This window comes from Kosakonia sp. HypNH10 (assembly GCF_029850615.1).
In the GTDB taxonomy this organism is placed as follows: Bacteria; Pseudomonadota; Gammaproteobacteria; order Enterobacterales; family Enterobacteriaceae; genus Kosakonia; species Kosakonia cowanii.
Genome location: NZ_JAOTIU010000004.1, coordinates 285,793 through 399,809 on the forward strand (window position 1 = coordinate 285,793; position 114,017 = coordinate 399,809).

The 114,017-nt window shown below is 55.2% G+C and carries 108 protein-coding genes, 1 tRNA gene and 1 pseudogene (2 of these 110 only partly in view); 45 read left to right on the top strand and 65 right to left on the bottom strand.

The features are described 5' to 3' along the window. A protein-coding gene (locus N7V53_RS13690; protein ID WP_279793694.1) for an ABC transporter substrate-binding protein crosses the window boundary here: on the top strand, nt 1–469 show its end. It extends 842 nt beyond the left edge of the window; only the last 469 of its 1,311 coding nucleotides appear in the window; its start codon lies beyond the left edge, outside the window; its stop codon occupies nt 467–469. 51 nt (nt 470–520) lie between these two features. Here N7V53_RS13690 and N7V53_RS13695 read toward each other — a convergent pair whose 3' ends face one another. The 9 genes from N7V53_RS13695 to N7V53_RS13735 all read right to left on the bottom strand — a co-directional run bounded on the left by N7V53_RS13695 (nt 521) and on the right by N7V53_RS13735 (nt 7,935). Further along, nucleotides 521–985, bottom strand: coding sequence for a hypothetical protein (locus N7V53_RS13695; protein WP_279793695.1), 465 nt, complete (start codon nt 983–985; stop codon nt 521–523). Nucleotides 986–1,027: 42 nt separating this feature from the next. Continuing rightward, on the bottom strand, nt 1,028–2,065 hold the full coding sequence (locus N7V53_RS13700) for a hypothetical protein (RefSeq protein WP_279793696.1): 1,038 nt from the start codon (nt 2,063–2,065) through the stop codon (nt 1,028–1,030). Between the two features lie 91 nt (nt 2,066–2,156). After that, nucleotides 2,157–3,299 carry an MFS transporter gene (locus N7V53_RS13705; protein ID WP_279793697.1) on the bottom strand — a complete coding sequence of 381 codons (1,143 nt, stop codon included), beginning with the start codon at nt 3,297–3,299 and terminating at the stop codon, nt 2,157–2,159. Continuing rightward, nucleotides 3,296–3,817 carry a helix-turn-helix domain containing protein gene (locus N7V53_RS13710; protein WP_279793698.1) on the bottom strand — a complete coding sequence of 174 codons (522 nt, stop codon included), beginning with the start codon at nt 3,815–3,817 and terminating at the stop codon, nt 3,296–3,298. Before N7V53_RS13710 ends, N7V53_RS13705 begins: the two co-directional genes overlap by 4 nt. A gap of 494 nt (nt 3,818–4,311) precedes the next feature. Beyond that, nucleotides 4,312–4,662 (bottom strand): putative T6SS immunity periplasmic lipoprotein, encoded by a 351-nt coding sequence (locus N7V53_RS13715; protein WP_279793699.1) that lies wholly within the window; start codon nt 4,660–4,662, stop codon nt 4,312–4,314. Nucleotides 4,663–4,763: 101 nt separating this feature from the next. Then, a complete protein-coding gene (locus N7V53_RS13720; protein WP_279793700.1) occupies nt 4,764–5,162 on the bottom strand; it encodes a putative T6SS immunity periplasmic lipoprotein in 399 nt (132 codons plus the stop codon). A 5-nt stretch (nt 5,163–5,167) separates the two neighbouring features. Next, nucleotides 5,168–5,707, bottom strand: a complete 540-nt coding sequence (locus N7V53_RS13725) for a type IV secretion protein Rhs (RefSeq protein ID WP_279793866.1) — start codon at nt 5,705–5,707, stop codon at nt 5,168–5,170. A gap of 153 nt (nt 5,708–5,860) precedes the next feature. Further along, complete coding sequence (locus tag N7V53_RS13730; RefSeq protein ID WP_279793701.1) at nt 5,861–6,289, bottom strand: T6SS amidase immunity protein Tai4 family protein; 429 nt, start codon at nt 6,287–6,289, stop codon at nt 5,861–5,863. A gap of 107 nt (nt 6,290–6,396) precedes the next feature. Then, nucleotides 6,397–7,935 (bottom strand): methyl-accepting chemotaxis protein, encoded by a 1,539-nt coding sequence (locus N7V53_RS13735; protein ID WP_023480373.1) that lies wholly within the window; start codon nt 7,933–7,935, stop codon nt 6,397–6,399. A gap of 270 nt (nt 7,936–8,205) precedes the next feature. Between N7V53_RS13735 and N7V53_RS13740 the strand changes: the two genes are divergently transcribed. From N7V53_RS13740 to N7V53_RS13755, 4 genes are read left to right on the top strand one after another with little or no spacing between them, the layout of a single operon-like run. Next, the gene (locus N7V53_RS13740) at nt 8,206–9,204 is read left to right on the top strand and encodes an ABC transporter substrate-binding protein (protein ID WP_124970144.1); all 999 of its coding nucleotides are present in this window, start codon (nt 8,206–8,208) and stop codon (nt 9,202–9,204) included. Further along, a complete protein-coding gene (locus N7V53_RS13745) occupies nt 9,204–10,238 on the top strand; it encodes an iron ABC transporter permease (protein ID WP_042713937.1) in 1,035 nt (344 codons plus the stop codon). The genes N7V53_RS13740 and N7V53_RS13745 overlap by 1 nt, the downstream gene beginning before the upstream one ends. Beyond that, nucleotides 10,238–10,999, top strand: a complete 762-nt coding sequence (locus N7V53_RS13750; protein WP_042713938.1) for an ABC transporter ATP-binding protein — start codon at nt 10,238–10,240, stop codon at nt 10,997–10,999. The genes N7V53_RS13745 and N7V53_RS13750 overlap by 1 nt, the downstream gene beginning before the upstream one ends. A gap of 15 nt (nt 11,000–11,014) precedes the next feature. Further along, nucleotides 11,015–12,247 carry an MFS transporter gene (locus tag N7V53_RS13755; protein ID WP_279793702.1) on the top strand — a complete coding sequence of 411 codons (1,233 nt, stop codon included), beginning with the start codon at nt 11,015–11,017 and terminating at the stop codon, nt 12,245–12,247. Here N7V53_RS13755 and N7V53_RS13760 read toward each other — a convergent pair. The 4 genes from N7V53_RS13760 to N7V53_RS13775 form a co-directional block, all read right to left on the bottom strand. Then, a complete protein-coding gene (locus tag N7V53_RS13760) occupies nt 12,212–15,286 on the bottom strand; it encodes an efflux RND transporter permease subunit (RefSeq protein ID WP_279793703.1) in 3,075 nt (1,024 codons plus the stop codon). The two genes, N7V53_RS13755 and N7V53_RS13760, sit on opposite strands and share 36 nt — an antisense overlap. Next, a complete protein-coding gene (locus tag N7V53_RS13765) occupies nt 15,283–16,401 on the bottom strand; it encodes an efflux RND transporter periplasmic adaptor subunit (RefSeq protein WP_279793704.1) in 1,119 nt (372 codons plus the stop codon). Before N7V53_RS13765 ends, N7V53_RS13760 begins: the two co-directional genes overlap by 4 nt. 78 nt (nt 16,402–16,479) lie before the next feature. Continuing rightward, nucleotides 16,480–17,676 carry an ATP-binding protein gene (locus N7V53_RS13770; RefSeq protein WP_279793705.1) on the bottom strand — a complete coding sequence of 399 codons (1,197 nt, stop codon included), beginning with the start codon at nt 17,674–17,676 and terminating at the stop codon, nt 16,480–16,482. Then, nucleotides 17,673–18,368, bottom strand: coding sequence for a response regulator (locus N7V53_RS13775; protein WP_279793706.1), 696 nt, complete (start codon nt 18,366–18,368; stop codon nt 17,673–17,675). Before N7V53_RS13775 ends, N7V53_RS13770 begins: the two co-directional genes overlap by 4 nt. Nucleotides 18,369–18,478: 110 nt before the next feature. Between N7V53_RS13775 and N7V53_RS13780 the strand changes: the two genes are divergently transcribed. The 3 genes from N7V53_RS13780 (at nt 18,479) to N7V53_RS13790 (ending at nt 20,413) form a co-directional block, all read left to right on the top strand. After that, nucleotides 18,479–19,267, top strand: coding sequence for a MipA/OmpV family protein (locus tag N7V53_RS13780; protein ID WP_279793707.1), 789 nt, complete (start codon nt 18,479–18,481; stop codon nt 19,265–19,267). Nucleotides 19,268–19,398: 131 nt separating this feature from the next. Then, nucleotides 19,399–19,956, top strand: coding sequence for a GNAT family protein (locus tag N7V53_RS13785; RefSeq protein ID WP_279793708.1), 558 nt, complete (start codon nt 19,399–19,401; stop codon nt 19,954–19,956). 10 nt (nt 19,957–19,966) lie between these two features. After that, nucleotides 19,967–20,413, top strand: a complete 447-nt coding sequence (locus N7V53_RS13790) for a GNAT family N-acetyltransferase (RefSeq protein ID WP_279793709.1) — start codon at nt 19,967–19,969, stop codon at nt 20,411–20,413. Between the two features lie 30 nt (nt 20,414–20,443). On the opposite strand, the gene betA is transcribed toward N7V53_RS13790, so the two are convergent. Genes betA through betI form a run of 3 tightly spaced genes read right to left on the bottom strand, consistent with a single transcriptional unit; the run spans nt 20,444 to nt 24,232 of the window. After that, entirely contained in the window at nt 20,444–22,123 is a 1,680-nt protein-coding gene (betA, locus tag N7V53_RS13795; RefSeq protein ID WP_023480328.1) for a choline dehydrogenase, read from the bottom strand. A 26-nt stretch (nt 22,124–22,149) separates the two neighbouring features. After that, nucleotides 22,150–23,622: a betaine-aldehyde dehydrogenase gene (betB, locus tag N7V53_RS13800; protein WP_279793710.1), complete on the bottom strand. Its 1,473-nt coding sequence runs from the start codon at nt 23,620–23,622 to the stop codon at nt 22,150–22,152. A 13-nt stretch (nt 23,623–23,635) separates the two neighbouring features. Continuing rightward, the gene (gene betI, locus N7V53_RS13805; protein WP_023480351.1) at nt 23,636–24,232 is read right to left on the bottom strand and encodes a transcriptional regulator BetI; all 597 of its coding nucleotides are present in this window, start codon (nt 24,230–24,232) and stop codon (nt 23,636–23,638) included. 239 nt (nt 24,233–24,471) lie between these two features. Between betI and N7V53_RS13810 the strand changes: the two genes are divergently transcribed. The 11 genes from N7V53_RS13810 to N7V53_RS13860 all read left to right on the top strand — a co-directional run bounded on the left by N7V53_RS13810 (nt 24,472) and on the right by N7V53_RS13860 (nt 33,631). After that, nucleotides 24,472–26,502 carry a choline transporter gene (locus N7V53_RS13810; protein WP_023480491.1) on the top strand — a complete coding sequence of 677 codons (2,031 nt, stop codon included), beginning with the start codon at nt 24,472–24,474 and terminating at the stop codon, nt 26,500–26,502. A gap of 283 nt (nt 26,503–26,785) precedes the next feature. Then, complete coding sequence (gene tssI, locus N7V53_RS13815; RefSeq protein ID WP_279793711.1) at nt 26,786–29,194, top strand: type VI secretion system tip protein TssI/VgrG; 2,409 nt, start codon at nt 26,786–26,788, stop codon at nt 29,192–29,194. A gap of 8 nt (nt 29,195–29,202) precedes the next feature. Continuing rightward, nucleotides 29,203–29,574: a hypothetical protein gene (locus N7V53_RS13820; RefSeq protein WP_279793712.1), complete on the top strand. Its 372-nt coding sequence runs from the start codon at nt 29,203–29,205 to the stop codon at nt 29,572–29,574. Between the two features lie 180 nt (nt 29,575–29,754). Further along, nucleotides 29,755–30,123: a hypothetical protein gene (locus N7V53_RS13825; RefSeq protein WP_279793713.1), complete on the top strand. Its 369-nt coding sequence runs from the start codon at nt 29,755–29,757 to the stop codon at nt 30,121–30,123. Nucleotides 30,124–30,205: 82 nt separating this feature from the next. Further along, nucleotides 30,206–30,583 carry a hypothetical protein gene (locus tag N7V53_RS13830; RefSeq protein ID WP_279793714.1) on the top strand — a complete coding sequence of 126 codons (378 nt, stop codon included), beginning with the start codon at nt 30,206–30,208 and terminating at the stop codon, nt 30,581–30,583. A gap of 99 nt (nt 30,584–30,682) precedes the next feature. Beyond that, the gene (locus N7V53_RS13835; RefSeq protein ID WP_279793715.1) at nt 30,683–31,087 is read left to right on the top strand and encodes a hypothetical protein; all 405 of its coding nucleotides are present in this window, start codon (nt 30,683–30,685) and stop codon (nt 31,085–31,087) included. Between the two features lie 51 nt (nt 31,088–31,138). Then, nucleotides 31,139–31,519 (top strand): hypothetical protein, encoded by a 381-nt coding sequence (locus N7V53_RS13840; protein ID WP_279793716.1) that lies wholly within the window; start codon nt 31,139–31,141, stop codon nt 31,517–31,519. Between the two features lie 99 nt (nt 31,520–31,618). Then, nucleotides 31,619–31,990 carry a hypothetical protein gene (locus tag N7V53_RS13845; RefSeq protein WP_279793717.1) on the top strand — a complete coding sequence of 124 codons (372 nt, stop codon included), beginning with the start codon at nt 31,619–31,621 and terminating at the stop codon, nt 31,988–31,990. Between the two features lie 272 nt (nt 31,991–32,262). Next, nucleotides 32,263–32,646, top strand: coding sequence for a DUF3592 domain-containing protein (locus N7V53_RS13850; protein WP_279793718.1), 384 nt, complete (start codon nt 32,263–32,265; stop codon nt 32,644–32,646). Nucleotides 32,647–32,669: 23 nt separating this feature from the next. Beyond that, nucleotides 32,670–33,041 carry a hypothetical protein gene (locus N7V53_RS13855; protein WP_279793719.1) on the top strand — a complete coding sequence of 124 codons (372 nt, stop codon included), beginning with the start codon at nt 32,670–32,672 and terminating at the stop codon, nt 33,039–33,041. Between the two features lie 275 nt (nt 33,042–33,316). Further along, on the top strand, nt 33,317–33,631 hold the full coding sequence (locus tag N7V53_RS13860; protein ID WP_279793720.1) for a hypothetical protein: 315 nt from the start codon (nt 33,317–33,319) through the stop codon (nt 33,629–33,631). Here N7V53_RS13860 and N7V53_RS13865 read toward each other — a convergent pair. Both N7V53_RS13865 and N7V53_RS13870 read right to left on the bottom strand, forming a co-directional pair. Further along, nucleotides 33,628–34,017 (bottom strand): hypothetical protein, encoded by a 390-nt coding sequence (locus tag N7V53_RS13865; RefSeq protein ID WP_279793721.1) that lies wholly within the window; start codon nt 34,015–34,017, stop codon nt 33,628–33,630. The genes N7V53_RS13860 and N7V53_RS13865 overlap by 4 nt on opposite strands. 44 nt (nt 34,018–34,061) lie before the next feature. Beyond that, a complete protein-coding gene (locus N7V53_RS13870) occupies nt 34,062–35,771 on the bottom strand; it encodes a DUF4153 domain-containing protein (RefSeq protein ID WP_279793722.1) in 1,710 nt (569 codons plus the stop codon). Nucleotides 35,772–36,108: 337 nt separating this feature from the next. Between N7V53_RS13870 and N7V53_RS13875 the strand changes: the two genes are divergently transcribed. Continuing rightward, the gene (locus N7V53_RS13875) at nt 36,109–36,525 is read left to right on the top strand and encodes a hypothetical protein (protein ID WP_279793723.1); all 417 of its coding nucleotides are present in this window, start codon (nt 36,109–36,111) and stop codon (nt 36,523–36,525) included. Nucleotides 36,526–36,562: 37 nt separating this feature from the next. Here N7V53_RS13875 and N7V53_RS13880 read toward each other — a convergent pair whose 3' ends face one another. The 8 genes from N7V53_RS13880 to N7V53_RS13915 all read right to left on the bottom strand — a co-directional run bounded on the left by N7V53_RS13880 (nt 36,563) and on the right by N7V53_RS13915 (nt 44,197). Further along, nucleotides 36,563–37,516 carry a fimbrial protein gene (locus N7V53_RS13880; protein ID WP_279793724.1) on the bottom strand — a complete coding sequence of 318 codons (954 nt, stop codon included), beginning with the start codon at nt 37,514–37,516 and terminating at the stop codon, nt 36,563–36,565. After that, nucleotides 37,513–39,999: a fimbrial biogenesis outer membrane usher protein gene (locus tag N7V53_RS13885; protein ID WP_279793725.1), complete on the bottom strand. Its 2,487-nt coding sequence runs from the start codon at nt 39,997–39,999 to the stop codon at nt 37,513–37,515. Before N7V53_RS13885 ends, N7V53_RS13880 begins: the two co-directional genes overlap by 4 nt. A 10-nt stretch (nt 40,000–40,009) precedes the next feature. After that, the gene (locus tag N7V53_RS13890; protein WP_279793726.1) at nt 40,010–40,690 is read right to left on the bottom strand and encodes a molecular chaperone; all 681 of its coding nucleotides are present in this window, start codon (nt 40,688–40,690) and stop codon (nt 40,010–40,012) included. A gap of 75 nt (nt 40,691–40,765) precedes the next feature. Continuing rightward, nucleotides 40,766–41,287: a fimbrial protein gene (locus tag N7V53_RS13895; protein WP_279793727.1), complete on the bottom strand. Its 522-nt coding sequence runs from the start codon at nt 41,285–41,287 to the stop codon at nt 40,766–40,768. Nucleotides 41,288–41,631: 344 nt separating this feature from the next. Then, a complete protein-coding gene (locus tag N7V53_RS13900; RefSeq protein WP_042713977.1) occupies nt 41,632–42,243 on the bottom strand; it encodes a tyrosine-type DNA invertase in 612 nt (203 codons plus the stop codon). Between the two features lie 218 nt (nt 42,244–42,461). After that, the gene (locus N7V53_RS13905) at nt 42,462–42,884 is read right to left on the bottom strand and encodes a hypothetical protein (RefSeq protein ID WP_279793728.1); all 423 of its coding nucleotides are present in this window, start codon (nt 42,882–42,884) and stop codon (nt 42,462–42,464) included. 238 nt (nt 42,885–43,122) lie between these two features. Further along, nucleotides 43,123–43,464 (bottom strand): endoribonuclease SymE, encoded by a 342-nt coding sequence (symE, locus tag N7V53_RS13910; protein ID WP_279793729.1) that lies wholly within the window; start codon nt 43,462–43,464, stop codon nt 43,123–43,125. 322 nt (nt 43,465–43,786) lie between these two features. Next, nucleotides 43,787–44,197 (bottom strand): putative T6SS immunity periplasmic lipoprotein, encoded by a 411-nt coding sequence (locus N7V53_RS13915; RefSeq protein ID WP_279793730.1) that lies wholly within the window; start codon nt 44,195–44,197, stop codon nt 43,787–43,789. Nucleotides 44,198–44,556: 359 nt separating this feature from the next. Here N7V53_RS13915 and N7V53_RS13920 point away from each other — a divergent pair, with 359 nt between their 5' ends. Beyond that, nucleotides 44,557–44,823, top strand: a complete 267-nt coding sequence (locus tag N7V53_RS13920; protein WP_279793731.1) for a MarR family transcriptional regulator — start codon at nt 44,557–44,559, stop codon at nt 44,821–44,823. Nucleotides 44,824–45,062: 239 nt separating this feature from the next. Here N7V53_RS13920 and N7V53_RS13925 read toward each other — a convergent pair whose 3' ends face one another. After that, nucleotides 45,063–45,236, bottom strand: coding sequence for a hypothetical protein (locus N7V53_RS13925; RefSeq protein WP_279793732.1), 174 nt, complete (start codon nt 45,234–45,236; stop codon nt 45,063–45,065). A gap of 1,064 nt (nt 45,237–46,300) precedes the next feature. Here N7V53_RS13925 and N7V53_RS13930 point away from each other — a divergent pair. Continuing rightward, nucleotides 46,301–47,392 (top strand): Shedu anti-phage system protein SduA domain-containing protein, encoded by a 1,092-nt coding sequence (locus tag N7V53_RS13930; RefSeq protein WP_279793733.1) that lies wholly within the window; start codon nt 46,301–46,303, stop codon nt 47,390–47,392. 144 nt (nt 47,393–47,536) lie between these two features. After that, nucleotides 47,537–48,052 (top strand): annotated as a pseudogene (locus N7V53_RS13935) (transposase); the annotation flags it as partial. On the opposite strand, the gene N7V53_RS13940 reads toward N7V53_RS13935, so the two are convergent. Then, nucleotides 48,002–48,337, bottom strand: coding sequence for a helix-turn-helix transcriptional regulator (locus tag N7V53_RS13940; RefSeq protein ID WP_279793734.1), 336 nt, complete (start codon nt 48,335–48,337; stop codon nt 48,002–48,004). The pseudogene N7V53_RS13935 and the gene N7V53_RS13940 sit on opposite strands and share 51 nt — an antisense overlap. Before the next feature lie 203 nt (nt 48,338–48,540). Between N7V53_RS13940 and N7V53_RS13945 the strand changes: the two genes are divergently transcribed. The 5 genes from N7V53_RS13945 to dndE all read left to right on the top strand — a co-directional run bounded on the left by N7V53_RS13945 (nt 48,541) and on the right by dndE (nt 54,014). Beyond that, on the top strand, nt 48,541–48,810 hold the full coding sequence (locus N7V53_RS13945) for a helix-turn-helix transcriptional regulator (RefSeq protein ID WP_076768976.1): 270 nt from the start codon (nt 48,541–48,543) through the stop codon (nt 48,808–48,810). Between the two features lie 132 nt (nt 48,811–48,942). Continuing rightward, nucleotides 48,943–50,028 (top strand): DNA sulfur modification protein DndB, encoded by a 1,086-nt coding sequence (dndB, locus tag N7V53_RS13950; RefSeq protein WP_076768977.1) that lies wholly within the window; start codon nt 48,943–48,945, stop codon nt 50,026–50,028. Next, on the top strand, nt 50,025–51,659 hold the full coding sequence (gene dndC / locus N7V53_RS13955) for a DNA phosphorothioation system sulfurtransferase DndC (protein ID WP_054804004.1): 1,635 nt from the start codon (nt 50,025–50,027) through the stop codon (nt 51,657–51,659). The genes dndB and dndC overlap by 4 nt, the downstream gene beginning before the upstream one ends. Beyond that, complete coding sequence (gene dndD / locus N7V53_RS13960) at nt 51,649–53,658, top strand: DNA sulfur modification protein DndD (RefSeq protein ID WP_139568479.1); 2,010 nt, start codon at nt 51,649–51,651, stop codon at nt 53,656–53,658. The genes dndC and dndD overlap by 11 nt, the downstream gene beginning before the upstream one ends. Next, nucleotides 53,658–54,014 (top strand): DNA sulfur modification protein DndE, encoded by a 357-nt coding sequence (dndE, locus tag N7V53_RS13965; protein ID WP_279793735.1) that lies wholly within the window; start codon nt 53,658–53,660, stop codon nt 54,012–54,014. Before dndD ends, dndE begins: the two co-directional genes overlap by 1 nt. 75 nt (nt 54,015–54,089) lie before the next feature. On the opposite strand, the gene N7V53_RS13970 is transcribed toward dndE, so the two are convergent. From N7V53_RS13970 to N7V53_RS13980, 3 genes are all read right to left on the bottom strand, one after another. Beyond that, nucleotides 54,090–56,006: a DUF262 domain-containing protein gene (locus tag N7V53_RS13970; RefSeq protein WP_279793736.1), complete on the bottom strand. Its 1,917-nt coding sequence runs from the start codon at nt 56,004–56,006 to the stop codon at nt 54,090–54,092. A 123-nt stretch (nt 56,007–56,129) separates the two neighbouring features. Next, nucleotides 56,130–56,214 (bottom strand) — tRNA-Leu (locus tag N7V53_RS13975). A 183-nt stretch (nt 56,215–56,397) separates the two neighbouring features. Then, entirely contained in the window at nt 56,398–56,850 is a 453-nt protein-coding gene (locus N7V53_RS13980) for a lysozyme (protein ID WP_279793867.1), read from the bottom strand. 248 nt (nt 56,851–57,098) lie between these two features. Here N7V53_RS13980 and N7V53_RS13985 point away from each other — a divergent pair, with 248 nt between their 5' ends. After that, the gene (locus tag N7V53_RS13985; RefSeq protein WP_023480305.1) at nt 57,099–58,118 is read left to right on the top strand and encodes an NAD(P)-dependent alcohol dehydrogenase; all 1,020 of its coding nucleotides are present in this window, start codon (nt 57,099–57,101) and stop codon (nt 58,116–58,118) included. 172 nt (nt 58,119–58,290) lie between these two features. On the opposite strand, the gene N7V53_RS13990 is transcribed toward N7V53_RS13985, so the two are convergent. The 5 genes from N7V53_RS13990 to N7V53_RS14010 form a co-directional block, all read right to left on the bottom strand. After that, nucleotides 58,291–59,928 carry a dihydroxyacetone kinase subunit DhaK gene (locus N7V53_RS13990; protein WP_279793737.1) on the bottom strand — a complete coding sequence of 546 codons (1,638 nt, stop codon included), beginning with the start codon at nt 59,926–59,928 and terminating at the stop codon, nt 58,291–58,293. An 86-nt stretch (nt 59,929–60,014) separates the two neighbouring features. Then, the gene (locus N7V53_RS13995; RefSeq protein WP_279793738.1) at nt 60,015–60,506 is read right to left on the bottom strand and encodes a hypothetical protein; all 492 of its coding nucleotides are present in this window, start codon (nt 60,504–60,506) and stop codon (nt 60,015–60,017) included. 49 nt (nt 60,507–60,555) lie between these two features. Beyond that, nucleotides 60,556–61,641, bottom strand: a complete 1,086-nt coding sequence (gene lptG, locus N7V53_RS14000; protein WP_023480195.1) for an LPS export ABC transporter permease LptG — start codon at nt 61,639–61,641, stop codon at nt 60,556–60,558. After that, nucleotides 61,641–62,741 (bottom strand): LPS export ABC transporter permease LptF, encoded by a 1,101-nt coding sequence (gene lptF, locus N7V53_RS14005; RefSeq protein WP_034813424.1) that lies wholly within the window; start codon nt 62,739–62,741, stop codon nt 61,641–61,643. Before lptF ends, lptG begins: the two co-directional genes overlap by 1 nt. A gap of 63 nt (nt 62,742–62,804) precedes the next feature. Further along, a complete protein-coding gene (locus tag N7V53_RS14010; protein ID WP_216848985.1) occupies nt 62,805–62,855 on the bottom strand; it encodes a hypothetical protein in 51 nt (16 codons plus the stop codon). A gap of 153 nt (nt 62,856–63,008) precedes the next feature. On the opposite strand from N7V53_RS14010, the gene pepA reads away from it, so the two are divergent. From pepA to N7V53_RS14025, 3 genes are all read left to right on the top strand, one after another. After that, nucleotides 63,009–64,520 (top strand): leucyl aminopeptidase, encoded by a 1,512-nt coding sequence (gene pepA, locus N7V53_RS14015; protein ID WP_023480432.1) that lies wholly within the window; start codon nt 63,009–63,011, stop codon nt 64,518–64,520. A gap of 119 nt (nt 64,521–64,639) precedes the next feature. Then, entirely contained in the window at nt 64,640–65,083 is a 444-nt protein-coding gene (holC, locus tag N7V53_RS14020) for a DNA polymerase III subunit chi (protein WP_023480242.1), read from the top strand. Beyond that, a complete protein-coding gene (locus N7V53_RS14025; RefSeq protein ID WP_279793739.1) occupies nt 65,083–67,938 on the top strand; it encodes a valine--tRNA ligase in 2,856 nt (951 codons plus the stop codon). Before holC ends, N7V53_RS14025 begins: the two co-directional genes overlap by 1 nt. A 231-nt stretch (nt 67,939–68,169) precedes the next feature. Here the strand turns inward: N7V53_RS14025 and N7V53_RS14030 are convergent, their stop codons facing one another. After that, nucleotides 68,170–69,372, bottom strand: coding sequence for a DUF898 family protein (locus N7V53_RS14030; RefSeq protein ID WP_076768981.1), 1,203 nt, complete (start codon nt 69,370–69,372; stop codon nt 68,170–68,172). Nucleotides 69,373–69,563: 191 nt separating this feature from the next. Here N7V53_RS14030 and N7V53_RS14035 point away from each other — a divergent pair, with 191 nt between their 5' ends. Then, entirely contained in the window at nt 69,564–70,067 is a 504-nt protein-coding gene (locus N7V53_RS14035) for a GNAT family N-acetyltransferase (RefSeq protein WP_023480203.1), read from the top strand. A gap of 28 nt (nt 70,068–70,095) precedes the next feature. Here N7V53_RS14035 and N7V53_RS14040 read toward each other — a convergent pair whose 3' ends face one another. The 3 genes from N7V53_RS14040 to rraB are packed head-to-tail and all read right to left on the bottom strand — an operon-like array spanning nt 70,096 to nt 72,168. Next, nucleotides 70,096–70,917: a topoisomerase II gene (locus N7V53_RS14040; protein WP_279793740.1), complete on the bottom strand. Its 822-nt coding sequence runs from the start codon at nt 70,915–70,917 to the stop codon at nt 70,096–70,098. Nucleotides 70,918–70,937: 20 nt separating this feature from the next. Beyond that, complete coding sequence (miaE, locus tag N7V53_RS14045; RefSeq protein ID WP_023480189.1) at nt 70,938–71,696, bottom strand: tRNA isopentenyl-2-thiomethyl-A-37 hydroxylase MiaE; 759 nt, start codon at nt 71,694–71,696, stop codon at nt 70,938–70,940. Nucleotides 71,697–71,742: 46 nt separating this feature from the next. Then, on the bottom strand, nt 71,743–72,168 hold the full coding sequence (rraB, locus tag N7V53_RS14050) for a ribonuclease E inhibitor RraB (RefSeq protein ID WP_023480438.1): 426 nt from the start codon (nt 72,166–72,168) through the stop codon (nt 71,743–71,745). Nucleotides 72,169–72,331: 163 nt separating this feature from the next. Between rraB and argF the strand changes: the two genes are divergently transcribed. Next, on the top strand, nt 72,332–73,336 hold the full coding sequence (gene argF, locus N7V53_RS14055; protein WP_042714033.1) for an ornithine carbamoyltransferase: 1,005 nt from the start codon (nt 72,332–72,334) through the stop codon (nt 73,334–73,336). Between the two features lie 35 nt (nt 73,337–73,371). On the opposite strand, the gene N7V53_RS14060 is transcribed toward argF, so the two are convergent. After that, complete coding sequence (locus N7V53_RS14060) at nt 73,372–73,824, bottom strand: YhcH/YjgK/YiaL family protein (protein WP_128483763.1); 453 nt, start codon at nt 73,822–73,824, stop codon at nt 73,372–73,374. A gap of 240 nt (nt 73,825–74,064) precedes the next feature. Between N7V53_RS14060 and N7V53_RS14065 the strand changes: the two genes are divergently transcribed. From N7V53_RS14065 to ridA, 4 genes are all read left to right on the top strand, one after another. Next, the gene (locus tag N7V53_RS14065) at nt 74,065–74,211 is read left to right on the top strand and encodes a pyrBI operon leader peptide (RefSeq protein ID WP_223284269.1); all 147 of its coding nucleotides are present in this window, start codon (nt 74,065–74,067) and stop codon (nt 74,209–74,211) included. Next, nucleotides 74,204–75,139 carry an aspartate carbamoyltransferase gene (pyrB, locus tag N7V53_RS14070; protein ID WP_023480227.1) on the top strand — a complete coding sequence of 312 codons (936 nt, stop codon included), beginning with the start codon at nt 74,204–74,206 and terminating at the stop codon, nt 75,137–75,139. Before N7V53_RS14065 ends, pyrB begins: the two co-directional genes overlap by 8 nt. A 13-nt stretch (nt 75,140–75,152) precedes the next feature. After that, nucleotides 75,153–75,614 carry an aspartate carbamoyltransferase regulatory subunit gene (pyrI, locus tag N7V53_RS14075; RefSeq protein ID WP_023480436.1) on the top strand — a complete coding sequence of 154 codons (462 nt, stop codon included), beginning with the start codon at nt 75,153–75,155 and terminating at the stop codon, nt 75,612–75,614. A 75-nt stretch (nt 75,615–75,689) separates the two neighbouring features. Beyond that, nucleotides 75,690–76,076 (top strand): 2-iminobutanoate/2-iminopropanoate deaminase, encoded by a 387-nt coding sequence (ridA, locus tag N7V53_RS14080; RefSeq protein WP_023480382.1) that lies wholly within the window; start codon nt 75,690–75,692, stop codon nt 76,074–76,076. Nucleotides 76,077–76,366: 290 nt separating this feature from the next. Here the strand turns inward: ridA and N7V53_RS14085 are convergent, their stop codons facing one another. Together N7V53_RS14085 and mgtA are read right to left on the bottom strand one after the other, a co-directional pair. Continuing rightward, the gene (locus tag N7V53_RS14085; protein ID WP_279793741.1) at nt 76,367–78,751 is read right to left on the bottom strand and encodes a family 20 glycosylhydrolase; all 2,385 of its coding nucleotides are present in this window, start codon (nt 78,749–78,751) and stop codon (nt 76,367–76,369) included. A gap of 569 nt (nt 78,752–79,320) precedes the next feature. Continuing rightward, nucleotides 79,321–82,029 (bottom strand): magnesium-translocating P-type ATPase, encoded by a 2,709-nt coding sequence (gene mgtA, locus N7V53_RS14090; protein ID WP_279793742.1) that lies wholly within the window; start codon nt 82,027–82,029, stop codon nt 79,321–79,323. 382 nt (nt 82,030–82,411) lie between these two features. Here mgtA and treR point away from each other — a divergent pair, with 382 nt between their 5' ends. The 3 genes from treR to nrdG all read left to right on the top strand — a co-directional run bounded on the left by treR (nt 82,412) and on the right by nrdG (nt 86,623). Further along, on the top strand, nt 82,412–83,356 hold the full coding sequence (treR, locus tag N7V53_RS14095; RefSeq protein WP_279793743.1) for a trehalose operon repressor TreR: 945 nt from the start codon (nt 82,412–82,414) through the stop codon (nt 83,354–83,356). 347 nt (nt 83,357–83,703) lie between these two features. Next, on the top strand, nt 83,704–85,839 hold the full coding sequence (nrdD, locus tag N7V53_RS14100) for an anaerobic ribonucleoside-triphosphate reductase (protein WP_076768984.1): 2,136 nt from the start codon (nt 83,704–83,706) through the stop codon (nt 85,837–85,839). Nucleotides 85,840–86,158: 319 nt separating this feature from the next. Beyond that, on the top strand, nt 86,159–86,623 hold the full coding sequence (gene nrdG / locus N7V53_RS14105; protein WP_279793744.1) for an anaerobic ribonucleoside-triphosphate reductase-activating protein: 465 nt from the start codon (nt 86,159–86,161) through the stop codon (nt 86,621–86,623). Nucleotides 86,624–86,628: 5 nt separating this feature from the next. Here the strand turns inward: nrdG and N7V53_RS14110 are convergent, their stop codons facing one another. The 13 genes from N7V53_RS14110 to pmbA form a co-directional block, all read right to left on the bottom strand. Continuing rightward, nucleotides 86,629–86,913, bottom strand: a complete 285-nt coding sequence (locus N7V53_RS14110) for a type II toxin-antitoxin system RelE/ParE family toxin (RefSeq protein WP_279793745.1) — start codon at nt 86,911–86,913, stop codon at nt 86,629–86,631. Next, nucleotides 86,903–87,145, bottom strand: a complete 243-nt coding sequence (locus tag N7V53_RS14115) for a type II toxin-antitoxin system RelB/DinJ family antitoxin (protein WP_042714051.1) — start codon at nt 87,143–87,145, stop codon at nt 86,903–86,905. The genes N7V53_RS14110 and N7V53_RS14115 overlap by 11 nt, the downstream gene beginning before the upstream one ends. Before the next feature lie 78 nt (nt 87,146–87,223). Further along, nucleotides 87,224–89,134 (bottom strand): PRD domain-containing protein, encoded by a 1,911-nt coding sequence (locus N7V53_RS14120; protein WP_279793746.1) that lies wholly within the window; start codon nt 89,132–89,134, stop codon nt 87,224–87,226. 80 nt (nt 89,135–89,214) lie between these two features. Beyond that, on the bottom strand, nt 89,215–89,952 hold the full coding sequence (locus N7V53_RS14125; protein ID WP_279793747.1) for a KDGP aldolase family protein: 738 nt from the start codon (nt 89,950–89,952) through the stop codon (nt 89,215–89,217). Continuing rightward, nucleotides 89,949–91,067, bottom strand: coding sequence for a DgaE family pyridoxal phosphate-dependent ammonia lyase (locus tag N7V53_RS14130; protein ID WP_279793748.1), 1,119 nt, complete (start codon nt 91,065–91,067; stop codon nt 89,949–89,951). Before N7V53_RS14130 ends, N7V53_RS14125 begins: the two co-directional genes overlap by 4 nt. Then, nucleotides 91,051–92,184, bottom strand: coding sequence for an amidohydrolase/deacetylase family metallohydrolase (locus N7V53_RS14135; protein ID WP_124970323.1), 1,134 nt, complete (start codon nt 92,182–92,184; stop codon nt 91,051–91,053). Before N7V53_RS14135 ends, N7V53_RS14130 begins: the two co-directional genes overlap by 17 nt. Nucleotides 92,185–92,226: 42 nt before the next feature. Continuing rightward, nucleotides 92,227–92,868 (bottom strand): DUF4310 family protein, encoded by a 642-nt coding sequence (locus N7V53_RS14140; RefSeq protein ID WP_023480214.1) that lies wholly within the window; start codon nt 92,866–92,868, stop codon nt 92,227–92,229. A gap of 9 nt (nt 92,869–92,877) precedes the next feature. Then, entirely contained in the window at nt 92,878–93,654 is a 777-nt protein-coding gene (locus N7V53_RS14145) for a DUF4311 domain-containing protein (protein ID WP_124970326.1), read from the bottom strand. 51 nt (nt 93,655–93,705) lie between these two features. Then, nucleotides 93,706–94,002, bottom strand: a complete 297-nt coding sequence (locus N7V53_RS14150; RefSeq protein WP_023480238.1) for a DUF4312 family protein — start codon at nt 94,000–94,002, stop codon at nt 93,706–93,708. 2 nt (nt 94,003–94,004) lie between these two features. Continuing rightward, entirely contained in the window at nt 94,005–94,367 is a 363-nt protein-coding gene (locus N7V53_RS14155; protein WP_023480243.1) for an SFCGS family glycine-rich protein, read from the bottom strand. A gap of 10 nt (nt 94,368–94,377) precedes the next feature. Beyond that, entirely contained in the window at nt 94,378–94,716 is a 339-nt protein-coding gene (locus N7V53_RS14160; RefSeq protein WP_071789532.1) for a glycine dehydrogenase, read from the bottom strand. An 850-nt stretch (nt 94,717–95,566) separates the two neighbouring features. Further along, complete coding sequence (gene cybC / locus N7V53_RS14165; protein WP_279793749.1) at nt 95,567–95,953, bottom strand: cytochrome b562; 387 nt, start codon at nt 95,951–95,953, stop codon at nt 95,567–95,569. A 55-nt stretch (nt 95,954–96,008) separates the two neighbouring features. Beyond that, on the bottom strand, nt 96,009–97,361 hold the full coding sequence (gene pmbA / locus N7V53_RS14170; RefSeq protein ID WP_042714065.1) for a metalloprotease PmbA: 1,353 nt from the start codon (nt 97,359–97,361) through the stop codon (nt 96,009–96,011). Nucleotides 97,362–97,455: 94 nt separating this feature from the next. On the opposite strand from pmbA, the gene yjgA reads away from it, so the two are divergent. After that, nucleotides 97,456–98,013, top strand: coding sequence for a ribosome biogenesis factor YjgA (yjgA, locus tag N7V53_RS14175; protein ID WP_023478484.1), 558 nt, complete (start codon nt 97,456–97,458; stop codon nt 98,011–98,013). 259 nt (nt 98,014–98,272) lie between these two features. Next, nucleotides 98,273–99,481 carry an aldose 1-epimerase family protein gene (locus N7V53_RS14180; protein WP_279793750.1) on the top strand — a complete coding sequence of 403 codons (1,209 nt, stop codon included), beginning with the start codon at nt 98,273–98,275 and terminating at the stop codon, nt 99,479–99,481. A gap of 60 nt (nt 99,482–99,541) precedes the next feature. Here the strand turns inward: N7V53_RS14180 and mpl are convergent, their stop codons facing one another. Continuing rightward, nucleotides 99,542–100,924: a UDP-N-acetylmuramate:L-alanyl-gamma-D-glutamyl-meso-diaminopimelate ligase gene (gene mpl / locus N7V53_RS14185; protein WP_023478520.1), complete on the bottom strand. Its 1,383-nt coding sequence runs from the start codon at nt 100,922–100,924 to the stop codon at nt 99,542–99,544. A 279-nt stretch (nt 100,925–101,203) separates the two neighbouring features. On the opposite strand from mpl, the gene fbp reads away from it, so the two are divergent. After that, entirely contained in the window at nt 101,204–102,202 is a 999-nt protein-coding gene (gene fbp, locus N7V53_RS14190; protein ID WP_023478503.1) for a class 1 fructose-bisphosphatase, read from the top strand. A gap of 44 nt (nt 102,203–102,246) precedes the next feature. Here the strand turns inward: fbp and N7V53_RS14195 are convergent, their stop codons facing one another. The 6 genes from N7V53_RS14195 to ytfQ all read right to left on the bottom strand — a co-directional run bounded on the left by N7V53_RS14195 (nt 102,247) and on the right by ytfQ (nt 108,971). Next, nucleotides 102,247–102,744: a DUF2569 domain-containing protein gene (locus tag N7V53_RS14195; RefSeq protein ID WP_279793751.1), complete on the bottom strand. Its 498-nt coding sequence runs from the start codon at nt 102,742–102,744 to the stop codon at nt 102,247–102,249. A 16-nt stretch (nt 102,745–102,760) separates the two neighbouring features. Beyond that, nucleotides 102,761–104,326 (bottom strand): methyl-accepting chemotaxis protein, encoded by a 1,566-nt coding sequence (locus N7V53_RS14200; protein WP_279793752.1) that lies wholly within the window; start codon nt 104,324–104,326, stop codon nt 102,761–102,763. Nucleotides 104,327–104,436: 110 nt separating this feature from the next. Further along, the gene (gene yjfF, locus N7V53_RS14205) at nt 104,437–105,435 is read right to left on the bottom strand and encodes a galactofuranose ABC transporter, permease protein YjfF (RefSeq protein ID WP_279793753.1); all 999 of its coding nucleotides are present in this window, start codon (nt 105,433–105,435) and stop codon (nt 104,437–104,439) included. Further along, complete coding sequence (ytfT, locus tag N7V53_RS14210) at nt 105,422–106,447, bottom strand: galactofuranose ABC transporter, ATP-binding protein YtfT (RefSeq protein WP_279793754.1); 1,026 nt, start codon at nt 106,445–106,447, stop codon at nt 105,422–105,424. Before ytfT ends, yjfF begins: the two co-directional genes overlap by 14 nt. A gap of 10 nt (nt 106,448–106,457) precedes the next feature. Beyond that, complete coding sequence (gene ytfR, locus N7V53_RS14215) at nt 106,458–107,960, bottom strand: galactofuranose ABC transporter, ATP-binding protein YtfR (RefSeq protein WP_200580977.1); 1,503 nt, start codon at nt 107,958–107,960, stop codon at nt 106,458–106,460. A 54-nt stretch (nt 107,961–108,014) separates the two neighbouring features. Beyond that, entirely contained in the window at nt 108,015–108,971 is a 957-nt protein-coding gene (ytfQ, locus tag N7V53_RS14220; protein ID WP_023478471.1) for a galactofuranose ABC transporter, galactofuranose-binding protein YtfQ, read from the bottom strand. Nucleotides 108,972–109,371: 400 nt separating this feature from the next. Between ytfQ and ppa the strand changes: the two genes are divergently transcribed. Continuing rightward, on the top strand, nt 109,372–109,902 hold the full coding sequence (ppa, locus tag N7V53_RS14225; RefSeq protein WP_023478348.1) for an inorganic diphosphatase: 531 nt from the start codon (nt 109,372–109,374) through the stop codon (nt 109,900–109,902). A gap of 384 nt (nt 109,903–110,286) precedes the next feature. Here the strand turns inward: ppa and N7V53_RS14230 are convergent, their stop codons facing one another. Beyond that, nucleotides 110,287–110,637: a gamma-glutamylcyclotransferase gene (locus tag N7V53_RS14230; RefSeq protein WP_023478402.1), complete on the bottom strand. Its 351-nt coding sequence runs from the start codon at nt 110,635–110,637 to the stop codon at nt 110,287–110,289. A 2-nt stretch (nt 110,638–110,639) separates the two neighbouring features. Continuing rightward, nucleotides 110,640–114,017 carry the 3' portion of an autotransporter assembly complex protein TamB gene (gene tamB, locus N7V53_RS14235; RefSeq protein ID WP_279793755.1) on the bottom strand. The gene runs 399 nt beyond the window's last position, so 3,378 of the gene's 3,777 nt are visible here — the last part of the coding sequence; its start codon lies off the right edge, out of view; it ends in the stop codon at nt 110,640–110,642.

Genomic DNA, 114,017 nt, shown 5'->3' on the forward strand with positions numbered 1-114,017 from the left:
AAACAGCAAAGGGTTTGAGCTGGGCGTAGCGATGATGCCTGCCCAGCTGCAGCGCGCGGTGCCGATTGGCGGCGCCAGCCTGGTGAGCTTTAAAGGCATCTCAGACGCGCAGAAAAAAGCGGCTTATACGTTTATGACCTACCTCATTAGCCCCGAGGTGAACGGTGCATGGAGCCGCTTTACCGGCTACTTCTCGCCGCTGAAAGCGACCTACGACACGCCGGAGATGAAGGCTTACCTCAAGCAGGATCCGCGCGCGGCGATTGCGCTGGAGCAGTTGCAGTATGCGCAACCGTGGTATTCCACTTATGAAACCGTCGCCGTGCGCAAAGCGATGGAGAACCAGCTCGCCGCGGTGGTGAACGATGACAAAGTGACGCCGGAAGCGGCGGCCGCCGCCGCACAAAAAGAGGCGGATACGCTGATGAAGCCCTACGTCGATAAAACGGCGCTACAGCCGGTGAAATAGGGAATGTGCGCCCCGCAGGGAGGCGGGGCAGATTTATCCAGTAAGCACTCACTAACGCAGCAGTATCATACTTAGCGTCGCCTGGCGGGTTTGCGCCTCGTAATAGAGTGAAAAGGTATCTGCTGCGGGGTTGCCGGGTTTTCGCCACTCTTCTGCACTGGTTAGCGGGTGCGGATCGCGCTTATAGCCGAGGCGTTGAACGTACTGCCGCAGCGCCTCGATACTCTCTTTACTGGCATTCTCGAAAATAATGCTGTTGATGGAGGGATAACCGTCACCATTATGAAATTCCAAATGATAAGTCGTGGTGATACGCGGAGCCTGCGCAATCGCTTTTTCAGTCAACGTGTTGTAATCCCAAAGATTACGCTCGGTGTAGACCGTGGTTTCCCCCAGCCCGGAGAGCATCAGCCAGAGCAGAAAGAAGAGCACCAGCGCGAGTGAAACCACAAATAGGCTGCCCCACTTAACTATGCGGAAGATTAACGCGGTGGCTGCGTGGGGCTTGTGCATCATTATTTTTTATCCTGCACCGTAGTTTGACGCGTCGCTCTTTGCCTACTCTTCGCGCGCCATAATCTTTTCGATAAACGCATCAAGCTGATGGCGTTGCAGATAGGTTTTCACCTGTCGCTCCCAGCCGGAGCCATCGCCGAGCACCGCGCGGCTGTGCGTCGGAGCGTAGAGATAACGCGTGTCGTAAAGGTTCATCAGCGACTGGTTCATCGCATCGATATTGGCCGGGGTTTTCTTGCTTCTCTCTTGCTGAATAGCCAGCGAACGCAGCACTTTTTCACGCGACGCTTCATTGGGCGTCCACGACTGCTCGCTCAGTTCGCTTAGCACCAGGAACTGCGGCTGGTACTCCTCCGCCAGCGCGGCCTGCAACCGGTCGTGGCCGTCAAGGATCACAAACGACGCCAGCCCGGCGATATACCACACCAGAATCGGAGGCAGCGCGTTTTCGCGGCACTTCTTGCGCCACCACTTCACGCGGCCGGACTCGGCATCCACCGGATAGCGGCTGAGCAGCAGATGACCGCCCCACCACCAGTCGACCCACTTCACCTTTTCCGGGTTTTGCAGATCGGGAAAATCTTCACTGTAGAGCGACCAGTTCACGCCGATATAGGTGCTGTGGTCGGGCGTCTCAAAACGCCACTCCTCGCGCGGCACTTTGCGATTGCAAACATAGGGTGCCTTCGGCTTTGCCGCCAGCATCGGGCGCAGCAGCCAGCGGCGCGGCGGCAACAGCGGAACGGGCGCTTCCATTAATTCACGGGCAAAGTAGCGGCACCAGTGGCTGATCCAGTTCTCTTCGCCCGCCCGTTTAGCGCTTTCTACGTCCGCCGAGCTGATGGCAGGCAGCAGCAGATCCTGGCCGGGGTGCTCGGTGTTAAACACCAGCCAGACGCCGGAGTGGTCGTTTAGCATCGTCGCCCAGAAGAGGGGTTCACCATTGACCTGCAACGCCATGCGGCCGTTGTTGCCGCTCTGCATCTCCATCGCCTGACCGTTGCCTTCGCGCACCACCAGCTCAAGCCCCTGCCAGCGATCCTGACGATCGTGCAGATCTTTCCACCAGTACTCACTCATCCTCTTCTCCTTACGACGTAACCCGCAGAGTGTAAGGCAAAGTTGCCGAATCGATAACTACCGGAATGGCACTGTTAAAGAGTGCAGAACCTCAGCCTGGCGTGCGGTGCCCATCTTTTGATACTGCGGGCGGATAAAACAGCATAATGCCCGCCAGCAGTGTAAAGGCGATCAGCGCTGGTGCCGCGCCGATCTGTGCGTAAAGCGCGCCGAAAAGCATCGATCCGGCAACCTGTCCAGCGGCGAGCATAAAAAAGACCACGCCGACGCCGGATGCCGGTCTCTCTGGCGTGGCCTGCGCGCCGCCAACCAGCAGCACGCCGGAGAGCGTAATGTAACCCGCCCCACAGAGTGCGACTGCCGGAAACAGCCAGCCGCTGAAGGCATGGCTGAAGGCAATCAGCACCAGCGGCGCAGCCATAAACAGCAGCGACAGACAGTAAACCTGCCGCATGCCGATGAGGCGCGCAAGCGGCCCGGTCAGCACCCCGAGCACTCCCGCCGCGCCGCACACCAGCCATAGCAGGCTTATCAGCGTATCCGCGACTTTCGCATGCTGGCGCAGCACCTCTGGGCCAAAGCTCCACCACGCCGCGCTCGCCATACCGCTGATAAAGGCGACGATCGCAAGCCGCACCAGTTGACGAGTAAACAGCCTCGCCTGAGCAGATGGTTCAACCTGCGTCACGGCACCCGACGGCAGATAACGCCATACCGGCAGCAACGTCAGCAGCGCAATTGCGGCAAACAGCACGCAGGCGTAGCGCCAGGGCAAAATAAGCAGCAGCGGCACAGAGAGGATAATCCCTGCGCCGGTGCCAGCGTTGATAATGGTGTTGACCTGCGTCTGGCGCTGCGCGGTGATGGCCTGGCTGACGGCCGCCGCCAGCGAGGGTGAAGAGAGCCCAGCGCTGAAACCGGCAATCAGCAGCCCTGACGCCAGCAATACGGGCGAGGAAGCCGCGGCAAGCAGCAGCAGACCCGCTGCGGCACAGAGCGCGGAGATCACGCCCACAAGCCTTGCGCCATAGCGCATGCAGAGCCGGGACGCCACTGAGACCGACAGGCAGTAGGCGGCGAAACTGCACGCGGAGAGGACGCCCGCCAGACGCGGGCTGAATGATACCTCCTGCGAGACCGCGGGCAGCATCAACCCCCAGGAGAAACGCGCCAGCCCGTAAGAGACGGCAATCAACAGGAAACCGGTAACGGCGAGCGAGAGGGCGTTTTTCACGACGTCTCCTGGCGTGCCATAAGCAGTGCCGCCGCATCACCGGCGCGCTGTGCGGCCTGCGCGCCGACGATCAGTGCCGAGGTGATAGCGCCTTCAAACAGCATCCATATCGCATCTGCCAGCGCGACGTCGTGCACGCAGGCGGTGATGTAAGCGCGCAGCTGATAGCGAAAATCGAGCGCCAGTGCCGACAGGCGAACACTCTCCTGCGCATACTCGCCCCAGGCTTTCAGAAAGAAGCAGCCGCCGGTGCCGTAAGCTTCCATCCAGTCGCCAAGCACGGTGAAAAGAGTGTGAATGGCGAGCGGATCTTCTGCTGGTCGCAGGTCGGCAAAAAACCGTTGCTGACGCGCCTGCATCACCGCCTCGGTAAGCTGCTCGCGCGACGGAAAATGGCGATAAAGCGTGCGCGTGGAGACACCCGCTTCGCGGCAGATGCGGTCGGTGCTGGTGGCGTGAAAGCCGTTGTCATAGAAGAGCCGCTCGGCGGCCTGGATGATATCGTTTCTTTTTTGCATAGTTAAAAAGTAAACCGATCGTTTTACTTATGCAAAAAAATGGGAGGATTTTTTATACGATGCTCAGCGAGTGGAATCATCTGTGAGTGAGAGATGCCCTGTGCTGTCAGTTGAAAGAGTGAAATTTGCGCTGATGAGATAGGCATCCCCCTTGAGCGGCACTACGTTCCAGTACAAAGCATATTTTTACCCTGCCCTGAATGCCGTGCTAAACATGGGCAGGCAATCACCCGCAGCAATATAACGCGGCTTATCCGGGAAGAGTTCAAAACGCTTTCCTTCATCAGTACTGAAAATCTCAGCCGAGACCATCTTTTCGCCGGGTTTCATGATCGAGACTGCGCAAACTTCATGATTCATCAAAAATAGATTTGTCGGCAATTCTCGTGTCATTTTGTCAAGAAAACCGATGCAGCCAGATAGGGTACATACTGCTACTATTAGCAAACTTTTCCTCATACTCCTTCTCTCTAATAAAAAATGCGGTATTAGTTTCAGTCGTTCGATAGCATGAATTCTGCAATGATCATATACATCCCATCTGCGGTATGAATATCCCAGGCCACACTATATTCGTTGCCATATTCAAAGGTGGCACCAAATAGCGGTAAACAGTGACCGTGGGGAACAGAGAGGGGTTTATCGTTAAACTGAATAAAAACAGGTTCAACTTTACTGCTGTAGATCTCTACTGCTGTCAACTTTTCACCCGGTTTCATTATGGATAATGCGCAAACGTTATTATCTTTTAAAACGACCGTTGTAGCGGTGCGTGGTGTAAATCTGTCGCCAGACCCAGGACAACCGGTAAGCAAAAAAGGCATTAATAAGATTACTTTTTTCATAAATTTTCTTCACCGCAGGAATAGCATCCTATAAAGAGAGGAAATGTAATACATGCTTCACTGCTCCGTTACTTCCCGTTACAGGAGAAATATTACTGGCTCTAATCAGGCGCACCGCTATTGAGCGATAAAAGCCGCCCATCAGGATCAATTGTCAGTGTAAATTTAGCGGAAATGAGTTGAAGATAGCCTTTAACGGGAAGGATGTGCCAATAAAAATAATAGGCATCCCCCGTTTTAAAGGTTGTGCCGAATAACGGTAAACACTCCCCGAGAGGGACATACAGCGGTTTTTCCGGAAACGTCTCAATTTTCTTTTCGCCGTCACGGCTATAAATTTCCACCGCGATCATTTTCTCACCGGGTTTCATAAGAGATACGGCACAAACTTTGTTGTTTTTGATATTAACTGCAGTTTCAGTGCTTCCTACCGCCTTATCGTAGAAACCAATACAACCAGTTAACAAAAAAAGCATTACCACACATGAAAGCTTTGACATAGGGATTATCTTCTTCCTGTCACAATTCGACGATAAAGGGATGGTATATCGCATAATGCATCTTTACCTCGATATTTCCCGGGTTTATTTTCGCCCTGTAATGTAAGCCACGTATTTATACCATAAATAAGTAACACCCAGTAGTCCGCCAGGATAGAGGCTTGCTGCTCAAGGGAGTAATCCATAATTTTCTCTTTATCAAGCTGATAAAAGTAATCTGCAGCCCAGCTGAATAGTCCTCGCGTTCGAACCCATTGACCATGCTGATGCTGCCAGACATGACCCATTTCATGCATGAAGGTGTGCTTGCTCGTCATATTCACAGTTGAATGAGAAAAGTCATCATGATATAGCTCTTTTCTGTACCAAATCTCTCCATTCGGCGCCATAACATAATCTGGATGCTGCAGCCCAAATGGAAAGTAGCTGTCACAGTGGATCCAGACGCGGCTATACACAATCGCATCGCCGTAAAATTGACGTGCCATGGCAATTTCACCGAGCGTCATCAGACGCAATGTTCCCTCTCTACGTCCTGTAGTCATCATTTATTCCCTCTCACAATAACAGCGCAGGATTATCAATAAATCTCTTCACTGCTGCGCAGAGGGAATAAGCAGAAAACAAAAATTCAGATTATTTTTTATAAAGACGCGTTAGAGGGGTAATTAAATTACCCCTCGTTAATTGCCGGAATCTTATTTACCGCGTTTTGCTGAAGCATGATCCTGCGCCCAACTGCGCTCGGGATGCGGCACAAAATCTTTGACCTGTTTTGCAAGCTCTGCGCTGTGATACATGTCGATGCATTTCATTAGATTGAGTTTTACATCGCTGCCCTGATGTGAGTGATACTCTCCTGCAAGATAGCGGTCGGCCAGTTCGCCCATCTTCCCGGCGCCCTTTTCGGCATCATACTCGCTCCAGTTATCAAAACCGCCAGCGCTGGCTGATGCGTCTTTACTGGCAGCGGGTTCACTGGCGTACGCTTTCGCTACACAGAGTGCCAGTGCGGCATCTTTGTAATTCTGCCCATAGGTTCGGCTTGCAGCTTCAGGTTGAGGCGCAGCGCTTACCCCGGCGCTCAATAGTAAAATGGTGATTAACGCGCGAGAAAACCCTCTCATCCATGGCTCCCTTTAAAACAGAGGTTGAGCAGCAGAGCGTAAAGCAAAGCACATAAAAAAGGCCAGCCACATAACATGGCCGGCCTCAGGTTAACGACTGCGCCCGATTAGCTGAGCTTAAACACCGCTACCGCCTCTTCCAGCAACTGAGACTGCTCTTTCAGCGAGTAGGCTGCCGCAGAGGCTTCTTCAACCAGCGCGGCGTTCTGCTGGGTCACGGTATCCATCTGCGCCACCGCGAGGTTGATCTGATCGATTCCGCGGCTCTGCTCACCGGTAGAGAGCGCAATTTCCGACATCAGTTCGGAAACCTGCTTCACCGAGTTGATAATACGCTGCATGCTCTCACCCGCGCTGGTGACGCGATCGCTGCCCACCAGCACCTGACGACCAGAGAGCTCAATAAGCTCTTTGATCTCTTTCGCCGCCACGGAGGAGCGCTGCGCGAGGTTGCGCACTTCGGTTGCTACCACGGCAAAACCACGGCCCTGCTCGCCTGCGCGTGCCGCTTCGACGGCGGCGTTGAGCGCCAGGATGTTGGTCTGGAAAGCAATGTCTTCGATGATGCCGATAATGGTACCAATCTTGCCGGAGCTGGTTTCAATCTCCTTCATCGACACTACGGCTTCTTCAACAATCGCATTCCCCTCTTGCGCCGCGCTGCGCATATTCCCCGCCAGGCTGTTGGCCTGCTGGGTGTTTTCAGAGGTGTGCTTCACGGTAGAGGTGAGCTCTTCCATGCTGGCAGCGGTCTGCCCCAGCGAAGCGGCCTGCTCTTCGGTACGCGCCGACAGATCGGTGTTACCCGCAGCGATCTCTTCTGCGGCGTAAGCCACGCTCTGGCTGGAGTTACGCACCTGAGAGATGATCTGCACCAGCGAGAGACGCATCTGCTCCAGCGCGCTCATCATGCCGCCAATCTCATCTTTCGAGTTGGAAACCACCGGCAGATTTAGCTCGCCCGCCGCCATTTTCTGGCAGTGCAGACGCGCGGCATCCAGCGGCGACAGCACACGGCGACGCAGCAGGATAAAGATCCCCACGATGATCAGCGTAAACAGCAGCGCAAAGACGCCGAGGGTCACCATGCTGTTCACGAAGCGGTTCTGCGCCTCCGTGTTCAACTGCTGGGCATACTTTTCACGGAACGCCAGCAGGTTATCAAGGGTGATCTCGAACTGGCGATCCAGCTGAGGAATGGTAGTGCTGACCAGTTGGTTGAAGCGCGCGGTGTCGTTGTTTTTCGCCGCATCCATCAGCGGACGCAAACCGTTATCAACATAGTTCTGCCAGGCCTGGCGATAGGGCGTGGCAAGCGCATCTTCACCGGCAACGCGCGGCGCAGCAAGATAGTTGTTAAACGCCGCCGAGGCTTTTTGCATCACCTCGTTGGCACTCTCAAGGGAGGCCTGCGTTTTCTGGCTATCGCCCAGCGAGGCGTTAATCATCGCCTCCATCAGGCGTACGCGCAGGGTACGGCTATGGTTAATCGGATCGATGACCGACAGCACCACGCGGATCTCTTTGTTTACGTTATCCAGCGAGTCGTTACTGCGGGTAAGCGACCAGAGGTTAGATGCGGAGCTGATAAGGAAGATAGAGAGTAACAGACCAAAAACGAGCAATGAAAAACGCCTGACTGACATAGTGATCCCTTGAGTGATAGAGCGACAAAACGATGTGGCACCGCATAAAATGCGAATTGCCTTAACAGTGTTATCGACCAAAAGGGAGCGAAATTTAAATTAAATAAACACATTTACACTTTTAATGAATCATCAAAATTCATTCATCAAACAAATTTTACTCCCCTTCACGCAAAGAAGATCTCGCATTCGTAATAGGATTCATTATCATTGCGAAACTATTTCGATGATTCCATAAATCACCATAATGTTAATGAAGGATAGTGTTGAATGAAGAAGGTTCTCTGCGCGCTGGGGCTGGCGCTTGCCTCATTAAGTTCTGCTTATGCCACCACATATCCCCTCACCCTTGAAAACTGCGGCTACAAAGAGACCTTCACCAAAGCCCCTGAGCATGTGGTCGCGCTGGGGCAAAACACCGCCGAGATCCTGCTGCTGCTTGGCTTAGAGGATAAAATCGCCGCCACCGCCTTCTGGCCGACCAAAGTCCTGCCACAGCTGGCTGCGCAAAATGCGAAGATTAAAACCCTGACGGTGGAGATCCCGACGCTGGAGTCTGTGCTGGCGCAAACCCCGGATTTCGTCGCTGCGCAATCGCCGCTGCTGCTGGGGCCGGAGAGCAAAGTGGCGAAGCGCGAAGATCTCGCCACCGTCGGCGTTAACAGCTATATGTCGCCAGGTATGTGCGCCACCAAAAAGGGCACCGGCGATATGTACGGCAGCCGCCAGAAGCTGTGGGACATGACCTACCTCTACCAGGAGATCGAAGATTTCGCGAAGATCTTTAACGTTGAAGATCGCGGCCAGGCGCTGGTTGCCGACTTCAAAAAACGCGAAGCCGATCTGCGTAAAGAGTTCGGTAAAAACAAAAAAGATCTCTCTTTCGTCTTCTGGTTCTCCAGCTCATCACCTTCCGCTGATGCCTACGTCGGCGGCAAAAACAGCGCCTCCGGCTTTATCGCCAATGTGCTCGGCGGCCATAACGCCATCACTACCGAAACCGAGTGGCCGACCGTTGGCTGGGAGAGCATCATTGCCGCCAACCCGGATGTGATCGTCGTTTCCAGCCTCGACCGCAACCGCTGGGCGCTGGATAACGCGCAGGAGAAGATTAAGTTCCTGAAGAGCGATCCCGCCGTCAGCCAGCTTGAGGCGGTGAAAAAAGGCCATATCGTGGTGATGGATGGCCAGGCGATGAACCCCACCATTCGCACCATTTATGGCGCAGAGCAGGTTGCTGAACAGCTGAGAAAGATGGGGCTTAATTGATGGCAGCGTTGCACCCAACGCGACAAACGTTGTGGTTAAGTAGTGCCGCGCTGCTTGCCGTTGTGCTGCTGGTGGTGGTGATTGCGGTAGGAGCCAGCGTCGGCGAACTGGCGATCCCGTTACCCAGCGTTTTCTATGCGATTGGCAATAAGCTTGGGCTCACCGCCGAGCCGCTCAACCGCATCTATGAAAGCGTGATCTGGGATTTCCGCCTCAGCCGCTCGCTGGTCGCCGCCTGCTGTGGCGCGGGGCTGGCGATTTGCGGCGCGGTGCTGCAAAGCCTGCTGAAAAACGCCCTGGCCGAGCCGTATGTGCTCGGCGTCTCGGCGGGCGCATCGACTGGTGCGGTCTCGGTAGTGGTGCTGGGTCTTGGCGCGGGCGCGGTATCGCTCTCGGCGGGCGCCTTTGCCGGAGCCTTTGCCGCCTTCGCGTTCGTGGCATTTCTCACCAACGGCGCGCGCGGCGGCAACGAGCGCACCATCTTAGCCGGGGTTGCCGCTTCGCAGCTCTTTAACGCCGTCACGGCGTATACCATCAGCACCTCCGCCAGCGCCCAGCAGGCGCGCGACGTGATGTTCTGGCTGCTGGGCAGCTTTAGCGGCGTGCGCTGGCCGGAGTTCCAGCTGGTGCTGATCGTGGTGCTGATTGGTCTGGCGGTCTGCCTCTACTATTCGCGGGCGCTGGATGCTTTCACCTTCGGCGATGATGCGGCGGCCTCGTTAGGCATCGCCGTGCCGTGGGTGCGCCTCGCGCTGTTTACTACCACGGCGCTGATCACCGCAACCATTGTCAGCATGGCTGGCTCCATCGGATTTGTCGGGCTGGTGGTGCCGCATATGATGCGCTTCTTCTTTGGGCCGCTGCACCGCAGGCTGCTGGTTGCCTGTGCGCTGGCGGGCGCGATTTTGATGGTGCTGGCGGATATCGCCTCACGCATGCTGATTGCTCCGCAGAGCCTGCCGGTGGGCGTCGTCACCGCGCTGGTTGGCGTGCCGTTCTTCGCGTTTATTATTTACCGTTCAAGGAATCGCTAATGAGCATCGCCGCTGAAAACATCACCTGGAAGGTGGGTAAGAAAGTGATCGTCAACGATGTCTCACTGACGGTTGCGCGTGGCGAAACGGTAGGTCTGCTGGGGCCGAACGGCTCGGGGAAATCCTCTCTGCTGCGCGTGCTGGCGGGGCTGCGCCGTCCGCATAAAGGACGCGTATTGCTCGACGGGCAGAACCTTCACCGGCTGCCCAAAAAGCAGCTCGCCCGCCGGGTGGCGTTTGTTGAGCAGCACGGTATGACCGATGCCAATATGCGCGTGCGCGACGTGGTGAAACTGGGGCGTATTCCGCATCACTCCCCTTTCTCCAGCTGGAGCACGGAGGATGATGAGACCATCTCCGCCGCGCTGGCACGTGTCGACATGCTGGAGAAAAGCCAGCAGGGCTGGCTGACACTCTCGGGCGGCGAGCGGCAGCGCGTCCACATTGCCCGCGCGCTGGCGCAGATGCCGTCAGAGATCCTGCTCGACGAGCCGACCAACCATCTCGACATTCACCACCAGCTCCAGCTGATGAAGCTTATCAGCGAGCTACCGGTGACCAGCATCGTCGCCATTCACGATCTCAACCATGCGCTGATGTTTTGCGACAGCCTGATTGTGATGCAGCACGGTACTGTGGTGGCGAGCGGTACGCCGCAGGCGATCCTCACCGAAGATCTGCTGTGGGAGGTGTTTCGCGTGAAGGCGAAAATCACGCCATCGCCCTGCCATGATAAAAACCATATCCACTTCATCGCCTGACGTCAGGATTTCCGCATGTCTTTTCCCCACCTGCGGCCAGCGAAACAGCTCTGGCCGCCTGTTTTACTCGGTAGCCAGTTTGTTTTTAATATCGGCTTCTACGCCGTGGTGCCCTTCCTGGCGATCTTCCTGCGCGATGACTTACTGCTCTCCGGCGGGCTGATTGGCCTGGTGCTTGGGCTGCGCACCTTCTCCCAGCAGGGGATGTTCTTTATTGGCGGCGCGTTATCGGACCGCTTTGGCGCGCGCGTCATCATCCTCTGCGGCTGCATTATTCGCGTCGCGGGCTACCTGATGCTGGCGTTCGGCCACTCGCTGGGGCCAATTATTATCGGTGCCTGCCTGACCGGGATCGGCGGCGCACTCTTCTCCCCCTCGATTGAAGCGTTACTGGCGCGCGCCGGTGCCCACAGCGAGAGCCAGGGCAAGCGCAGCCGCGCCGAGTGGTTTGCGCTTTTTGCCGTCTGCGGCGAGCTCGGCGCGGTGCTTGGCCCGGTAGCGGGCGCGCTGATGACCGGCCTCGGCTTTCGCCAGGTGGCGTTAGCAGGTGCTGGCGTGTTTGTTGTGGCGCTGATTGTGCTCTTCTTCTGCCTGCCGCCCGCGCCGCCAAAACGCCAGACGCTGGCGGTCACGCCGTGGTGGACCACCTTTCGCCAGCCGCGCTTTGTCGCTTTTATCATTGCCTACAGCTCCTGGTTACTGAGCTACAACCAGCTCTACCTGGCGCTGCCGGTTGAGATCCAGCGCGCGGGCGGCAGCGAAAAAGATCTCGGGCCGCTGTTTATGCTGGCCTCGGTGCTGATTATCACCCTGCAACTGCCCCTCGCCCGCCTGACGCGCCGCATTGGTGCCGCGCGCATGCTGCCGGTGGGCTTTTTGCTCATCTCCGCAAGCTTTGCCAGCGTCGCGCTCTGCGCCGCCAGCACACCGCCTGCGGGCTGGATGCGGCTGCTGCCCGCCATCAGCTTCGTCTCGTTATTAACCCTCGGGCAGATGCTGCTGGTGCCTGCGGCGAAAGATATGGTGCCGTGGTTCGCCGACGACGCGACGCTCGGCGCGCACTATGGCGCGCTGGCGACAGCGGGCGGTTTTGCCGTGCTGGCGGGCAACCTGCTGTTTGGCAGCCAGCTCGACCGGGCGTTAACCCCCTCGGTTGAGGCGATCTACCCCTGGTTGCAGCTGGCTATCTTCCCGCTCTGTAGCGCGGTGGCGTTAATCTTTATCTGCCGCCCGATGCGCAGGGGCTAAGCGGGCGCTCAGTTGCAGCACCAGGCTGAACGCGGCGGGTAGCACCGTCAGCGTCACCAGCGTTGCCAACAGCAGCCCGCCGATAATGGCGTAAGCCATCGGCCCCCAGAACACCTGATGGGAGATGGGAATCATGCCGAGGATCGCCGCACAGGCGGTCAGCATAATCGGCCGCGCGCGGTGCTCCGACGCGGCGATAATCGCCTCATCAGGTTGCATCCCTCGTTGCAGATTGCTGTCCACTTCGCTAATCAGGATCACCGCGTTGCGGATGATCATCCCCGCCAGAGCAATCACCCCCAGCAGCGCGACAAACCCCATCGGCGTCCCCGTTGGCAGCATCGCCAGCACAATCCCCGGCAGGCCAAACGGCGCCATGGTGACGGCCAGCAGCATGCGCGAGAAGCGCTGAAGCTGAACCATCAATAGCAGCAGCATAATAATCAGCGTCACCGGCAGCACGGCATACACCGAGCCGTTGCCTTTGTCCGACTCGGCAACGGTGCCGCCCTCCTCAATGCGATACCCGGCAGGCAACTGGCCGCGTAGCTTATCCACCGTCGGGCGCAGGCCGGACGATACCGCTTCCGCGCGCAGGCCCGGCGCGAGATCCGTCTGCACGGTGATAAAGGGCAGCCGCTGATGACGCCAGATCACCGGGTCGTCCAGCCCCCACTCCGGCGTCGCCACTTCGCTCAGCGGAATTTTTGTGCCGTTAGACGTCGGCAACATCAATGTGCCGAGCGTACCGATATCGAGCCGCTCGCGATCGTTACCGCGCAGCACCACATCCACCAGCCGATCGTTATCCCGCACCGTAGTCAGCGTCGCGCCGGACCAGACGGTATCAAGCATCCGGGCAATGCTTTCCGAGGAGACGCCCGCCGCGCGCGCCGCAGTCTGATTAACCTGTAAGCGGATCATCCGCTCCGGCTCCCCGGCGGTCAGGTTCACTTCCCGGGTCAGCGGCGAGCCGCCAATCTGCGCCGCCAACTGATGCGCCAGCGTCTGCACTTTTGCATAATCCGGCCCGCTCACGCGGTAGCGTACCGGCCAGCCCACCGGCGGCCCCAGTTCCAGCGGCGACACGCGAGAGGTAATCGCGCTGAACTGGCTTGCCAGCAGGGTCTCCAGCTGTTGACGCAGCCGGTCACGGGCGGCGAGATCTTTTGCCACCACCACCAGTTGTGCGGTGTTCTCGTTGTCCTGCAAAACATCCATCGGCAGATAAAAACGCACCGCGCCGGAGCCGACGTAGCTGCTGTAGCGATCGAGATCCTGATTACCGGTCATCGCCCGCTCAAGGCGCTCCACCTGCTTTTGCGTCTCGGTCTGCGAGGCGTTCGCGGGCAGCGAGAGGGTGACCAGCAGCTCCGGGCGATCGGAGGCGGGGAAAAACTCCCCCTGCAAATAGGTGGTGCCGACCAGCGACAAACCCAGCGCCAGCAGCGCCAGTGCCAGCGTGGTCAGCCGCCAGCGCAGCGCGAGGCGCAGCAGCGCCTGATAGCCGCGCTTCAGCCTGCCGACGCGATCGCCGTGCTTATCGATACGCGCGGGCAGCAGCCAGGTCCCAGTGAGCGGGGAGAAGAGGATTGCCACCAGCCACGAGCAGAGCAGCGCGATCAGCACCACGGCAAACAGCGAGTAGCAGTACTCCCCGGCGCTGGAGGCGGCAAAGCCGACGGGAATAAACCCGGCGATCATCACCAGCGTGCCGGTGAGCATCGGAAAGGCGGTGGTTTTGAAGGCATAAGTAGCGGCTTGCCTGCGCGACTCCCCCGCCTCCAGACGTGCGACCATCGTCTCCACGGTGATCATGGCATCATCCACCAGCAGCCCGAGCGCGATAATCAGCGCGCCGAGGGAGATGCGTTGCAGGCCGATCCCGGCGAGCATCATCCCGGCGAAGGTCATCGCCAGCACCAGAGGAATGGCGGCAGCCACCACCAGACCTGCGCGCAGGCCCAGCGAGACAAAGGAGACGGCGAGCACAATCACCACCGCTTCCACCAGCACGCGGACAAAGCCGCTCACCGCCCCGCTTACCACCTGCGACTGATCGGCCACTTTCACCATCTCAATGCCGTGTGGCAGTTGGGCCTGGATCTGCGCCATGCGCTCATCCAGCGCCTTGCCAAAGCGCAGCATATTCCCGGTCGAAGCCATTGAGATCGCCAGCCCCAGCGCCGGTTGCCCGTTAACGCGAAACTGCGGCGCGGGCGGCTCTGCGGCCTGGCGGGTGACGGTGGCGATATCGGTGAGTGGAATATAGCGATCGTTGATATGCAGCGTCACCGCCCGCAGGCTCGCTTCGCTGCTTAACGCGCCGCTGACGCGCAGCGCCACGTTATCCTCGCCGGTGCGGATGGTGCCTGCGGGCGCGATGGCGTTTTGCGCCTTCAGCGCCGTGCTGATCTGCTCAATATCGAGCCCCATTCCCGCCAGCTGACGCGGGGAGAAGGCGATAACAATCTGCTCCTGCTGATCACCGATCAGGCTGATTTTGCCGATATCGTGCAGCGACATCAGGCTGCGGCGGATGGTCTCCAGCCGATCGCGCAGCTCACGCGGCGAGTAACCGTCGGCAGTAAAGCCATAGATGGTGCCGAAGGTGTCATCAAACTCATCGTTGACCTGCGGCCCCTGCGCGCCCTGCGGCAGATCGGCAGCGCTGTCCTGCATCTTTTTCCGCACCTGGTACCAGATGCCAGGCACCGCTTTCGGCGGCGTGTCATCACGCAGGTTGACGTTGATAATCGTGCTGCCAGCGCGGGTTTCGCTCTCAATAAAATCGAGGTGCGGAACCTCCTGTAACTTCTTCTCCAGCACATCGGTGACCAGCTGCGTTGTCTCTTCGACGCTGGCACCCGGCCACTGAGCGGTGACGACCGCCGTTTTGATGGTGAATGCCGGATCTTCATTACGCGGCAGCTGCTGATAGCAGAGCACGCCCATCACTATCACCAGCAGCATAAAAAAGGTGACCAGCTGCTGATGTTCCAGCGCCCAGGCCGAGAGGTTAAAGCGCGAGCGTTTCATGGCTGTAACTCCCCGGCGATCACCTGCTCACCGGCGCGCAATTTGCTGACGCCCGCGGTAATCACTCTGTCGCCGGGGCGCAGGCCGGAACGGATAAACACGGATGAGGCGCTATAGCCGCCCAGCGTCACCGCGCGCGGCTGCGCCCGGTTTTTCTCATCAATCACAAACAGCGCCGGTTGTTGACCAAGACGGCTTAATGCCGGGGCGGGCACCGCAAAGCCTGCGGATGCTGACTCCGGCAGCGCAATGGTGGCGCTGGCACCGAGCGCCATCGCCGCGGGCGGGTTTGCCAGCGCCAGCCGCACCTGCCAGGTGCGCGTCTGCGGATCGGCCTGCGGGCTGATATCACGCAGGCTGCCGCTCGCCTTCACCGACGGATCCGCCAGCAGCGCAACGGTGAAAGTTGCGTTTGATGCCAGCTGGCGCGGGTCGGCAACCGCAAACACCACGTCGCGCGCCTCGCTGGTGGCGAGAGTAAAAACCGCCTGCCCGGCGCTGACCACCTGCCCGGCAGAGGCGTTAACGCGCGTGATGATGCCGTCTGCCGGGGCGACCAGCTGCGTCCAGCTCAGATTCTGCTCGGCATTGCGTAATGCCGCAGTGCTGCTTTTCAGTTTTGATGATGCCGACTGCCAGTCGGCGCGGGCGCTGTCGAGCTGCGTGCGGGCAATCGCGCCGGAGGGCATTAATGCCTGCATCCGTTTCAGATTCAGCGCCGCCACCTGCTCAGCCGCGCGGGCGCTCTCCACATCGGCGCGGGCGCTGGCGAGCTGGTTTTTACCGGTTTCGCTCTCAAGGGAGGCCAGCACCTGCCCGGCATGCACCCGCGCGCCAATATCCACCTCACGCGAAATCATGCGGCCATCCAGGCGGAAAGCCAGCGTTGTCTCATCATGAGCACGGATCTCGCCGGTGCGCACCGTTTGCGGGTTTGCCGCACTGTTAGCGACGACCAGGTAACGCACCGGACGCGGAGGTGCCGGTTTGTCGGTTTTTTTCTCGCCACAGCCGGTCGCGGCCAGCGCCAGCAATATCAGCAGAGGAAGCCCGCGGACAGCGTGCAAAAGCCTGTGCGCGAGCGGGCGTGCGTAAGGGATAAACTGTTCTGACATAGCGCCACTCCGGATCGGTAATGGCGCTATTACAGGCGTGACGCGTCGAGATTCAGCCCACGTTTCGTCAAGGTTTTATCAAGGCTGCAACTTTTCTTGCGCCCCGGCAGCGTGAGGAAGGTGAAGGGTGATTGTCAGCCCGCCCGCTTCCGGCAGCGCGGCGCTGATGCTGCCGCCGTGGGCATGGACAATCGCCTGGGCGATGGATAACCCAAGGCCGCTGCCGCCGGAATGGCGCGCGCGCGAAGTCTCGGCCCGCGTAAAGCGATCAAACATCAGCGGCAGAAAATCAGCCTCCACGCCGGGGCCGTCATCGGTGAAATCAATCAGGTAGCCGCTCGCCTGTGATGTGAGCGTAATAAACAGATGGCCGCCCTGCCGCCCGTAACGCACCGCATTCTCCATCAGCACGGTAAAGACCTGCCCTAAGCGGAAAGCGTCTCCCTCCAGCGGCGCGGGCGCTGGCGCGGTCAGGGTAAAGGTGAACCCGGCGGCGTCGGCCTGCGGTTTCATCCACGCCGCGCGTTCGCGCAGCAGATCGTCTAAGAGCAGCGGCTGGCAGTTGAGCATCAGTTGCCCGGCGTCGGCCAGCGAGAGCAGGTGCAGCTCATCCGTTAAGCGGCGCAGCAGTTGTAATTGCTTCATCACCATCGACATCTGTGCAGGGCTCGGCTCAAACACGCCATCCAGCATCCCCTGCAGGCGACCAATTGCGGCAGTAAGCGGTGAGCGCAATTCGTGAGCCATCGCCACGTGGGAGGCGCGCAGTTCACGCTCATAGCGCGCCAGCTGGCGGGTCATGCCGTTAAAGTCGCTGGCGAAGCGCACCATTTCGGCGGGCGCCTCTTTTACCAGCTCCGCCTGTGCGCCAAATGTTCCCTGCGTAACCTCTTCAGCGGCGTCGCGCAGGCGGCTAAATTGCAGGGTCAGCGGGCGGGCATAGCGCAGCCCCATAAAGACGATAAAGGGGATCATCACCAGCACCAGCACGCTGACCAGGATCCAGTCCGTCGAGGCGATAGAGGGGGTGGAGTAGCTCAGCCCCCACCAGGTATCGACGATTTCATGAAAGCGCGTCGGGTTGATCTCCGGGTTCTCTTTCAGTAGCAGAAACTCGGCGCGCACCGGCGCAGGCATGGCGTGCAGGATCCAGACATTCTGCACGGCGTAGCGCAGCCACATACAGAGCGCGATGATGATCACTGTGCCGATCGCCAAAGCGAGGATGCGCACGCAGATCCAGCGCCAGAGCGACTGTTGAGCTAAATTTTTCATGGTTGAGCGAACCTGTAACCGACGCCGCGCACGTTGCTTAACACGCCGCTGACGCCCGCGTTTTCCAGCTTTTTACGCAGGTTGTAGACGTGCGTATCGACCACGCGCTCCAGCGCTTCGCTTTCGGGCAGGCAGTGTTCCAGCAGATGCTGGCGGGAGAAGGCGCGCGTGGGATGGCGCATCAGTGTCGTAAGCAGGGAGAATTCCGTCGGCGTCAGCTCCAGCGCGCGCGTCTGGTTATCGTCTTGCGTGACGGTCACGCTAATGGCGACGGTGTCGACCGCGAGGTTGTGCCAGCGCAGCACCTCCTCCTGAGTTTCCGCGCGCTGCGTGCGCCGCAGTACCGCCTGCACGCGCGCCACCACTTCGCCGGGGTGATAGGGCTTCACCACATAATCATCCGCGCCGTAGCGCAGCGCGCCAATGCGATCCGGCGCATCGCCGAGCGCGGTGACCATGATCACCGGCACATCGCTTTTGCGCCGCAGCGCCGCCAGCACTTCGCTGCCGTTCATGCCGGGCAGCATCACATCGAGCAGGATCAGATCGGGCTTGCAGCGCTGCGCCAGCTCCAGCCCGGCAAGGCCGTCGCTCGCCAGCGTCACCTCATAATTTTCACGGCGCAGATAGGCCTCCAGCACGCCTGCCGCATCTGCGTCATCCTCAATCACCAGCACTCTTTTCGCCACCATTTCCCCACCTTGACCGTTTCTTAACACTTTGCTGACGGTTTATTGATACGACCTGTCTATCTTCCCTTTCAGCGCTTGCGCACACCCTTTCCCACCGAAGAGATGTGACGATGATAACCAGAAAACGTACGTTGTATAGCCTCTGCGCCCTGCTGGCGACCACCGCCTCTGCGGCGCACGCCGATGATGATCCATCGGCACAAAATGGCGTCACTGTAGGCATCGGCGCACAGTCTGCGCCGCGTTACAGCGGTTCAGACAAGCAGCGCCTGCAATTCGTTCCGCTGATCCAGGCGCGCGATAACGCCCTCTTCATTGATTCGCAAAAGGGCATCGGTTACGACCTGCAAAGCGAGAACGGCTTCTATCTCGAACATACGCTCGGCTATGGCCTCGGCCGCGATGACAGTAACTCCTCCTGGCGCGATGGCGCGGATAACCTGAAGGGGATGGGGAAAATCGATGCCACGATGAATACGGCGTTTGCCGTCGGCTGGTCGATCACCCCGTGGCTCTCTGTTGAAGGCAAAGCGACGCTGCCGCTGACCGACAGCCAGGGCGTGCAGTATCAAACCTCGGTGACGCTACTGCCGGTGCAGAGCGCCAGCGATACCGTTGCACTCCAGTCCGCTGCCCTGTTTGGCGACAGCCGCTACATCAACACCTTTTATGGCGTCAGCGCGCGGCAGAGCCAGCGCAGCGGTTTTCGCCCCTATGATCGCGCGGGCGGTTTCTACGGCGTCAACAGCTCGCTCACCTGGAGCCATCAGTTCGACGAACACTGGGGAACGCTGCTGAGCGCGGGCTACACCTGGCTTGGCGATCGCGCGGGCGACAGCCCGATTGTCTCGCAACGCAATGAGGGCACCGGCACGGTAGCCGTAACCTGGACCTTCTGAACAGGGGGAGATGGTGAAAAAAGAGGATTATCAGCTGGTGGGGAAGATCTGGTTTGGCTGCTTACTGGTTTACCTCGGCGCCTATCTGACATATATCTCTTTGTAATGATTGCCAACAAAACAGCGATGAGATGAATAAAGACGCCCACACTAACGCCCTTTGCCTCGACACGCCACGGCTGGTCTGCACGCAAATCGAGGAACTGGATCGCGATTTTTTTAGCCGCCTGATGGCGAGCAATGAGGTGCAGCATTACATCTCGGACGCGCGCGCGCCAGAGGAGATCGAGGAGGCTTTCACCGCCCGCTTGCCGCACTGGCAGCCGGGGAGTGCGCACTGGCTCTGCCTGGTGGTGCGCGACAGAGCGAGCGGTGAAAGGCTCGGCGTCACCGGCTATATCCATCGCGAAGCGGACTGCGCCGAAGTGGGCTTTCTCTTTGCTCCCGAGGCGCAGGGAAAAGGCTATGCGCGCGAGTCGTTACAGGCGGTGTGCGATTTCGCTTTCCATAAAGGCGGCATCCGGCGGCTGACGGCGACGGTCACCGCAGGTAATCACCCCTCTCGCCGCCTGCTGGAAAAGGTGGGGTTTGTGCTGGAGGGCGAACTGCGCGAGAGCTACTGGCTGCATAACCGCTGGCACAATGACTGGCTGTTTGGCCTGCTGCGCCAGGATTATCTCCATCAATAACGAGGGTGTTATGACGCTGAACATCACCGCCGTTACCCCGGAAGTCGACGGTTTTCAGACGCTGAAACAGGCGAGCGTGGCGGAGGGATTTAATATGCTGCGCAGGCTTGAGGAGAACTGGCTCAACCAGCACAACCGCTTTGATAAGCCGGGTGAAATGCTGCTGGGCGCGTTGCTTGACGGCAAACTGGTCGGCGTCTGCGGGCTGAATATCGACCCTTTTGTGCAGGCGCAATGCGCAGGTCGGGTACGCCACCTCTATGTTGCCGCAGCCTGTCGCAGCCAGGCAGTGGGCAGCGCGCTTTTGAGGGAGATTATCGCCCACGCCGCGCAGAGCTTTGATCATCTCTACACGCATGCACCGCATGCGGCGTTCCGCTTTTACCAACGCGCAGGCTTTGTGCCAACGAAAGGGATTGAGCGGGTGACGCACTGCCTGCGGCTGGGGCAAAACTAGCCGGTAAGATTGCCCTACCGGCTTTTGACGTTACGCGCGCATCGGCTCGCCGCGCACCGGGCGGTCGCCCGCCACGAAGTAGTCGGCATTGCTGCGCGGCAGCGGGGTGCGGCCACGGATATTATCGGCAATCTTCTCGCCAATCATAATGGTGGTGGCGTTGAGGTTACCGGTGATGATCAGCGGCATAATCGAGGCATCGACCACGCGCAGCCCTTGCAGGCCGTGCACGCGCCCTTCCCCGTCCACTACTGCCATCTCGTCGCTGCCCATTTTGCAGGTGCCGCACGGATGGTAGGCGGTTTCGCCGTGGTTACGCACAAACTCATCCAGCTGTTCGTCGGTCTGGCACTCAATACCGGGGCTAATCTCACGCCCGCGATACTTATCCAGCGCCGGCTGGTTGATGATCTGGCGCGTAATGCGGATCGCATCGCGGAACTCCTGCCAGTCCTGCTCGTGAGCCATGTAGTTAAACTGAATGGCCGGGTGCATACGCGGATCGCGCGATTTCAGGCGCACAAAGCCGCGGCTCGGCGAGCGCATGGAGCCAACGTGGCACTGGAAGCCGTGGGCTTCAACCGCGTTGCTGCCATTGTAGTTAATCGCCACCGGCAGGAAGTGGTACTGAATGTTCGGCCAGGCGAACTCTTCCCGGCTGCGGATAAAGCCGCCGCCTTCAAACTGGTTGCTGGCCCCGATGCCGGTGCCGTTAAACAGCCACTCAGCGCCGATTTTCGGCTGGTTCCACCACTTCAGCGCCGGGTAGAGCGACACCGGCTCTTTGCACTCGTACTGCAGGTACATTTCGAGGTGATCCTGCAGGTTTTCCCCGACGCCCGGCAGATCGTGCACCACGGGAATGTCGAACTTCTTCAGCAGATCTGCCGCACCGACGCCGGAGCGTTGCAGGATCTGCGGCGACGCGATAGCACCCGCGCAGAGCAGCACTTCGCGGCGCGCATGCACCTGCTGCGGCGTGTTGCTGGCACCGTGCAGATACTCAACGCCCACCGCCCGCTTGCCGTCGAACAGAATTCGATCGGTAGTGGCATGGGTGATGATGGTCAGGTTGGCGCGCTTTTTCGCGGTATCGAGATAGCCGCGCGCGGTGCTCGAGCGACGCCCGTTCGGCGTCACAAAGCGATCCATCGGGCCAAAGCCCTCTTGCTGATAACCGTTGAGATCCTCAGTGCGCGGATAACCCGCCTGCACGCCCGCTTCGATCATCGCCGCAAACAGTGGGTTGTTGCCCGGTTTGCAGGTGGTGATGCTGACCGGGCCTTCGCCGCCGTGGTAGTCGTTCGCGCCGATATCACGCGTTTCCGACTTGCGGTAGTAAGGCAGGCAGTCGAGATAGGTCCAGCGCTCCAGCCCTGGTTCCTGTGCCCAGTTATCGAGATCCATTGCGTTGCCGCGCACGTAGCACATGCCGTTGATCAATGACGATCCGCCCAGCCCTTTACCGCGCCCGCACTCCATGCGGCGGTTGTTCATATGCGGTTCGGGCTCAGTTTCATACGCCCAGTTGTAGCGTTTTCCCTGCAACGGGTAAGCCAGCGCCGCAGGCATCTGCGTGCGGAAATCAAAACGGTAATCGGGACCGCCCGCCTCAAGCAGCAGCACGTTGACGTCGCTATCTTCGGTCAGTCTTGTTGCCAATACGTTCCCTGCGGATCCGGCTCCGATGATGATGTAATCAAATTCCATTAGTCGCTCCTCAGGTTAAAATTCACTCAAAATACAGACTGGAAACGGGTCATTTCGAGCTGCACAGACTTCACCTGGGTGTAGTTTTGCAGCGTCATCAGGCCGTTTTCACGCCCGACGCCGGAGTGCTTGTAGCCACCCACCGGCATTTCGGCGGCGGATTCGCCCCAGGTGTTGATCCAGCAGATCCCCGCTTCAATCTGATGAATGACGCGGTGCGCGCGGTTGAGATCCTGCGTCACTACGCCAGCGGCCAGACCGAAGTCAGTAGCGTTGGCGCGGCGCACCACTTCCTCTTCGCTTTCATAGGTGAGGATCGCCATTACCGGCCCGAAGATCTCTTCGCGCACGATGGTCATCTCATCGCGGCAATCGGTAAAGACCGTTGGCGCAACCCAGGCACCGTTATCGAACTCGCCGCCAGTCAGACGTTTGCCGCCGCAGAGCAGGCGCGCGCCTTCATTGATGCCGGATTCGATATAGCGCATCACGTTGTCGCGGTGCGGGAAGCTCACCAGCGGCCCGAAGTTGATGGCCGGATCGTTCGGATCGCCCGCTTTAATCCGCGCCACGCGATCGGCGATCTTCACTTCAAACTCGGCCTGCCATTTCGCCGGAACAAACACGCGCGTGCCGTTGGTGCAGACCTGGCCGGAGCTGTAGAAGTTGGCCATCATCGCGATATCGGCAGCGAGATCGAGATCCGCATCTTCAAAGATGATCAGCGGCGATTTACCGCCCAGCTCCATGGTGACCTCTTTCAGGGTCGAACCGGCGGCGTTTGCCATCACTTTTTTACCGCTGGCCACACCACCGGTGAAGGAGACTTTGTCGATGCCCGGATGCTCGGTCAGCAGCTGGCCGGTGACCGCGCCGCTGCCCGGCAGAACGTTAAAGACGCCGTCCGGCAGGCCCGCTTCGGTGTAGATTTCCGCCAGTTTCAGTGCGGTGAGCGGTGTGACTTCGCTCGGTTTGAAGATCATCGCGTTGCCCGCAGCCAGCGCTGGTGCGGATTTCCACAGCGCGATCTGGATCGGGTAGTTCCACGCGCCGATACCGGCGACCACGCCAAGCGGCTCGCGGCGGGTGTAGACAAAGGAGGTGTCGCGCAGCGGGATCTGCTGCCCCTCCAGCGACGGGATCAGCCCGGCGTAGTACTCCAGCACATCGGCACCGGTGACAATATCAACCGCCTGGGTTTCGCTCAGCGGCTTACCGGTGTCGAGGGTTTCCAGCGCGGCCAGCTCGTCATTGCGCTCGCGCAGAATATCCACCGCGCGACGCAGGATGCGTGAACGCTCCATCGCCGTCATCGCGGCCCAGATTTTCTGGCCTTTACGCGCGCTTTCGACTGCGCGATCGACATCGGCCTGCGCCGCTTCGTGCACTTCGGCTAATACTTCGCCGTTGGCCGGGTTGATGGTCTGGAATGTTTTTCCAGCCGCGGCGGGAACGTATTGACCATCAATATAGAGCTGCTGTTCTGCGAATCGGGACATGATTCCTCCTTCCTCAGGGATTCTCTGCGCCAGCCAACTGCTGGCGGATGAATTGGGTGGTGAGCGTTCGGGCAACGTCCGGGTTGAACGGTTTGCCGCTCAGGGCTGCGCGCAGCCACAGGCCATCAATTAATGAGGCCAGGCCGTGCGCTGCCAGCCGGGCCTGCTCGCGCGGCAATTCGCGGCGAAACTCCGCCGTCAGGCTGGAGAAGAGGCGTCGGCTGCTGACGCGCTCAAGGCGGCCCAGCTGCGGTTGATGCATGCTGCTGGCCCAGAAGTCGAGCCACGCTTTCATCGCCGCGCTATGCACCTGGGTTTCGTCGAAATTGCCGTCGACAATCGCCAGTAAACGCGCTTCGGTCGTGGCCTGGGCTAACGGTTTCAGGCGTACCGCCACCGCATCGCGCAGCTGGCGCGTGATGTCGCGCATGGTGGCTTCCAGCAGGCCGTTTTTGTCCTTGAAGTAGTGGCTGATGATGCCGGTCGATACCCCGGCCCGGCGCGCAATCTGCGCAATGGTGGCGTCGTTAATCCCGACGTCGTTGATCGTATCCAGGGTCGCATCAATCAGTTGCCGACGGCGTATCGGCTGCATTCCCACCTTTGGCATGACTCCCTCTTCCACCGCAAAGTAAGGGCTCTATTTAATCTTTTTTTGATTGCACGTTCAATATAAAAAAAGAATTTGTTAAGGTAATGTACCTGCGCTGTTACAAAAACGAAGCGGCAGTGTGTAAGCTGTAGCAGGCTCAATCCGTAACAAAAATGAGGGAAAAACAACAAGAAAAGAGGCAGCACGTTGCAAGTAATCTTTTGATTTATTTACAGGAAATTAACCAGAGGTAACCGATGATTAATCCACCTGCCAGTGAAAAAGACAGAATCAATCCTGTGGTATTCTACACCTCCGCCGGACTGATTCTGACATTTTCACTTGTCACCATTCTCTATAGCGATCTCGCCGCGGCGTGGATCCAGACCACCGTGAACTGGGTGTCGTCCACCTTTGGCTGGTACTACATGCTGGCCGCCACGCTCTATATTGTCTTTGTCATCTATATGGCCTGTTCCCGCTACGGGGCGATCAAACTCGGGCCAGAGCAGTCAAAACCGGAATTTAGCCTGTTAAGCTGGTCGGCAATGCTGTTTGCCGCCGGGATCGGCATCGATCTGATGTTCTTCTCCGTCGCTGAACCGGTGACGCAGTATATGCAGCCGCCGGAAGGCGCCGGGCAGACAATGGAAGCCGCGCGCCAGGCGATGGTCTGGACGCTGTTCCACTACGGCTTAACCGGCTGGTCGATGTACGCCCTGATGGGGATTGCCCTCGGCTACTTCAGCTACCGCTACAACCTGCCGCTGACCATCCGTTCCGCGCTCTACCCGATTTTCGGTAAACGCATTAATGGCCCGATTGGCCACACGGTGGATATCGCGGCGGTGATCGGCACCATTTTCGGTATCGCCACCACCCTCGGTATTGGCGTCGTGCAGCTTAACTACGGCCTGAAAGTGCTGTTTGATGTGCCGGAAGGGTTAACCGCGCAGATGGCGCTGATTGTGCTGTCGGTGGTTATCGCCACCATTTCGGTCACCTCCGGCGTCGATAAAGGCATTCGCATCCTTTCTGAACTGAATGTCGCGCTGGCGCTCGGGCTGATCCTGTTTGTGCTGTTTATGGGCAAAACGGATTTCCTGCTCAACGCGCTGGTGCTGAACGTGGGCGATTACATCAACCGCTTTATGGGCATGACGCTGAACACCTTTGCCTTTGACCGCCCAACGCAGTGGATGAACAGCTGGACGCTCTTCTTCTGGGCCTGGTGGGTGGCGTGGTCGCCGTTTGTCGGCCTGTTCCTTGCGCGCATCTCCCGGGGTCGTACCATCCGCGAGTTCGTGCTCGGTACGCTGATCATTCCGTTTACCTTTACCCTGCTGTGGCTGTCGGTGTTTGGTAACGCCGCGCTGTATGAGATCATTCACGGCGATGCCGGTTTTGCCCAGGAAGTGATGGCGCACGCCGAACGCGGCTTCTACAGCCTGCTGGCGCAGTATCCGGCGTTTAAACTGAGCGCCTCGGTTGCCACCATTACCGGCCTGCTCTTTTATGTCACCTCGGCGGACTCCGGCTCGCTGGTGCTGGGTAACTTCACCTCGAAGCTGAAGGATATCAACAGCGATGCGCCGAACTGGCTGCGTATCTTCTGGTCGGTGGCAATTGGCGTGCTGACGATGGGGATGCTGATGACCAACGGCATTTCCGCCCTGCAAAACACCACGGTGATCATGGGTCTGCCGTTCAGCTTTGTGATCTTCTTTGTGATGGCGGGACTCTATAAGTCGCTGAAGGTGGAAGATCACCGCCGCGCCAGCGCCAGCCGTGAAACCGCGCCCTATATTCCGGCGAGCAACGATCGCCTGAGCTGGAAAAAGCGTCTCTCGCGCCTGATGAACTACCCGGGCACGCGCTATACCCAGCAGATGATGGAGACGGTGATCTACCCGGCGATGCAGGATGTGGCGAAGGAGCTGGAGCTGCGCGGCGCTCGCGTCACGCTGGAGAGTGTCCCTGCGGAAGAGGATAAACCGCTCGGCCATCTCGATTTGCGTGTGCACCTCGGTGAGGAGCAGAACTTTGTTTACCAGGTCTGGCCGCAGCAGTACTCCGTTCCCGGCTTTACCTACCGCGCGCGCAGCGGCAAGTCGCACTACTTCCGTCTGGAGACCTTCCTGCTAGAGGGCAGCCAGGGGAATGACCTGATGGATTACAACAAAGAGCAGGTGATTATCGATATTCTCGATCAATATGAACGTCACCTGAACTTTATCCATCTGCACCGCGAAGCGCCCGGCGCAAATATTGTTTATCCACAAACGTAATGTCATAAGGCCACGCAAGTGGCCTTATTTTTTCAGGCAGATGAATTTGCGCTAAGGGACAGTGCTTTTAGGAAAAATCTGCAAATACGACTCAGCTTTTCAATTTCATGCGTTGCGCTCTGTATCTGAAGATGTCGATCTGTAAAATGACTTCTTTCATGGAATGGTTGCGGATTGACGTTAAACGTTTATTCCCGCCAACCGTGAGCACAGCAAAAAACCAAAAAAAGAAACACCTCGCAAGCCTTTGAACGCGCGGGGCAATAGCTCCGGGAGAGTTGCTATGTTTGACCGTATCACCGTCACCCCGCCAGCCGGCGCCGAGTCGCTGATGTTCTGGAAACTTAACGGCACAGAAGTGATGTCGCGATCCTTTGCCCTGAACGTCACGATGTTAAGTGAAGATGGCAATATCGACCGTAGAGCGCTATTAGGGAAACCCTTAACTATTAAGGTGCCAACCCAGAGCCTGCAACCGCGTTATTTCAACGGCAAAATCACCGAGGTGAATCTGCAAAGCACCGAGCTTGATGGTGTGCGCTACGCGGTATATCTCCTGAAAATTGAATCCGATTTATGGCCGCTGCTGCGCGACCGTAACCAGCGTATTTTCCAGAACCAGCGCGTGCCAGACATTATTAAAACCGTGCTGTCGGAATATGGCGTTAAAACGGAAGATAAGCTGACCGGCGACTACCGTAACTGGGAGTATTGCGTTCAGTACCAGGAGAGCAGCTACAACTTTATTAGCCGCCTGATGGAGCTGGAAGGGATCTACTTCTACTTCCGCCATGAGGCGGATTCCCACACCATGGTGCTGATGGATGCGGCAGAGCATCATGAACCTTTCAGCGGATATGAAGTTATCCCCTATCACGCCACCCTTTCCGGCGGGTCGACGGATAAAGAGGGTATTGGTCAGTGGGCGATCAGCGAACGCGTTACGCCCGGCCTTTACAGCATCGATGATTACGACTTCCGCAAGCCGAACGCGTGGATGTTCCAGGCGCGGCAGAACCCTGCTTCGCCCTCACCCGGCCAGATTGACTATTACGAGTGGCCGGGTCGTTTTGTCGAGCATTCGCACGGTGAGTTTTACGCCCGCATCCGCCAGGAGGAGTGGCAGGCCGAGCAGCAGCGCATTGACGCCAACGGCACGGCGCTCGGTATCACGCCGGGTTATACCTTTACCCTCGGCAACCCGCCTTTTGCTGGCAGCAACAACGATTATCTCGTCGTCAGCGCCGCCTACACGCTGGAAGAGAACAGCTACGCTAGCGGCAGCGCTTCCGACACTATTCATCAGATCCAGTTTGTGGTGATACCGGCGGCAACCACCTTCCGTTCGGCACAACGCACGGAGTGGCCACGCACACATGGTCCGCAGACCGCCCGCGTAGTTGGCCCGCAGGGTGAATCAATCTGGACCGACCGCTATGGCCGCGTGAAAGTGAAGTTCCACTGGGATCGTCATGCAAAAGGCGACGACACCAGCTCCTGCTGGGTGCGCGTATCCAGCGCATGGGCTGGCCAGGGTTTTGGTGGGGTGCAGATCCCACGCGTCGGCGATGAGGTGGTTATCGACTTTATCAACGGCGACCCGGATCGTCCGATTGTCACCGGCCGCGTCTATAACGAAGCGAGCATGCCGCCGTGGGAGTTGCCGGGCGACTCAACCCGTATGGGCTTTATGACCCGCAGTAAAGACGGCAACAAAGATAACGCCAGCTATCTCTTCTTCGAAGATAAGCTCGGCAACGAGTCGGTTGACCTCCACTCCGAGCGGGATATGAACGTCTCCGTTGAAGGTATCCACAAGGAGACCGTGCATAAAGAGACGATCTATAACCATAAACTCACCCGCGCCATAACGGTGGAGGATCACGACACGCAGACCTTTAATAAAGGACAGACCATCTGCGTGAGCGCCGAAGGCCGTAAAGAGACGATTGTCGATAACGAGACCAAATCAGTCACCGGTTACTCCGACAACAGCTACACCAAGAATCTGGTGATCAAAACCGACGCCTCGGTCAGTACCCTTGCGGCAGATAAGATCATGTATGAAGTGCCGGAAGTGGTGTTTGGCCAGGTGGTGAATGCCCAGGGCCAGGAGTCGCAATTGCCGCCCGTGCCTACCGATCAGCGGATTGGTCCAATACCGAAAGAAGGCTCGGTGATCATTCCACATCCAGACCCGTTTAACGCAATGTCGCTTAATACGCCAAATGCGCTGGCTTACGCCACTAAAGTGACCTACAAAAGAGGTGTGGTGACCGATATCCAGGGCATGGAAATGCGCACAATTCATAAAAATCAGATGGTGAAGGTAAAGGGTAACGTAGGCAGAAGCATCGATGGCCGACTGGATGAAATCGTCCAGGAAGGTATCAAAATCTATTCGCCGAAGACAATTACTATCGAAAGCCCTGAGAAAGTAGAAATACTTTCGCCAGGTGAATATTATGAATACAAACACGCTTCATTGGGCGTAAAGTTAAATGATATCTCTTTTAATTTATCAGCGATCGGTATAAACCCCTTCGGAATGACATTGGGGGGACTGAAACTTGAGAACAGGACAATATCAGGTAGACGTATTGGTGGGGTGGTGAAATGGGCTGTCGCAGGCACAGATACTGAAATAACAACCTTTAAACAAGCGCTTAGTATGTTAACTACTTTCTTTTAGGGTATATAATGGAATTTTTATCAAATATTTCGCCAAAGTTAGGCTGGTTTGTATCTGCAGGGGTATTGCTTGTATTCATCTATATAGGCATTACAAATTGGCGGAGCGCTTCTAATGATGCACGGATAAAAGAAAATGGGAGCAACTTAAAAGCGACCATTGTTAGTCTCAAGTTCGATGATATGCAAAGGATTAATAATCATCTTACTGCAGCTGTTACAGTAAAATATATATTTCAAGGTAGAGAAGTGGTTGCGAAACGAGGCATTGCTTTTCCTTTCATTGAGAAAGATAAATTTGTACCAGGTGCCGAATTAAATGTAAGAGTTGATAACAGTACTGGAAATAACTTTTACTTCCTTGATTACAAGACATATTAATTACAACCCTCAACTTGATAAGCCGGGTTCAGAAGAGGTGGTATGTTCATAGTTTTTCAAACCAAACTTGAAAACAGATATACCTCTTCTTCCCGATCAGGTTGAGATATGATAAAAAATCATGTGAATTTATGATCGAGGCTCCCTTGTACGAAGGAAACAGAAGGATGCTTGAATTAAATGGATTATGTTTTGAAAGCGTATTATTATATTTTTGTTGGCGTTGCAGCAACAGCAATTTGTTATTTAGCGGCTAAAACTCTGCTTGACAAAAAAATATCCACAGACATTTTAAAAGATCCTTATTATGTGGATGCAACGATCACTGAAATTATGCCGGGCACACCAAGTAGTTATGGCATTGTAAATATTACGGTTGATTACTCTTTTAAGGCTATAAATGGTAAGACATTCACGAAAAAAAACGTTCTGACCGCGATCAAAACAATGGATTTGCAGAAGTTCAAAGTAGGTTCAACAATACCTGTTGTTTATCTTAAAAATAACCCATCAAAAAACATGTTGAATATGAAAAATGCAGCAGAATAATAAAATCATTCTACTAAGATCGTGACTTTTAGTTTAAAAAAATAAACCAAAAGCATGAATGAAAATATAGGATCGTTAAATTATGGTTATGGACTTCCTTTCTTATATCATGCCTAAACTTGCATGGATCATTCCTTTATGTATTTTAATCTTCGTTGCATATGTTTTTATTACAAACAGAGAATCAGATAAGCTCGACGATTATATAAAAGAGAATGGCGTTGATGTTGAGGGGACTATGACAGTAATCAAGCCAGATGCAGCTCAAACCATAAACAATAAAATAGTTGCTGTCATTACAGTGCAGTATGAGTTTGATGGGAAAAGCATAACTTCTAAGCGTGGTCTTAGCTTTTATATAACAGATAAAGATAAGTTTGAGGTTGGAAATAAAATCAGGATAAGAATAAACCCTGGCAATCCGACGCAGTTCTATTATCCTGATTACAGGACGTACTAAATAGTTACATCAAAAAACATGATAACCACTGCTTTTTATAACAAGTAATCTGTGACTTTGATGTAATGCCTTCTAACTCATCTAATTTTAAGAATTGATATGATTGAAATATTTTTGAAAGCATTAGTTTACATATTCGTTGGCGCTTTTGTGTTAGCCATCTGTATTACAACTGTCCAAAATTTTATTGAGAAAAAAATAGCTAGAGAGATTATGACAGATCCCTGCTATGTTGACGCAACGATTACCGAGATAATGCCGGGCACGCCAACCAGTTATGGGATCGTCAATATCACAGTCGATTACTCTTTTACAGCTATAAACGGCGAAACTTACACGAAAAAAAACGTCCTGACCGGAATTAAAACGATGGATCTACCTAAATTCAATGTGGGTTTCACTATCCCTGTTGTTTACCTAAAAAACGATCCGTCAAAAAACATGCTTAATATGAGAAATGCGATAGAGGATTACCTGCGGTTTAGATGGAAAAAGAAATCCTGATGTTACTGCATAACTAGCTTTCAACAACAACAATAAGGAATAGAATATACAATGATGGAATTTCTTTCTTATATCATGCCCAAACTTGCCTGGGCCATCCCCGTTGGTTCACTGTTTTTTGCCGGTTATATAGCTTATAAGATAAGCGAATCCAACAAAACGGATACGTATATTAAAGATCATGGAATTAATATTGACGCCACTATTACTGAAGTAAATCCTGATGAGATTCAGGAAGTTAATAACAGAATAGTTGCGCTGGTATCGGTAAAATATAACTTTGGCGGCATGCTTATCAATGCAAAACGCGGCCTACGCTATTACCTTACTGATAAAGAAAAATTTAAACCCGGAAAGATGATTGGCATCAGAGTTCATCCTGACAAGCCGACCATCTTTTATTACATCGGGTACGAAAATGGACGACTGTAAATAGGGGGAAAAACCGAACCTGCGTACACCGATTTTCACCGTTACGTTTTTTTTCGAAAAAAATTTTTTCTAAGCGAGAAATATGAAAGGCAAAACATTATGGAAGTTATATCCTATGTCATGTTGAAGTTAGCCTGGATGATACCTCTGGTTGCTATGATTTTTGTTGCTTACGTAATCTTCAAAAATAAGCAGTCTGATAAAATCGATGCATTTATTAAAAAAAACGGCATTGATCTGGATGCCGCAATGGTGGAAATCATTCCAGATAAATACCAAAGAATTAATAATAAGATAGTTGCGGTGATTACAGTGCATTATGCTTTTCAAGGAAAAACCGTAACCTCTAAACGTGGCCTTAATTTTTATATAACGGACAAAGATAAGTTTGAGGTTGGAAGGAAAATCAGGGTAAGAATTAATCCTGGCAATCCGACGCAATTTTATTATCCTGATTACAGGACCTATTAAATAACTATACAGAACTGTACCATGACTGTCTGCTAGCGCTAAATGCCATAAATCCGGTTGTCGTATCCTTATTCTGGTTGATGACATGTGGTTTCATAATGCTTTAGATAATAGTAAAAGCAATCGTTTATCTTATTATTATAATATTTAACAGCATAGTACTCTGCTCAATGATAAATTTTTTGCTAAAAAACAGCCAAATTGTGTCGAAATTAATATCAATATGAACGATTCGTGTTAGAATATTTTTTATTATCTTATATGGATTCAGTATGGATAGCTTTCTTAAAACGATACACATCATACTTATTACGTTAGTGGTATTTGCCATCGCTCACTCATTAATAAGAGGTGTTATCGAGCGTTTTACCAAAAAGAAAATCCTTAGCAACCCTTGTTATATTGACGCAACTATTTTGCAGATACAATCGAAATTATCACCGAACAGCGAGTTTGCCTATATTCATGTTGAATATTCATTCATCGCAGAAAACGGCACGGAATATAAAAAAAGGAATGCGCAAATAAATATCAAAGCTAGCGAAATTCAAAATTACATTCAAGGAGCACCCATTCCTGTGGTTTATTTAAAAAGTAACCCTAATAAAAATATGCTTGATATGCGTGACGCAGCGCTTGATTATAAAAGACGATAATTACTATATCTGATGGAGTATCTATGCACCTTCTCTCCTGGATTATGCTAAAGCTGGCATGGCTTATCCCCCTGGCAGGCCTGATTTTTGCGGGCTACGTGGCCTTCCTCACCCATAAAAGTAATAAAAGAGATGCCAACATTAAAGAGAATGGCGTTGATATAGAGGCCATTATCACGGAGGTCGTTCCTGATAAATATCAAAGAGCCAATAATAAATTCGTTAGCGTCGTTACGGTGAAATATATCTTTTCAGAGCAAACTATTACCTCGAAAAGAGGCATCAGAGTTTATGTCACCGATAAAGATAAAATTAAAATGGGGAAATCATTAAGAATAAGAGTAAACCCTGCCAGGTCTGCTGATTTTTACTACCTCGATCATGAAAACTGTTAAAGACAGAATGCGCAGCGCATGACAGGTTACATCTTTTTTTAATTTTCATAAACGGGTAATCATTTAATTATTATTTGCAATCAGCCCTGTATAATAGATGCTCTTAAAACAGAATCGGCTAAAAATGTTAGAGCGCCGAATTAAAAAAGCCTATAATATTCAGTCTAATACAGCCATACAAAGTCAACATCTTAATCACGGAGAAACAGAACTATCATCATGGATTTTTATCAACCGTATCACCAAAGTTAGGCTGGATTATCACCGGTGGTGTAGTGCTTCTTTTCATTTATGTCGGCATCACTAACTGGCGGAGCCAGTCCAACGATGTAAAAACCAAAGAAAACGGCACTGATCTTAAGGCAAATATCGTTGATTTGAAGTTTGATGAGTATCAGGAACTTAATAATCATCTTACGGCAGCCGTGACGGTGAAATATATTTTTAAAGGAGAGGAAGTTATCGCCAAACGTGGTATTGCTTTCCCGTTTATTGAAAAAGAACAATTTTTTCCCGGTGCCGAAGTCAATATCCGCGTCGACAATGAAACCGGAAAGCACTTCTACTTTAGCGACTACAAAACCTATTAACTCTGTGGTGTTGCGGGGCAACTGCCCTCCTGTTTGCTACGCACTTTCACCAGCACCTGATGTAGCTGTCCGATGGAGAGATCGCGCACCACGGGCTCTGGCTCGCCGCGCAACCAGCGAAAAAAATAGCAGATGCCGAGTAGATCGAGACCTTCGCTTGTAAAGAGGTACTCGTTCTCCTTTAACGAGAAAAGCGAGCGGAAATCTTCTTCATCCGTTTCAAAACGGACAGCAAAAAACTTCTCTGCTTCTTCAAGAAGCTCAACGCCGTCATCACCGCAAATACCCAGATCATCTTCCAGCAGCGTGCTTTCATCGATCGCTTTGCGCGTACATCCCGAAAACTCACGCACAAAAGCAATTACCTCTTCTACGCTCGGGCTCACTGTTGCACTCCTCTCGCCCGGCTTTATGGCGCCGGGCGTAATGATTACTGGCCTTCAAAGCCGTAATACTGCACCGGATAGCGCTGACCGTTGATCTCCAGATCGCGCCAGGGTTTGCTGACGGTTTTCGGCATACTTTCGCGCAGCGCTTTTTCGGCGTTTTGCGACAGCGTGACGCTGCCCGCCTGACGCCACTCATTGCCCTGATGGGTATAGACCGAGATCCCGGCGTCGTTGCGGTTATAGAGCAGCACTTCCGGCGTGCCGTCGTTGTTGAGATCCTGCATCCAGATCAGGCAGGCGCGGCTATCCACCATGCAGGTGCTCAGCGTGTGATCGACATACTGCGTTTGTGCCTGCCACCAGCTCTCCGGCGGTGCTTCGCTGCCCGCGCGCAGCGGGATGCTTTTCTGCAACGCGTTAATGTCTTTCTTCGTGCCTTCGTGATAGCCGCCGAGGATTTGCATCAGCATCGCTTGTTGTTGCACCGGATCTTTAAGCCACTGCGGATGCGCCTTCAGCCTCTGCAACGCTTCTTTGCCACGACGCCCGGCGTTGCTTAACGTATAGAGATCGCCTTCATCCGCTTTTGCTTTGCCCTCGGCGTATCGCGCCAGTTGATTGTTAACGGTGATGCGCAGCGGATCGACAACCGGCGTATGCAACAAAAACCAGCCGCAGGCTGTTAGTGCCAGCATCAGAACGATAAAGCTGTTCATGTTAGCCGCGCCCTGCGTCCAGGCCCGGCGCTGATAGCTCACCAGCAGCAGAGACCCGATCAACGCGAGAAGCGTAAGAGCCACGCCGTAAACGCGATCCACCGTCCAGCCATATTCGGCGATGCGCAGCCACAGCGCCCAGCCCGCCAGCGCGGCGAGCAGCGGCGTGATCCACTGCGCCGCTAGCACCAGACGCGCAATCACCCGCGGCGAACGCGAAGCAGCTGGCGCTTTTTCGCCAACCATGGCGCTGAACGCCAGCATCAGCAGCGTCATGGTCAGCAGCAGTGTCGCGGCGGAGACAGAGGCCGGGATAATCGCCAGCCCGGTAAAGGGCAAGCAGGCCAGAAACAGCAGAGAGATAACCGCATGCAGCGGCAGCAGGACGCTGACCGCGAGCGTCAGCAGGTTACGGAACAGCCCGGCAGCGCCAGGCAGGCGTCGGCAAAAAACGATGCCAGCGGCGACGGCAGCACCCGTCGCCATCGCCGGGAAAAAAGGGTTATCAAAAAAGAGGTGCTCGAACAGCGTGATGCCAATCATGCTGAAGAGTTTGCTCCACAGCAGAAGCACCAGCCAGAACAGCCCGGTCATCACCGCAGTCACGCCCAGGGTGAAGGTGTTGTTCCACAGCGCGCCGGTGATAAAGGCATGTTTATCCGCTTTCTGCCCGGACGGCGTGCAGAACGTCGCCAAAAACGGCATCACCAGAGTAAGCAGAAATATCGATGCACCGAAGTTTGTGCCATGAAAATCATCGTTCGGCAGCCCAGGGAAGTTCCAGCGCAGCCAGCCGGTCATCAGCGCGATAAACGGCAGCGTCAGCAGCGCGCAGTGCCACGGCTTAAGGTCTTTGACGCGATAGAGCGTGAAGGCGAGCACGCTGGCAAATGCAATGGCAAGCGGCGACAGATAAATTGAGTAGTCATCATGCAGCTTAAGCGCGTCCGGCAACGCCCATAGCAGCCCGGCGAGCGTGCCGATAGCGATAATCACCCACCTGGTTTTTGCCGGGAAATCCTCTTTTTGCAACATCGCGGTTCCTTTGCTGTTTGGCTGTGTGAAACGTAGTTATACGCTTATTTTTTCGTCAAAAACCACTACGGGTTTTCGCTGGCTCTTTTCTTGCTCTGCTTTGTACGGCGCACGATCAGGCATTGTCCATGCCAAGGAGAGGAGCGCAATCACTTGTTTGGGTGGGAATTAAAATTTGCGCCCACTCTTCATCTTTTTTCAGACTTATTTCATGCGTGTCGTTTGATACAGAGGCAGGCGTAACGTTTTTCTTCACTACATTGATTTCGTTCTATCGATACAGTCGAGGGAACTGGCACTCTAAGCCCGACTGCAAACGGAGTGCGAAGGAAGAGATATGAAAAAACTAAAAAGAGCGTCAATGCTTATTCTGCTGGTCATCATTGGCTTTGTGCTGATTGATTGCAGCATGCAGAAAGTTGCAGAGCGCCACGAAGGTTATACCGAGGCAAACCTGTGGGCCTATTATCTTTACACCAACAGCGACATTCGCCATGCGCCGAGAGCCTCTGAGAAATATCACTTCACCTTTACCGCCGAGGATGGCACTCAGCCAAGGGACAGCAGCATTGTTTACGGTCCGGGCGCTGACATAACCGTTATCAGAAATTATTTAACCTCACTGGGTTATGTCAGCGTAAAGCGCGAAGGCTCACTTGAAAGATGGCAGCGCGAGGGGGAAATCACGCCCTACTTTGTTATTACCCGGGATCCGCAAACACGGACGCTGACGCTGACTCGCTCTGGTTTTTAAATATGCTTTCTCTTACCGCGCCATTTACTCCTAGCACCTACCGGTAAGTTAAGGTAAATGTCGCAGTTGCACTGGCGACACCTGCGCTGACGCGCGGTGCGGTCTGGTAATAGCGAGCTTTAAACTGGACGGTCTCGGTGCCGCCGCCGGGCGAGGTGTAGTAAATCCTGCGCTGCCCAAAGCGCACCGCCCGATCGTCGGGCGCAAAATAGAGCTGCACACCGACGCCCGTTGCCGCGATATCGCCAGGCGCGCTGTCCAGCTTCATCACGCCAGGCACGTTTGAGGGATCCTGTTCCGCATCGACCTGCACGTAGATACGGGCGTCTTTATCGCACTCCAGCTCAATCCAGAAATCTTTCCATTCGGTATAGGCGCTGGGGCCATAAAAGAGCGATTTTTCATGATCTCCCAGCAGCACATAGAGCTCCGGTGTCAGGATCGTGCAGGCCGTGGTGGTAACCGTGTTGGTGCCGCCCAGCATGACATTGGCAAAATAGAAGCGGCTGGCGATTGAGGCGCGAGCCAGCACGCCCGGGGTCAATGTTCCTGGCGTTATCGCGCCGGTTTTGATTAATTCCGCTTTCATACCGGCACCGATATAAACACTGGTATTCGGCGGCACGCGTTGATCGTAAGGCAGCTGTTTTCGGGATCCGATATTAGTTAAGCGAATCCCCACCCCGGGCAAATTCGTTGCATAAATTCTATTTCCGAGGGCACTCTGAGTACGCCACTGACTCATCTCCCAGCGGTAAATCCAGCTCTCAGTACATCCGGCGATGTTGTTCCCGCCGTTATAGGCACTCGTAACTGCCGTCGCAATCACGATACCGACAGGCGTATCACGTTGTACCGAGACGTTGCCGAAGCTGATGGCATTGCCGATCTCACCCGCCAGATTACTGGCAAAACCGCAGGCCGCTTTAACACCGCAGGAGAGGGACCAGAGCACCAGCAGGCCGGAGAGTGATTTTACGAACCGCGTCATGCCAGGCACTCCTCTTCTGTTTCAATTACCGGGCTGTTGCCGACGTTGTCCGGCAGCCGAAAATGGACTTCACACTGCTGATCCGCGTTCCATTTCACTTTGATTTTTCCCTCCTCCGGCACCCCCGCGAGATAGACCACGCCGTCATCGCCGACGATGCCGCTGCTCCCCTCTTTAAGCGTTGCCTGTGCGCCGAAGGGCACCGGCCGGCCCTGATAAGAGAGCTTCATCAGCACGCGCCACCCGACCCGGGTATTGAAGTTCGCCATCACCACAGCGCCGTTTGTCGGGGTAACGGTTTGCACTGCGCTATCGATATCCACCTCATCGCCAAGGGTAGTGGTATCCAGCACCACGCGGTTTTTCCGGTACGGCGTGACATAGGGCACAACCGCATAGCCACGCCGGTCGGTGTAGAGACCGGTGTTGCTCTGAACTTTCGCATCACGAGCGCCCGGCGCTTTCAGCACGGCCAGCGCCTGGCCCAGCGGTTGGGAGAGAGTTATGCCGTGCGGATGGGCAACAATGCCGCCTTTCAGGCCGTAGTTAATCTGCTGATAGTGCGCGTCATAGTTGTAGCCGCCGCTTATCTCCCCCTGCCCGCCTTTGTAACCGGCGCTGAGACTCCCCGCGCTGCCCGCGCCGTGATTACTGAGGCTCTGCTGGATGCTGTAGCTCAGGTTGTTGTCGGCAAGCGTCGTGCCGCTGAGCCCTACCTGCTGGCGAGTGTCGCCGTGCCGTGCGCTGTTCAGGCTGTAGCTCGCCCAGGCGTTGGGCAGAAAACGGCTAAGCGGCACCTGGACGCTGAAGGCCAGCTGTTGTTCTGCGGGCTGGGCGCGAGCCGGATAGGTGTTATAGCTGTAGGCGAGGTTGTAACTGATGCCACTAAAATTGCCGCTCCAGCCGGAGCTGAGCGTGCGTTCGTAGCCCTCCTCCTGCCAGAAATCTTGCTGATAACCGGAGAGATAAAGCGAACCGTAATCCCCCACGCTCTGGCTGAGATCGAGCTGAAGCTTTTGCCGCTTATTGCTGCCCTCCACGCGCCGATCGTTCGCCTCCTGAAAGGTGTAAAACCCGGCGGTGGAGTAGCGGTACGCCGCAAGGGTGAAGCGGGTATCGGTAGCCTGAAAATCCTTTGCATATTGCAGCCGGTAGGAGTGGCCGTGGTGAGCGTCGTTGCGGTTCAGCGTGCTCTGGGCAACCGACATATCGGCGGACAGGGAGCCGAGATCGCCAAGCCCAAAACCGAGCCCCGCCGCCCCGGCGTGGTAATTTTGCGCTGCGATCGTGCCACCAAAAAGAGTGACGGCGCGCGGCAGACCGTAGATAGCCGTCGCCTGACCAAAGGCTGGCTCATCGCTGGTTCGGTTACCGCTGCGATACTTCCCGGCGGTCAAAGCATATTTCAGGCGGCCTTCGCGCTGCATAATCGGCACCGCCGAGAAGGGCTGAATAAAGGTGTGCTCGCTGCCGTCCGCCTCTTTAATGGTGACGGTGAGATCGCCGCTGCCGGAGGTGGGATAGAGATCGCGAATAACAAACGCCCCGGGCGCGACGTAGCTCTGGTAGATGATGTAATCGTTCTGCCTGATGGTCACCTGCGCACTGGAGTGGGCGATGCCGCGGATCACCGGGGCAAAGCCGCGCAGGCTGTCCGGCAACATGTTGTCGTCAGAGGCGAGCTGCGCACCGCGAAACTGCACGCTGTCAAAAATCTCCGACGATGTGTAGCTGTCGCCAAGAGTCAGTTGCCCCTTCAGCCCTTTGATGTTGCGTTGCAGATAGGTGTTAATCGACGCCCAGCGGCTGCCGTGGTCGCTGGCGTAATGCCCGGTCGAGTCGTTACGCAGCCGCCACGCCCCGAGGTTCACTCCGCTTTGCAGGCTGGCGTAGTAGCTGTCGCGTGAGCCTTTACCCACATCAAGCCAGCGATGGCTCCCGCTGAGGCTATAGTTCAGCTGCGCGGCAGTCACTCCCTCGTCCCACTCGGCAGGATCGACATCGCCTCTGGCACGCGCATCCATCGCCGCCTGCGGCAGACTGACGTTGAGCCTTAACTGGCTGAACCGCAGTTCGGCGGCGGCCATCGGGATGTAATGGCCGAAATCCTCAAGCGGTTCCTCCGGCGAAAGCGCCGCCAGCTCGGGAAAGGCATCGATTTTCACTCCCCAGCTTCGCAACATCGCGGGCGTGATCTGCGCATGCAGATGCTTGTCTGCACCCGCGATAAAAGCAATATCCTGCGCCTCCCCCTGCTTTTCACCGTTCACATAGACGGTCACGCGGTAGGTGCCCGGCAGCTGACCGTCCGGTTCAGCAAAGAAGGCGAGATCGGCCACCGGCTGGCCCGGGTTATCAAGCTCCAGCGCATGAAGATTAAACATCTCGCGCGCGTCCGCATGGCGAAGGTAGCCGGGCAGCAGCAGCACTATCGGCACCAGCGCCGGTAAAAACGCCCGCTGCCGCGAAGTCGGCATTTTCATCACCTTCCCCTCAGAGCGGCCGATGTTCAACCCGGCTGACGCCGCCGTAATCGCTGATCGCCTGCCAGCTGACGCGCGAGACCGCAGCCGAGGGCAGCGTAAAGCTGGCGTTGCCCAGGGGCGGCACCATATCAACGTCCTTAACCTCGGTTCCGTCCACCTTCAGGGTGAAGAGCGTGACGTAATAGGGCGTGGGATTGGTGACGGTCAGGCAATTGCCGCGGTGCGTGAACCGCAGATTTTGATAGGCGCTTCCCGGCTCGCCCGGCAGCCCGCCGGGGCGGTAGAAGAGCTTGATGCGCGATTTGATCACCACCTGCAACATGTTGGTGCGCGCAACGCTGTCATCCATGGCGGGAATCGATTTAACGTTCAGCCAGAACACCGATTCGCGATCCTGCGCCAGCGCGCCGCCAGTGCGGATGATGCGCAGCAGGTTCTCTTCATCCGCGTTGATGCGAAACAGCGGCGGCGTGACGATAAAGGGCGCTTTGCGACCCTGCTCACCGCTATCGACCCAGCTCTGCACCAGATAGACATTTGATTTATTCGGGTTGCGGACGGAGAGCGAGGCCTCTTTTTTATCACCGTTATAAATAACGCGCGTCCCACCAATCACGATCCCGGCCTCTGCCGACCCGCAAAGCAGAGCCAGCAGCAACGCCAGCACAACATGCAGATGCCTGTTCATCTTCTTCTCTCCGGAGACAACATCCTTGTTATGCGGAGATACACCGTTAATGTGTATCTCCGCGTCAGTCGGGCGTTAGCGGTAGTTCAGGGTGAACTGCGAGGTGGCGTTAGCCGTACCGGTGGTGACCGTCGTGCCGGTCGAGACATAGCGGGCGGTGAAGTCCAGCGTGTTGCTGCCTTCATCGAGGGTGTAATCGCCCGAGGCCGAGTAGAGCGGAATGGCAGAGCCATTTTTATCCGCAATTTCGATCCCGACGCCGCTCGCAACGTTACTTCCGCTGTCCAGCGACAGCAGGCGCTGATTAACCGCATGCGCGGTGCCGTCGAATTTCACTTTCAGCGCGGTGGCGGTGTCGGGGCAATCATTGAGCGTAATGCTGAAGTGTGTCGGGGCAGCTTTCAACCCGGCAGAGCCGTTGAGCGTCGTCACGGAGACTTTGCCTAAATCAACGTTCATGCTTTGCGAGCCGCTGTCGACCGCGCAGGTCTGGTCGGTGATGCTGCCGGTGAAGTAGATGGTGCCGTCTGCGGCCTGCGCCGTGCCGGCAAGCCCCATCCAGACGATAAAAGCCGTGTTTGCTAACCGCATTTTCATTTTCTTCTCCTTGATAAAAATGACGCAGAGCCATGCCCTGCTCTACAACGGCGGCGAAAAAATCTGCTTCAGACTTTCCCGTTAGTGCCAGAGTGGTGAGTTCAGCGGAAGATTTTTAAAAACAGAGAAAGGCAGCATAAAACGTCAGGGAAAGCGCTTTTTGGCAAGATAAGAGAGATAAAATAACGGGACGTTGAGAAGATAACACTGGCAACGTGAACAGCTGGATCACGTTGCCAGTAAAAGTTAATGCGTTATTACGACGTGCTTGCAAAAAATAACGATTTAAAAACAGCAAGATAACGTCTTGCCTGAAGAGGCATCAGAAAAATTTTGACTCTACCCTAAATTTTTCTGATACTACTTTGCGTTTTGGCACTAAATGGTTGATTTTGCGAAACATCTCCCCAGACATTGAGAAACCGCTGCGTGTTGGTGGCCGTGTAGATCACCGTATGCCGGATGTTCCGGTGCCCGAGATAATCCTGTATCAGACGCGTATCACGCCCCAAATCTGCCAGCGCGTAACCGCACCCGTGCCGCAACATGTGCGGATGAGCGGAGATGCTGATTCCCCCCAGTTCGCCATAGCGTTTAAGCAGCAAGCGCACCTGATGGCGCGAGAGCGGCCCGCCTTTTTGCGAGAGGAAGAGCCAGTCGCTGTCCGCATCCCGCCAGCGGCGACGCTCGTTCAGCCAGCGCGTCAGCGCAGGCAGTTCGGTGTCGAACAGCGGATGCTGCGTGGAGAGGCTGTTTTTGAGCCGCCGGACGTAGACCGACCGCCCGACCAGATCGATATCGGACAAGCGCATATCGCACAGTTCGCTGACGCGCAGCCCGTGTAAAAAACACATCTGGATGAGGCAGTAATCCCGCGCAAAATGCAGCCCCCGGTCTGTTGCCAGCAATATTTGCCTCACCTCGTGGCGAGTCAGGTGTTTTCTCTTAACTGACATTGTCTTACTCCTTACTTAAAAAAGGGGAATAAAATCAGGCCAGTACCGTGAATGTAGCCCGGCCTGAATCCAGCGACAGGATAGCATTTTGGAAAGGGGGAGTTGGGGAGGAATTTTTTAAGGGGGTTATTTGGCTGGGGGATAAATTCTTCACAATGGGAGGGCATCAGAAATGTCCCCCGCATTATTTCTACTTTTTAGCAGAAGAAGTATTTAAATTAGGGCTTCTCTACCACCGATACAATGACGGTTTCTGGCTTCGGTATGACACCTACCGAGACGGAGGTTTTGGGGTCTGCGCCTTGCCAGCACTCCCCTTCAATATCGCAGACACCAAGACGCTTATATCCGTTTTCTTCAAGATAGGTCTTTATTCTGCTCGCATCGGTGGTACCTGAAAACGTCACATCGTAAATAAGCAGATCCGGGCCAGTGACATTGGAATACCCGAACCGATAATTTTCAGACACGCGCGGTATTTTCTTTAACAGTTCTGGGGTGAAAAATTCGTACTCCCGTTTATCCTGCTCCGTATAGTTAGCGCTTTCAGCAAAATCCATTTTGACGTAGGGCCATGCGTAAACCAGGCCTGCGGCGATGACGGCAATCGTTGCGAGTAAAATTTTCGTAGAGGTTTTCATACTATCGGTGCGCCCTTTCCTGATTGCATAAAGCTTCCATTAATGGTTGATATACCTACGTTGCCTGAGTTCCAGTCAGTATAAGGCCGAATGGTTTGCATGAAAGCAGGTAAATGGCCGTGATGCGGGCTGGCATTGGGGAAGCGTTCAGGGCGCGGGTAACAGACCTTCTGGTTGAAATGACCGCCTTCTGACAATGAACCGCTCCCGTTTTTTTTTGCCGGGAGCGGTTTTCCATTCAGGCGACTTTCTGTTTACCGGAAATCACTCCTATAAACTCCTGCACCTGCTTCTGTTTCCGCGCTGAAAGCTTGCAGGCCCGGCGCAGCGACTGCATCAGTTCGCTCTCTTGAGAAGCGGCTTTTCGGGCGGTGAGCACAATGCACCCTTCCATTACTTTCACATCTACCCCCGTACCGCTGGCAAATCCGGCGGCTTCCAGCCACTGCCCTTTCATAATGATGGCGGGAATACGGCTGTAATCCGGATAGCGGCTCGCATAAGTTACGGTCAGTTGACGGTTATTTGCCGGTGAGACTTCTGGTTCAAACGGTTGTGCAATAGAATGCGTGTCAGTCATGATTGCTATTCCTGTTTAATAGTGATTGTGATGAGCGGTGCGGGTGTGTTGCAGCACATCCGCATCGCGCTAAAAACCTGTACATATCACCAATAAACAGAAATAAAGTCCAGATAAAAACAGGATAAAATAAGAAGCTTCTGAAGCCATTTAAATATAAATATTTAGGATTTATTTTTGAGAAATAATAAAAAGCGCATCTAAAAGACGCGCTGAAAATAATTTATTAATTAAGGATTTCATTCCTACCGAATAGAGCGTCCAGAATGACTTTTTTCCGCCAGACCTGGTTTTACACCCACAAGGCAATCCTCTCGAAATTCTAATATTCACTACGGCTGTATTGTTTCAGCTGCAGGTGACCATTTTCACTCTTCTCCAGCGAGAACCGCGCGGCAAACAACTTACCCGGCCCGGTTTGCGGGTTTGTTAACTTATAATAAGCCGCATACCTGTCACCCGGCCTGAACTGAAAATCAAACGTGGGCAGGCATTGACCCTGAACAACCGGGAGCTGCTGATCAGGCTGACCAAAGGTTTTGTATACCTCTCGACCTGATTCAGTACCAAACTGCACAGAGAATATTTTATCGCCCGCCCTGGCCGGAGCGGTAATGCATACCTGATTGTCAACCAAACGGGCTTGTGCGGGGTACTCTTGAGGAACAGGATCCATAGGCCCAGGGCAGCCCGTGAGCAGAAATACAGCCGCGATTAAAATGAATTTATTCATCGTCTACCCTCGCCCATAAATGATTTTTTCATAGAGTGCAGGAACATCTTTTAAATGGTCTATACCCCGGTAATTGCCCATCAGTTTATCTCCTTGATTATCGCGCCACGTTCTCATTCCGTATAAGTAACTTGCTAGAATTGATTTGTCTCATCGCCCTTCCTCCTGTTACAGCTCTCAGCTCTTGGGAGAAGTTAAACACCTGGTTTCAAATCATACCGATTTATCATTACAATCTTTGCATAAATTGTCTTAGACTTCCTCAGCCATTACATATTAATCTTAGATGAACTATTTCTGATAAATAGACGACTTAAATAACTTTTCGAATATCTATATCACTTAGGATAATTATCATAATGACAAAACAATGTTTGTTAACTGCTACAGAACGCCAGGTTTTGAAAACTATGGGAGAAAAAGAGATAGACTGGACCTGGATGATGCTGGATCGCACTCTTGCTATTCAGGGTATTCCCGGATTTAGTAATGTTGCGCACATATTAACCAAGTTGATGAGTGCCGGAATGGTTGATGTTGTTTATGTTTCATCATCCTCACGCCCACGTTATCGCGTATCAGAGCAAGGCCGCCAGCTTTTGTGCCGTAGAGATACTTCTTTGTAGTATTGGTATTAAATGCTACAAGTTCCTGGCCAGTTTTAAGAAAATATAAGTTCTTTGCAAGCTGCATATACTCAGATACAGGCAGCCCGCAAAATTACAAGATGGAATATTTTTATGGAAAAATACTATGTTCGCCAGCGATACCTGATTGTTAAACCGTATCTCAACGCGCTTAATTTAACCGCCGATGGATTAACTCTACCAAAAAGTTAGTTTGTAACATTGCCGATCACAACCAACTACTCGGGGTTGCTCTCCAGGTAGCGGATGGTAACTTCTTTCCCGGCCCGATAGTTATCTGCATCAAAAATTTTCACGGTAACATCTTTCGGGACGATAACCTCCTTTCCGTTAGCTATGAATTTAACAAAGAGATGCAATGAAAGACGCCCTTCAGCATTTTTATTTTTCATGCTGCTCTGACTGAATAATTAGCGCAAAAGTTTCTATACCATTATTTTTATGTATTCGTTTTCACGGCCGTAAATGATGTTATCCCGGATACTAATAACGACAAGAGTCACTATCCCTACTGAGAAAATAATAGGATACCACTTTGTAGTATTTACTATTTTCATCACTCAGAAAATACTTCTTAAAGCGCTGAAGAAAGGCTTGGCATGCTTTCAGAGCCACCGGTTATACTGAAAAACCTTTTATTATGAATTTTCGATTTAGTCTTAATATTAGGTGCATCCAGGTTCAGCCTCGTTTTAACTTTGAGCGTAAAGAGCATTAACAATGCCTGTCAGAAAGTGACTGACCAGATGATTAGCAGTTCTGTGAAGCTGGCACATAGATAAGTAAAGATGAAAAACCCTCGCTGACTATGCGGTACCTGCGGCAAGTTCAGGAAGAAATACTCACACAGGCCAGCCAGTAATGTATGAAAACGGTGAACCTAAGTAGTGTAATCATGGGGCAATATGCCATATCTTATATGCCGTTCTGGCGAGCATGTTAAAACTGTCGAAGCCATTACGCTGAAAAGCGTTGTTACGCTACGCCATTATCCGAAATGAGATCCATCTTTTTATGGCGCTACAGTACAAGTATACTCAGCAAATACTGACGCCGAACAATCGTGGCGTTTTTTCCAAGGAGTACTTTTTTTCGTCGATGGTCATTGGTCATGGGTTTCGACCTACGCTCTGGTGATGGGTAAACGCCCCCCTTTCTAAATATCATGTACTCGTGGAAAGAGAGCGTTCGAGGATAGGAATTTTTTATAAATAGCGTGAAATGTCGGAACTGGTAGGCGCACTATGAAATACATATAAAAACAGTATTATCAGATAGTTATAAAAAAATGTAGCTTTATCCTAACGACCCGCCATATGCGTCATATTGTTTTTTTTCATGTAAAGGCTTTCAGTTTATCCTTATACATGGAATGCTGATTAGTGAATAGTTTAGCCTGATATTACAAGTGCGACCACAGGTGCAATAATGATAACAGCAGCAGGAGGTTACTAATTTGAAAGTTAGCGATTTTATATTTCAGTTCACACCAACCAGCCTGTCGCGAACGGACAGCTTATGTCGGGTGCGTATTTTTGTTAATGAAAAGGCTATCTATGCTCTGCTAACGAACGTTGACGGAAAATACAGCCCCGCTAGCGTAACTAATTATATTGAAGACATCAGGAAACAACTTATTGAAAAAGGTTTTATATCCGAGAATACTTTCATCATTGAACATGATGAGGACAAATTATCAGGATATGGTTCATTTTTCAGAGTCAATTTTAGTTTCAATGGCTCACCAAGTTGGGAGACTATTTCTATTGAGAAAACCGTAGAACTATTTGAGTGTAATCCTCAAGAACTACTGGATAAGACGTTAAAAAACAGGCGTCTTTTTAACCAACTAGAACGACTCCACGAAACAATACGTCCGTTTGGCACAGATATATGGTTTGAGAATTATGCTGTACTCTCCCAGAAATTTAAAATAGAAGATAGCGCTATCACTAAGAGTGAATTATCTGCTTTTTTAACGAAAAACCCAAAAGAAAGAGAACTGGCGGCTTTTTTAAAACGGGATCTAGCATTTTTTGCGGATTTATATGCCGTCCCCCCCGATGAGTATATCGTGATTCCTGAATTCAAAATTGAAGAAGGTGTTGTGGATTACGCCATATTTTCAGGCCGCTCAAGCATGGACGTTACTTTGATTGAAATTAAAGGGGCCAATTTCAATTTCATGGGATCAACGGGTTACTATAATTTATCTTTCAAAACCAATGAAGCACTACAACAGGTCAGAAAAAGAGAAGGCATCATCATCAGGAATTATCCCAAATTCCGGAAATATTTTCACGATGTCCGCGAGGCTGTGGAAAGAGGCAAGAATACTCACCAGGCATTTTGCGGACCACAAGGCAAAATACTTGTCGATCCCGATAAGGATATTAAAATCAAAACGGTTGTTATCGCGGGTAGATCTAAGAACGATCTTGAAGAGAGTATCGAGAGACATAACCTTGAGAGAAATACATCGCTCCCCCTGAGGCTGGAAAGCTGGGATAGTCTGCTCAATAAGTTGTCCGGATATAGATCAAAGTAACATCGGCTATGTCAGGCATTAACTTTGCCCTCCCGTGATATGCCAGTAACTCCGAACTTACGGAATGTGAAATATCGTGGTTGTCTCTGACAAACCAAATTTCAATGTTAAGAATGTCTTCATAAGCCACATGAAGACATCCCATTGAAGAGGCTTTTTTCCGACGAACAGATCATTAGTATCATCCGCGAGGCTAAAGCCGGGATTTCTGCCCGTGAGCTCTGCCATAAGCACACCATTTCAGATGCCACATTTTATGCATGGCGTAAAAAGTGTGGAGATATGGAAGTGCCTCAGGTAAGCGCATGAAGTTGCTTTAAGAAGAGAAAGCGAGAGTCAGGAAATTCCTTACCGAATCTATGCTGGATAAGGAGGCACTTCAGGTGGCTTTTAGGCGACAGTACTAACGACAGACCAGAAGCGGAACACTGCGATGTTGATGTGTGATGCGACCGCCCTGTCGCAACGTGATGCCTGCAGACTTACCGGCTGCCCCTGGCGACCTGCCACCAAGATGCTCAGCGTCCATCTGTCGATGCTCATTTGTCAGGGCGTATTACTGAGCTGGCGCTTGCGCGCAGACGTTTTGGTTATCTGCAAATTTGGCATCTACCGCGCCGTGAAGGCTTCCATGTTAATCACAAGCGCGAGTATGGATTGGCGCTGCTCGGCATCAACTTTGTTCCATGCAGCGATCAGTGCTGCAAGATCGTCATCTTCGGCATAGAAATAAGCGAGCGGAACCTCAAGCACGCGTGCCAGCTGCTGGACTATTTCGATATTCGCCTGATGGATGCCCTTCTCATAGCGATTGATTCGCGGGCTGGCAACAAACTCATCAATGCCTGCCAGAATGCCGAGCTGCTTTTGCGACAAGCCTTTAGCGAGGCGCGCTGCCTTGAGCCGCCTGCTAAATACTTCATTGTGCGAGGGAGAATTTTTCATGGCTACGATAATCGTAGTAATGCTTATCGCCTGATACTACGAAATACGTAGCTCTGTTAGCTGTTTTGGTCTTTGCACTGAAGTTACAGCAAATCTGGATCCTCCCTGCAAAACTACGAAATACGTAATTTACCCTCTGTTCGCAGAACTACGAATAACGTAGTATTTTTGTCGTTAGCTCACCAAAACGGAGGATCAAAGGAATGAAAGCAAACTGGCATAAAGCTGACGTGATAGCTGCGGTGCATAAGAAAGGAACCTCACTGGCTGCACTTTCCCGGGCGGCTGGCTTGAGCTCTTCGACCTTAGCGAATGCCCTGGAAAGACCATGGCCTAAAGGCGAAGCCATTATCGCAAATGCGATTGGTGTTCTGCCGCAGGAGATTTGGCCGGAAAGGTATTACAGAGAGGGGGAATTGGTGGAAAGGAGGCTTCTAATTCGCAATCCTTTATCAATAAAGGATTTACGTTAAAAAAGACGTAAAGTTGCGATTGATCATGTATTCATTGTTTCAAAAATGCTTTTTTGACTGGCTCATATGTTAATCTAGAAGGTTTTTACGTAAAATATGACGTAAAAACCTCCTCGAACACACGGAACTGCCATGGCAAACTTCGATGCTGATTACTGCTACTCTTTCCCCGCTGTGCGAGGTATGCAAGCTGGAAGGCCATTCTACATTGCGACTTGCCCGATGCGCATCATACCTAAAATTTTCAGCTTTGACGAAACGGATGTCCCGCCAGAGCTGCGAGCGCAGCGCATTTTGAATAAATCTCGCATACCTGAAATGGTGCGTTATCTGCTTGAGAATCCGAAGGATTATGTCTTTTCGGCTCTCACTGCATCGATTGCTGTGGATGTGCAGTTCGATGAGTTTTCCGGTTCAAATAACCTTGGAACATTGCGTGTGCCAATGGATGCGCAAATTCTTATCAATGACGGTCAGCACCGTCGTAAAGCGATCGAGGATGCATTGTCGGAGCGACCTGAACTGGGGCAAGACAACATTCCGGTCCTGTTTTTTGTTGATGAAGGGTTGAAGCGCAGCCAGCAAATGTTTGCTGACTTAAACAAATATGCCATTCGCCCAAGTCCTTCTTTGTCGGCTCTGTACGATCATCGCGATGTAAGCTCAAACCTTGCGCGTTACCTGGCGATGTCTATTGAACCTTTTGTCGGTCTTACGGAGCTCGAAAAATCCAGTATTAGTACACTTTCAAATAAGCTCTTCACGCTTAGCAGTATCAAGCAAGCGACCCGTGCGCTTTTGGGTAAAGACCCAAAAGTTGGCAGTATCGAAGACAATACCAATATAGCCGCGATTTACTGGCAGGCAGTTTTCCAGGTCATGCCTGACTGGCAGCTTGCCGCAAGAAAAGAAGTCTCTCCGGCGCAGTTACGTCAGGACTATGTGCATGCCCACGGTATTGGACTGCAAGCTTTAGGTCTGCTTGGTCGTGCATTACTGACTGAAGAACCTGAGCAATGGCAGGAAAAAATTAAAGAATTGAAAAATTTCGACTGGCGCAAAAGCAACCCTGAAATGGTTAAGCGAGCAATGCAGCATGGCAAGTTGAGCAAGACTGGCACTTCAATTCAGCTAACCTGTAATGCGTTAAAGCAAGCGCTCTCTCTCCCACTTACCCCCGAAGAACAAGAGCTTGAAGCTCAAATGGTTGCCTTATGAGTAAATTAGTTCAGGCCTTTGATCTGGCCGAATATGAAGACTTTATCAATCAGGAGCAGTTCTCAGGACGCCCCCTGGCTGAATATGTTGCTGAAGTGCAACGAATTTATTGTGCGGATAAACGCCCTTGGGTAATTGGCTACAGCGGTGGGAAAGATTCTTCCGCCGTGATCACCCTGGTATATCTGGCGTTGCTCGGACTCCCTCCGGAAATGCGCAGTAAAGATGTGTTTTTGGTCTCATCCGATACGCTGGTAGAAACGCCAGTTGTTGTTGATCTGATTAAAAAAACCATGTTGCAGATAGAGGCTGGCGCTAAACGCAATGGCCTCCCGATCACTCAACATGCAGTAATGCCAAAAACCAATGAAACCTTCTGGGTTAATTTGCTGGGGAAAGGATACCCAGCCCCAACCCGGAGTTTCCGCTGGTGTACAGAGCGCATGAAAATCAATCCGGTTAGTGATTTTATAAAAGATAAAGTCAGCCAGTTTGATGAAGTTATTGTTGTTCTGGGTTCGCGTAGCAGCGAGAGTTCATCGCGTGCGCAGGTCATCGCAAAACATAAAATCGATGGTACACGCCTTGCACGCCACACCACGTTACCCAATGCATTCATCTATACACCGATTGATACATGGGATGTGGAAGATGTCTGGAAATTATTGAGAGGAGCGTTTCGCTACTCTCCTGATGATATTGAAGAGTGGGAAAGCCCGTGGGGTGGTAATAACCGTCCGCTATGGACGTTATATATGGATTCTTCTGCACAAGGTGAGTGCCCGCTGGTCATTGATGACAGCACCCCCTCTTGTGGCAACTCCCGATTTGGTTGCTGGACATGTACTGTCGTCACGAAAGATAAAGCGATGGAAAGTCTGATACAAAACGGTGAGGAGTGGATGTCTCCTCTGCTCAAGTATCGTGATCTCCTTGCGTTCACAACCGATCCTGTTAACAAGGATACTTTCCGTAACTACAAACGTCGTACCGGGAAAGTGAGCTATCAATACGCTAAAGATGGCGAAGATATCACTGCAGAACGCAAACACGTGCCGGGCCCGTACTGGCTCAAGTATCGCCAGCAGTGGCTAAAAGACTTGTTAGAAATCGAACGCGATTTGAATGCGCAAGGTCATACCATCACGCTGATCACACAGCCGGAGCTACATGCTATTCGGCAAGAGTGGCTGAAGGATCCCAACGAACCAGATTGGTACGATACCCTGCCCGGCATTTATCGGGAGGTTTACCAACGCGATCTGGACTGGGTTGTTGACGATCAATCCAGGTTTGATGCCAGCGATGCCGATTTGCTGATGCAAATTGCACAAGGTTTTGACGTTGAACCTGAAATGGTAATGAAGCTGATCGAGCTTGAAACCTCAATGGAAGGTTTGAGCCGTCGCCAGGGAATCTTCGACAAACTGGGTACCATCTTGAAACAAGATTGGGGCACGCTGGAAGAGATTCAGCAGCAACATGCAAAATTACAAACGCGCAATGACCGTGATATTCATCAGGAAGAAGTAGCAAAACTGGAAGCTGAACTTCAGGTATTACAACGCAGAATCGTTGATGCCAGTGAATCATCTCTCTTTGCCGGCGAGGAAAACGAACGTGTTAATTAAGCAACTGGTTTTGCGCAACTTCCGGGTATTTAACGGTACGCATACCATTGATCTGGCTCCCAGAAAGCGACCAAATGATACAAACCAGCGTCCTATCGTCCTCTTTGGTGGGTTAAATGGCGCAGGCAAAACCTCAATTTTATCTGCCATAAGATTGGCGTTGTATGGACGTCTGGCATTCGGTCAGGCCACTCAACAGCAAGATTATGTTGAACAGCTCAGCTCCCTGGTTCATAAGGGCGCTTATGTCACAGACAATCCTGATGAAGCTGCCGTAGAGCTGAGCTTCACTTACAACAAAGATGGGCGTGAAGCCGAATTCACTGTCACGAGAAGCTGGAAAAAAGGCAGGAAAGATAATTTATCGCTGCAGCAAGATGGGATCCCTCTTAAAGAGATGAATTATGATCAATGCCAGGGATTCCTTAATGAATTAATCCCACACGGTATTGCTGACCTGTTCTTTTTTGATGGTGAAAAAATTGCTGAACTCGCAGAAGACGAGTCCGGTAAGATCCTGCGCACTGCGGTACGCCGCCTTTTGGGGCTGGACCTCATCGCAAAATTGCATAACGATCTGACGATTTTTATCAAACGTCAGCAGACCAACCAGCTTGAAGGTTCGCAGCAGCAAAAGCTGGCAGAACTCGAGGCGGAAGGCCAAAAGTTAGCATTTCAGGCAGAAGAACTACTCGAAAAAGCTGACTTTGCAAAAATACGTATTGATCTTTTATCCAAAGAAATCATTCGCTACGAAGGGCAATTGAACGCTCAGGGCGGCGCATTTGCGCAAACCAAAACCCAGGAAAAGATTAAAGTTGAGACGCTCCTGAAAGAAAAAGAGCGGCTCGAAAAAGCATTGCGTCAGGAGTGCGATGGATCATTACCCTATGCCCTGGCTCCCAATATTTTAGGGCAACTACTTAAAAGAATTGCTGAAGAAGCAGAGATCAAACAAGCCAAAAGTTTTGAGAAGGAGCTGGAGAAGTTCCTGGCACAACTCAAAAATGATATTGCGTTCCGCACTAGTAGCGGGAGTAGTACACAAATTATCGCGACCGAAGCGATCGCTGATAATTTGAAAGATTACATGGCGGCAAAGCCGAAGGGTGATTTGCTCTTTGATGTTTCTGAAAGAGAAGCAGGCATGCTGCAGCAATCAATTGAGCAAGATAGCCAAAAAGCGTGGCAGCGTTTCGACTCGTATCGTCTTCAGTTAACTGACATTGAGCAACAACTAGAGCAAGCAGCCGCCAATATTGCGCGCGCACCGGAAGACGACCAGTTAATGGATATCTTTGACAAGCTGCGCGAGCTTGATAAAGAGCGTGAGAAAAAACGCCAGGAATATATATCCCTGCTTGATGAAGCCAGAAAAATAAAGCAACAACAGCTAGATTGCGTACGTAAAATCCAGAAAAACCACGATCTTGCGCGTAATCAGCATGGCTCTAACAGCGCATTGAGAAACGCACAAGAAGCTATTAACTTGCTTAGCCGATACAGTGATGTCTTAACACAAGCACGAGTAAAAACGCTGGCAACAAACTTTGAAAATGCCTACAGAAAATTAGCGCGGAAGGAAGATCTGCAATTAAATGCCCATATCAACCCAGATACATTTGATGTCGAATTGGTTGATGAAAATGGCTCAGTCATTAATCGCAAATTACTTTCTGCGGGCGAAAAGCAAATTTATGCCATTGCCATTCTTGAAGCGTTAGCAAAAACATCTGGGCGTGACTTGCCTGTGATTATTGATACGCCATTAGGCCGTCTTGACTCACAGCATAGGGATAAGTTGATCAATCATTATTTCCCTGAAGCCAGCCATCAGGTCGTATTGTTATCTACAGATACTGAAGTGGATGAACGCTATTTCGTTGACAGGCTGCGGGATGACATTTCGCATGCTTATGAAATTGTATTTAACGCGCGAACCAAGTCCTCTTCGCTTAAACCGGGTTATTTCTGGGAATTAACTAAGGAGGCAATCTGATGCTCCCTAATCGCATGCAATTAAGCCGACAGACAGAAGAGCAGCTCAAAAAATTGAAAGGATACACTGGCGTCACCCCAAATGTGGCCGCACGTTTAGCTTTTTTTCGCTCAATTGAGAGCGAATTTCGTTATTCACCAGAAAGAGATACTAAGAAACTAGATGGTTCTTTAGTGCTGGATAAAATAACGTGGTTAGGTGAGACCCTTCAGACTACGGAATTAGTGCTTAAGATGCTATATCCACATATTGAACAGAAAGAAGCTATAAAAGCATGGGCTGCACATGTGGAAGATGGAATTGCTTCTTTAAGAAACTATAAAGGTTTAAACGAATTCACTAACGCACTACGTTAAACTAGCACCTAACCTTTATTTTGAAGGTTAGGTGCATTCCATGATTCAATATTAAGGATAAACTCAATTGATTAATTAATCATATTCTATATCAGGCTCGGTTTCATCAAGCTCATAATTATCAATAATTTCGTAATCTTCAAACTTAACTTCAATATCAGTACATTGAGGTATATTTTGCTTATACACCTCGGGTACTTCAATATATCCTTCATCCTCTTTAAATGGAATTGCCCATCTATCGACAGCGAATTTAACTAAATCTAACTCACGCTTCAAAATATTCATTTCCTTCCATGAAGAACCATCAGTATAATTTTTTAAGTTTTTTTCTGAATTAGTTGCTTTTTTATGAGTGTAGAAATACTCGCTTTCTTGGTCATATAATTTTTTATCAATAGGTTTTCTACCTAAAAATGAGTTCCCTTTAGTGAGAACTAAATTACCTAACCGATTCACAAATTTATCTGCAATCAAAGGATTGGGCCAATGTTTTTCCCACCAATCTGCGTCACGGTGCTCTCTTGGCAATATATGTTCGATCGAGTTTTCTTTCTCTTCATCCGAGCGAGCCCAAGGAATACGATGGACGCCAGAGGCAGAAATACTTACTTCATACTCGTATAAAAAGTAATAAAGATATCCAATCCAGTTTTTATAATTCAAATCCCCACTCATTAATTTATTAATTGAGCTTCTTAAGTTAGCACTTGAACTAAGCAGCTTACCCAACTCACTTATAATAAACTGAGCATCCTTATTATTCTTCAAAACTTGATTTGCTATATTAAGTATAACTTTAGAATTCTTATCTACTCTGTATCGGGACAGTGCATGCATTCGGAATGTATAAATTTCGCAAGCGCGACATACTTTTTCGAAATCTTGTTTGCCATTTTCTGATTGGTTTGACAAATATGCTGCTGTTATTATTTTTTTAGTTACTCCTTGTAAACCTAAATTATCAATTGAATCCAACCATTGCCCTGCGCCTTTAGAGCACAAAGAATTATAATATTGATCTTTATATCGAGAGTTAATAAATGAGAACGCCTCTGAATATGAGACCCAATAATCAATAAAACCTTTAAAGCTCCTTTCTTTTTGAGCGTTCTCACCCTCTAAAAGGTTTCGATACTCTTTAACAAAAGAATCATGCACATCGTTATTACCGGTATTTACTCCATGGTAAACCGAATAAAGCTCAGCGATAAAGGCATTTTCAATATTTCTAGAGCTAACTTTAAATTTTTCAAGGTTACTAATAGCCGTATACCATTTATCTTCTGGCGCGACATCCATCCCTCTTTTATCAGAGATCAAAATACAAAAGTTTTTTATTTTATCGAACTCAGTTAATGGCAACCCTCTTGAATTTATCGCATCAAATGTTAGGTAGCGATCTATACGTGCACTTGCCAAATCAACATCAATTATTTGAACTTGCTTACAGACTTTATTTCTTAGTTCAATAAGCTCATCTCGCAAATCTATTTTATTAACTATAGAAGCAATATGTTCTTTTGCTTTTTGAAGGCATCTCATAGGAGGGGTAAGCACGCCCGGTAAAGAAGGATGCCCAAGAATATGATGCTTGAGACATTCGTCTAAGGCAGTGTTTTGGTTTTCAATCCTAATACTTATCGAGCCTTTCTTGTAGGTTATTAATCTACTCAGCCCATCAGACTCAACAGTCTCACGCTCATCAATTTCCAAAAATCTACGGCGTAATTCATTAATTATCAATAAAAACGTGGTCAGCCGCTGCTGGCCGTCCTCAAGTATATATTGATAGGTCGGTGTTTTATCGATTTCATCTGTAAAGTCACCGCATTTTGTACAGATTACAGTCCCTAAGTAATGTGACTGATCCCCCATTAAGTCTAAATCGCTAAAAAGATCATCTATCTCTTTGGGTGTCCAACTGTAACCCCTCTGATTTTTTGGGATAACGTAAACTCTGGAGCCAAACATTTTTTCTAAACTGATCATACCTGTTTCCCTAATAAGATTTTTCCTTCTTTATACCAAGCCCACACAAGCTTGAAAAGAGCGGACCTATAAGTTCGATATGTTAGTTAGATTGAAATATTAGATTAGGGCTAGGAAAGGAATTGGTGCCGAAGGCCGGACTCGAACCGGCACGTATTTCTACGGTTGATTTTGAATCAACTGCGTCTACCGATTTCGCCACTCCGGCACGGAAGGGGATGCGGAAACTTGTTGGATTATACCTGCCATCGAGGGCTATGCAAGTCACTATCCTGCAGCCCTCTGCTAAGTGATGAAAAAAACAGCGTAATGGTAAACTGCTGCGCCTGCCTCGTTAACCCGGCGGCATATCTTTTATATACGACTATCACGAATAATCGGCCTCTTCAGGCTAACCCGCCTGCAAAAACAGCGCCCGCTCCGCTTCGCGCCGCCGTGTCAGGCCGGGCAGCACTCTGCCGCCCGCTTTGTTCCAGCGCAGAAACTGGTCGGCGGCCTGCGTATATTCGCCCTGATTTAACAGCTTGAGCAGCGTCGAGCTTTGCAAATTCCCGGCGCCGAGGTTGAAGGTAAACGACACCAGCGCATCGAACTGCTCCTGGTCGAGATCGACCGTCACCAGCCTGTGCACGCCGCGCTCGCTCGTCTGCAAATCCTTGCGCAGCAGCGCGTCAGCCTCCGCTTCGGTAATCGGGCGCGGGAAGTTCTCGTTCGGCAGGATCAGGTGCCCGTAGCCAATGGTCCACTTGCCGACGGCATCGCGATACTTCTCCAGCCGTAGCCCTTCAAAGGATTTGATTAATGCGACGCCAGCATCGCCGGTGTGTTGCGGTTGATTCGCCATCATCGTTGCTCCTGTAGAGAGAGAATGGCGCTGAGCGTTGACTGCGCGTTGCGCCCTTATTTGAGGATGGTTCGGACACATCGTGTTGCAAAGTCGCTGCGGCTTAATATGCGGATGGAAAATCCTAAAAAACGCGGCTTTCAGAGCAATCGCTTAACGAAACGGGCGGTATGCACAGCCGCAGGCTGCCAGAGAGGCGGCAGATGCCCTACACTTCAAGCGTCTCCCTCAACATAAAGGAATCCGTGATGAGCATCATCAAAAACTACGCCGCGCCACAGGCTGGCGCCGAGCTTGAGCTTCAGGAATACGATGCAGGCCCGCTGGCGGCTGAAGATGTTGAAGTCGCCGTGGATTATTGCGGGATCTGCCACTCTGACCTGTCGATGATCGACAACGAATGGGGCTTCTCCCAGTATCCGCTGGTTGCCGGGCATGAAGTGATTGGCCACGTGGTGGCACTGGGTGACGCCGCGCAGAACAAAGGGCTGAAAGTGGGCCAGCGCGTCGGTATCGGCTGGACAGCGCACAGCTGCGGCCACTGCGACGCCTGTATCGACGGCAACCAGATCAACTGCCTGGAAGGCGCGGTGCCGACCATTCTGAACCGCGGCGGCTTCGCCGATAAAATCCGCGCCGGCTGGCAGTGGGTGATTCCCCTGCCGGACAGCATTGATATTGAAACCGCCGGTCCGCTGCTCTGTGGCGGCATCACCGTCTTTAAACCGCTGCTGATGCACAACATCACCGCCACCAGCCGCGTTGGCGTGATCGGTATTGGTGGTCTGGGCCATATCGCCATCAAACTGCTGCGCGCGATGGGCTGCGAAGTGACGGCCTTCAGCTCGAACCCGGCAAAAGAGGCGGAAGTGCGTCTGATGGGCGCGGATTATGTGGTCAACAGCCGCGATCCGGAAGCGCTGAAAGCGCGCGCGGGTCAGTATGATCTGATCATCAACACCGTTAACGTCGATCTTGACTGGCTGCCCTTCTTCGAAGCGCTGGCGCACGGCGGCCATTTCCACACCGTTGGTGCCGTGATGAAGCCGCTGGAAGTACCTGCCTTTACGCTGATTGGCGGCGATCGCAGCGTCTCCGGTTCCGCAACCGGTACGCCGTACGAGCTGCGTAAGCTGATGAAGTTTGCCGGTCGTGCGAAGGTTGCGCCGACCATTGAGATGTTCCCGATGTCGCAGATTAACGAAGCGTTGCAGCATGTGCGCGACGGTAAAGCGCGTTATCGCGTAGTGTTGAAAGCGGATTTTTAAGCCGTTAGCCCGGTGAGCGTCAATGCCGCCGGGCAGGTTTAACGCCGGACGGCGCGTTGTTGAGCGTGCGGGTTAAATGCCGGATGGCGCGTGAACGCTTATCCGGCCTACGCGGTTTCAGCGACATATGCGTTACGGCAACTGTGCCCGGTAAACTACCGGGCACCTCTTCCTATTTCCCTATCGCGGCAAACACTTCGGCAATCGCTACTGCGCCGGGATCGGTCACGCCCTCAAGGTTCTCACTGTTGACGTAAGATGAACGCCCCGCGCCCGCTTTCTGCATGGTGGCGGTGCTCTCTGCCCCTTTTTTCGCGGCATCGATGGCAGCGGCTAATCCGCGATCGCGCAGGGCTTCCAGCGCCGGTTGTAGCGCATCGATCAGCGTGCGGTCGCCGAGATCCGCCCCGCCATAGTGTTTCATCTGCTTTAACCCCAGCAGCAGCGCGTCGGGCAACGGCGTGGCGTTATGCACCGCCTGGCCTGCGGCGGTAAAGAAGATCGACATCAGCACGCCGCTGGAGCCGCCCATCACTGTCGCCAGCCGCTCGCCAATCAGTTGCAGCAGCTGCGCGGTGTTGTTCAGCGGCAGCGCGCTCTGCTCCAGCAGGCGCTTGATCTCGCGCGCGCCTTCGGCAAAGGTCGAGCCGGTATCACCATCGCCCACTTTCGCATCCAGCGCGTTAAGGCGGTTTTCCAGGTCGAGCAGCGTCTGCGCGGCGGTGCCGACCAGCGCTTTTACCTGTGGATTATCGGAAGGCTCAATCTCCAGCCCGGTGTAAACGGCTTTGTGCGGCTGGGTTTTCATCGGCGCAAAGGCGGCCGGCTTCTGCCAGCCGACGGTCTGCACTTCGGCGCAGAGCGCCTGCTCAAACTCATCCGTTAAGCGCAGCAGGGAAAGCGAGAAACCTTTCATATCGAGCGAACTGACCAGCGGCGCGGGGCCAATCAGGTAAGCCAGTTGATCTTTCAGCGCTGAATGGGCCAGCTCTTTGGTCAGCAGCGCCATCTCCAGCGCCGAGACGCCGCCGAGGTTGTTGATCAGCACTGCCACGCGATCGTTGCCCACCGCCGCGCGCAGCGGTTCAACCAATGTATCGATCAGCGATTTGCTGTTATGGGTCTCAAGGGTGCTCGCGCCCGGCTCGCCGTGAATGCCGAGGCCAAGTTCAACGTGGCCCTGCTGAATGCGCCCCTCTTCGCTGTCGCTGCCCGGCAGGTTGCAGCTCTCCATCGCCAGCCCGAGGCTGTAGACGTTGTCGCAGGCCTGCTGGGCGAGGTCGCGCACTTCGCTCAGGGATTTGCCCTGCTCTGCGGCGTAACCGGCAATTTTGTGCACCAGCGCTGTGCCGGCGATGCCGCGCGGTTGTTTGTTATCGGGCAGCGCGATGTCGTCGGCGACGATCACCATCTCTACTTTCAGGCCGTAGCGTTTGGCTTTTTCTGCTGCGAGGCCGAAGTTGAGCCGGTCGCCGGTGTAGTTTTTGACAATCAGCAGGCAGCCGCGATCGCCGGTTACCGCCACAATGGCGTTCAGCACCGCGTCTACGCTCGGTGAAGCAAAGAGATCGCCGCAGACGGCGGCGGTGAGCATGCCTTTACCGACAAACCCGGCGTGGGCCGGTTCATGGCCGGAGCCGCCGCCGGAGATAACCGCTACGCGGCTTTTATCCCAGTCGGCGCGGGCGACGATGCGGATCGCCGGATCGCTCTCAAGGCGTACAAGGTTGCCGTGCGGGGCGGAGATCACCAGCCCTTCGATGGCGTCGTTGACCAGCTGCTTGCGGTCGTTGAAAAAGAATCTGGACATAATCTTCCGGGAGTGTAGTGAAACATCCCTCAAGCATAGCCCGCGCCGGACGCAGCGGGGCAAAGACCAGATTTTACTGAAAGGTATCAGGGCGTTGTACGGCCAAAACCGGCGTGGTAACCGTGGGTATTACGCAGCTTGTCGAGGCGGTTGCCCTGCCAGAAGGTGACAGCAATCGCCAGCACCAGCAGGCCGCCGTGGAGGTACATCGCAAGGTGCGTATCGAGGAGGAAAAACCCGGCAATCACCGGCAGCAGCGCGCTCATCCAGAGCTGATCGAGCAGGGTCTCCGCCGCGTTAAAGCGTGCCAGCACGCGATCCGCCTGCGCCTCTTCGGGCGAGCCGCGGCGCACCGTACCAACGGCCTGCGCCAGCGCAGCAGCACGGCGGATAAGCCACTGCACCAGCAGCAGCGCCAGCAGCACTACTGCGGCTTCAAAGGCCAGCAGCGCGCCGTCGCCCGCAGCAGAGGTTAGCCACTGCCCGCTCAAAACTGCCATGGTGAAAAGGGCGTTGAGCATGCCGAACAGCAGTGCGGTGGAGAAACGGAGGGCAAAGCGCCTGGCGAGGGAAAACATCGTGTGCTCCTTGCAAAAAAGAAGAGAGGCCGCAGCCTCTCTTGATGTTTTACTGGCTCTTGCGTGACATCAGCCACAGGCTCAGCAGGAAGAAGGAGGCGCTTGGCAGCAGCGCCCCGACCACCGGCGGAATGCCATAGACCAGCGTCAGCGGGCCGAAAATCTGATCCAGCACGTAGAAGACAAAGCCGAAGCTGATGCCGGTGATGACGCGCACGCCCATCGCCACGCTACGCAGCGGGCCGAAGATAAACGACAGCGCCATCAGCATCATCACCGCCACGGAGAGCGGCTGGAAGATCTTGCTCCACATATTGAGCTGGTAGCGCCCGGAGTCCTGGCCACTCGATTTCAGGTACTTCACGTAGTTGTGCAGGCCGCTGATGGAGAGCGCATCGGGATCGAGCGCCACCACGCCGAGCTTGTCCGGCGTCAGGTTGGTTTTCCACGTCCCGCTCACGGTCTGCGAGCCGGTTACCTGTTTCGGGTCGGTCAGGTTAGACTCGTCGACCTGCGACAGATTCCAGATTTTATGCTCGGGGTCGAACTTCGCCGACGCGGCGTAGCGCACCGACTGCAAACGACGATCTTTGGTGAACGCATAGATGCTGACGCCACCCAGTTCGGTATCGCTCTTCACCCGTTCGATATAGATAAAGTTACTGCCATCTTTCGCCCACAGGCCAGCCTGGGTCGAGAGCAGCGAGCCGCCGTACATCGACTGCGCACGCTGGTTACGCGCCATCTGCTCGCCCTGCGGCGCAACCCACTCGCCAATCGCCATGGTCAGCAGCACCAGCGGGATCGCGGTTTTCATCACCGCCAGCGCAACCTGCATACGGGTGAAGCCAGAGGCCTGCATTACCACCAGTTCACTGCGCTGCGCCAGCATGCCGAGGCCGAGCAGTGCGCCAAGCAGCGCCGCCATCGGGAAGAAGATCTGGATATCTTTCGGCATGCTGAGCAGGGTATACCAACCTGCGCCGAGGGCATCGTAGCTCCCCTGCCCCGCTTTTTTCAGCTGGTCGACAAACTTGATGATGCCCGAGAGCGACACCAGCATGAACAGGGTCATCATGATGGTGGTAAAAATGGTTTTACCGATATAGCGGTCGAGAACGCCAAAAGCCTGCATTATACCGCTCCTCTACGGGTAAAACGGGCACGAACCCGGCGCATCGGCACCGTATCCCACAGGTTCAGCACCACGGCCAGCGCCAGATAGAGCAGGTTAACCGCCCACATCCAGATCATCGGGTCGAGCTTCCCTTTCGCGCCATTGGAGCGCAGGGTGGTCTGCAACAAGAAGAAGATGAGATAGAGCAGCATCGCGGGCAGCATGGAGAGCACGCGGCCCTGACGCGGGTTGACCACGCTCAGCGGAACCACCATCAGCGCCATCATCACCACGGCGAAAATCAGCGTTAAACGCCAATGCAGCTCGGCGCTGGCGCGCGGATTGTCGGTGTGGAACAGCGTGCGCATCCCCATCTGCTCGGTATCCGTCGGATCGAGCGCCACGGCCTGGTGACCGACAACGGCCTGATAGTTCTGGAAATCGGTAATGCGGAAGTCGCGCAGCATCGCCGTGCCTTCAAAGCGCGTGCCGCTGTTGAGGGTCACCACCTGCGAACCATCTTTATGCTGGGAGAGCTGCCCGGAGTCCGCCAGCACCACTGAAGGACGGGCGTTGCCTTTTGGACGCAGCTGGGCAAGGAAGACATTAGTGAAGTTCTTGCCGTCCACGCCTTCGATAAAGAGCACCGAATTGCCGTCCGTCGCCTGCTGGAACTGACCCTGCGCCAGCGCCGCCATGCCAGGGTTGGCTTTGGCATCGGCCAGCACCTGATCCTGATGGCGCGAAGACCACGGCCCGGCCCACATCACGTTGACTGCCGCCACCGCACCGGTAAAGAGCGCCAGCACCAGCGCCGCTTTCACCAGCACCGCGCGGCTCAGGCCGCAGGCGTGCATCACCGTAATTTCACTTTCTGTATAAAGTTTACCCAGCGTCATCAACAGACCCAGGAAGAGGCTCAGCGGCAGGATAAGCTGCGCCATCTCTGGCACGCCAAGCCCGAGCAGAGAGAGAACGAGGTTCGTGGGGATTTCGCCATCAGCGGCTGCGCCTAAAATCCTGACCAATTTCTGACAAAAGAAAATCAGAAGCAGGATGAATAGGATTGCAAGCTGGCTTTTCAGCGTCTCCCGCACCAGATATCTTGTGATTATCACTTTAATTACGCCCGTAAAAACCAGTCTTTTTGCTGGAAAATCGCTTGTTTCATGGCTTAAACGTCATTTATTCTCTTGAGTCGTCGAAATGATCGCTAAGATTAATATACTCAGCGGATACGTGCGTGAGACCCGATTCTGACGTGCCGAAACCGCAGTAACGTTAAGATTAACACGAAGTCACCGCAACAGCGGACCTGAGTTACGAAAGCTTGCAATTCTATCCGTAGCCGCCGCCGTTGTCTTTAAGATTCAGGAGCGTAGTGCATGGAGTTCAGTGTAAAAAGCGGTAGCCCGGAGAAACAGCGGAGTGCCTGCATCGTTGTTGGCGTCTTTGAACCGCGCCGGCTCTCTCCGATTGCCGAGCAGCTGGATAAAATCAGCGACGGTTATATCAGTGCGCTGCTGCGTCGCGGCGAACTGGAAGGCAAGCCGGGTCAAACCCTGCTGCTGCACCATGTGCCAAATGTGCTTTCCGAACGTATTTTGCTTATTGGTTGCGGAAAAGAGCGTGAATTGGATGAGCGTCAGTACAAGCAGGTCATTCAGAAAACGATAAATACGCTGAATGATACCGGCTCGATGGAAGCGGTCTGCTTCCTGACCGAACTGCACGTTAAAGGGCGCAACACCTACTGGAAAGTGCGCCAGGCCGTTGAGACGGCGAAAGAGACGCTCTACAGCTTCGATCAGCTGAAGACCACCAAAAGCGAGCCGCGTCGCCCGCTGCGTAAAATGGTCTTCAACGTGCCGACCCGTCGCGAGCTGACCAGCGGCGAGCGCGCGATCCAGCATGGTCTGGCGATCTCCGCCGGTATCAAAGCGGCGAAAGATCTTGGCAATATGCCGCCAAATATCTGTAACCCGGCCTATCTCGCCTCCCACGCGCGCCAGCTGGCGGACTCCTACAGCAAAAACGTCACTACCCGCGTGATTGGCGAACAACAGATGCGCGAGCTGGGCATGTGCTCCTATCTCGCCGTCGGCCAGGGTTCGCAGAACGAATCGCTGATGTCGGTGATTGAGTACAAAGGCAACCCGTCTGAAGATGCGCGCCCAATTGTGCTGGTTGGCAAAGGGCTGACCTTTGACTCCGGCGGTATCTCGCTCAAGCCTGGCGAAGGCATGGATGAGATGAAGTACGACATGTGCGGCGCAGCGGCGGTGTATGGCGTGATGCGCATGGTGGCTGAACTGCAACTGCCGATCAACGTCACCGGCGTGCTGGCGGGCTGTGAAAACATGCCTGGCGGACGCGCGTACCGCCCAGGCGACGTGCTCACCACCATGTCCGGTCAAACGGTCGAAGTGCTGAACACCGACGCCGAAGGCCGCCTGGTGCTGTGCGATGTGCTGACCTACGTTGAGCGTTTCGAGCCGGAAGCGGTGATCGACGTGGCAACGTTAACCGGTGCCTGCGTGATTGCGCTGGGCCACCACATTACCGGTCTGCTGTCGAACCACAATCCGCTGGCCCATGAGCTGATTGGTGCCTCCGAGCAGGCGGGCGATCGCGCGTGGCGTCTGCCGATGAGCGATGAGTATCAGGAGCAGTTAGAGTCCAATTTTGCGGATATGGCGAACATCGGCGGCCGTCCTGGTGGTGCAATCACCGCAGGCTGCTTCCTCGCGCGCTTTACCCGCAAGTACAATTGGGCGCACCTGGATATCGCCGGCACCGCGTGGCGTTCCGGTAAAGCGAAAGGCGCCACCGGGCGTCCGGTCGCCATGCTGTCGCAGTTCCTGCTCAATCGCGCCGGATTTAACGGCGAAGAGTAACATGTGACTTTGTGCGCCGGATGGCGGCTGCGCCTTATCCGGCCTACAAAACAGCGTAGGCCCGGTAAGCGTAGCGCCACCGGGCTTTGCATTTAAAACCTCAACCAAAAGCCCCATATATGAAAAATGCGACGTTCTATCTTCTCGACAATGACACCCAACAAGATGGTTTAAGCGCCGTCGAGCAGCTGGTGTGTGAGATTGCCGCAGAACGTTGGCGTCATGGCAAACGCGTGCTGATCGCCTGCGTCGATGAGCAGCAGGCCATTCGTCTTGATGAAGCGCTGTGGGCGCGACCGGCGGAGAGTTTTGTGCCGCACAACCTGGCCGGTGAAGGCCCGCGCGGCGGTGCGCCGGTCGAGATTGCCTGGCCGGCGAAACGTAACAGCAGCCCGCGCGACATCTTAATCAGCCTGCGCGCGGAATTTGCAGATTTTGCCACCGCTTTCACAGAAGTGATAGACTTCGTCCCTCACGAAGACTCTCTGAAACAACTGGCTCGCGAACGCTATAAAGCCTACCGCGTGGCCGGTTTTAACCTGAACACGGCAACCTGGAAATAATGGAAAAGACATACAACCCCAAAGATATCGAACAGCCGCTGTACGAGCAGTGGGAAAAGCAGGGCTATTTCAAACCGAACGGTGATGAAAGCCAGGAAAGCTTCTGCATCATGATCCCGCCGCCGAACGTCACCGGCAGTTTGCATATGGGCCACGCCTTCCAGCAGACCATCATGGACACCATGATCCGCTACCAGCGCATGCAGGGGAAAAACACCCTCTGGCAGGCCGGTACTGACCACGCGGGTATCGCAACCCAGATGGTGGTGGAGCGTAAGATTGCCGCTGAAGAGGGTAAAACCCGCCACGATTACGGCCGCGACGCCTTTATCGACAAAATCTGGCAGTGGAAAGCGGAATCCGGCGGCACCATCACCCGCCAGATGCGCCGTCTCGGCAACTCCGTAGACTGGGAGCGCGAGCGCTTCACCATGGATGAAGGCCTCTCCAATGCCGTGAAAGAGGTGTTCGTCCGTCTCTATAAAGAGGATCTGATTTACCGTGGCAAACGCCTGGTAAACTGGGACCCGAAACTGCGCACCGCGATCTCCGATCTGGAAGTGGAAAACCGCGAGTCCAAAGGCTCAATGTGGCACATCCGCTACCCGCTGGCTGACGGCGCAAAAACCGCCGACGGTAAAGATTACCTGGTGGTTGCTACTACCCGTCCGGAAACCCTGCTCGGCGATACTGGCGTCGCGGTAAACCCGGAAGATCCGCGCTACAAAGATCTGATTGGCAAATTCGTGCTGCTGCCGCTGGTTAACCGCCGTATTCCGATTGTTGGCGACGAACACGCCGATATGGAAAAAGGCACCGGCTGCGTGAAGATCACCCCGGCGCACGACTTTAACGACTATGAAGTGGGCCGTCGTCACGCCCTGCCGATGATCAACATTCTGACCTTCGACGGTGATATCCGTGAAAGCGCAGAAGTGTATGACACCAAAGGCAATGAATCCGACGTCTACGCCAGCGATATCCCGGCTGAGTTCCAGAAACTGGAGCGCTTTGCCGCGCGTAAAGCGATCGTTGCTGCCGTTGACGCCCTTGGCCTGCTGGAAGAGATCAAACCGCACGACCTGACCGTTCCGTATGGCGATCGCGGCGGCGTGGTGATCGAACCGATGCTCACCGATCAGTGGTACGTGCGCGCCGATGTGCTGGCGAAACCGGCCGTTGAAGCGGTCGAGAACGGCGATATCCAGTTCGTGCCGAAGCAGTATGAAAACATGTACTTCTCCTGGATGCGCGACATTCAGGACTGGTGTATCTCCCGCCAGCTGTGGTGGGGCCACCGTATTCCGGCGTGGTACGACAACGACGGCAACGTCTACGTTGGCCGCAGCGAAGAGGAAGTGCGTCAGGAGAACAACCTCTCTGCGGATGTCGCGCTGCGCCAGGACGACGACGTGCTCGACACGTGGTTCTCCTCCGCGCTGTGGACCTTCTCGACCCTCGGCTGGCCGGAAAACACCGACGCGCTGCGTCAGTTCCACCCGACCAGCGTGATGGTGAGCGGCTTCGACATTATCTTCTTCTGGATCGCGCGCATGATCATGATGACCATGCACTTCATCAAAGATGAGAACGGCAAACCGCAGGTGCCGTTCAAGACTGTCTATATGACGGGTCTGATCCGCGATGACGAAGGGCAGAAGATGTCGAAATCAAAAGGCAACGTTATCGATCCGCTGGATATGGTGGACGGTATTTCGCTGCCGGACCTGCTGGAAAAACGCACCGGTAACATGATGCAGCCGCAGCTGGCGGAAAAAATCCGCAAGCGCACCGAGAAGCAGTTCCCGGACGGCATTGAGCCGCACGGTACCGACGCCCTGCGTTTCACCCTCGCGGCACTGGCCTCAACCGGCCGTGATATCAACTGGGATATGAAGCGCCTCGAAGGTTACCGTAACTTCTGTAACAAGCTGTGGAACGCCAGCCGCTTTGTGCTGATGAACACCGAAGAGCAGGATTGCGGCTTCAACGGCGGCGAAATGGTGCTGTCGCTGGCGGATCGCTGGATCCTCGCCGAGTTCAACCAGACCATCAAAGCCTACCGCGATGCGCTGGACAGCTACCGCTTCGATATTGCAGCCGGCATTCTGTATGAGTTCACCTGGAACCAGTTCTGTGACTGGTACCTGGAGCTGACCAAGCCGGTAATGAACGGCGGTTCCGAAGCCGAACTGCGCGGCACGCGCAACACGCTGGTAACGGTACTGGAAGGTCTGCTGCGCCTGGCGCACCCGATCATTCCGTTTATTACTGAAACCATCTGGCAGCGCGTGAAAGTGCTGAAAGGTATTGATGCCGATACCATCATGCTGCAACCGTTCCCGGCGTTTGACGCCGCCCAGGTGGATGAGCAGGCCGTGGCCGATACCGAGTGGCTGAAGCAGGCGATCGTTGCGGTGCGTAATATCCGCGCCGAGATGAACATCGCGCCGGGTAAACCGCTTGAGCTGCTGCTGCGCAGCGCCAGCCCTGAAGCGCAGCGTCGCGTAAACGACAACCTGAGCTTCCTGAAGACGCTGGCGCGTCTGGAGAGCATCACGCTGCTCTCTGCCGACGAGAAAGGGCCGGTTTCGGTCACCAAGATCGTTGATGGCGCTGAGCTGCTGATCCCGATGGCCGGTCTTATCGACAAAGAGGCCGAGCTGGCACGTCTGGCGAAAGAGGTGGCGAAGGTTGAGCAGGAGATTGGCCGCATCGAAAGCAAGCTGGGTAACGAAGGCTTTGTTGCCCGCGCGCCGGAAGCTGTGATCGCCAAAGAGCGTGAGAAGCTCGACGGCTATGCGCAGACCAAAGCGAAGCTGATTGAGCAGCAGGCGGTTATCGCCGCGCTGTAATTCTCAGTCAAAGAAAAGCCGGGCATCGCGCCCGGCTTTTTTATTGGCTGCGGGATAACTCCCGCTGCTTTTGTAGGCCGGATAAGGCAACTCCTCTGCCCGGCTGCTTTTGTCGGCCGGATGAGGCAACTCCTCTGCCCGACCGCTTTTGTAGGCCGGATAAGGCGTAGCCGCCATCCGGCATTTTCAACCGACTAAATCACAGCCGCCATCCGGCACTCTCTACCGAACTTAAATCGCCGCCGGATAGAACGACAAACCACGCGCCAGCAGGTTAGCCGGATCTTTCGCCGGCTGCACGCCGTGATCTTCCAGCGTCAGCGCTTCCAGGTTGCCGTGCACATGGGTATTTTCCAGCAGGTAACGGGTCATACGCACTTTCGCCCACGGCCACGCCAGGAACAGCGTCACCAGGCACACCGCCATATTACTGATGGCGATCCACAGCATGCGCCCAACGGTCACCGTGGAAGAGAAGCGAATATCCCCTTCCAGCGCCAGCTGGCTGTAGAGGTAAGCGCGCAGCTTCACGAAAGCAAAGGTAAAGCAGACAATCGCGCCGAGAATATAGATCAGGTAGGTCAGCATGATTTTGCCGTACATCGGCCCCATCATCATCGCCATCTGCTCCGGATCGCCCTGCAGTAAATAGGCGGACTGCATCAGTTCAATCATCGCTGGCACAATCAATACCATCACCAGTGCGATAAACGGAATAAACAGCAGCATCGACAGCAGCACAATACCAATGCATTTTTTCATTGAGAAACTGCCGGAGAATTTTAATTTGCCGTACTGCAAATTATTCGCCAGCATGCCATACCACTGCGCGGCAAATACGCCCTGCATCACGCCAATACCCAGCAATACGGCCAGCGATCCCACGATGCTTACCGTAACAATGGCGCTAATTGAGCCGCTGCTTGCCGCCATGGTCGCGAAGATAGAGAAAATAATCCCCACGCCAACCATAATCAGCAGCGGGCAGCCCATCATCACCCACCACGCGCGCAGCGGGCTGGCGTAAAAGTTAAAGCGCACGCCGTTAATCTCGGTCATCAGCATCTGATAACGCAGACCCTGCGTAATTAACCATGGGAAGAAGAGAATAAATAAACCCATCATGCAGAGTTGCAGAATAACGTTCCCATGTACCACGTTAATTAAAAAAATCACATACAGCGCCAGCAGGCAGAGCCAGCCAACAAAAATGGAGCTGCCGGTCGCGTGGTAAGAGAAACGAGCCCCCTCCAGATCGGTGTTTTCGTAGAAATAACGACGCGCGCGAATTAACGCCCACGGTAAATAAATCCCCAGCGTTATTAAGGTCAGCAGAATATTAACCAGCCAAACAACGAAATAGCCTTTCCCGCTACCCTGAAAGCGGAAATGGCGCACGGGAGCCGCCACAGAAGCATGAATGTCGGAAGTCATAACAATCCTTATTGTAAAAAAGAGGTGCTAACGGAGTTAACCACAGCAATATTGCTTAAGAATTATCTCCACTGTGCAGTGTAAATACCTTACGGTCAAAAAAATAGCGCCCAATATTCCTGGTCTTGCCAGATGCGCCCTGTAGTGGTATTAACCAGGATCCCCGAAAAAGCAACAGACAGAGTGCGAAAATGAATGTAACCGCGCCGGTAGAGGTCAAAATGCGCCGCATTGCCGCGACAGATAATGCGGCTATCGCCTCGGTGATCCGTCAGGTGTCAGCCGAATATGGCCTGACGGCTGATAAAGGCTACACCGTTGCCGATCCTGAACTGGACGAGCTTTATCAGTTATATAGCCGCGAAGGCTGCGCTTACTGGGTCGTGGAATTGAATGGCGACGTAGTGGGCGGCGGCGGCGTGGCGCCCCTGAAGTGCAGCGAGCCGGATATCTGCGAACTGCAAAAGATGTATTTTCTGCCCTGCGCGCGCGGCCAGGGGCTGGCGAAAAAGCTGGCGCTGATGGCGCTCGATCACGCGAAAAAAAGCGGCTTCACGCGCTGCTATTTAGAGACCACCGCCTTTTTAACCGACGCCATCGGTCTGTATGAGCACCTCGGGTTTGCGCATATCGACGGCCCACTGGGCTGCACCGGGCACGTCGATTGCGAAGTGCGGATGTTAAAAACGCTCTAATCAAGTGCGGGCGCATCGGCCCGCGCCATCACTGCTCTTCCGTCGCCAGCACCAGCCGCACAATCGCGGCGGCTTTCTGCGGCGGTAGCGCCAGTACATCACCCCAAAGCTGTTGCAGCATATCGCAGACCAGCTTCTCTTTGCCGATGGCATTTTGCGGCGCATCCAGCAGTTGCAGATCCTGACCATACTTCTGCGCCATCGGCTGCACCACCGTGGCAATATCCCGCTGCGCATTGGCGCGCTCTTCGGCTGTCACCGTGTGTTTATTGGGCCCGTAAGAGGCGTTGAGCATGGCGGCTTCGGTATCGAGGCGGCGTTTTAACATCTGCGGGGAGATAAAGCGCACCGGGTTGATGCCCCCTTTTACCGCCGGGTATTGAAAGCGGAAGCAGGCATCATCGCTTTTCGCCTGAATTTCGGCGGCCTGCTCCATCATCACGCGCATTTCGGCGACCACCAGGTCGTCCGGCGCAAACTGCAAACGCTGCATCTGCACCGCGAGGATCTGCGGCTGAATGGCGTCGATCACCTTCTGCTCATTCGCCCCCTCTTTCATCATCACCATCACCTGGGTGCGCAGTTTCGCCATCAGGACGGGATCGTGTTCGGCGATAAATTTCCACGCCGGGACCTGCTGCACCGTCGCGTCAAACTTCTCATCCGCTGTCTGGGCTAACTTCTCTCCCTGCAAATATTTAATGTCGATCACGTTCCACAGGGCGATAAATACCACCACCAGCACGATCGCGCTCCCTTTGCTCAGCCACCCTTTTTTACGCAGCAGGCTGGCGACCACGGCGATCGCCATCCCGGCGTAGCCCGCCATCAGGATATGTGTCCAGTTCATTATTTTCCTTTGATCTCAAATCAGGCCGGTACGCCGCTGTGAAAACGGAACTCCGTATCCGGTGAGCTAATCAGCGCCGCTTCCACTTCGCCGAAATGGCGCACGCGCGGCGCAATATCGGTGGCCGAAATCTGCTGCGCCAGCGCGAGGTAATCCTGGTAGTGGCGCGCTTCGGATCGCAGGAGCGACAGGTAAAATTTTTGCAAATCCGCGTCAAGACACGGCGCAAGTGCGGCGAAGCGTTCGCAGGAGCGCGCTTCGATATAGGCACCGCAAATTAATTTATCGACCAGAGTCAGCGGTTCATGAGTGCGAACTTCTTTCAGCATCCCTTTGGCATAGCGGCTGGCGGTAATTTTCACATAGGGAATGTGGCGGGCGAGCATCGCTTCGCGCACCTGCCAGAAGTGGTGCAGCTCCTCTTTAATCAGCAGCACCATGCTGTCGATCAGCGCCTGGCCCCAGGCATCATCGGTCTGCGGCATCACGCTTTTGCCGATCTGCTTATGCAGGGCGACAAAGTCCGGTTCCGGGCCTTCGCGGAAGGCAAACTCTTCATAGGGTTTCAGCCAGGCCAGCAGCGCTTCTGAGCCGGTTTTATCGGCAACATAGCGGCGCACCAGCAGCATGGCGGTTTGGGCAGCCTTCAGTTCGCAGACCAGATGATCGGTGAGCAGCAGCGGCAGCATCTCGGGCTGACGGGCTTTTTCTATCCAGGCGGTGGGAGTTGGGCAGTGCAGAAAAGCGCGAACCGGGGCGAGTAGTTGCGGGTAATCCATGGCATTTCCTTGCTTTGCGGCAGCATGGCGCTGCCGCAACGTTCACTTAGTGACGGACACCGTCATCTTCTTCGTCAACGTAATCTTCGTCGTCTTCGTCGTCGCCCTCTTCGCCGTTCGGGTCTTCGTAGTACGTGCCCCAACCGTCGTACTCAACGTCGAATTTCTCTGCCAGATTGATCAGCTGCTCAACCTGCGCGTCGATCAGATCGGCATTCAGCGCGCTTTCGCTCAGCACATCGCAGCAGATGACCACTTCGCCCTCTTCCAGCTCCAGCTCTTCCGGCTCGGTCACTTCGTAGCCGAGTTTGAAGGCTTCAACGGCCGCTTTTTCCAGCGTTTCGAAATCATCTGCCGACAGGTGATGCTCAATGGTGTAGAGCGCATCAGGATCGCTGCCATCTTCCAGCAACTCTTCAATAATCAAACGCGTCTCTTCGCGCTGCTCTTCCAGGTGTTCCGGGTTTGCCATGGGTCGTTCCTCATCAAAGTGGCAGATACTCTTATTGTCACACACCGCCGCCGTTGCCTCCACTCTTCGCCGAAAAGATTTATCCATCAGGGTTGCAAATGAATATTCATACATATAGATTGAATTTTAATTCAATAAGTGGCGTTCGCCATGCGAGGAAAAAATGTCACCTTTTTACCAGAAACATTTTCTGAAACTGCTCGATTTTACCCCTGCTGAAATCCACGCTCTGCTGCAACTTGCCGCGCAACTCAAATCTGATAAGAAAAAAGGCCAGGAAGTCCAGAAGCTTACCGGCAAAAACATCGCGCTCATCTTCGAAAAAGACTCTACCCGCACACGATGCTCTTTCGAAGTTGCCGCTTACGATCAGGGCGCTCGCGTCACCTACCTCGGCCCAAGCGGTAGTCAAATCGGGCATAAAGAGTCAATTAAAGATACCGCGCGGGTACTGGGCCGGATGTATGACGGCATTCAGTATCGCGGCTACGGCCAGGAGATTGTTGAAACCCTGGCACGCTTCGCGGGCGTGCCGGTGTGGAACGGCTTAACCGATGAGTTTCACCCCACGCAGCTGCTGGCGGATCTGCTCACCATGCGCGAGCACCTGCCGGGCAAAGCCTTTAACCAGATGACGCTGGTTTATGCAGGCGATGCGCGTAACAACATGGGCAACTCAATGCTGGAAGCCGCCGCGCTGGTGGGCCTCGATTTACGCCTGGTGGCACCGAAAGCCTGCTGGCCGGAGGCGAGCCTGGTAGCAGAGTGCCAGGCGCAGGCGGTGAAAAACGGCGGCAATATCCTGCTCACCGAAGATGTCGCCGTCGGCGTGAAAGATGCGGACTTTATCTACACCGATGTCTGGGTGTCGATGGGTGAAGCGAAAGAGAAGTGGGCAGAGCGCATCGCCCTGCTGCGCCCTTACCAGGTCAACAGCAAAATGCTGTCACTGACCGGCAACCCCCAGGTGAAGTTTCTCCACTGTCTGCCGGCGTTTCATGACGATCAGACCGCGCTTGGCAAGCAGATGGCGCAGGAGTTCGGCCTGCACGGCGGGATGGAAGTGACGGATGAAGTGTTTGAATCGCGGGCAAGCGTGGTGTTTGATCAGGCGGAAAACCGCATGCACACCATTAAAGCGGTGATGGTCGCCACGCTCAGTGAGTAAGGCGTTTCCCCTCTCCTCGCAGAGAGGGGGAGCAATCAGGCCACCAGCAGCTTAACCACCACTTTGCGCACCTGCGCCGGTGCGTTGACCGCGCAGAGCGGTTTATGCACTTCGCCCGGGTAGAAGACGACAAAATCTCCTGCGCTCAGCACCACGGTTTTCTCCTGCTCGCCCTGCGGCAAAAAGGCGATATCTTTATCCGCCAGCCAGTCGGTATCCGGCGCGCCCGCAGGCTGCGTGCTGAAGGTCATCCCCTCTTCGCCTTTTAAAACAATCTGGATATCCAGATAGCGCGCGTGGTACTCGGCGCGGCGCTCGGCAAAGGGCTGCGTCATATCTTCCGACACGAGGTAAAAGAGGCGGTTGCCATCGATATCGTGCTTGCCAACCGGCGTCGCTGCGGTCACGTGCTGCTTGATATGCTCAATCGCCTGGCGCAGCTCTTCCGGCAGCCAGGGTTGTAGGTTGTGAATATTGCCAACGATCATTGCTAAACCCTCGATTAAAACAGCGTTTCATTTCCACCATTTATACGAGGATTCCCCCGCGCCTGCTACCCCTATCTGCCTGAGTTTTGCGTTAACGCATGTTTCAATGCTGGCGCGTAAGCGGCGTTTAAAACGCATTACTATTCATAGAGAACCGTTTGCACTGCGTAAAGTGTGCATCAAACGCTTGATCCGCGAAAACAGCTGCGTATAATCCGGGACAATTTGCCGGGAGGAAGCATGGTCCAGTGTGTTCGAGAGTCTCTCTTACCGCGTCTGAATACAGGCGCAGGCCTGCCGTTTTTCGCTCCCGTGGCTTACCCCATATCCAGCCCCTCTTTTGAGGGGCTTTTTTTTGCGCCGTCGTCAGGAGATAACCATGGCTAATCCGCTATATCAGAAACATATCATTTCCATAAACGATCTCAGCCGCGAAGAACTTGAACTGGTCCTCCACACGGCGGCGAGCCTGAAAGCCAACCCGCAGCCGGAGCTGCTGAAGCATAAAGTGATCGCCAGCTGCTTCTTTGAAGCCTCCACCCGCACGCGTCTATCTTTTGAAACCGCCATGCACCGCTTAGGCGCAAGCGTGGTTGGCTTCTCCGATAGCAGTAACACCTCGCTCGGCAAGAAGGGCGAAACGCTGGCGGACACTATTTCGGTGATTAGCACCTATGTCGATGCGATTGTGATGCGCCATCCGCAGGAGGGCGCGGCGCGCCTGGCGACGGAGTTCTCCGGTGGAATTCCGATCCTCAACGCCGGTGACGGTGCGAATCAGCATCCGACGCAGACGCTGCTGGATCTCTTCACCATTCAGGAGACCCAGGGTCGTCTGGAGAATCTCAATATCGCGATGGTGGGCGATCTGAAATATGGCCGTACCGTGCACTCGCTGGCGCAGGCGCTGGCGAAATTTAACGGTAACCGCTTCTACTTTATCGCCCCGGACGCGCTGGCAATGCCGCAGTACATCCTCGATATGCTGGATGAAAAAGGGATCGCCTGGAGCCTGCACGCCAGTATCGACGAGGTGATGGCCGAGGTCGATATTCTCTATATGACGCGCGTACAGAAAGAGCGCCTCGATCCGTCGGAGTATGCCAACGTCAAAGCGCAGTTTGTGCTGCGCGCCGCCGACCTTGAGGGTGCGCGCAGCAATATGAAAGTGCTGCATCCGCTGCCGCGCGTCGATGAGATCACCACCGATGTCGATAAAACCCCGCACGCCTGGTACTTCCAGCAGGCCGGGAACGGTATTTACGCCCGCCAGGCGCTGCTGGCGCTGGTTCTGAATCGCGATTTGGCTCTGTAAGAGGGAAACGACAATGACGCATGACAACAAACTTCAGGTCGAAGCCATCAAACGTGGCACCGTGATTGACCATATTCCGGCGCGTATCGGCTTTAAGCTGCTGACGCTGTTCAAGCTGACGGAAACGGATCAGCGCATCACCATCGGCCTGAACCTGCCTTCCGGTGAAATGGGCCGTAAAGATCTGATTAAAATCGAGAATACCTTTCTGACCGACGAGCAGGTGAACCAGCTGGCGCTCTATGCGCCGCAGGCGACGGTGAACCGCATTGATGAGTATGAAGTGGTGGGCAAATCGCGCCCAAGCCTGCCGGAGCGCATCAGCGGCGTGCTCACCTGCCCGAACAGCAACTGCATCAGCCATGCCGAGCCGGTGTCGTCGAGTTTTGCGGTGAAAAAGCGCGAAAACGATATCGCGCTGAAGTGCAAATATTGTGAAAAAGAGTTCTCGCACCACGTGGTGCTGGCTAACTAATTGCGGCTGGTAAAGCCGGGTGCCCTCCCTATAATGGATCGGCATCCCTTTTACCGCAGATTACAGGAGTGATTTATGACTAAAGTTATCGCCACGGAAAACGCGCCAGCCGCGATTGGTCCTTATGTGCAGGCCGTCGATCTGGGCAATATGATCCTGACTTCCGGTCAGATCCCGGTCGATCCGAAAACCGGCAGCGTGCCGGATGCGATCGATGCCCAGGCGCGCCAGTCGCTGGAGAACGTGAAAGCGATCGTTGAAGCGGCAGGTTTGACCGTGGGCGACATCGTGAAAACCACCGTTTTCGTCAAAGATCTCAACGATTTCGCCACCGTTAACGCCACCTACGAAGCCTTTTTCACCGAGCATAACGCCTCCTTCCCGGCGCGCTCCTGTGTCGAAGTGGCCCGTCTGCCGAAAGATGTGAAAATCGAAATCGAAGCCATCGCCGTTCGTCGTTAATGCCCTCCGCCGCCATCAGCGCCCTTGCCTGATGGCGGCTTCGCCTTATCAGGCCTACAAAACCAGACCACAAACCGCATTCCCGTAGGCCGGATAAGCAAAGCGCCATCCGGCAAACAGCCCACACATCGCCGACCGGCGAAACGCCTGATGGCGGCTTCGCCTTATCAGGCCTACAAGACTGCGCCTTATCAGGCATGGGGAAACCATGTTGCTGAAACGGCGTAGGCCGGATAAGCGAAGCGCCATCCGGCAAACAGCCGCTTTCCGCAGGCAATGCGGCACGCTGTCTAGCGGTTAACCGTCGCGCGCAGCAGTTTTTCCAGCGGATACACTGCCGCAATCACCACTTCATCCTGCACCTGCGCCGCGCTATCCAGTTCACGCTGAATCGAAGCGATCTCCTTATCATCAAGCGTTCCCTGACGGGCAACGAGATCGGTTAACCGCAGGCCAATTGCCGCCAGTTTGTCGACCTCCTGCACCACCGGTTTCATCGCTTTCAGCTGGTAGTTAGCCTCGCAGAGTGTGAGCGCATCGCTGGTATTGTTTTGCCAGCGCATAAACAGATGCCGCAGCGCCCCGGCGCTGGCGTTATCTTCCGCGTCGCTAATTAGCCGATCTGCCCACTGGTTTATCTGCCGCACCGTGCTGCTCTCGGCAAACAGCGCATCGGCAAGGCGGTTAAGCGGCTCAAACTGATGATAATTCCCCGCCTGAAACTTGAGATGCTGACGCGTGTAATAGTGCGCGGGCTCAAGGGCCTGGGCGAGGATTTGCAGCGGCACAGTATCGGCGCTGTTCGCCAGCCGGGTGAACTGCGTCAGTTGCTGGCTATGCTGCTGCAGGCCAACTGAGACCGAAGACCAGCTATCGACGGCCTGCAAACGCATATACATATTCTCGCTGTCGTTGACATCCTGCGCCGACCACAAACGCTCCGCCACCGCAAAAGCGCGCGGCCACAGCTTGATATCCAGCACCGGCGCAGCAACGTTTTCCGCCCACAGCGCCGCTTCCCCGCCAAGCAGATTCGCCTGCTGCGCGGCATCCGGCACCACCGGCGCGATCCCGTCTGGCACCGTTTCCAGCCGCGCGCCGCTGATGGGGTAACGCACATTGCCCAGCAGGAAATAGCCGCTCAATTTATCGTCTGCGAGGGTAACCACCGGGCGCGTCTCGCCCATCCAGCTGTCGACGGTAAAGGTCACCTGATCGTCGCTGCGCCAGCTGATATTCTCTACCGCGCGGCGGGATTTGCCTTTGAAATCAATAAATCCGCGCCATCCCTCGTCACCCTTCACCAGCGTAAAGCTACCCTCAACCGGGCTGCCTTTCAGGCGCGGCATCGAAAATGACCAGCTCTGCGCGCTCTCGTTGTCGCCAATCACATCCACACTCTTTAACCCCTGCGGCACAATCTCATTGCGGTAGTGGTATGCGGTGTACTGTGGTTGATCGAGATAAAAACCGGTAGAGAGAATGCCTTTGTAGCCCTGCTTCGCGACCTCGCCCAGCGCGTCCTGGCCCTGCCAGGATTGAATCAAAATACTTTTCGGCAGATCCGGGTGAAAGATCTCATCCCAGCCGACCATCTGGCGGTGATGTTTTTCGAGGATCGTTTCCAGCTTGCGGTTGAAGTAAGCCTGTAACGCGTGGCTGTCTTTGAGCTGATGATCGCGCATAAATTGCTGGATCTGTGGATTGTTTTTCCACTGGGTATCGTCCACTTCATCGCCGCCGATATGCAGGTAGGCATCCGGGAAGATCGCTGCCAGTTCGCTCACCATCGCCTCCGCAAAGGCGTATGTCGCCTCTTTTGTCGGATCGAGTACCGGTTTCAATACGCCCCAGTGGCGCTCCATAGCATAGGGCCCCGGCGCGCTCAGCAACTCCGGGTAGGCAACCGCAATCGCGGAAGCGTGGCCCGGCATATCAATCTCCGGCACCACGCGGATGCCGCGCGCCGCCGCATAACGCACGACTTCGCGCATTTGCGCTTCACTGTAGTAAAGCCCGTCGCTGGCAAGCTGCGTCAATTTCGGGTAGCGCGTCGAGGCAAACCGCCAGCCCTGATCGTCGGTCAGATGCCAGTGCAGCACGTTGAGCTTTGCCGCCGCCATGCCGTCAATCTGCCGCTTAATATCTTCAACGGGAATAAAGTGACGCGCTGAATCGAGCAGCAGCCCGCGCCACGGGAAGCGCGGCGCATCTTCGATGGTCACCCAGGGGAGCTGGGTCTGTTCGGCGCTGTTTTGCAAAAGCTGAAGCAGCGTCTCAATACCGCGCTGCGCGCCAAAGCGGGTGTTGGCCGCAATTTTTGCGCCACTGCCGTCGATAGTCAGCGTATAGCGTTCATCGCTATCCAGCGCCGGAATGGGTGCCACCTTGTGGGCAATCGCGATCGTAATCGTAGCATTCGATGGATTTGCCGCCTGCGGCTGCAGCGTCCAGCCAGTTTGCCGTGCAATACGCTGGCGTAGCTGCGTGATTATCTCGTCGGCATCGTCGCCGCTGACGCGGATGGTCAGTTGATTATTCATTACCAGCGCGCCCTGCTCCGCTGGACGCGTCACGCTGGCAGGCCAGGGCATTAAGGGCAGATCGCCCGCCGGTGCGGCAAGAGCAGAGAAGCCGAGCAGCAGTCCGGCGGACAAAAGGCTGTAACGTAACATGCAGGTTCCTTAAGCGGGGAAAGCGAAGCAAAACACTCAGGTACCATGCACACATTTTCACCGTCAAGCGCGCCGACCGACGGCGATCACACGCCGGTTCATTTAAGAGAAATGCCCGGTAAAACAGCACCGTCCCGTGCCGGATAAGCAAAGCGCCATCCGGCAAACAGCCCGCACATCGCCCTCCGGCGAAATGCCTGATGGCGGCTGCGCCTTATCAGGCCTACAAAACCATGTAACTGAAACGGCGTAGGCCGGATAAGCGAAGCGCCATCCGGCAAACAATCCGCACATCGCCCTCCGGCGAAATGCCTGATGGCGGCTTCGCCTTATCAGGCCTACAAAACTGCGCCTTATCAGGCATGGGGAAACCATGTTGCTGAAACGGTGTAGGCCGGATAAGCGCAGCGCCATCCGGCGAACAACCCGCACATCGCCCTCCGGCGAAATGCCTGATGGCGGCTTCGCCTTATCAGGCCTACAAAACTGCGCCTTATCAGGCCTACAAAACCATGCCACTGAAACGGCGTAGGCCGGATAAGCGTAGCGCCATCCGGCACTTATCCGCGCTATTGCCAGCCGTAACGGCGGTAAAAGATCCCCTTCACGCACTGGGTCAGGATCATATACCCCGCCAGAATCGCCACCAGCCACGGGAAATAAGCGAGCGGCAGCGCCTGCAATTGCAGGTAACCCGCCAGCGGTGAAAAGGGCAACGCAATCCCAACACAGATGCCCATCAGCGTCATCGCCACCAGCGGCCAGGCGGGGCGGCTCTGAATAAACGGCACGCGGCGGGTGCGGATCATATGCACAATCAGCGTTTGCGACAGCACGCCCACCACAAACCAGCCGGACTGGAACAGGGTTTGCGCCTCCACCGTATTGGCCTTAAACACCCACCACATTACGGCAAAAGTAATAATGTCGAAGATGGAGCTGAGCGGCCCGAAAAAGACCATAAAACGCCCGAGATCCGCCGGGTTCCAGCGCTGCGGTTTGGCGATCTGCTCCTCGTCGACGTTATCAAACGGGATCGCCACCTGCGACACATCATAAATCAGGTTCTGGATCAGCAAGTGCAGCGGCAACATCGGCAAGAAGGGCAGAAACGCGCTGGCCACCAGCACGCTAAAGACATTACCGAAGTTCGAGCTGGCGGTGATTTTGATGTACTTGAGCATATTGGCAAAGGTGCGACGCCCTTCGATTACCCCCTGCTCCAGCACCATCAGGCTCTTTTCCAGCAAGATAATATCTGCCGCTTCGCGGGCGATATCGACCGCGCCATCCACTGAGATACCAATATCTGCCGCCCGCAGCGCAGGCGCATCGTTTATGCCGTCGCCCATAAAGCCCACCACGTGTCCTTCGCGTTTCAGCAGGCGCACAATGCGCTCTTTGTGCATCGGCGTCAGGCGGGCAAACAGCGTCACATGCTGCGCCACGTGCGCCAGCTCGTTGTCGCTCATGCGTTCGATTTCACTGCCAATCAGCACATCGCCCACCGCTAAGCCCACTTCGTGACACACTTTGCCGGCGACCAGCTCGCTGTCGCCGGTGAGGATTTTGACGGTGATGCCGCTGGCTTTCAGCGCTTTTAACGCCGGGGCGGTGCTCTCTTTCGGCGGATCGAGAAACGCGATATACCCTTCGAGGATCAGATCCGATTCATCAATACGCTGATAGTCACCGCTGCGCGCGGGGAGATATTTGGTCGCCACCGCCACGACGCGCAGTCCCTGGCGGTTAAGGGTACTGGTGACGCGCTCAATGCGCCGCAGCATGCTGTGATCCAGCGGCACAATCTCGCCGTTGTAGCGCACATGGGCGCAGACGCTGAGCATCTCGCTAAGCGCGCCTTTGCAAATCAGCTGATGGGCGTCCGCCTCCTGCGCTACCACCACCGACATGCGGCGGCGCTCGAAATCGAAGGGAATTTCATCCACTTTGCGCCACTGCGCGGCGAGCGTTTGCGCCATCTCCGCCTCGACGCTCTCCAGCACCGCGGTATCAAGCAGGTTTTTCAGACCGGTCTGGTAATGGCTGTTAAGCCACGCGCAGTGCAGCACGCGCTCGCTCACTCTGCCGCTGATATCGGTGTGGTTCTCCAGCACGATTTTGTCCTGCGTCAGCGTGCCGGTTTTATCGGTGCAGAGAATATCCATCGCGCCAAAGTTCTGAATGGCGTCGAGGTGTTTCACAATCACTTTCTGTTTTGAGAGCTTCACCGCGCCGCGCGCCAGCGTCGAGGTAACAATCATCGGCAGCATCTCCGGCGTCAGCCCAACGGCGACAGAGAGGGCAAACAGCGCCGCTTCCCACCAGTCGCCTTTGGTGAAACCGTTAATCAGCAGCACGATAGGCGTCATCACCAGCATAAAGCGGATCAGCAGCAGGCTGACGCGGCCGATCCCCTTCTGGAAGGCGTTCGGTTCGCTCTCCTGCTCGCCGACGCGGCTGGCTAGCTGCCCAAACCAGGTGTGGCCGCCGGTGGCAATCACCAGCGCCTGCGCGGTGCCGCTCACCACGTTAGTGCCCATAAAGCAGAGGGTGTCGCACTCCAGCGGGTTGCTCTGCGCCACCTGGCGGGTGATGGCGCTCTTCTCAACCGGCAGCGACTCACCGGTCAGCGACGCCTGGGCGACAAAGAGATCCCGCGCCTGCACGATGCGCAGATCCGCCGGGATCATATCCCCGGCTGAAAGCTTGACGATATCGCCCGGCACCAGCTGATCGATCGGCAGCTCGCACCAGTCGCTCTCGCCACTATCACTCACCACGCGCCGCACCGTCGCGGTGTTGGTGACCATCGCTTTTAGCGCATCCGCCGCTTTGGTCGAGCGCGCTTCCTGTAGCCAGTTCAGCAAGGTGGAGATCGCCACCATCAGCGCGATCACTCCTGCGCCAAAGAGATCTTCCGAGGCATAGGAGATGATGCCGAGCACGGTGAGCAGTAGGTTGAACGGGTTGCGGTAGCAGAGCCAGAGATGCACCCACCACGGCGACGGTTTCTGAGCCGGAATCAGGTTTTCGCCGTGGATTTCCCGCGCCAGCCGCACCTCCTGCGTGTTTAACCCCTCCGGGTGGCTGTGAAAGGTTTCCCACAGCTGCGGCTGGTCCATCAACGCCGTTTGCAGGCAGCGTTCACTCATTGAGGGCGGGATCTCGCCCTGGGTGGCGCTACGCACGCCGGGAAGCGGATCGCGCGCGACCAGGCGGCGCGGTAAGTGGCGATTCAGGCGAGCGAAAAGCTGCCGGGTAAATGTTTTCAGCATAGCGATCTCCTTGCCCCCGCATCACGCGGGTGCGTTAACTACGGGCGCGACAATGCCGCACCAGCAGGTGTCAATAACTCGGGCAGGGACGATATGGCGTCGCTGCCTTACGCATCCGGTAAGGCAGCACAGGCGGGCTTACCGGAAGGGTCTTCTCCATCGGGGATGAGGGGTGGGATCGGGATCCATAGCGCCTCCGGTAAGGGTTAAAAGGGAATGATTACGCAGCGGTATCATATACCCCGAAATGTAAACCGAACGTATACGACCGCCACTCGCGGCGCGCAGGGATAAACCAGACTTTACTCATTGTTGTTATTTGCTCTGAAGTGCAACACTTTCTGACTCTGCCAACCCCCATCGCCAGTATCAGGAGTGCTGCATGCCAAACCGGCTGACCATTAATGACATCGCGCGTTTAAGCGGCGTGGGAAAATCGACCGTCTCGCGCGTGCTGAACAATGAAAATGGCGTCAGCCAGCAGACGCGCGAACGGGTGGCGGCGGTGGTGAACCAGCACGGCTTCTCCCCTTCCCGCTCCGCACGCGCCATGCGCGGGCAGAGTGACAAAGTGGTGGCGATTATCGTGACGCGGCTCGACTCCCGCGCCGAAAACCTGGCAGTACAAACCATGCTCCCGGCCTTTTATGAGCAGGGCTACGACCCGATCATGATGGAGAGCCGCTTTCAACCGGAGCTGGTGGCGGAACATTTGCAGATGCTGAGCCAGCGTAATATCGACGGTGTGGTGCTGTTCGGTTTTACCGGCATTACGCCCTGCCTGCTTGCCGCCTGGCGCGACTCGCTGGTAGTGATGGCGCGCGACGTCAGCGGTTTTTCCTCCGTCAGCTATGACGATGAGGGTGCCATTGAACTGCTGATGGCAAAGCTCTACGCAGAGGGCCACCGGCAGATCGCTTTTATTGGCGTTCCGCACAGCGATGTCACCACCGGAAAGCGTCGCCACCAGGCTTATGAGGCGTTTTGCCGCCAGCACAATCTGACGCCGCGCGCGGTGCTGCCCGGCCTGGGTATGCAGCCGGGTTACGATCACGTGGCGCAGGTGCTGACGCCCGAGACCACGGCGCTGCTCTGCGCCAGCGACAGCCTCGCCCTCGGTGCCAGCAAATATTTGCAGGAGCGACGCATCACGCTTCAGCTTGCCAGCGTCGGCAACACCTCCCTTATCACTTTTCTCCACCCGGAGATCCTCACCGTCGATCCGGGCTACGCCGAAGCCGGTCGCCAGGCGGCGGCGCAGCTGATCGCCCAGGTGACGGACGTTGACGCCCCGCGCCAGCACGTCATTCCTGCCCGTCTGGTTTAACTTCTGCACGCTTTTTGATGCATTTTTAATCATTATAAAAGCGTGAAATTTTATATCCCTCCTGAATGCCCCGCCCGCTGTAGCGTCAGATTTTTACTTTGTCCTGAGTCAAAAAAGAGGCAAACATCTTTGATGCAAATCACTATATATAGAAATTAGAATGCCACCCGGCCCTACATATTGTAGTTCTTGACTATTATACGAACAAACCTACCGCCCGGAATGCAGGTCATTCTGTGGATAATCGGGGCCAGAACGGGACGAACTTATTGGTTTTAATAATGAATAACCAACCGATGGGACGTCTTTATCGTGTGGATAACCTGTTTTTGCAGAAGGGAGTGATCATGACACCGCATGTGATGAAACGAGATGGCTGTAAAGTGCCTTTCAGCTCGGCGCGGATCCAGGAGGCAATCTGGCGCGCCGCAACCGCAGCGGGAGTCGATGACGCAGACTATTGCGCCACCGTCGCAGCAGTTATCAGTAGCCAGATGCAGGATCGCGCGCAGGTCGATATCAGTGAAATCCAGACCGCCGTTGAAAATCAGCTAATGTCCGGCCCATACAAGCAACTGGCGCGCGCCTATATTGAGTACCGTCACGACCGCGATATCGCCCGCGAAAAGCGTGGCCGCCTGAACCAGGAGATCCGTGGCCTGGTGGAGCAGACCAACTCGGCGCTGCTTAACGAGAACGCCAACAAAGACAGTAAAGTGATCCCGACCCAGCGCGACCTGCTGGCGGGGATTGTCGCCAAACACTACGCCCGCCAGCACCTGCTGCCGCGCGATGTAGTGCAGGCTCATGAGCGCGGCGAGATTCACTACCACGATCTCGACTACTCACCCTTCTTCCCGATGTTCAACTGCATGTTGATCGACCTGAAAGGGATGCTGACTCACGGCTTTAAGATGGGCAATGCGGAGATTGAACCGCCGAAATCTATCTCCACCGCCACGGCGGTGACCGCGCAGATTATCGCCCAGGTCGCCAGCCATATTTATGGCGGCACTACCATCAACCGCATTGATGAAGTGCTGGCACCGTTTGTTACTGAGAGTTTTGAAAAGCACCGCAAAGTGGCAAACGAGTGGCAGATCGCGGACGCCGACGCCTACGCCCGCTCGCGCACCGAGAAGGAGTGCTACGACGCGTTTCAGTCGCTGGAGTATGAAGTCAACACGCTGCATACCGCCAACGGCCAGACGCCGTTTGTCACCTTCGGCTTTGGCCTCGGCACCAGCTGGGAATCGCGCCTGATCCAGCAGTCGATTCTGCGTAACCGCATCGCAGGCTTAGGTAAAAACCGCAAAACCGCGGTGTTCCCGAAACTGGTGTTTGCCATTCGCGACGGGCTGAACCACAAGTTCAGCGACCCGAATTACGACATCAAACAGCTGGCGCTGGAGTGCGCGAGCAAGCGCATGTACCCGGACATTCTCAACTATGACCAGGTCGTGAAAGTGACCGGCTCGTTTAAAACCCCGATGGGCTGCCGCAGCTTCCTCGGCGTGTATGAAGAGAACGGTGAGCAGATCCACGACGGGCGTAACAACCTTGGCGTTATCAGCCTCAACCTGCCGCGCATCGCGCTGGAAGCGAAAGGGGATGAAGCCGCTTTCTGGAAGCTGCTGGATAGCCGCTTAGCGCTGGCGCGCAAAGCGTTGATGACCCGCATCGCCCGCCTCGAAGGGGTGAAAGCGCGTGTAGCACCGATCCTCTATATGGAGGGGGCGTGCGGCGTGCGTCTGCAAGCGGATGACGATATTGCGCCGATTTTCAAAAATGGCCGCGCGTCGATCTCGCTGGGCTATATCGGCATTCATGAGACCATCAATGCCCTTTCCGGCAATAAACATATTTACGACAGCGAAACCCTGCGCGCGAAAGGGGTGGCGATTGTTGAGCGCCTGCGCCAGGCGGTGGATCAGTGGAAAGAGGAGACCGGCTACGGTTTCAGCCTCTACAGCACGCCGAGCGAAAACCTCTGCGACCGCTTCTGCCGCATCGATACCGCCGATTTTGGCGTGGTCGATGGCGTGACCGATAAAGGGTATTACACCAATAGCTTCCACCTCGACGTGGAGAAGAAGGTGAACCCGTACGACAAAATCGACTTTGAAGCGCCCTATCCGCCGTTAGCCAGCGGCGGGTTTATCTGTTACGGCGAGTACCCGAACATTCAGCACAACCTGCGCGCGCTGGAAGATGTGTGGGATTACAGCTATCAGCATGTGCCCTATTACGGCACTAATACGCCGATTGATGAGTGTTATGAGTGCGGTTTCACCGGCGAGTTTGCCTGCACCAGCAAAGGCTTTACCTGCCCGAAATGCGGCAACCATGACGCCTCCCGCGTGTCGGTGACGCGCCGCGTGTGCGGTTATCTCGGCAGCCCGGACGCGCGCCCGTTCAACGCCGGCAAGCAGGAAGAGGTTAAACGCCGCGTGAAGCATCTTGGCAATGGGCAGATTGGCTAAGCCCGGAGATGTGCCCGATGGCGCTACGCTTATCGGGCCTACGGTTGCGCCATCCTGGTTTTTTACAAAGCGACTCTGAAGCGATTTCGCTAAAAAATGGGCGTCGTCACAAGGAATCTCGGCGAGCTTACACAAGTAAGTGACCCGGGTGAGTGAGAGCAGCCAACACAGTTATGGCGGCAAGCAGGAAGCGATTTCGCAAAGCAATTGGCGTCATAACAAGGCGGCAAACGAAGGAATCCCGGCGAGCTTACATAAGTAAGTGACCCGGGTGAGTGAGAGCAGCCAACACAGTTATGGCGGCAAGTGGGAAGCGAAAATGAAATATCATCAATACTACCCCGTCGACATCGTCAACGGCCCCGGCACCCGCTGCACCCTGTTCGTCTCCGGCTGCGTGCATGAGTGCCCAGGCTGCTACAACAAAAGCACCTGGCGGCTGAACTCCGGCCTGCCGTTTACGCTGGAGATGGAGGATCGGATCATCGCCGATCTCAACGACACGCGCATTAAGCGCCAGGGGATCTCGCTTTCCGGCGGCGATCCCCTGCATCCGCAAAACGTGTCCGATATTTTAAAGCTGGTGAAGCGCATCCGCGCCGAGTGCCCCGGCAAAGATATCTGGATGTGGACCGGTTATAAGATCGAGGAGCTGAACGCTCCGCAGCAGGAGGTTGTGGATCTGATCAATGTGCTGATCGACGGCAAATTTATGCAGGATCTGAAAGACCCGATGCTGATCTGGCGTGGCAGCAGCAATCAGGTTGTGCACCATTTGCGGTGATGGGGTTACAGGCGGTGAGTGGCGCTGTGGTAAGCGGCCTCTTTTTCACGTTTACCGATCGCCACGACAAACACCGTCACCACGTTGTCCCTGACCTGGTAAATCAGCCGATAGCCCGAGGTACGAAGCTTGATCTTGTAGCAATCCGGCAAGCCATGCAGCCGGGCTTTTTCTACTCTCGGTTGAACCAGCACTTCTGCGAGCTTCTTTTTAAACTGCGCCTGAACCGTCACGCCCAGTTTTTTCCACTCTTTCAACGCGCGCGGATCAAACACCAGTTCATAGATCATCCAGCCTGACCTTGATCCCTTTTTGCGGGTTCGCCAGGCGCTCTCTGACTACCTCCAACAGTGCCGCTTCGTCTTCGCTCACCGTTACGGTTTTAACCGGCATACGGCCATTCTCTGCAACGTATTGAAACAGCAGGCGCACCGCTTCGGTGGGCGTAATGTCGAGTTTCTCCAGCACTTTCCAGGCCTCCTCTTTGAGCTTGTCATCCAGCCGAACATTGAGCGTTGCCATTATGCCTCCGGGCAGGTGGGAATGTGTAATGCAATATAGCATTACATTGGCATTACATCCGTTTTTGGATAACCGCTCTCAAAACCGGCTTACGCAGTCCATCGCCACGCGTTGAAAGGTGTCGAAATCGGCGCAGGCGCAGAGCCTGGCGGTGGCGCGTTCGCGCAGGAAGGTGACAAAAATATCGTAGATTGCCATCGCCTCTTCATACTCGCTTTTGCTGATCGCCAGTAAAAAGATAACGTGCGCGGTTTCATCGCCCCAGACGATGCCTTGTGGGGCCAGCACGGTGTAAACCACGGTTTTCTTCGCCAGCAGGCCAAGGGCGTGCGGCAGCGCGATGCCTTCCCCGAGCAGGGTGCTGACAATCGCTTCGCGCTCCACCACCGAATCGAGGAACTCGCCATCGACAAACCCCTCCTGCTGTAGCTCGGCGCAGAGGGTGCGGAACAGAGTTTGCTGATCCATCGCCTCATCGATAATGCGAAAGTGGGCGGCATCAAAATACTTCTTCAGCATCCACGGGCGGGTGCGATCCACCAGCACCAGTTTGCCAATCTGCTCCAGCTGGTAGTCGCTGGGGAACGGCGCGATGGTCACCACCGGTTTATCTTTTTCGCTGATGCGCGCGGTAGAGATAACAAAATCTTCCGCCAGCGTGTCGCACTGCTCGTAGTCGCGCAGCGTCACGGTGCGGGTAATGACGATTTGCGGATATTTGCGTGCCAGCACCGCTTCAATCATCCGCACCATCGCATTTCCGGCATCGCACACCAGCAGCACGCGCGGCTGGCGCTGGTAGCCAACGTTGTAGTGCCGCTCCAGCCCGACGCCGATATGCAGCACCAGAAAACCGATCTCGTTTTCGCTGATGGTATAGGGCGTATATTTCCCCCAGCTCGACACCGCCGCCAGCGTCATATCCCACGCCATTGGGTAGTGCTGTTTAATGTTATCCAGCAAGGGATTAGGGATCATGATCTGGTAGCGCACGCGGGTGATCATGGTTTTGATATGGGTCAGCAGGTCGGCATGCAGCTGCGCGTCGCCCTGCAGATTGTAGTTATAGTGGGTGTTGATATAGCCGAGGATGTAGTTCACCAGCGTTTCGTCATCATCGGCGCTGATGGCGCTGGGTGCCGGATCCTGCACCCGCCGGGCGGCGATATGCACCCGCAGCCAGTGCTCTTCCGCCTCCGCCAGCGGTTTGCCCGCCAGCTGCTGCAACGCACTGGCAATATCCCGCGCGGCGTGATGCACCTGTTCATCACCATCGTCAGCGGTGAACTCCGAGAGCGGAAACCCTTCGCTGATGCGCCGCACGGCAACGGCGCAGTAGAGCTGAATAAAGCGATCGCCCTCATCGGTAAGGCGAATATGGTAGCGGCTGAAGCAGTCGTGCAGAAACGGCGCCAGCGCCTCGGGCACGCCCGCGTTAAGCGCATCTTCGGTAATCAGCGGGTTATGGGCATTGTGCTGCGCCAGTTCCCACAGCAGATCGGTGAGGCAGGCGCGCAGCGCCATTTCGCTGCCGAAGAGCTTCATGCCGTGGCGCGGCCGGGTCTCCAGCGTCAGGCGGTAGCGGGAGAACCACTCGCGCACTTCGGTCATATCGTTTTGCAGCGTGGCGCGGCTGACAAACCACTCGTCAGCCAGATCCTCAAGCTTGAGGGAGAAGGCCGAGGTGATAAAGCGCACCACCAGGTAATGCACCCGCTCCGGCCCGGTGCGCGGAATGCGCAGCGCGCGCGGACGGGTGGCTTGCAGCGCGTGATAAAGCGCGGCATCAAGCACCTTCAGCTGGTAACCGCTGCCGCGGCTCAAAATAAACTGCGCGCCGTGGTTCTCCAGCAACGCATTGAGCGCAGTGATATCAGCGCGGACGGTACGCGTGGAGACCGACAGCCGCTGCGCCAGCTCATCCTGCGGCAGCGTCTCGTTCTGCAGCAGGCTGAAGAGTTGCGCTAAACGTTGGTTCGGAAATCGCACGTCGTTACCTCATGGTTAAAAGTGCCTTAGGTTGCTGATATATATCAAATAATCAGGCCGGATAACGCCAGTACTAGGCCTTACACCAGCGTTTTAGTCATCATAAGCAGCTGGCGGACATCCGCCGGGCGGGTCTCGCCACTCACCTTATCAATAATTGAACTATAAATGTGCGGAATGATTTTGCTGACGCCCGCTGCCAGTGCTATCTCCAGGATCTCGCTGAAATTCTCCAGATCGATGCCGCCGGTCGGCTCCAGCCAGAAGTCGTGCCGCGCGCAGGCTTCGGCAACGGCTTTGTACTCCTCGCGACATTGCAGCCCGCCCATCGGGAAATATTTGATTGAGCTGCCGCCCATATCTTTTAGCAGGGCAATCGCCGTTTCCACCGGCACAATCGCATCGGCGGCCTGGCTGCTGAGCGGCCCGGTGGAGATTTTCACCTGCCCTGGCGTGCCGGTGGGCGACACCAGACCATTAACCACCGTCTCGCTCTGCCCAAGCAGCGCGCGGCTGGTGCCCACCCCGGTAAAGACCTGGTTTACATGCTGCGGCTGCACTTCGCGGGAGATGGCGCTGACCATCGCCGACTGGTTCGGATCGCCCGCACCAAGGCCGACTGAGAGCGCATTATCGATCCTCAGCGCGTACTGGCGCATCTCGGCCACCGCCGAGTCGATATCCGGGTAGTTTTTTGACAGCACGCCGACCAGCACATGCCCTTCCGCCGCTTCATAGATGGCGCTGGCGTTATCAATGCTGCCTGCCAGCACGTTCAGACATACGCGGTCGTGATAAAAGTTGGGGGTCAGTTTCATGGGCGTGGCTCCTTATTCATTTCCTCGGCGATGCGTTGCGCGATGATGGTCAGTTGCTCGGCGCTGACGCTGCGCACATCGGCTTCGATAATCCCTTCATTGGCTTTGTAGCCGCGAAAATAGATGGCGTACTCGCCCTGTTTGAGGGCCTCGACCAGCTCACCGGTAGCAATGCAGGTGACGGCTTCATCAAATTTGATTTCACTGCGGGCGATATCTCGCCCGGCGCTGTCCCACACCACGCGGGCGCTAACGCCATTAAGGCTATTGAGCTGTTCAATAAAAGGCGTCATTTTGGCGACCATCTCCGCCCCGCTCTCCTTTTTCGCGCTGAGGTAGTGCTCGATGGCGCAGGTGAGGCCAAGAATGCCCTCTTTGCCCACCTTCATCGCGCGGCCAATGCCCGCCGTCTGGCGTTTCACCCACTCTACGTATTGCGTTTTGCCAATCACCAGCCCGCTGGTTGGCCCTTCAATCGCTTTCGCGCCGCTGTAGATCACCAGGTCGGCCCCGGCCCGGTAGTAGCACTGCAAATCCTCTTCGGCAGCGGCATCGACAATCAGCGGCAGGTTATGTTTACGCGCCACCACGGCGGCCTGCTCGACGCTGAGCATGCTCTTCTGCACACAGTGATGGGACTTGATAAAGAGGATCGCCGCCGTGCGTGGGGAGATCGCCGCCGCCAGCTGATCGGCGGAGCATTCGTTGGCGTAACCGGCTTCAACCACTTTGCCGCCGCCAAGCGCCACCATCGTGCCAACCGGCGCACCGTAGTTCACGTTGTGCCCGCGCGGCAAAACAATCTCATTATTTTCGATCTTGGTGCTGTGCAGGTTCTCCAGCAGCCAGTCGCTCTCTTTCACCAGCACGGCGGCAACGGCTTGCGCCAGCCCAGCCGAGGCGCAGGAGACGACGGTTGCGCCTTCCACATCCAGCAGCTTCGCGATGTAATCGCCGGTTTTATTCACCAGGTCTTTCATTTCGAAGTAGTGGTTCATGCCCTCCAACGCTGCCTCAACCACTTCCGGGCGCGGGGTCGAGACGCCGAGCGCCGTCATGCGCCCGGAGGCATTAATCACCTGTTTTAACTGGTACTTCTCATAAATCGAAGACATGCTCTGCCCTCCCTTGTTCGGTCAGATAGCCCCGGCCCGCGCGAATGGCGGCCAGCGGCGTAAGTAACTGGTCGGCCTGCAAGGCGCTGTTCTCTGCATCATTGAACAGCACCGGCTGGCGGCGAAGATCGAAAATTGTCAGATCGGCATCGAAGCCAACCGCCAGACGCCCCTTCTTCGCCAGGCGCAGGCCGTCGGCGGCGTGGTCGGTCACGCAGGCGATCACCTGCGGCAGCGAGAGGCCGATGGCGAGAAACTTGGACATCACGTTCGCCAGCGATCGCACCGGGCCATCAATGCGGTTGCGGCAGTAGATATCGGAACTGATGGTGTGCGGCAAAATACCGAGGCCGATGGCCTGCTTCGCCACCGCAAAGCTGAAGCTGGCGCTGCCGTGGCCGACATCGAGGCGCACGCCGCGCGTAATGGCGCGAGTCACCGCAGCGCGCAGTTCGCCGCCCGGCGTCAGAATGCGGTTCGGCTTGCCGTTGTAGCAGTGGGTGATGATGTCCCCGGCGCTCAGCAGGTCGGCAATCTCATCGAGATTCGGCGGGTTATTGCCGATATGCACCATCAACGGCAGATCGCCATTCTCCTGCTGCATCGCCTTCGCGCGCTCCAGCGGCGTGATGCCGTTGTCACCAACCACACTGCTGCTCATGCGTGCCTTCAGGCCAACAACAAAATCGGGGTGGCGCTGCACGGCGTCGCGTACAGCGCGGGCGTCGATATTGTCGAGGTTCGCCAGCTCGTTCTGCGCAATCAGCCCGACGCGCGAGATATTAAGCAGGGCGTAAACGTCGGTCGTGGCCTGGCGGGTGATGGCGTAGAAGTCATCAATATCATCCGCGCCGGTGCTGCCAGCATCGATAACCGTGGTGACGCCGGTTTCAATCCCGACGCTGTCCGGCTGGTCGTGGTAAATCGGCGAGTTGGGGTAGCAGTGGACGTGGGAGTCGATCCACCCGGCGCTGACATAGTGTTTGCCCGCCAGATCGACGGTTTTCACCGCCGGGCCGCTAATCTCACCAAGTGCTGCGATTTTCCCGTCGCTGAGGGCAATATCCGTTACCGTATCGTCCACCAGACGCGCCCGGCGCAGGAGTAAATCAAACATATCTCTCTCCAGAAGTGACGGGTGCCGCAGCACCCGTATCGATCAGAGTGCGACCGGGAAGATCGCGCCCAGCAACATCGCGCCGAGGATAGCGCCGCCGGTAATCGGCTTTTGCCAGAGGTAAAAGAGCAGCGCGCCCACCAGCGAGCCAATGCCAATCGGAATCGAGGCGGTCATCGCGCTTAAGATAATCAGCGGGCCAAGAAAACGACCGGAAGCGTTACCCGCGCCCATCATTACGTCTGCGCCGTAGGTGGAGTCGCTCTGATTAATGGTGAATTTACGCGCCAGAATAATCAGGTAACCAATCGCCAGGCCAATCACCAGCCCGGTAGCCAGCGAGGCAACAAAGTTAGCGACCGGGAAAACAAAGCCCGCGCCGAGCAGCAGGGCGGGCACACCGAGACCAACGCCGGTCTGGATCGCGCCGCCAATATCGAGAATACCGACCAGCGACCCTTCGATAATGCGCGCAAACAGGAAACTGGCACCGAAGGCGGCGACCGCGCCGTAAACGCCGGTATCCATGCCTGCACGCAGCATCGAGACAAACGCCACTTCGTTAAACGCGCCGATGCCGTAGAGGTAGTACATGTGCGTTCCGGCAAAGACGCCGGAGGAGAGCAGGCCAACGAAGATCGGGAATGACCAGTCGGCGTACCAGAAGCCTTTATTCTCTTCCATTGCAGATCCTTATTTGCCGCTCAGCGAATTGTGGATGAGCTCCAGCCAGTTCGGCGCGCTCAGGTGGAATGACTCAATCATTTTCAGATCGAAGCCGCGGAAGAAGGCGCTCAGCACAAACAGGGCGACAATGGCGCTCATCATCACTTTGGTAACGCGGTTCCAGCCGCTCTCTTCCACCCCTTTACCAATCAGGATGCCGAGCACCAGGCCCGGTACGGCATTGCCCATAATCAGCTGCGCTGCGCCGCCGAATACCGTCGCCCAGAAGCCCGATTTTTTGCCCGCGTCGATCGCCGCCAGCCAGAAGATCACCGGCATGATGGTGTTGACCAGCAGGTTAGCGGCGGGTACCAGCACTTTCACGGCGGTGACTTGCAGCGCGGCTGGCACGGAGGAAGCGGTGAGGTTAAGGAAGGTGACGACCACCATGCCGATCAAACCACAGGCAATCGCCATCTTTTTCGGATTGTGCAGGGTTTCGCCGACGTTGCGGTTTTTGACCATCAGCGCCGCCGCGCCCCAGTTCGGGATGATGCGGTGGTCAACGTCCTGGGTAAACGAACCCGCCGCTACTGATGAAGCCCAGGCGTTAAAGAAGAAGCCCAGGCCAAAGGAGAAGTGCGACGCCGGATCCCCTTCGCAGGAGTTCAGCTCGCCCAGTGTACGAAATGCGCCCATTCCCTGAGTGGTTGGCGCGTGAAACATGCGTGCAGCCCCGGCGCCCACACCGACGCCGACCAGGCCGCCGATAATGAGCGATTTTATTAGTATGAGTAAGAACATCAGTCTGCCCTCTTCTACCCTGCCAGCAACGCCTGCGGGGTATGCGGTAAGTTAGTGCGTGACGAACTCCACCTTGTCGAGATTGATGGCGGTCACGTTGACGGTCACGTCCAGCTCCACGCTGTACGAGCGTCTTTCGCGACGCAGAAAGAGGAACAGAAAGGCCTCTTTGCGCGTCGTTTCCTGCGCCTGAACGACCTGCACATCCTGTGGCTCAATACGCAGTAAAATGTGCGGCGACGCCTTCATCACCGCGGCCTGAACATGGTTCAGCGCGTCAGCAAAGGCGCGCGTTTTGGCGTCGCCCTTGCCCTTCACCCTGACCGTGGTGGTGAACTGTTCTTTCATGGTTATGCGCCGTGTTTTTTCTGCCACGCCTGCACCAGGCGCTCGCCTAACTCTTCTTTATCCATAAAGCCGAAACCGAGTACTTTGCACCCTTCGTTAATCGCGGTGACGCCCTCGTCGATGGAGCGCATGCCGTGTTTCGCTTTATAGCCATATTTGTTCTGCGCGGTGATGGCACCTGCGCCGCCGCTGCCGCAGAAGGAGATGCCGAAGGTGGCGTTTTCCGCGTTCATCACATCGCCGAGTTTCATATCCGCCGCCACGCCCGGTACCACTACCGCGCGGCCGCCCGCTTTCTCGACGCCTGCCGCGACTTTCTGCCCTTTGCCCAGGCGGTCGCCAATCACTACGGTAATCTGTTCCATGGTTTGCTCCTTAAAGGTTCTCTTTTGCCACTTCGAAGTGCACTGACAGCAGCCAGGCCTCTTCTTGCGGGAGATTGCCAAACGCCGCTACCACGTCGTGGGCGAGGCGCATCGATTCAGGCGAGATCTCATCAAACAGGCTGGCATCCACTTCCGGCAGCGGCTCGCCGGTCACCGACCGGTGCGCCATCGCGCGAAGATGGGAGGTCAGCATCTGCTGCTGCACCGCATTCGGCGTGATGTTCTGCGCATGAAGCAAGGTGTAGACCTGCGACAGCATGCGCTCCGCCAGGGTTGCCGTTTGCGCCGCCTGCATGGTCGCATCGTTCATTACCGCTCCGTTATTCACTCGTCGTACCCCGTTGATGGCTCAGGAGTAAAGCTAACGGCGCGAAGGCAGAGTTTGTAGCGAGGAGTTTTCCACTTCGAAGTGGAAACCGGGAGGGCGTTAGTGATCTGCGCCACAAAAAAAGCCCACAGAGGGATTTTTCACTGAACGGCGGTCACAACGTTGGGCGATGAGGGTGGGATTTCATGCCCGATGGAGCAGAAAAAAAGGGGCAAGCGAGAGGAGAAAGTGTGAGGGGGATAAGGTTTGCTTATTGGGGGTTACGGAACCGCTGAAACCGCGTAGGCCGGATAAGGCGGAGCCGCCATCCGGCAATGGGGTTCGCATGTGGCTTTGGTGGAATGATTCCGTTCACCAGGCGTTCGGGAGTTTCATTAATCTCTTATGCGGTGAACGGGACAAGGGAAGCTGCCGCGCTCCCCTTGTCAATCCCCGCGGCCCCGCGAGGAAATCGGTGCTGCGCACTGCGCTCACCTCCCGCGTGCCTGGCTGCGGCCGGCTCGACTCGACTTGCTCACCCCTACGGGGATTCGCTCCCTGTCTCGGTTCGCCTCTGTCCGCCATCCATGGCGTCCAGACCTTGTCATTCACGCTTCGGTTCGCCGATTTCAGCGGGGACACAACCCCTCGCTGTCATATTGCAAATAAAAGCCGCACCAGTATCGCTGAAAGCGCGTTTTGGTAGGCCGGATAAGCGTGTAACGCGCCATCCGGCAATGGTGCCGCGGAGGTATTGCCGGATGGCGGCTGCGCCTTATCCGGCCTACAACGGCACGTCATATATGCCGGAAAACGGCATAAAAAAAGAGCCGCGACGGTGAGGTGGCGGCCCTTTCCTGATGGAATTTGGTTAACGGAATTTCTGATGATAGGTATTGCGGGTACCAGCAATATCCTTCGCTGCGGCCTTCGCCTCTTTCACTTTACCTTCGTTCGCCAGCTTCATCGCGCCGTCGATCTGGGCAATCAAAATATCAAAACCGTGGCGGAAATCTTTCACCTCCGGGCTGTCCGGCGCTTTACCTTCCAGCTTCGGCGGGGTCTCTTTCTGGGCGTCCTGCGCGGCAGTGCGCATTTTTCCTAACGCCTCTTTCAACTCAGAAGCATCGTCGGTTTTCTGCACCACTTTGTAGTTGTCATTCAGCGTTTCCATATCATCTTCAAGGTCAGCGGCAAACACCGCTGAACCCACAAACAACGACGACACCGCGAGGATCGCTAACAGGTTTTTACGCATTGCTCATTTCCTTTTTTATTATCACGCTTAAAGGCGCAGAACGCCGCGCCACGAATTATTGTCCGGCGATCTTCATCTCCGGCAGCAACACTGAACCACACTGGATGTTACTGCGCTGTTCAATATCGTCACCGACAGTAACAATATTGCGCCACATATCCTTCAGGTTGCCGGCAATGGTAATTTCGCTTACTGGATACTGAATTTCACCGTTTTCTACCCAGAAACCAGACGCGCCTCGCGAATAATCCCCGGTAATACCGCTCACGCCCTGGCCCATCAGTTCAGTCACTACAAGGCCAGTGCCCATCTCTTTCAGCATCTGCTCAAAGCTCAGGCCGCGCCCGGCAATGCGCCAGTTGTGAATACCGCCCGCGTGACCGGTGCTCTTCAGCCCCAGTTTGCGCGCCGCGTAGCTGGTCAGCAGCCACTGCATCAGCACGCCCTCTTTCACGATATCGCGGCGCTCGGTGCGCACGCCTTCGCTGTCGAACGGCGTGGAGGCCAGCCCTTTACGCAGGTGCGGGTGCTCTTCAATGGTTAACCACTCCGGCAGGATCTGTTTGCCGAGGTAATCGAGTAAAAAGGTCGATTTGCGGTAGACCGCGCCGCCAGCAATGGCGCCAACCAGGTGACCAAACAGCCCGGTCGCTACTTCATTAGCGAAAATGACCGGCGCTTTCATGGTCGACAGTTTACGCGGTGAGAGGCGCGACAGCGTGCGACGGGCGCACTCTTCGCCTACCCACTCCGGCGTTTTTAACTCGTTGATATCACGGCTAATGGTGTAGGCGTAATCGCGCTCCATATCGCCATTCGCTTCGGCAATCACGCTGCTCGACAGCGAGTGGCGGCTGGAGCAGTAGCTCTGCAACATGCCGTGGCTGTTGCCGAAAACTTTAATGCCGTAGTGGCTGTTGAAGCTGCCGCCTTCGGTGTTGCTGATGCGTTTGTCCGCTTTCAGCGCCGCCTGCTCGGCGCGCGCCGCCCACTCAATTGCTTCATCGGGGGTCACTTCCGCCGGATGGAAAAGATCGAGATCCGGGGCGTCAAAGGCCAGCAGCTCTTTTTCTGCCACGCCAGCGAACGGGTCTGGCGAGGTGTAGCGGGCAATATCAAGCGCCGCCTGCACCGTGCGGGCAATCGCCTCCGGGCTCAGATCCGTCGACGAGGCGCTGCCTTTGCGGTTCTGGTGATAAACGGTGATGCCCAAAGCACCATCGCTGTTAAATTCGACATTCTCCACTTCACCATAGCGGGTGCTGACGCCGATACCGGTGGTTTTGCTGACCGCCACTTCCGCGCCATCCGAACGGCCTGAAGCCAGATCAAGCGCGGTTGCGACCGCTTCTTCCAGAACTTTGCGCTGTTGTGCCACTTGTGTGATTACTTTCATCGCCAATGCCATAATTAAGGGAGAGAATCTTTGAAGTCTAACAGAGAACCGTTTTTCAGTGCGCGCCTTAACTGGTAACATTAGCCTCTTTTTTAAGGAGCCTGAGATGACAAAGCAGCCCGACGACTGGCTCGACGACGTGCCCGGTAACGAGAGCGAAGACGAAGATGATGAGATCATCTGGGTCAGTAAGAGTGAAATTAAGCGCGATGCTGAAGAGTTAAAGCAGCTTGGCGCTGAAATGGTAGAGCTGGGAAAAAACGCGCTGGATAAGATCCCGCTCGACCAGGATCTGCGCGACGCCATTGAGCTGGCGCAGCGCATCAAGAAAGAGGGTCGCCGCCGTCAGTTGCAGTTGATCGGTAAAATGCTGCGTCAACGCGATGTCGAGCCGATTCGCCAGGCGCTGGATAAGCTGAAAAACCGCCATAACCAGCAGGTCGCTTTCTTCCATAAGCTTGAGCACCTGCGCGATCGCCTGATTGAAGAGGGTGATGACGCGGTGCCGGACGTGCTGAATCTGTGGCCGAATGCTGACCGTCAGCAACTGCGCTCGCTGATCCGCAACGCCAAGAAAGAGAAAGAGAGCAACAAGCCGCCAAAAACCGCGCGTTTGATCTTCCAGTATCTGCGTGAGCTCGCAGAGAGCAGCGAAGAGAGCTAATCCGCACAGAACCCTCTTTAACCGAAGAGGGTTTTTTTATCCCCTGCAAGCTGAAACGTTAAAGCTAAAAGCACGCCACTTCACATATTCACACCATCCATTAGTCTCATTTCATCAATAAATGTGATCAATATCTCCCTTTCCGCCTCTGCCCGACGCTCATTTTCAGCAGATGAAACGGATCACATTTTCCTGGCGGCGCAAAACGTAGATTCCTGCTGTAACGCAGGTAATCGATTCAGCTAAAAAGGAAAATAAGATGAAAAAGACCGTGATGCTCTCCGCTATTGCGCTGCTGGTGTCCGCGCCGGTTATGGCAAAAACCTGGGTGCTGACAAGTGCTGAAGGCAACATTGAACAGGGAAACTGGCGTATCACCAGCGATCAGCTGAACATTAAAGATCAGCAGTTCAGCATTGAGCAGGTGGTGCTGCACGGCGGCAAGCAGGAGGGGAGCAAAGTCATCAAGCTGACCAGCAAAAACGGCCTGACCATTGCCCTTAGCCCGACGCGCGGCATGAATTTACTCTACGCCGATGGTTTTGGTGTGCATATGGGCTGGAGTTCGCCGGTGAAAGAGGTGGTGAACCCGGCGTTTATCAACCTGGAGAGCCGCAACGGGCTTGGCTGGCTGGAAGGGTTCAACGAAATGGTGGTGCGCTGCGGCTATGAGTGGACGGGTCACCCGGTCACGGCTGACGGGCAGCTTTACACCCTGCATGGTAAAGCGGGCAACACCCCTGCATCACAGGTTTCCGTCGATGTCAGCGAAAAAGCGCCGTATGAGATCCGCATTCGCGGGCTGGTGAAAGAGAGCACCTTTAAGAAAGCCGATCTGCAAACCGAGATGGAGCTGCGCTACATTCCGGGCAGCAACAGCTTCAGCCTGCATGACGTGCTGACCAACCACGCCGACTACCCGCATGATTATCAGATCATCTATCACAGCAACTTCAGCAAACCGATCCTCGAAGAGGGCGCGCGCTTTATCACGCCGCTGGAGAGCGTCAGCCCGTTCAATGACTACGCCAAAGGCGGCATGAAAACGTGGCAAACCTATGCCGGGCCGACCAAAGGCTTCGACGAAATGGTCTTTAATATCAAACCGCTGGCCGATGCGAACAAGCAGACCGTCGCCGCGCTGCTGAATAAAGCGGGCGATAAAGGCGTGGCAATTGACTACAACACCGAGCAACTGCCGGTGCTGACACTGTGGAAAAACACCGATACCGAAAAACAGGGTTACGTCACCGGTATCGAGCCGGGCACCAGCTACGCCTACCCGGTCACCATCGAGCGTGAGCAGAAACGCGTTAAGCAACTGCAGGCAGGCCAGAGCACCCGCTTCGATCTCACTTATACGCTGTTGCACAACCGCGATCAGGTGGCGAAAGTTGAAGAGCGTGTGAAAACCATTCAGGGCGACAAAGCCCCGCAATCCAGCGATACGCCGATGGCGAAAGAGTAACGCCAGGCATAAAAAAAACCGCGCCGGTCGCCCGTGCGCGGTTTTTTTACGCGTCAGCTATCAGGCTTTTTCAGCCGCGAGCTGCGCTTTCTTCTCCAGCTTATCGAGCAGCTTCTGATGAATGCCGCCAAAGCCGCCGTTGCTCATCACCAGAATGTGATCGCCCGGCTGGGCGCTTTTCACAATCTGATCCGCCAGCGTATCGACATCCGCGCTCCAGTGCGCAGGCTGGATACAGGCCTCCGCCACTTCCGCGACCTGCCACGGAATATGCTGCGGTTGCAGGAGGAAGACTTCATCGGCGCGGCCCAGCGACGGCGCGAGATCATCTTTGCACAGCCCCATCTTCATGGTGTTGGATCGCGGCTCCAGCACGGCGATGATCTTCGCCGTCCCACCCACTTTACCGCGCAGCGCGGCGAGTGTGGCGAGGATTGCCGTCGGGTGGTGCGCAAAATCGTCATACACGCAGACGCCGTGCGCTTCACCGCGCAGCTCAAGGCGGCGGCGGGCGTTGATAAACGAACCGAGCGCATTGGCGGCATCCGCAGGCGTAACGCCAACATGACGCGCAGCGGCGATCGCCATCAGACCGTTATGCATGTTGTGCTCGCCCACCAGGCCCCAGTTGACCTGGCCGACGCATTCACCATCCAGCCACACTTCCCAGCTTGAAGCGTCGGTGGTCAGCTTCTTCGCCTGCCAGTGGCCCTGATCGCCCACCAGCTCCTGCTCGCTCCAGCAGCCCATCGCCATCGTCTGTTTCAGGTTGATGTCGTTTTCCGGCCAGATGATTTTCCCCTGCCCTGGTACGATGCGCACCAGGTGGTGGAACTGCTTCTGGATCGCTTTCAGATCGTCAAAAATGTCCGCGTGATCGAACTCAAGGTTGTTGAGGATCAGCGTGCGCGGGCAGTAGTGGACGAATTTGGAGCGCTTATCGAAGAAGGCACAGTCGTATTCGTCAGCTTCGATAACGAAAAAATCGCTCTCGCCGAGGCGCGCGGAAACATCGAAATTGCCCGGCACGCCGCCGATGACAAAACCGGGTTTATAGCCACAGGCTTCGAGGATCCAGGTCGCCATCCCGGCGGTGGTGGTCTTGCCGTGCGTACCGGCAACCGCCACAACCCAGCGGTCGCGCAGCACAAAATCATGCAGCCATTGCGGGCCGGACATAAACGGAATGTTCTTCTCCAGCACCGCTTCGACACACGGATTTCCGCGGGTCATCGCATTGCCGATAATCACCAAATCCGGCGCGGGATCGAGCTGGCTTGCATCATATCCCTGAATTAAATCAATGCCTTGCTTCTCAAGCAGCGTGCTCATCGGCGGATAGACATTGGCATCCGAACCCGTTACCTGGTGGCCCAGCGAGCGCGCCAGCATTGCCAGCCCGCCCATGAAAGTGCCACAAATCCCCAAAATATGAATGCGCATACGTCATTATCCTTGCTTAACCTGGCGCACATTTTACGCATATGTTTAACGTCTGAGAAATGCATTTCAGGATAATCCGTACCCCGCTGGCGCGATTCACCTGTGCGCGAAGTTTTGAATGTTTGTTAGTATTGTTGCATGTCCGCTGCGTTTTCGTTTGCGAAAGCTCGGGTTGTTACCGTTTCGTTGGTTAACGGCTCTGAACTTCTCCGCCAAACATGCTGAAAACCGCAGGCTACAATCGCTTTACTCCATATTCAAAAATGCAGGGAAAGTGTTATGAAAACGTTAGGTGAATTTATTGTCGAAAAGCAGCATGAGTTCTCGCATGCCACGGGTGAACTGACTGCTTTACTGTCGGCGATAAAACTGGGCGCCAAGATCATTCATCGCGATATCAATAAGGCCGGTCTGGTCGATATCCTGGGTGCCAGCGGTGCTGAGAACGTACAGGGCGAAGTGCAGCAAAAACTCGACCTGTTTGCGAACGAGAAACTGAAATCCGCGCTGCGCGCCCGCGATATCGTCGCCGGTATCGCCTCTGAAGAAGAAGATGAGATCGTCGTTTTCGAAGGGTGCGAACACGCTAAATACGTGGTGCTGATGGATCCGCTGGATGGCTCCTCCAACATCGACGTTAACGTCTCTGTCGGCACCATCTTCTCTATCTACCGCCGCGTTACGCCTGTTGGCACGCCGGTTACCGAAGAGGACTTCCTGCAACCGGGCAACAAACAGGTTGCTGCCGGTTATGTGGTTTACGGCTCATCGACAATGCTGGTTTACACCACCGGCTGCGGCGTTCACGCCTTCACTTACGATCCGTCACTCGGCGTCTTCTGTCTTTCGCAGGAGCGCATGCGCTTCCCGGAACGCGGCAACACCTACTCGATTAACGAAGGGAACTACATCAAATTCCCGCAGGGCGTGAAGAAGTACCTCAAGTTCTGCCAGGAAGAGGATAAAGCGACTCATCGCCCTTACACCTCGCGCTACATCGGTTCACTGGTGGCAGATTTCCACCGTAACCTGCTGAAAGGCGGCATCTACCTCTACCCGAGCACCGCCAGCCACCCGCAAGGGAAACTGCGCCTGCTGTATGAGTGCAACCCGATGGCCTTCCTCGCGGAACAAGCCGGCGGTAAAGCGAGCGACGGGAAAGAGCGTATTCTTGATATCCAGCCAGAGAGCCTGCACCAGCGCCGTCCGTTCTTCGTCGGCAATGAGCATATGGTGGATGATGTTGAGCGTTATATGCGTGAGTACCCGGACGCGTAATAGCGTGTGATTGCCGGAGGGCGCGATAGCCCTCCGGCAAATCTTTACTTCACAAAGGTACGCTTCACGCGTTCGGAAACGATGAAGTAAGGGATCCAGATACAGGCGCTCAGCACATTGCGCACCAGCGGTTTCACCGTCTCAAAGACATAAGGCACATTCAGATAGTGGTGCCCCAACAGCAGATCGACGGCGACAAAGGCCGTACCCACCCCCACCAGTACAATGTAATGCCGCGGCAGCTGACGCTTTTTACGGAAAAAGAGGCTGCTGACAAACAGCGCATAGGCAAACATGCCGACAAACGACGCCAGCTCGAAAAAGAGGATCCCTTTCTGCCCCGAGCCAATCAGCGCGAAGTTCTCCATTAAAAAGCGCAGCGTAACGTTAATGGATATCAGGTTGACGATGATCGACGCAACCAACCCCAGCGCCGGGAGATAGAGCCAGCCGCGGATCTTTTTAAACTCGCGCTCCTCGCAGATGGCACAATAGTCGCTGCCCCTCAGCGCCTCGCTATCACATTGAATACATACAGCCATGACACATTACCTTTGATTATGCTTGCGTCTGCAAACGGAACGACGCCATCGCTTCAAGCAGCTCTCGTGATTGCTGCTCCAGCGAGCGCGTCGCCGCAGACGATTGTTGTACCAGCGCCGCATTCTGCTGCGCCGTTTCATCCATCTGACTTACTGCAATATTAACCTGCTCAATACCGCGGCTCTGCTCCTGGGACGCATTGGCTATCTCGCGCATTAATTTAGTCATGCGCAACACCTCTTCGGCGATCTCATCCATCGTTTCTCCGGCCTGCATCGCCAGATCGCTGCCTTCGGAGACCTGCGCCTGCGAGCTGCTGATAAGCTGGCGGATCTCTTTCGCGGAGTCGGCGCTGCGGCTGGCGAGGCTGCGTACTTCGCCCGCCACTACCGCAAAGCCTCTGCCCTGCTCACCCGCGCGCGCCGCTTCGACGGCGGCGTTGAGCGCCAGAATATTGGTCTGGAAAGCAATGGCGTCGATCACGCTGAGGATATCGGCGATACGATCGGAACTGCCAGCGATATCGCGCATTTTCTCAATCACATAGCAGACCATTTCGCTGCCGCGATCGGCGGTTTCGGAGACGGTTTTCGCCAGCTTATGCGCCTGCTCGGCGTTGTCGGCGTTGAGTTTCACCGTGGCGGTGATCTGCTCCATGCTGGCGGCGGTCTGCTCAAGCGAAGTGGCGGTAGATTCGGTGCGCTGCGAGAGATCGAGGTTACCTGCCGCCAGCTCCCGGCTACCGGTATCAATCTGCGAACTGGCATCGCGCACGCGCATCACGGAGCCGATCAGCGCATGGCGCATCTCCTCAATCGCCGCGTTCAGGCGGTTAAACTCTTTTCCCGTCACTTCGGTTTTCGCGGCAATCAGGTTGCCCGCCGCCACCTGTTCCAGCTGTTGAATCGAGGTATCGAGGGGTTTAAGCAGCATATGGCGCAGCGCCAGCCAGGCCAGCACGATAATCCCGGCCACCAGCAGCGCGACCACAAAAATCAGCGACATAACGAAACGCTTACTGCTCTGCACGGCTGCCACTTCGGTTTTACCGCGCGCTTCGCCCCACGCCTGGAAGGCCTGCATATCGTTATCGAACTGGCGGGAGACAGGGATTAGTTTGCTTTCGAGGAGTTCGTAATAGGCATCGGCGCTCTGTTGGTTGAGCGCGTCCTGCATCGGCTTAATGCCCTGGCTGACGTAATCGCCATAGCTTTTCGCCACCTTTGCCAGCAACACCGCGCCCTGCTCATCATCAACGCCCGCGCTGATAACGCCAGTGAGGGAGTGCTCGCCGAGCGCGATTTCGTTATTAATCAGTTTTACGGAGTTGGCTGCATCATCAAGCAGGCCCACCTCCATCATGCGCACCGCCTGGCCGGCTTCGTTGCGCGCGCGCAGAATCATGGTGTAGCCGCTGTTCAGGCGCGCCATCTTTTCGCCCTGAAGCTGGTTGATTCGCGCCAGCGAAGCGGAGCTCTTATTGAGCGCATAAATACCGATGCCGCTGACCAGCAGCAGCAGAAGAGTCATAACAGCCAGCAGAGAAAGTAAGCCCGTACGGATCGAAAGCGTTTTAAGCATGATGTGGATTCCGGTAGCGAAGAACTTTTTGGCGTAAATTAAGCCCATTCGTCAGTTATCGACCGCTACCGGAATTCCTTTAGAAGAAAAACAGCAATTTCAATATCTTGTTACTTTGTTGCCGTTGGGCTTACCCGCGTCACCGGCGAGTTCTGCCGGCTCTCCCACAGCACCGTCAGGCCGCGTTGCAGGGCGATAAAGATAAACAGCAGGATGCCGATGGCGATCTTCGTCCACCAGGAGCTGAGCGTGCCGTCGAAGTTGATATAGGTCTGAATCAGCCCCTGGATACCCACGCCAAACAGCGTGCCGAGCACCGTGCCAACGCCGCCGCTGAGCAGCGTGCCGCCGATCACCACCGAGGCAATCGCGTCCAGCTCGACGCCAACGCCCGCCAGCGCATAGCCCGCCTGGGTGTAGATGGAGAAGACAATCCCGGCAAGCGTTGCCAGCCCCGTTGAGAGCATATAGATGCGAATCGTGGTGCTGCGCGTTGAGATGCCCATCAGGTTCGCCGAGGTGGCGTTACCGCCAATGGCGTACACTTCGTTGCCAAAACGGGTGCGGTGAGCAAGGAAAATACCGACCACCACCACCATCAGCATCAGCAGCCCCATCGCGCTCAACCTCCCGCCGCCGGGGATGGTCCAGGCCAGGCTGGAGAGGGTGTCATACATCGGGTGGTTAATGGGAATCGACTCTTCCGACAGCAGATAGCTAACGCCGCGCAGGAAGAACATCCCGGCGAGGGTGATGATAAAGGCCGGGATTTTCAGCGCGTCGATCAAAAGCCCCATAAAGGCCCCGAAAGCGCAGCCCATCAGCAAAATCAGCGGAAAGGCGAGCAGCGGCGAGATGCCCCAGGCACCAATCGATTTTGCCAGGAAGACGCCGGTAAAAGCAATCACCGAGCCGACGGAGAGATCGATACCGCCGGAGAGGATCACAAAAGTCATGCCGACGGCGATAATGCCGAGAAAGGCGTTATCCGTCAGGATATTACAGATGACGCGCGTCGAGGCGAATCCGGGAAACTGCGTCAGGCAGTAGAGATAGCCGAGCACGAAAACGCCCAGCGTGATCATCAACGGCAGGTTACGTTTTATCATGACCGCGCACTCCTTTAAGCAACGCAATAAAGCGCGGCGACTGGACAATCAGCACACACATCACCACCACCGCTTTCACTACCTGGTTAAGCTCCGGCTGAAAACCGGAGAGCAGGATGCCGGTGTTCATGCCCTGAATAATCAGCGCCCCCACCACCGACAGCACAATGTTGAAACGCCCGCCCATCAGCGAGCCGCCGCCAATCACCACCGCCAGGATGGCGTCCAGCTCCAGCCACAGCCCGGCGTTGTTGGCATCCGCGCCGCGAATATCCGCCGTGACAATCACCCCGGCGATGGCCGCGCAAACGCCGCTCAGCACGTAGGTCAGCATCACCACCAGCCGCGTATTCACCCCGGCGTTTTTTGCCGCGCGGATATTAATCCCCACTGCTTCGATAAACATGCCCAGCGCCGTTTTGCGGGTAAAGAGCCAGAAGATGAGTAATGTCACCAGCGCGATGATCACCGGCGTTGGGAAGAGCAGCAGCGAGCCGCTGCCGAGCCACGCCAGCGATGGCGCGTTAAAGGTGACGATCTGCCCGGAGGTGATCAACTGCGCGACCCCGCGCCCGGCGACCATCAGGATCAGCGTGGCGACAAAGGGCTGGATCTTGAGGATCGCCACCAGAATGCCGTTCCACAGCCCGGCCAGCACGCCGGTTGCCAGCGCTGCCAGCAGCACGACCGTCAGGCTATGGCCGGAGACGGTTAATGATGCCGCCGTTGCGCCGGCAATCGCCATCACCGCGCCAACCGAGAGATCGATGCCGCCGGTGGCAATCACCAGCGTCATGCCGATGGCCAGCAGCGCGACCGGCGCTGCGCGGTTAAGAATATCGATCGGGCTGCCAAACAGGCGGCCATCCTGCAGCACCACCTGGTAAAAATGGGGCGCGACCAGGCTGTCCACCAGTAAAACCAGCAGCAGGGCTAAGATCTGCGGCGTTCCGGTCGGCCAGTTAAAACGGCGCTTCGGCTGCGCCTGTTGGCCCAGTGATTGAGGCATCACACTCTACTCCTTACGCCGCAATGGCATTCATGATCGCCGGAACGGAAAGCTCGGCGAGCGGGATCTCGGCGACCTGCTTGCGATCGCGCATGATGATCACCCGATCCGCATAGCCCACCAGCTCCTCCAGCTCAGAAGAGATCACCAGCAGCGCCAGCCCGTCGGCGCAAAGGGTCTCGATCAGGCGGATGATTTCAGCATGCGCGCCAACATCAATCCCACGCGTTGGTTCATCAAGGATCAGGAATTGCGGGCGCGTCAGCAGCCAGCGCGAGAGCAGCACTTTTTGCTGATTGCCGCCGGAGAGAAACTCAATCGGCTGTTCGGCGCTCGGGGTACGAATACCCAGCTGGCGGATAAAGCGCTCGGCAATCGCGTTCTGCTCTTTACGCGGGATTGGACGCAGCCAGCCGCGCTGGGCCTGTAGCGCCAGCACGATATTCTCGCGCACCGAAGCGGCGGCGATAATGCCGTCGGTTTTGCGATCTTCCGGGCAGAAACCGATCCCGAGGCACGAGGCGCGATGGGGCGAGCGCAGGGTTTGCGGCTGGCCTTTGATCATCGCGCTGCCGCTGTCGGCGGGCTTAATGCCGAAGATCACCTCTGCCGTTTCGGTGCGCCCGGAGCCTAACAGCCCGGCGAGACCGACGATCTCACCGGGGCGAACCTCAAGATCGAACGGGGCGATAACCCCTTTCTTGCCGTAGTTGTTAAAGGCGGCCACCGGCTTATTGCTGAGCAGCGTGCGCCCGGCGCGTTGCAGGGCGTTACTCTCCAGCTCGCGGCCCAGCATCATCTTCACCAGCTCAATTTGCGGCAGCTCGCGCGTTTCGCGACAGCCGACAAAGCTGCCGTTGCGCAGCACGGTGATGCGGTCGCAAACGGTGTAAACCTGGTCGAGAAAGTGGGTGACGAAGATGAGGCTGACGCCCTGATCGCGCAGCTGGCGCATCAGGGTGAAGAGCATCTCCACTTCCTGGGTATCAAGACTGGCGGTTGGCTCATCGAGGATCAGCACTTTTGCCGAGAGATCGATAGCGCGGCAGATGGCGACAATCTGCTGCATCGCCACGGAGAAGCGGTTAAGCGGCTCGCGCACATCCAGCGAGAAGCCGTAAGATTGCATCAGTTTGCTGGCGCGCTGCTCCATCTCTTTGCGGCGCAGCAGGCCGAAACGACGCGGCTCGCGGCCAATAAACAGGTTATCCGCCACCGACATATTCGGCAGCAGGTTCACTTCCTGGTAAACGGTGCCGATCCCCAGTTGCTGGGCATGGGCGGTATTTTTGGGATTGATGGCCTGGCCTTCGAGCCAGATGGTGCCCTTATCGGCGTGGTAAACCCCGGTCAGCGCTTTGATAAGCGTCGATTTTCCCGCGCCGTTCTCACCGAGCAGGGCCATGATTTCACCGCGTCGCAGCGAGAAATCCACGTTATCGAGCGCTTTTACGCCGGGAAAGAATTTACTTAAGCCTTCGGTACGCAGGATTTCCTGGTGTGCTTCCGCGTTCATTGTTGACCCCTTACACAGATGCCCTCTCCCCGGCGGGGAGAGGGACGACAGGACTCAGTAACCCATGTTTTTCTTCTTCTCCAGCTCCTCTTTCGCCGTATCCGGCAGATAGAGGGTGGATTTGGTAATGGTCAACTTCGGCGGCTCGGTGCCATCCTTTTTGAATTTCTCCAGCGCATCGAAGGCCGGGCCAGCCATGTTCGGCGTCAGCTCGACGCTGGCATTGGCTTCGCCATCGATCATCGCTTTATAGATATCCGGTACGCCGTCGATAGAGCCGGTGAGGATATCTTTGCCCGGTTTCAGGCCCGCTTCTTTAATGGCCTGTATGGCACCAATCGCCATGTCGTCGTTGTGGGCGTAAACCATGCAGATGTTTTTGCCGTTGTTCTCGGCTTTGATAAAGCTCTCCATCACCTCTTTACCTTTACTGCGGGTAAAGTCGCCGGACTGAGAGCGGATAATTTTGATGTTAGAAGCTTTAGAGATCGCTTCCGCGAACCCTTTCTTACGGTCGATGGCGACGCTTGCGCCAACGGTGCCCTGCAACTCAACCACGTTACACGGTTTGCCGGCGACGGTTTTCACCAGCCATTCACCAATCAGCTTCCCTTCGAGGACGTTGTCAGCGGTAACGGTAGTCATATAGAGCGATTTGTCTTTCACATCGATGGAGCGGTCGAGCAGGAAGACCGGGATCTTCGCCTCTTTCGCTTCTTTCAGCACCGGCTCCCAGCCGGTTGCAACCACCGGGGCGATAAAGATGGCGTCCACACCCTGCGCGATAAAGGAGCGCACCGCTTTAAGCTGGTTCTCCTGCTTTTGCTGACCGTCAGCAATCTTCAGCGTAATGCCGCGTTTGCTGGCTTCGCTTTTCGCGACGTTGGTTTCAGCGGCACGCCAGCCGGACTCCGAACCGACCTGCGAAAATCCCACGGTTAACGACGCAGCCATCGCCATAGACGACATAGCTGCCGAAACTGCTGTGACAAGAAGTAAACGCTTCCACATAAGAGCATCCTCGTAGGGTTATTGTTGGCTACTACTTCGCCTGCGGGGAAACTATAGACAATCGGAGATGTAACAAAATGAGTTACATCACAAATCGGAAAAGTGAATGAATTGTTAGTTATCAGTTGCGATCTGGCGCGCGAAAAGGGGAGGCGAAACACAGCAGGAATCTCCCTTGAAATTGCAGAAATTTACTGGCGCAGCAAAAACGCATTTTTACGCTGTAACCGCTTACACAAAATTATTCAGTATGCTGCTATGGATATGGACAAAGTTGTCATTAAATGGCGCCGGTAAAGGCTCTGAAAAGTCGCTGGCGAGTAAAACAGCCCAAGACATTCACCGCCAGTTGGCTATAATACCCGGCACTTGTTTGCCACACATTTTAAAGGAAACAAACATGAGCTTACTCAACGTCCCGGCGGGTAAAGATCTGCCAGAAGATATCTATGTTGTTATCGAAATTCCGGCTAACGCTGACCCGATCAAATACGAAGTCGACAAAGAGAGCGGCGCGCTGTTCGTTGACCGCTTCATGTCCACCGCGATGTTCTATCCGTGCAACTACGGTTACATCAACCACACCCTCTCTCTGGATGGTGACCCGGTAGACGTGCTGGTGCCGACGCCGTACCCGCTGGAGCCAGGCTCTGTGATCCGCTGCCGTCCGGTTGGCGTGCTGAAAATGACCGACGAATCCGGTGAAGATGCCAAGCTGGTTGCGGTTCCGCACACCAAGCTGAGCAAAGAGTACGATCACATTAAAGATGTGAACGACCTGCCGGAACTGCTGAAAGCGCAGATCACTCACTTCTTCGAGCACTACAAAGATCTCGAAAAAGGCAAATGGGTGAAAGTGGACGGTTGGGACAACGCTGAAGCGGCGAAAGCTGAAATCGTTGCCTCCTTCGAGCGCGCTGCCAAGAAGTAAGCCGTTTTCGTAAGAGAAGCCCTGTCGCGCAGTATGCGCACAGGGCTTTTTTTATGTGTGCGGGTTGGGATTACCGGGTTGGCCTTCAGGCTTTCGGCGCGGGCCTGTTTTGCCGGATGGCGGCGATGCCTTATCCGGCCTACGACGTGCGCACATCCGGCATTCGGCGCTGGCCTGCATTGCCGGATGGCGGCGATGCCTTATCCGGCCTACAACTTCTGCCGGATGGCGGCGGGGCCTTATCCGGCCTACGAAGTGCGTCGTCGGCATGCGACATAACAGAGGTTGCGTTTAAACGTAGGCCGGATAAGCGCAGCGCCATCCGGCAAAAATGCGTGGCGCAAAAAAAACCGCGCCATTGGCGCGGTTCTCTGTGACTGATTACTACTTTTGATAATGGTCGCGGTCAAGCCAGTCGCCGCTTTCAATCAAGGTTTTCCCCTCAACCGAACGCTGGTAGACGTACATCCATGCGCCACCGTACGGCGTCTGGATCAACTGCCGTTTATACTCGCCGCCTGCGGTACGCAGGGCGTCCAGCTCACCGAGCGTTGAGGCGTCGATGCGATAGACTTCACCCAGCACGCTGCCGTTGCCCGGCACCGCGCCTGGGTAGTGCCCCAGGCTGTACAGCTGATGATTTTCAACGCTGAAGTCGCCCAGCCACTGAGCGTTGGTCATCCAGTGGCTGTTGCCCTGCTTGCGTCGTAAACTGCCGTAGACAAATATTCGCATTGCTAAAACTCAAACTGATAGAGCAAATCAAGTGCCTGATCTACGCCAGACACCGCTTCAAGATACAGCTTAGGCATCAGGCGATAACGTAACGTGAGAGTCGCCAGTGAGTCAAAAATTCCTACACCATATTTTACTTGTAGACCCGGCAGCACATAGCCGCTGACCACCACTTGTGAGGAGTCGCCGACGCCCTGTGTGTCCAGCGCCAGGTTGCTGACGCCAAAGGTCTCGCCGATTTTACCCACAACCTGCCCACTTTGCGCAACCCCAAGACCAATTAACATCGACGTCATTGCCGCACTATCGCTCTGTTCGCTCTCCAGCCCCTGCCCGCGAAGCAGGTAGGACAACGCTTCCTGCTGTGACATCGCCGGGTCGGAGAAGATCTCCGCTTTCGGTTCATCCGCAGAGCCGGTGACGCGCACCCCAGCAATCACATCGTTCTCCGTGGCTTCCGGGTTACGGATCGCTTCGAGGTTAAGCAGCGGCTGATCCGGCGGGCCGGAGAAGAGCAGCTCACCTTTACGCACAATCAGATCCTGCCCGTATGCGCGGAAGCGCCCTTCCGGAATATTGATCTGCCCGTTCAGCCCAAGGCCCTGCTTATCCTGCGCCACTTTCAGATCGCCCGTCAGCCGCGCTTTAAGGCCGAAGGCCGAGAGCCGCACGTTATTGCCGACATGCACCGTCACATTGCTGTTGATCGGGATCGACGCACGCTGCTCCTCTTCCGGTTGCAGCTGGTCGTTGAGCATCACTTCATCGCTGGAGACGCCGACGGCGCTCTCCGGCACATCGTGCACCACAATGCGCGCCCACGGCACATCAACATCGCCGTCGAGGGTAAACAGGCTCGGCGTCGCTTCAAACACCACATCCGGCGAGACATCGAGACGCACCATCGGCGGCACGGTAATGCGCACCTTGCTGCCTTTCGCCGCAATACGCGCGCGCCAGTTGTCGATCTGGCTCCAGTCCGCATCGCCGCTGAGGTTAATCTGCCCCTGGCTGGTGCGTACCACGCCTTGCAGCGTTGACGTTGTCCCGTTGAAGTTCATCGCCAGCTGGCTCGGCTGCATGTCGAACGGCATAAAGTTGCCCTCAACATCCAGCGCATTCAGCCCAAGCTGACCAAACAGTTGCGGGCTTTGGGCGTTGCCGCCAATACGCAGGTTGGCATTGAGCGTCCCCGCCGCTTTCTCGCCGCGGCTAAAGATGGCATTCGCCATCGCCAGCGAGAAGTTGCGAATGTTCACCGTTCCGCCGAGATTGCGTCGCCCTTGCGGATCGGTGACCTGGATCTGGCCGTCGAACTGGCCATTATTGGTCAGCCGCATCAGCCAGCCGAGATCGGCGCGGTCGTTTTGCAGCTTCGCATTCAGGTTCAGCGTGTCGAAGGCCACTGGCAGCGGTGCACCGTTGACCTCCTGCGTCACTTTCACCCCGCGCCCGGCAAGGGTCACCTGCCCCTGCGGCAGACCCGGTTTGGTGCTGTCCCAGCTGACATCCGCTTTGCCGCTAAAGACGCCGCTCGCCTGCGTCGCTTCCGGCATAAACGGTTTCAGCATCGCAAGGTCGAAACGATTGAGATTGACCACCGCGCGCCCTGCCGCGCCGGCATCAATGGTTTGCGGCACGCACAGCTCGGCATTCGGGTTGAGCCAGCAGTGCGGGCCAATGGCGATCTTCTGCTCCTGGTTGCGATAATCGAGCGCAATCGGGCGCGTCAGCGACCATGGCCCCACCGGCGTGGCGAAGCGCGTGTCGCTGAGCGTCCCTTTCCAGCGCTGCTGCTGGCGGTCGAAGCTACCTGCCAGCGCCAGCTGACCGGAGACCGGTTCGCCCTGCACGCGCAGCTGCAATTTATGCTGCTTCTCATTGCCGTCGGCGGCCAGCGTCACCAGGCTGATGTTGACGCCAGGCTGGGCGATACGCTCAACGCGCACGTTCAGCTTGCCGCCAATCTGATCGCTGGATTTCACATCCCCTTCCACGCGCACGCGGGCGATGGAGAGCTCCTGCCAGCGCAGATTGTTGGCAGTAATGTCCGCCAGCGCCTGCGGCGCATCGACGGTGCCACGCACTTTCACTACCCCTTTCGCCGTGCCGCCAAGACCCGGCAGCGCGTTATCGAGGCCTGGCGCATCGATAGTGGCGTCAAGGTTGAGATCTTTTACCCCCAGCTCGCCTTTGATATCGGCACTGTTTTTACCCAGCTCAAGGTGCAGGCCGGGGATCACCCATTGCAGGTAGCTGTTGCCTTTCAGCTGCCCGTCGACCTTGACCCGGTTCTGCTTAACGTTGCCGTTAAGCTTCAGCTCCGGTACATCCATCTGCCAACTGCCGCCGTAAAGGCTGCCGCGGGTTTTCACCAGGCCATTGAGCTTCGCAGGCCATTCGGGGAAGGCTTTTGCCGTATCAATGCCCTTCAGCGTCAGTTCGCCGCGCCAGCTGATCGCCTGCTGCCAGTCGAGCAGCGCTTTCAGTTCAGTGGTGCCCTGTAGCGCGGCGATGGAGAGCTTATCGATACTGATCTGCTGCTCGTTGCCTTTACCGTCCAGCGTGATGGTGGCCGGCGGAACCTGCTGCCCTTTTACCGCCGTGCGGAACGAGAGCGCGTAGTCGGTCATTTTGCCGCTGAGCTTCAGCTTCAGGTTATCGGCCTGGTACTGCTTCTCGCCGGTAAAGGGCCAGTAGAGCTGCTGGCTGGTGATATCAAGATTAAGCGGTAACCCCGCTTCTGCCAGCCGCGTCTGCGCCCGTAGCACCATATCCACCGGGCCGGAGAGATTTACGCCAAGCTCGAGCTGCTTGCGCATTTCGCCGCCCACTTTCAGCTTCACCTTTTCGCCTTTCAGCGGATCGACATTCAGCGTCGAGTTGAGCGTGATATCGACCGGCCAGCTGTCGCGCAGCTGCGCGGTGCCGGTGGCGTTGACCTGGCCCTGATTCGAGTCGATATCAAAGGCGTCGAGCTTCATCTGCCCGTCAATGCTGCTCACTTTCAGCAGCAGGCTGCGCACCAGGATATCGGTGTCGCCGGTCAGGCGCAGCTGCTCACCGCGAAACTCCTCGATATTGAGATTCAGCGGCAGATGCACATCCTGCATTTCCGGCAGCAGCGGCTTCTCAAACAACGCTTTCAGCGTTTCCCCCAGCGGTTTCTCCTCCGGCTTGGGGTTGTGCACCTTCGGATCGAGAACCTCTTCCTGCGCCACATCGGCCGCTTTTGGCAGCGCAATCAGCAGGCCCTGTAGCGAGGTCGGTTTGAGGGTCAGGTTTTTCTCCTGCCAGTTCAGGCCGGAGCTAAAATCCATCAGCGAGACGGTGGTGTCATCGATTTTGATATTGATGTTTTCCAGCGCCACCCGGCTCAG

What these genes read in the sequence shown, in the direction of transcription:
- rraB (WP_023480438.1), bottom strand. Translation starts at nt 72,168, where the DNA reads ATGGCAAACCCGGAACACCTGGAAGAGCAGCGCGAAGAGACGCGTTTG.
- N7V53_RS13895 (WP_279793727.1), bottom strand. Translation starts at nt 41,287, where the DNA reads ATGAAAATGCGGTTAGCAAACACGGCTTTTATCGTCTGGATGGGGCTT.
- N7V53_RS13740 (WP_124970144.1), top strand. Translation starts at nt 8,206, where the DNA reads ATGAAGAAGGTTCTCTGCGCGCTGGGGCTGGCGCTTGCCTCATTAAGT.
- N7V53_RS13850 (WP_279793718.1), top strand. Translation starts at nt 32,263, where the DNA reads ATGGATAGCTTTCTTAAAACGATACACATCATACTTATTACGTTAGTG.
- N7V53_RS13870 (WP_279793722.1), bottom strand. Translation starts at nt 35,771, where the DNA reads ATGTTGCAAAAAGAGGATTTCCCGGCAAAAACCAGGTGGGTGATTATC.
- N7V53_RS14030 (WP_076768981.1), bottom strand. Translation starts at nt 69,372, where the DNA reads ATGACTTCCGACATTCATGCTTCTGTGGCGGCTCCCGTGCGCCATTTC.
- N7V53_RS13715 (WP_279793699.1), bottom strand. Translation starts at nt 4,662, where the DNA reads ATGAAAAAAGTAATCTTATTAATGCCTTTTTTGCTTACCGGTTGTCCT.
- argF (WP_042714033.1), top strand. Translation starts at nt 72,332, where the DNA reads ATGTCACCTTTTTACCAGAAACATTTTCTGAAACTGCTCGATTTTACC.
- ridA (WP_023480382.1), top strand. Translation starts at nt 75,690, where the DNA reads ATGACTAAAGTTATCGCCACGGAAAACGCGCCAGCCGCGATTGGTCCT.
- N7V53_RS13920 (WP_279793731.1), top strand. Translation starts at nt 44,557, where the DNA reads ATGACAAAACAATGTTTGTTAACTGCTACAGAACGCCAGGTTTTGAAA.
- yjgA (WP_023478484.1), top strand. Translation starts at nt 97,456, where the DNA reads ATGACAAAGCAGCCCGACGACTGGCTCGACGACGTGCCCGGTAACGAG.
- N7V53_RS13835 (WP_279793715.1), top strand. Translation starts at nt 30,683, where the DNA reads ATGATTGAAATATTTTTGAAAGCATTAGTTTACATATTCGTTGGCGCT.
- N7V53_RS14085 (WP_279793741.1), bottom strand. Translation starts at nt 78,751, where the DNA reads ATGTTACGTTACAGCCTTTTGTCCGCCGGACTGCTGCTCGGCTTCTCT.
- betI (WP_023480351.1), bottom strand. Translation starts at nt 24,232, where the DNA reads ATGCCAAAGGTGGGAATGCAGCCGATACGCCGTCGGCAACTGATTGAT.
- N7V53_RS14060 (WP_128483763.1), bottom strand. Translation starts at nt 73,824, where the DNA reads ATGATCGTTGGCAATATTCACAACCTACAACCCTGGCTGCCGGAAGAG.
- holC (WP_023480242.1), top strand. Translation starts at nt 64,640, where the DNA reads ATGAAAAATGCGACGTTCTATCTTCTCGACAATGACACCCAACAAGAT.
- N7V53_RS13995 (WP_279793738.1), bottom strand. Translation starts at nt 60,506, where the DNA reads ATGTTTTCCCTCGCCAGGCGCTTTGCCCTCCGTTTCTCCACCGCACTG.
- N7V53_RS13820 (WP_279793712.1), top strand. Translation starts at nt 29,203, where the DNA reads ATGGAATTTTTATCAAATATTTCGCCAAAGTTAGGCTGGTTTGTATCT.
- pepA (WP_023480432.1), top strand. Translation starts at nt 63,009, where the DNA reads ATGGAGTTCAGTGTAAAAAGCGGTAGCCCGGAGAAACAGCGGAGTGCC.
- N7V53_RS13710 (WP_279793698.1), bottom strand. Translation starts at nt 3,817, where the DNA reads ATGCAAAAAAGAAACGATATCATCCAGGCCGCCGAGCGGCTCTTCTAT.
- N7V53_RS14145 (WP_124970326.1), bottom strand. Translation starts at nt 93,654, where the DNA reads ATGTTCTTACTCATACTAATAAAATCGCTCATTATCGGCGGCCTGGTC.
- N7V53_RS14115 (WP_042714051.1), bottom strand. Translation starts at nt 87,145, where the DNA reads ATGGCAACGCTCAATGTTCGGCTGGATGACAAGCTCAAAGAGGAGGCC.
- N7V53_RS14130 (WP_279793748.1), bottom strand. Translation starts at nt 91,067, where the DNA reads ATGTCTTCGATTTATGAGAAGTACCAGTTAAAACAGGTGATTAATGCC.
- N7V53_RS13845 (WP_279793717.1), top strand. Translation starts at nt 31,619, where the DNA reads ATGGAAGTTATATCCTATGTCATGTTGAAGTTAGCCTGGATGATACCT.
- N7V53_RS13830 (WP_279793714.1), top strand. Translation starts at nt 30,206, where the DNA reads ATGGTTATGGACTTCCTTTCTTATATCATGCCTAAACTTGCATGGATC.
- N7V53_RS13785 (WP_279793708.1), top strand. Translation starts at nt 19,399, where the DNA reads ATGAATAAAGACGCCCACACTAACGCCCTTTGCCTCGACACGCCACGG.
- N7V53_RS14155 (WP_023480243.1), bottom strand. Translation starts at nt 94,367, where the DNA reads ATGGAACAGATTACCGTAGTGATTGGCGACCGCCTGGGCAAAGGGCAG.
- ytfQ (WP_023478471.1), bottom strand. Translation starts at nt 108,971, where the DNA reads ATGTGGAAGCGTTTACTTCTTGTCACAGCAGTTTCGGCAGCTATGTCG.
- N7V53_RS14230 (WP_023478402.1), bottom strand. Translation starts at nt 110,637, where the DNA reads ATGCGAATATTTGTCTACGGCAGTTTACGACGCAAGCAGGGCAACAGC.
- mgtA (WP_279793742.1), bottom strand. Translation starts at nt 82,029, where the DNA reads ATGCTGAAAACATTTACCCGGCAGCTTTTCGCTCGCCTGAATCGCCAC.
- treR (WP_279793743.1), top strand. Translation starts at nt 82,412, where the DNA reads ATGCCAAACCGGCTGACCATTAATGACATCGCGCGTTTAAGCGGCGTG.
- N7V53_RS13985 (WP_023480305.1), top strand. Translation starts at nt 57,099, where the DNA reads ATGAGCATCATCAAAAACTACGCCGCGCCACAGGCTGGCGCCGAGCTT.
- N7V53_RS14065 (WP_223284269.1), top strand. Translation starts at nt 74,065, where the DNA reads ATGGTCCAGTGTGTTCGAGAGTCTCTCTTACCGCGTCTGAATACAGGC.
- N7V53_RS13945 (WP_076768976.1), top strand. Translation starts at nt 48,541, where the DNA reads ATGAAAGCAAACTGGCATAAAGCTGACGTGATAGCTGCGGTGCATAAG.
- N7V53_RS13695 (WP_279793695.1), bottom strand. Translation starts at nt 985, where the DNA reads ATGATGCACAAGCCCCACGCAGCCACCGCGTTAATCTTCCGCATAGTT.
- N7V53_RS13730 (WP_279793701.1), bottom strand. Translation starts at nt 6,289, where the DNA reads ATGAGAGGGTTTTCTCGCGCGTTAATCACCATTTTACTATTGAGCGCC.
- N7V53_RS13775 (WP_279793706.1), bottom strand. Translation starts at nt 18,368, where the DNA reads ATGGTGGCGAAAAGAGTGCTGGTGATTGAGGATGACGCAGATGCGGCA.
- N7V53_RS14140 (WP_023480214.1), bottom strand. Translation starts at nt 92,868, where the DNA reads ATGGAAGAGAATAAAGGCTTCTGGTACGCCGACTGGTCATTCCCGATC.
- N7V53_RS14150 (WP_023480238.1), bottom strand. Translation starts at nt 94,002, where the DNA reads ATGAAAGAACAGTTCACCACCACGGTCAGGGTGAAGGGCAAGGGCGAC.
- yjfF (WP_279793753.1), bottom strand. Translation starts at nt 105,435, where the DNA reads ATGATAAAACGTAACCTGCCGTTGATGATCACGCTGGGCGTTTTCGTG.
- lptG (WP_023480195.1), bottom strand. Translation starts at nt 61,641, where the DNA reads ATGCAGGCTTTTGGCGTTCTCGACCGCTATATCGGTAAAACCATTTTT.
- tssI (WP_279793711.1), top strand. Translation starts at nt 26,786, where the DNA reads ATGTTTGACCGTATCACCGTCACCCCGCCAGCCGGCGCCGAGTCGCTG.
- N7V53_RS13755 (WP_279793702.1), top strand. Translation starts at nt 11,015, where the DNA reads ATGTCTTTTCCCCACCTGCGGCCAGCGAAACAGCTCTGGCCGCCTGTT.
- N7V53_RS13780 (WP_279793707.1), top strand. Translation starts at nt 18,479, where the DNA reads ATGATAACCAGAAAACGTACGTTGTATAGCCTCTGCGCCCTGCTGGCG.
- N7V53_RS13735 (WP_023480373.1), bottom strand. Translation starts at nt 7,935, where the DNA reads ATGTCAGTCAGGCGTTTTTCATTGCTCGTTTTTGGTCTGTTACTCTCT.
- N7V53_RS13825 (WP_279793713.1), top strand. Translation starts at nt 29,755, where the DNA reads ATGGATTATGTTTTGAAAGCGTATTATTATATTTTTGTTGGCGTTGCA.
- N7V53_RS13810 (WP_023480491.1), top strand. Translation starts at nt 24,472, where the DNA reads ATGATTAATCCACCTGCCAGTGAAAAAGACAGAATCAATCCTGTGGTA.
- nrdG (WP_279793744.1), top strand. Translation starts at nt 86,159, where the DNA reads ATGAAATATCATCAATACTACCCCGTCGACATCGTCAACGGCCCCGGC.
- N7V53_RS13770 (WP_279793705.1), bottom strand. Translation starts at nt 17,676, where the DNA reads ATGAAAAATTTAGCTCAACAGTCGCTCTGGCGCTGGATCTGCGTGCGC.
- N7V53_RS13980 (WP_279793867.1), bottom strand. Translation starts at nt 56,850, where the DNA reads ATGGCGAATCAACCGCAACACACCGGCGATGCTGGCGTCGCATTAATC.
- mpl (WP_023478520.1), bottom strand. Translation starts at nt 100,924, where the DNA reads ATGCGCATTCATATTTTGGGGATTTGTGGCACTTTCATGGGCGGGCTG.
- ytfR (WP_200580977.1), bottom strand. Translation starts at nt 107,960, where the DNA reads ATGAACGCGGAAGCACACCAGGAAATCCTGCGTACCGAAGGCTTAAGT.
- pyrB (WP_023480227.1), top strand. Translation starts at nt 74,204, where the DNA reads ATGGCTAATCCGCTATATCAGAAACATATCATTTCCATAAACGATCTC.
- N7V53_RS13875 (WP_279793723.1), top strand. Translation starts at nt 36,109, where the DNA reads ATGAAAAAACTAAAAAGAGCGTCAATGCTTATTCTGCTGGTCATCATT.
- dndE (WP_279793735.1), top strand. Translation starts at nt 53,658, where the DNA reads ATGCTCCCTAATCGCATGCAATTAAGCCGACAGACAGAAGAGCAGCTC.
- betB (WP_279793710.1), bottom strand. Translation starts at nt 23,622, where the DNA reads ATGTCCCGATTCGCAGAACAGCAGCTCTATATTGATGGTCAATACGTT.
- N7V53_RS14135 (WP_124970323.1), bottom strand. Translation starts at nt 92,184, where the DNA reads ATGTTTGATTTACTCCTGCGCCGGGCGCGTCTGGTGGACGATACGGTA.
- dndC (WP_054804004.1), top strand. Translation starts at nt 50,025, where the DNA reads ATGAGTAAATTAGTTCAGGCCTTTGATCTGGCCGAATATGAAGACTTT.
- symE (WP_279793729.1), bottom strand. Translation starts at nt 43,464, where the DNA reads ATGACTGACACGCATTCTATTGCACAACCGTTTGAACCAGAAGTCTCA.
- N7V53_RS13855 (WP_279793719.1), top strand. Translation starts at nt 32,670, where the DNA reads ATGCACCTTCTCTCCTGGATTATGCTAAAGCTGGCATGGCTTATCCCC.
- N7V53_RS13890 (WP_279793726.1), bottom strand. Translation starts at nt 40,690, where the DNA reads ATGAACAGGCATCTGCATGTTGTGCTGGCGTTGCTGCTGGCTCTGCTT.
- dndB (WP_076768977.1), top strand. Translation starts at nt 48,943, where the DNA reads ATGGCAAACTTCGATGCTGATTACTGCTACTCTTTCCCCGCTGTGCGA.
- miaE (WP_023480189.1), bottom strand. Translation starts at nt 71,696, where the DNA reads ATGGATTACCCGCAACTACTCGCCCCGGTTCGCGCTTTTCTGCACTGC.
- ppa (WP_023478348.1), top strand. Translation starts at nt 109,372, where the DNA reads ATGAGCTTACTCAACGTCCCGGCGGGTAAAGATCTGCCAGAAGATATC.
- N7V53_RS13905 (WP_279793728.1), bottom strand. Translation starts at nt 42,884, where the DNA reads ATGAAAACCTCTACGAAAATTTTACTCGCAACGATTGCCGTCATCGCC.
- N7V53_RS13970 (WP_279793736.1), bottom strand. Translation starts at nt 56,006, where the DNA reads ATGATCAGTTTAGAAAAAATGTTTGGCTCCAGAGTTTACGTTATCCCA.
- N7V53_RS13900 (WP_042713977.1), bottom strand. Translation starts at nt 42,243, where the DNA reads ATGTCAGTTAAGAGAAAACACCTGACTCGCCACGAGGTGAGGCAAATA.
- N7V53_RS13915 (WP_279793730.1), bottom strand. Translation starts at nt 44,197, where the DNA reads ATGAATAAATTCATTTTAATCGCGGCTGTATTTCTGCTCACGGGCTGC.
- N7V53_RS13700 (WP_279793696.1), bottom strand. Translation starts at nt 2,065, where the DNA reads ATGAGTGAGTACTGGTGGAAAGATCTGCACGATCGTCAGGATCGCTGG.
- N7V53_RS13750 (WP_042713938.1), top strand. Translation starts at nt 10,238, where the DNA reads ATGAGCATCGCCGCTGAAAACATCACCTGGAAGGTGGGTAAGAAAGTG.
- N7V53_RS13760 (WP_279793703.1), bottom strand. Translation starts at nt 15,286, where the DNA reads ATGAAACGCTCGCGCTTTAACCTCTCGGCCTGGGCGCTGGAACATCAG.
- N7V53_RS14110 (WP_279793745.1), bottom strand. Translation starts at nt 86,913, where the DNA reads ATGATCTATGAACTGGTGTTTGATCCGCGCGCGTTGAAAGAGTGGAAA.
- N7V53_RS14025 (WP_279793739.1), top strand. Translation starts at nt 65,083, where the DNA reads ATGGAAAAGACATACAACCCCAAAGATATCGAACAGCCGCTGTACGAG.
- N7V53_RS13880 (WP_279793724.1), bottom strand. Translation starts at nt 37,516, where the DNA reads ATGACGCGGTTCGTAAAATCACTCTCCGGCCTGCTGGTGCTCTGGTCC.
- N7V53_RS14180 (WP_279793750.1), top strand. Translation starts at nt 98,273, where the DNA reads ATGAAAAAGACCGTGATGCTCTCCGCTATTGCGCTGCTGGTGTCCGCG.
- N7V53_RS13790 (WP_279793709.1), top strand. Translation starts at nt 19,967, where the DNA reads ATGACGCTGAACATCACCGCCGTTACCCCGGAAGTCGACGGTTTTCAG.
- N7V53_RS13990 (WP_279793737.1), bottom strand. Translation starts at nt 59,928, where the DNA reads ATGTCCAGATTCTTTTTCAACGACCGCAAGCAGCTGGTCAACGACGCC.
- N7V53_RS13885 (WP_279793725.1), bottom strand. Translation starts at nt 39,999, where the DNA reads ATGAAAATGCCGACTTCGCGGCAGCGGGCGTTTTTACCGGCGCTGGTG.
- pyrI (WP_023480436.1), top strand. Translation starts at nt 75,153, where the DNA reads ATGACGCATGACAACAAACTTCAGGTCGAAGCCATCAAACGTGGCACC.
- N7V53_RS13725 (WP_279793866.1), bottom strand. Translation starts at nt 5,707, where the DNA reads ATGACTACAGGACGTAGAGAGGGAACATTGCGTCTGATGACGCTCGGT.
- N7V53_RS13925 (WP_279793732.1), bottom strand. Translation starts at nt 45,236, where the DNA reads ATGAAAAATAAAAATGCTGAAGGGCGTCTTTCATTGCATCTCTTTGTT.
- betA (WP_023480328.1), bottom strand. Translation starts at nt 22,123, where the DNA reads ATGGAATTTGATTACATCATCATCGGAGCCGGATCCGCAGGGAACGTA.
- N7V53_RS13840 (WP_279793716.1), top strand. Translation starts at nt 31,139, where the DNA reads ATGATGGAATTTCTTTCTTATATCATGCCCAAACTTGCCTGGGCCATC.
- cybC (WP_279793749.1), bottom strand. Translation starts at nt 95,953, where the DNA reads ATGCGTAAAAACCTGTTAGCGATCCTCGCGGTGTCGTCGTTGTTTGTG.
- N7V53_RS13765 (WP_279793704.1), bottom strand. Translation starts at nt 16,401, where the DNA reads ATGTCAGAACAGTTTATCCCTTACGCACGCCCGCTCGCGCACAGGCTT.
- N7V53_RS13720 (WP_279793700.1), bottom strand. Translation starts at nt 5,162, where the DNA reads ATGTCAAAGCTTTCATGTGTGGTAATGCTTTTTTTGTTAACTGGTTGT.
- N7V53_RS14195 (WP_279793751.1), bottom strand. Translation starts at nt 102,744, where the DNA reads ATGGCTGTATGTATTCAATGTGATAGCGAGGCGCTGAGGGGCAGCGAC.
- N7V53_RS14200 (WP_279793752.1), bottom strand. Translation starts at nt 104,326, where the DNA reads ATGCTTAAAACGCTTTCGATCCGTACGGGCTTACTTTCTCTGCTGGCT.
- pmbA (WP_042714065.1), bottom strand. Translation starts at nt 97,361, where the DNA reads ATGGCATTGGCGATGAAAGTAATCACACAAGTGGCACAACAGCGCAAA.
- N7V53_RS14125 (WP_279793747.1), bottom strand. Translation starts at nt 89,952, where the DNA reads ATGAAACTGACCCCCAACTTTTATCACGACCGCGTATGTCTGAACGTG.
- N7V53_RS13940 (WP_279793734.1), bottom strand. Translation starts at nt 48,337, where the DNA reads ATGAAAAATTCTCCCTCGCACAATGAAGTATTTAGCAGGCGGCTCAAG.
- fbp (WP_023478503.1), top strand. Translation starts at nt 101,204, where the DNA reads ATGAAAACGTTAGGTGAATTTATTGTCGAAAAGCAGCATGAGTTCTCG.
- N7V53_RS14040 (WP_279793740.1), bottom strand. Translation starts at nt 70,917, where the DNA reads ATGAACTGGACACATATCCTGATGGCGGGCTACGCCGGGATGGCGATC.
- N7V53_RS14035 (WP_023480203.1), top strand. Translation starts at nt 69,564, where the DNA reads ATGAATGTAACCGCGCCGGTAGAGGTCAAAATGCGCCGCATTGCCGCG.
- N7V53_RS13745 (WP_042713937.1), top strand. Translation starts at nt 9,204, where the DNA reads ATGGCAGCGTTGCACCCAACGCGACAAACGTTGTGGTTAAGTAGTGCC.
- nrdD (WP_076768984.1), top strand. Translation starts at nt 83,704, where the DNA reads ATGACACCGCATGTGATGAAACGAGATGGCTGTAAAGTGCCTTTCAGC.